Origin of the sequence: Pseudomonas sp. SJZ080 (assembly GCF_007828295.1) — a bacterium.
GTDB lineage: Bacteria > Pseudomonadota > Gammaproteobacteria > Pseudomonadales > Pseudomonadaceae > Aquipseudomonas > Aquipseudomonas migulae_A.
The window spans coordinates 114,636-229,978 of record NZ_VIUK01000006.1 but is presented as its reverse complement, the minus strand read 5'-3'; the positions used below and the strand labels follow the sequence as shown (position 1 = coordinate 229,978).

Genomic DNA, 115,343 nt, shown 5'->3' with positions numbered 1-115,343 from the left:
TTCGTCGATGCGGTGATGGCCGGCCGCGTCGGGCCACGGGATCTGGCGGCGGTGGCATTGGGCAACTCGATCTGGGTCCCGGTGTTCCTGCTGATGACCGGCACCCTGCTGGCCACCACGCCAAAAGTCGCCCAGCGCTTTGGTGCCGGCACGCACAGCGAGATCGGCCCGATTGTCCGTCAGGCGCTGTGGCTGGCGTTGGTGGTGGGTTTGATGGCGACGGGCATGCTGTTCAGCGCCGAGCCGATCTTGCACATCATGAAGGTCGACCCCGAACTGATCGGCCCGTGCATGCAGTACCTGCACGGGATCGCCAGCGGCTTGCCCGCCGTCGCGCTCTACCATGTGCTGCGCTGTTTCAGTGATGGACTGGGGCGCACGCGCCCGGCCATGGTGCTGGGGCTGTGCGGTCTGGCGCTGAACATTCCACTCAACTACGTCTTCATTTATGGCCACTTCGGTGTGCCGGCCATGGGCGGTGTCGGTTGCGGCTGGGCCACGGCGATTGTGATGTGGGTGATGGCGCTGGGCATGGCCGGCTGGGAACGCTGGGCGCCGGCGTATCAGTCGAGCCAGTTGTTCAGCCGTTTCGACTGGCCGCAATGGTCGGTGATCAAACGCCTGCTGGGCATTGGCCTGCCGATCGGCATCGCAGTGTTCGCCGAGTCGAGCATCTTTGCTGTGATCGCTTTGCTGATCGGGAGCCTCGGCGCCACGGTGGTGGCCGGGCATCAGATCGCACTGAATTTCAGCTCTCTGGTGTTCATGATCCCCTACTCCCTGGGCATGGCCGTGACGGTGCGCGTCGGTCAGGCGCTCGGTCGTCAGGAACCCCGTGAAGCACGCTTCGCCGCCGGTGTCGGCATGGGCACGGCGCTGGCTTATGCGTGTATTTCGGCGAGCATGATGTTGTTGCTGCGCGAGCCCATCGCAACGATCTACACCGCTGATCCGACGGTCATTCGCGTAGCCGCGATGCTGATCGTGTATTCGGCGCTGTTCCAGTTTTCCGACGCGATCCAGGTCACCGCGGCCGGCGCGTTGCGTGGCTATCAGGACACGCGGGTGACGATGATCCTGACGCTCTTCGCGTACTGGGGCATTGGTTTGCCGGTGGGTTACGTGCTGGGCCTGACCGACTGGTTCGGCGCACCGAGCGGCCCGAGCGGATTGTGGCAGGGTTTGATCGTGGGCTTGAGTTGTGCCGCGCTGATGCTGTCGATCCGCCTGACGCGCAGTGCACGCAAGCGGATCCGCAACGGGCTGAGTTAACCCTGTGGGAGCCAGCCTGCTGGCTCCCACAGGTTTTTTTGGGTCAATCGGACTTCTTGCGGATCCAGTAGAGGTAGGTGCCCGCCTCTTCGTGCTGCGCGACCAGTTCGTGGTCAAGGAACACACAGAACTTGGGAATGTCACGACGGGTCGACGGATCGGTGGCAATCACCTTGAGCAGGCCGCCGGGCGTCAGGTCACGGATGTGCTGGTGCAACATCATCACTGGTTCCGGGCAGTTGAGGCCGGTGGCGTCGAGGGTGCCGTCTACCGGCGTATCAAGCATTTCACTCATGATTCACTCCTGAAACTGGCCGGCATTGTCGCGCATTGCCGGGTGAACAGTCATCTGTGGCATCACGCCATCCCTGTAGGAGCCGGCTTGCTGGCGATCCAGACGTCGCGGTGATTCAGATACACCGCGTAACGCGCTATCGCCAGCAAGCCGGCTCCTACAAAATTGCGGGGCGTCAGCGGGATTTCGGTTTCTTCACATCGAGACGGCGCAAATGGCACGTCACTTCTTCCCGGTCGTGATACAGCTGCTTGCAGCCAATCTCGACCCGGATCCCGCGCTCCTTGAAACCCTCGGCAATGCGCTCCAGCAAGCGCTTCACTTCAGCGTAACGCTGTTTCATCGGCAGTTTGAGGTTGACCACCGCTTCGCGGCAATGGCCCTCGCCGATCCACTCTTCGAGCATCGCGGCGTTGCGCGCCGGCTTCTCGACGATGTCGCAGACCATCCAGTCCACCGGCTGGCGGGGCTTGTAGGTGAAACCGTCGGCCATCAAATGCTGCACCAGGCCAGTGTCCATCAGGCTTTCCGCCATCGGGCCGTTGTCGATGGCGGTCACCAGCATGCCGCGATTGACCAGTTGCCAGGTCCAGCCGCCAGGTGCCGCGCCGAGGTCGACGCCAGTCATGTCGCTGTGCAGGCGCTCGTCCCACTGGTCGCGCGGGATGAAGTGGTGCCACGCCTCTTCCAGTTTCAGGGTCGAACGGCTCGGTGCCTCGCGGGGAAACTTCAGGCGCGGAATACCCATCGGCCACATGGCCGAGTTGTTCGACTCGGCCAGGCCCATGAACACTTCGCGACCGCTTTTGAACGTCAGCAACAGGCGCGGCTTGTTCGCGTCTTCCACCAGTTTGCCGGCCGCCATCAGTGCCTTGCGCAGGTGCACTTCGAACTTCTTGCAGAAGTTCGACAGTTCCTTGCCATCATTGGTATCGACCATTTCCAGCCACAGGCTGCCGCACAGCGGGAAGTCCACCATGTGCGCGAGGATCACGCTGATACGGTCGGTTTCCGGCAGGTCGATGAAAATTCCTCGCGCCCACTGACGCGGAAAGATCAGATCGGCAAAACGCTGACCGCGCATCAGGCGCTCGGCACCGTCTTCTTCGGTGCAGATGAATTCGGCGCAGGCGCTGGCGGTTTTGGCCTTGGCATAACCGGCAACGTTCAGCCGCGCAGCGTGTTCGGAAATCTCGGAACAAACTTCGCCTTCGAAGCCCGGCCGGCAATGCATAAAGAGGGTGTTCATTCTTACTCCTGGGCAGTTGGCGAAGAATTCAGCCACTGCGCGATGCCCAGGCTTGCGATGAAGCAAAGCCTGTCACGAAAACCGGCGCATGATAGCCGAGTTCGGAACCCTGGACCTTGCCATAGAGTCCAGTTATTAGCTTTAACGTTCAAACGGGGCTAGGTTGAAAGCTCTGTCCGTCCCCTCAGTCCGTAGCCGTGCGGACTCAAAGGAGTGATCGCAATGCCGTCCCTCGATAGCCTGAAAACCCTTAAAACCCTGCAAGTCGACGACAAGACCTACCATTATTTCAGTCTGCCCGACGCCGCCCAAAGCCTCGGTGATCTCGACAAACTGCCGATGTCATTGAAAGTGCTGCTGGAAAACCTGCTGCGCTGGGAAGACGAAAAAACCGTCACCGGCGCCGACCTCAGGGCGATTGCCGCCTGGCTCAAGGAGCGCCGCTCCGATCGCGAAATCCAGTACCGCCCTGCCCGGGTATTGATGCAAGACTTTACCGGCGTGCCCGCCGTGGTCGACCTGGCCGCCATGCGCGCCGCCATGGCCAAGGCTGGCGGCGACCCGCAGCGGATCAATCCGCTGTCGCCGGTGGATCTGGTGATCGATCACTCGGTGATGGTCGACAAGTTCGGCAGCGCAAGCGCCTTCGGACAAAACGTCGACATCGAAATGCAGCGCAATGGCGAACGTTATGCCTTTCTGCGCTGGGGCCAGAGTGCCTTCGACAACTTCAGCGTCGTGCCCCCGGGCACCGGGATTTGCCACCAGGTCAACCTCGAATACCTCGGCCGCACCGTCTGGACCAAAGATGAAGACGGCCGCACATACGCCTTCCCCGACACGCTGGTCGGCACCGATTCCCACACCACCATGATCAACGGCCTCGGCGTGCTCGGCTGGGGCGTCGGCGGGATCGAAGCGGAAGCGGCGATGCTCGGCCAACCGGTGTCGATGCTGATTCCGGAGGTGATCGGCTTCAAACTCACCGGCAAGTTGAAAGAAGGCATCACTGCCACCGACCTGGTGCTGACCGTCACACAGATGCTGCGCAAGAAAGGCGTGGTCGGCAAATTCGTCGAGTTCTATGGCGACGGTCTTGCCGACCTGCCGCTGGCTGACCGCGCGACCATCGCCAACATGGCCCCGGAATATGGCGCCACCTGCGGCTTCTTCCCTGTGGATGACGTGACGCTGGAATACCTGCGCCTGTCCGGCCGGCCGCTGGAAACCGTGAAACTGGTCGAGGCCTACAGCAAGGCGCAAGGTCTGTGGCGTCTGCCGGGCAAGGAGCCGGTGTTCACCGACAGCCTGGCGTTGGACATGGGCAGCGTCGAAGCCAGCCTCGCCGGACCGAAGCGCCCACAGGACCGGGTGTCGCTCCCCAATGTCGCGCAAGCGTTCAGTGATTTCCTCGGACTGCAGTTCAAGCCCACCAGCAAGGAAGAAGGTCGCCTGGAAAGTGAGGGCGGTGGCGGTGTCGCGGTGGGTAACGCGGATTTGGTCGGTGAAACGGACTACGAGTACGACGGCCAGACCTATCGCTTGAAAAATGGCGCGGTGGTGATCGCCGCTATCACCTCGTGCACCAACACCTCCAACCCGAGCGTGATGATGGCCGCAGGGCTGGTGGCGAAGAAAGCCGTGGAGAAAGGCCTCACGCGCAAACCATGGGTCAAGAGTTCGCTGGCCCCAGGCTCGAAAGTGGTCACCGACTACTACAAGGCCGCAGGTCTGACTCAGTATCTGGATCAACTCGGTTTCGACCTTGTCGGTTATGGCTGCACCACCTGCATCGGCAACTCAGGGCCATTGCCGGAGCCGATCGAAAAAGCCATCCAGAAAGCCGACCTGACGGTGGCCTCGGTACTGTCGGGCAATCGCAACTTCGAAGGTCGTGTACATCCGCTGGTGAAAACCAACTGGCTGGCATCCCCACCGCTGGTGGTCGCTTATGCATTGGCCGGGACTGTGCGCATTGATATCAGCAGCGAACCGCTGGGTAACGACAAGGACGGCAATCCGGTTTATCTCCGGGACATCTGGCCAAGCACCCAAGAAATCGCCGATGCGGTGAATCAGGTCAACACTGCGATGTTCCACAAGGAATACGCCGAAGTGTTTGCCGGCGACGAGCAATGGCAGGCAATTGAAGTGCCGCAAGCGGCGACGTATGTCTGGCAAGACGATTCGACTTACATCCAGCATCCGCCGTTTTTCGACGACATCGGCGGCCCGCCGCCCGAAGTCAAGAATGTCGAGGGTGCCCGGGTCCTCGCGCTGCTCGGCGACTCGGTGACCACTGACCATATCTCCCCGGCCGGCAACATCAAGTCCGACAGCCCGGCTGGCAACTACCTGCGCGAGAAAGGCGTGGAACCGCGGGACTTCAACTCCTACGGCTCCCGTCGCGGCAACCATGAAGTGATGATGCGCGGCACCTTCGCCAACATCCGGATTCGCAACGAGATGCTCGGCGGCGAGGAAGGCGGAAATACGATTTACATTCCCACCGGGGAACGAATGGCGATCTACGATGCGGCCATGCGTTATCAAGCGTCTGGCACGCCGCTGGTGGTGATCGCCGGGCAGGAATACGGCACCGGTTCGAGCCGTGACTGGGCCGCCAAGGGCACCAATCTCTTGGGTGTGAAAGGGGTCATCGCCGAAAGCTTCGAGCGGATTCACCGTTCCAACCTGGTGGGCATGGGCGTGTTGCCGCTGCAGTTCAAACTGGATCAAAACCGCAAGAGCCTGAACCTGACGGGCAAGGAAACGCTGGATATTCTGGGTTTGACGGGTGTGGAGTTGACGCCGCGGATGAACCTGACGCTCATCATCACCCGCGAGAACGGCAGCCGCGAGAAAGTCGAGGTATTGTGCCGGATCGATACGCTCAATGAAGTGGAGTACTTCAAGTCGGGAGGGATTTTGCATTACGTGTTGCGGCAGTTGATTGCGTCGTGACTGCCTGCTGACAAAAGACACCGCCTTCGGGCGGTGTTTTTGTTTGTGGGGTGTTCGTCTCTATAATCGCCGCGCTTTAAATCCCTTGCAGGAGCAAGCTTGCTCGCGATGAGGCCGACATCTCCAACATAAATGTTGCCAGACACTACGCTATCGCGAGCAAGCCCGCTCCCACATAGACCGAGCAACTCGCAAAATCCGACTCAAGGACTTCAGATGCTTGCTTTGCCATGGACCTTGCTGGTCCTGCTCTCTCTCGGTTACGGCCTGGCATTGACCTACGGCCGCCTCGGCTGGCTGGCGCTGATCTCGGTCGCATTGCTATTGACCGCCGGTTTCGCCGCACGCCAACAGCACATCCGCATCGGCCGCTACCTCGGCCACGGGCTGTTCATTTTCATGGCCCTCGCACTGGCCATGCACTGGCTCCCCGGTTTCTACAACGGCCGCGGCATCAATCCGCAACGCTTCACCGACGATGCCGTGATGTTTTCCATGTACCTGAATCTGGACAAACCGCTGATCGGCTTCTGGCTATTGCTGTTCTGCCCGTGGATTGTCGGCCGACGTTCGCTGCGGCTTGGCATTTATGCCACCGCGCAGGGGCTGACACTGAGCAGCGTGTTGGCATTGGGCGGCGCGCTGTTGTTGGGCGTGATCAGCTGGGCCCCCAAATGGCCTGATCAGGCCTGGTTGTGGCTATTCAACAACCTGTTACTGGTGACCCTCGTGGAAGAAGCGCTGTTTCGCGGCTATATCCAGGGCGGTCTGAGCCGACACTTCAAACACCTGCCTTATGGCGAAAACCTCGCACTGCTGCTCGCCTCACTGTTGTTTGGACTGGTGCATCTGGGTGCCGGCTGGCAATGGGTGTTGCTGGCGAGCCTGGCGGGTGTCGGCTATGGTCTTGCCTACCGTTTCGGCGGGTTGGGGGCGGCCATCGCCACGCATTTCGGCTTGAACCTGCTGCATTTTGGACTGTTCACGTATCCAATGCTGGCGGGCTGACGCAACGGTCATTTTGCGACACACCGCCGATTATTGAAAAATAATTTCAATAAATTCCTGACAGTGCCGACAACCTCTCAAAGCCTTGCGGATTGAAAAAGCCATGCGTAACAACCAGCCTATTACACAACGCGAACGGACCTTCCCGGCTCAGCAACGGTTGATTTCCACCACCGATGCCAAGGGCGTGATCACTTACTGCAACGACGCGTTCGTCGACATCAGTGGGTATTCCCGCGAGGAACTGATCCGTGCACCGCACAACCTGGTCCGTCACCCCGACGTACCGGCCGCGGTGTTCGCGCACATGTGGGGCACACTGAAACAAGGCTTGCCATGGATGGGCATTGTCAAGAATCGCTGCAAGACCGGTGACCACTACTGGGTCAACGCCTACGTCACACCGGTTTTCGAAGGCAACCAGGTCGTCGGTTACGAGTCGGTGCGGGTCAAGCCCACCGCCGAACAGATCCAGCGTGCCGAAGCGCTCTACCAACGCATCAACCAGGGCAAGTCAGCGATTCCTTCCTCCGATAAATGGCTGCCGGTGCTTCAGGACTGGCTGCCGTTCATCCTGGTCAGCCAGCTGAGTTTCATGATCGGTGCCACGCTCAACTCTCAATGGGGCTTCGCCCTGGCCGCGGGCCTTTCGGTGCCGTTGGGCCTGCTGGGGTTGAGCTGGCAACAGCGCGGTCTCAAGCGCTTGCTGCGCCTGGCCGAGCAGACCACGTCCGACCCGCTGATCGCGCAGATGTATACCGACAGCCGTGGCGCTCAAGCACGTCTGGAGATGTCGATCCTCAGTCAGGAAGCTCGTCTGAAAACCTGCCTGACCCGTCTGCAGGATACCGCCGAACATTTGAGCGACCAGGCGAAACAGTCCGACACCCTGGCTCACAGCAGCTCCACCGGCCTGGAACGCCAACGCGTCGAAACCGAACAAGTGGCCACCGCCGTCAACCAGATGGCCGCTACCACACAGGAAGTCGCCAGCCACGTACAACGCACCGCTGACGCGACTCAGGAAGCCAATCGCCTGACCGGTCGCGGTCGTGACATCGCCGGGGAAACCCGCGAAGCCATCCAGCGTTTGTCGGAGGTGGTCGGTGAAACCGGGCTGACCGTGACCCAACTGGCCAAGGACAGCGACGAAATCGGCGGCGTGGTCGACGTGATCAAAGGCATCGCCGACCAGACCAACCTGCTGGCGTTGAACGCGGCCATCGAAGCGGCCCGCGCCGGTGAGATGGGTCGTGGTTTTGCGGTGGTGGCGGACGAAGTTCGTCAACTGGCGCAACGCACCAGCGAATCCACCGGGCAGATTCACGCCCTGATCGCCAAGCTCCAGCAAACCGCGAGCACGGCGGTGCAAACCATGGAAGCCGGGCATCGCCAGGCCGAAGAAGGTGTGGCCCGGGTCCTGGAAGCGGATCAGGCGTTGGTGGGGATCAGCGAAGCGGTGGCCAACATCACCGACATGACCACCCAGATCGCGGCCGCGACCGAAGAGCAAAGCTCGGTGGCCGAAGAAATCAGCCGCAACATCAGCAACATCTCGCAACTGGCTGACCAGACGTCGGAACAGGCACAGCACTCGGCGTTGTTGAGTGAAGAGCTGACGAAGACGGCGAATACTCAGTATTCGCTGGTGGAGCGGTTTAATCGCTGATTGATGCTGGAAAGACAAAAAACCCGGACGGCGAAAGCTTCCGGGTTTTTTATTGCCAATCTGAAAGTGATGGTATCTGGCAGACCGTTATCGCGAGCAAGCCCGCTCCCACACTTGATCGTTGTCGGACACAAAACGTGTGTCCACTGAAGATTTAATGTAGGAGCGGGCTTGCTCGCGAAGAGGCCCTGACTGCCACCGCAAATCTCACTGAAGAAACGCAGCAACCTTCCCCGCCGCAGCCGCCAAATGCTGCTCATGCGTAAACCCCGAAGCCTTCAACGGCTTCAAATCATGATCCCCCGCCGCCAGCCAAAACACTTCAATGTTCGCTGACAACGTGTAAGCCTCGACCGCCTCACGATTCCCCAGCGCGTCCCGCTCGCCTTGCACAATCAGCGCCCGCGTTTTCAACCCGGCCAGATGCTCGACCCGAGGCTTTTCCGGTTTACCCACGGCGTAAAACGGATACCCCAGACACACCAATGCATCCGCCCCCAACTCATCAGCCAGCAAACTCGCCATTCGCCCGCCCATGGACTTGCCGCCAATAGCCAAACGACCAGTGACATGGCGTCGCACCACGGCGTACACCTCACGCCAGCATTCCAGCAGTTTCGGCGCCGGGTTCGGGGGACGCTTGCCACCATCGACACGCCGTTGCGCCATGTACGGAAACTCGAAGCGCAACACGTTGACGCCCAGCGCAGCAAGGCGCGCGGCCATGTCGTTCATCCAGGCGCTGTCCATCGGCGCCCCGGCGCCATGGGCAAGGATCAACGTCGCCGATGCCGGCCCTGTAGCGGCATTCCACAACCATCCATGATCCTGCACACACCGCGCCCATTGATCCCCGTCAATACTGGCCTTGTGCTCTTTGTCCATGCTTGCCTCGCTTTTAGTCTGCCTATAACTCCAGGCGAAGGGAGCGCCAGTCTTTCGCGGCTTACTCGCAAAGACGGGCCTTCACTTCGGCTGAACCGTGGATGGGGAACCATGAACACTTCTATCAGTACCGCCTACAACTACAAGGTGGTCCGCCAATTCGCCATTATGACGGTGGTGTGGGGCATCGTCGGCATGGGGCTCGGGGTTTTTCTCGCGGCCCAATTGGTCTGGCCTGAACTCAACTTCGATTTGCCGTGGACCAGTTTCGGCCGGTTGCGCCCACTGCACACCAACGCGGTGATCTTCGCGTTCGGCGGTTGCGCCCTGTTCGCCAGTTCGTTCTATTCGGTGCAACGCACCTGCCAGACACAGCTGTTTGCGCCGAAAATCGCCGCGTTCTGCTTCTGGGGCTGGCAACTGGTGATCCTGTTGGCAGCGATCAGCCTGCCGCTGGGTTACACCAGCTCCAAGGAATACGCCGAACTGGAATGGCCGATCGATATCCTGATCACCATCGTCTGGGTCGCCTACGCCGTGGTGTTCTTCGGCACGATCATGCAACGCAAGACCAAGCACATCTACGTCGGCAACTGGTTCTTCGGTGCGTTCATTATCACCGTGGCAATCCTGCACATCGTCAACAACCTTGAACTGCCGGTGAGTTTCACCAAGTCCTACTCGGTGTACGCCGGTGCGACCGATGCCATGGTTCAGTGGTGGTACGGGCACAACGCCGTAGGCTTTTTCCTCACCGCCGGTTTCCTCGGGATGATGTACTACTTCGTGCCGAAACAGGCCGAACGCCCGGTGTATTCCTATCGCTTGTCGATCGTGCACTTCTGGGCGCTGATCACCCTGTACATCTGGGCCGGCCCGCACCACTTGCACTACACCGCGCTGCCGGACTGGGCGCAGTCGCTGGGCATGGTGATGTCGCTGATCCTGCTGGCGCCAAGCTGGGGCGGGATGATCAACGGCATGATGACGCTCTCGGGCGCCTGGCATAAGTTGCGCAGCGACCCGATCCTGCGCTTCCTCGTGGTCTCCCTGGCCTTCTACGGCATGTCGACCTTCGAAGGTCCGATGATGGCGATCAAGACCGTCAACGCCCTCTCCCACTACACCGACTGGACCATCGGCCACGTACACGCCGGCGCACTCGGCTGGGTGGCGATGATTTCCATCGGCGCGCTGTACCACATGATCCCGAAAATCTTCGGTCGTGCGCAGATGCACAGCATCGGCCTGATCAACGCGCACTTCTGGCTCGCGACCATTGGCACCGTGTTGTACATCGCGTCGATGTGGGTCAACGGCATCGCCCAAGGCCTCATGTGGCGCGCAGTCAACGAAGACGGCACGCTGACCTATTCCTTCGTCGAAACCCTGGTGGCCAGCCACCCAGGCTTCGTCGTGCGACTGGTGGGCGGTGCGATCTTCCTCAGCGGCATGTTCCTGATGGCTTACAACACCTGGCGCACCGTGCGGGCCTCGCAGCCTGCCGAAGTCGCCGCTGCCGCGCAGATCGCCTGAGGAGTCCGCCATGAAACACGAAACAATCGAAAAAAACGTCGGCCTGCTGATGCTGCTGATGGTCCTGGCCGTGAGCATCGGTGGCCTGACCCAGATCGTCCCGCTGTTCTTCCAGGACGTGACCAATAAACCGGTGGAAGGCATGAAGCCCTACACCGCGCTGCAACTGGAAGGTCGCGACATTTACATCCGCGAAGGCTGCGTTGGCTGTCACTCGCAGATGATCCGTCCGTTTCGCGCCGAGACCGAGCGTTACGGTCACTACTCGGTGGCCGGGGAAAGTGTCTGGGATCACCCGTTCCTGTGGGGCTCGAAACGTACCGGGCCGGACCTGGCCCGTGTCGGCGGCCGCTACTCCGAAGACTGGCACCGCGCGCACTTGTACAACCCGCGCAACGTGGTGCCGGAATCGAAGATGCCGGCCTATCCATGGCTGGTGGCCAATCAGCTCGACAGCAGCCACACCGAAACCAAGATCAAGGCGATGCGCACCCTCGGCGTGCCGTACACCGATGCCGACATCGCCGGCTCGGTCGAATCGCTCAAGGGCAAGACCGAAATGGACGCGCTGGTCGCCTACCTGCAAGTGCTCGGCACTGCCATCAAGAGCAAGAGGTGAGCCATGCCCTTTGAAATAATGAGCGTAATGAGCAGTGGATTGATTCGCGGCCTGGGCACGGTCGTGGTGTTCGTGGCCTTCGTCGGCCTGACGCTGTGGGTGTTCAACGGCAAGCGCAATCCGGAATTTGCCGAAGCGCGCCTGCTGCCGTTCGCCGATGAGCCACAACCCGATAGCACCCAAGAATCTGAAGCAAGGAGTACCCGGTCATGACCACTTTCTGGAGTACGTGGATCTGCGTACTGACCATCGGCAGCCTGATCGGCCTGACCTGGCTGCTGATCGGCACCCGCAAGGGCGAAACCAAGGGCAGCGTCGACCAGACCATGGGCCACAGCTTCGACGGCATCGAGGAATATGACAATCCGCTGCCACAGTGGTGGTTCATGCTGTTCGCCGGCACGCTGGTGTTTGCCGTGGGTTACCTGATTCTCTATCCGGGCCTGGGCAACTGGAAAGGCGTCCTGCCGGGGTACGAGGACGGCTGGACCGGCGTTCACGAATGGGAAAAGGAGATGAACAAGGCTGACGCGAAGTTCGGACCGATCTTCGCCAAATTCGCCGCCATGCCGGTGGAAGAAGTGGCCAAGGACCCGCAAGCGCTGAAAATGGGCGGTCGCCTGTTCGCCTCCAACTGCTCGGTGTGCCACGGCTCGGATGCCAAGGGCGCTTTCGGCTTCCCGAACCTGGCCGACAGCAACTGGCGCTGGGGCGGCGACGCCGAGATGATCAAGACCACGATCATGGGTGGACGCATGGCGGCGATGCCGGCCTGGGGTGAAATCCTCGGTGAAGCCGGCGTGAAAAACGTTGCAGCGTTTGTGCGTCATGAACTGGCCGGCCTGCCATTGCCGGCTGGCGACACCGCCGACCTGCAAGCCGGACAGCAAGCGTTCAGCACCACTTGCGTAGCCTGTCATGGGGCAAACGGCAAGGGCACTGAAGCCATGGGTGCGCCAAATCTGACGCAACCGGCCGGGTTCATTTACGGTACAAGCCTGGCGCAACTGCAACAAACCATTCGTCATGGCCGCCAGGGCCATATGCCGGCGCAGAATGAACTGCTCGGCAACGATAAGGTGCAACTGCTGGCCGCTTATGTGTACAGCTTGTCTCACGGTGTGAATACAGAGCGTTTGCAGGCGCAAGGCAAAAGCGAATAGTTCTTGACCCCTCTACTGCCGCATTCTCCCCGGATGCGGCAGTTCCCTACCCCTTTGCGACCCATTGTCGCACCCTCCGTTAGTCCTCCTTTCGATTCCCCGGATTCGGGTCTAAGCTTGCTCCGATGCGGACTGGCATGAGCCGGTTCCAGGTCGACCCAACCCGATGTGTTCGACGAATCTGCTCGATGACAAGCCGCAAAGGCTGGTAGATACCGGCTGTCGTGCCAATTGCCATCGGTCACCCGCTCGTTGCGTTTGAACACACCCCGTTACATCTGACCTGACCCTCTCACCATTTTCGTTCACTGCGACATTTTGTCCGAGGGCGATTTTGTCCTTACGCGGCGCATGGAAAGGCCGCAGAATCAGCTTTTGAAAGCATTGACCCAGGTCATGGCGCGTTGCAATGACCCCCTGCTTTCTCCATACTTGCGGCCGATTTTTACTCCTAATAAAACACCCAAACCGTGGAACCTTAGAATGAGCACAGCAATCAGTCCGACTGCTTATAACTATAAGGTAGTCCGCCAGTTCGCCATCATGACGGTGGTCTGGGGGATCCTTGGCATGGGGCTCGGTGTCTTCATCGCCTCGCAACTGGTCTGGCCGGAATTGAACTTCGGCCTGCCGTGGACGAGCTTTGGACGCCTGCGCCCGCTGCACACAAACCTGGTGATTTTCGCCTTCGGTGGTTGTGCACTGTTTGCCACTTCTTATTATGTCGTGCAGCGAACCTGCCAAACGCGACTGATTTCCGACAGCCTCGCGGCCTTCACCTTCTGGGGTTGGCAAGCGGTAATCGTCGGCGCCATCGTTACCTTGCCGCTGGGTTACACCACCACCAAGGAATACGCTGAGCTGGAATGGCCCCTGGCTATTCTGCTGGCCATCGTCTGGGTTACTTACGGTCTGGTGTTCTTCGGCACCATCACCAAGCGCAAAACCAAGCATATCTATGTGGGTAACTGGTTCTACGGTGCCTTCATCGTTGTGACTGCGATGCTGCACATCGTCAACCACGCCTCCCTGCCAGTCAGCTTCTTCAAGTCCTACTCGGCCTACTCGGGTGCGACGGACGCGATGATCCAGTGGTGGTACGGCCACAACGCGGTCGGTTTCTTCCTGACCACCGGTTTCCTGGGGATGATGTACTACTTCGTTCCGAAGCAGGCCGAGCGTCCGATCTACTCCTATCGCCTGTCGATCGTGCACTTCTGGGCGCTGATCACCCTGTACATCTGGGCCGGCCCGCACCACTTGCACTACACCGCACTGCCGGACTGGGCTCAGTCCCTGGGCATGGCGATGTCGATCATCCTGCTGGCTCCGAGCTGGGGCGGCATGATCAACGGCATGATGACCCTGTCGGGCGCCTGGCATAAGCTGCGCACCGACCCGATCCTGCGCTTCCTGGTGGTATCGCTGGCGTTCTACGGCATGTCGACCTTTGAAGGTCCGATGATGGCGATCAAGACCGTCAACTCGCTGTCGCACTACACCGACTGGACCATCGGCCACGTACACGCCGGCGCTCTCGGCTGGGTAGCAATGATCTCGATCGGCGCGATCTACCACATGATCCCGAAACTGTTCGGTCGCGCGCAGATGCACAGCATCGGCCTGATCAACGCGCACTTCTGGCTCGCGACCATCGGTACCGTTCTGTACATCGCTTCGATGTGGGTCAACGGCATCACCCAGGGTCTGATGTGGCGTGCAATCAACGACGACGGCACCCTCACCTACTCGTTCGTTGAAGCGCTGCAAGCCAGCCACCCTGGTTTCATCGTTCGCGCCCTGGGCGGTGCGTTCTTCGCCAGCGGCATGCTGTTCATGGCCTACAACGTATGGCGTACCGTACGTGCCTCGAACCCGGCTGAAGCCAAAGCTGCTGAACAGATCGCTGTAGTTGGAGCTCACTGATGAAGCATGAAGCAGTCGAGAAGAATATTGGCCTGCTGGCCTTCTTCATGGTTATCGCCGTCAGCGTCGGCGGCCTGACCCAGATCGTTCCGCTGTTTTTCCAGGACGTCACCAACAAGCCGGTGGAAGGCATGAAGCCGCGCACCGCCCTTGAACTGGAAGGCCGCGACATCTACATCGCCAACGGTTGTGTCGGCTGCCACTCGCAGATGATCCGCCCGTTCCGTGCTGAAACCGAACGTTACGGCCACTACTCGGTCGCCGGTGAAAGCGTCTGGGACCACCCGTTCCTGTGGGGTTCCAAGCGTACCGGTCCGGACCTGGCCCGTGTCGGCGGTCGTTACTCCGATGACTGGCAGCGTGCGCATTTGTACAACCCGCGCAACGTCGTGCCCGAGTCGAAAATGCCGGCCTACCCGTTCCTCGTGGAAAACAAGCTCGACGGCAAAGACACCGCCAAGAAAATGGAAGTCTTGCGCACGCTCGGCGTCCCTTACACCGACGAAGACATCGCCGGCGCCAAGGATGCTGTGAAGGGCAAAACCGAAATGGACGCGCTGGTGGCCTATCTGCAAGGCCTGGGCACCATCATCAAAAGCAAACGGTGATTTAGATGGATATCGGGATGATTCGTGGCCTGGGCACCGTTGTCGTGATGGTGGCCTTCATCGGTCTTGCTTTGTGGGTATTCAGCCCCAAGCGCAAGTCGGAGTTTGAAGACGCGACCTTGCTGCCTTTCGCGGATGATCCCGAAGCCATCAAGCACGTCGAGCAAGCTTCTAGGAGTAACAAAGAATGACTACGTTCTGGAGTCTGTACGTCACAGTCCTCAGTCTCGGCACCATCTTCGCCCTGACCTGGCTGCTGCTGTCCACCCGCAAGGGCCAGCGCAGCGAAGCCACCGAAGAGACGGTTGGCCACTCCTTCGACGGGATCGAGGAGTACGACAACCCACTGCCGAAATGGTGGTTCATGTTGTTCGTGGGCACCATCATCTTCGCCCTGGGCTACCTGGTGCTGTACCCGGGCCTGGGCAACTGGAAAGGCCTGCTGCCAGGTTACAACTACCTGGATAACGAGAAGCAGACCGCGTTCGCCAACGGCCAGAGCGGCTGGACCGGCGTTCACGAATGGGAAAAGGAAATGGCCAAGTCGGACGCCAAGTTCGGTCCAATCTTTGCCAAGTTCGCTTCCATGCCGATTGAAGAAGTCGCCAAGGACCCGCAAGCCCTGAAGATGGGTGGCCGCCTGTTCGCCTCCAACTGCTCGGTCTGCCACGGCTCCGACGCCAAGGGCGCTTATGGCTTCCCTAACCTGACCGACGCCGACTGGCGCTGGGGCGGCGAAGCGGAAACCATCAAGACCACCATCATGGGTGGCCGTCATGCGGTCATGCCGGCGTGGGCTGAAGTGATCGGCGAGCAAGGCGTGGCGGACGTTGCTGCGTTCGTCCTGACCAACCTCGATGGCCGCAAGCTGCCGGAAGGCACCAAAGCCGACCCGGCTGCCGGGCAGAAACTGTTCGCTGCCAACTGCGTGGCCTGCCACGGTCCGGCCGGCAAAGGCACGCCAGCAATGGGCGCACCTGACCTGACCCACCCGGCGGCGTTCATCTACGGTTCGAGCTTCGCTCAACTGCAGCAGACCATCCGTTACGGCCGTCAGGGCCAGATGCCTGCGCAAGAGCAGCTGCAAGGCAACGACAAGGTTCACCTGCTGGCCGCTTACGTCTACAGCCTGTCTCACGGTGAGAAAGCTCCGGCGCAAGATGCTCAGTAAGCTGATCGCCTGATACAAAAAACGGCCCCGCCAATGAGAATTGGCGGGGCTTTTTTTATGGTTTTTTCCTATAGGAGCCGGCTTGCTGCGGGCGGCGTTCCGACGATGGATTTAAACGCGCCGCGTTAATCCAGACAGCACGCGTAATCGTTAACGTCCATCGCCAGCAAGCTGGCTCCTACAGTTTCGAATTGGGTGAACCCGATCCCATGTAGGAGCCGGCTTGCTGGCGATGGCGGTGGGTCAGGCAACGATGTGTTGACGGGACGGACGCTATCGCCAGCAAGCCGGCTCCTACACGGGATCGGTGGACAAATCCGGAATGAGGTAACGGGGTCACCTAAGAGCCAGGTGCTTTAAGGCCGCCTCGGCGGCTCTGGCTGTGGTCGCCCCCTCGAGAGGCCGAGTGGAGGTTCTGCGCAGTGGGCAACCCGGCATGGATGCCGGGTTAGCCGCCCCCGGCCATGGCTGGCCGATGGCGGCGGGCCCACGGAGCAGGACCGGAGCGAGGGCATGCCGAGCCATGGCGAGGCACCGAACGAAAGGGGCAAAAGCGCTTGGTTACTTGGCGCTTCTCCAAGTAACTCGCCGTAAGGGCGAAACCGTCAGCAGCCGTTGCCGCAGAAACGGATAAATACACGCCAAACATAAGGTCGCCATTGCCGGAACGCCGTCCACAGCAGGCCGATTCCTACGGGTTACTGAGCTACCTTTGTTTACCGGAACTCCTTGAAGAATCTTTTTTATCGTTGCCCCGAAACGCGGCAGGCACAAGGTTGGGGAGGTAAATTTTTCACATAGGACTTAATCATGAATGACGCTCCAGATACGCCCCCAAAAAATGCCCCACCAAAAGAACATAATCCTGGCTACAACAACGAATCCAGCATTGTTGAACGTCTACGGATGCCTGAAGACAGCATCGACTTCAACCCTGAGCGAGCAGTCATCATCAGCAGGCCATCGGAGATTGACTCCGCCCACACCTGAAAAACCGTCCATAATTTCACCAGTCAATTGATTCAAGTCATTACACCGTCGATTGATTTCCACCAACGTGACCAAAGGTCGCACCCGTTCGCTGCCGCTACCGGCGTATCATTGCGCCACTGCAACACCCTTTTTGACCGCGGTCGGCATGTACTGACCGAGGCATTTTTCCACTGCCGTGGGATGCAACCGATGAGCAACCAGATTCCGGTACACGACGTTACCCCGCCAGCCAAAAACGCGAACAACAGCGTCGACCTCTACGCCTCTCGAGAAAAGATCTACACCCGCGCCTTCACCGGCCTGTTCCGCAACCTGCGGATGATGGGTGGTGCCTTTTTGTTTCTGTTGTATTTCGGCACGGTGTGGCTGAACTGGGGTGGTCATCAAGCCGTCTGGTGGAACCTGCCGGAGCGTAAATTCTTCATCTTTGGCGCCACCTTCTGGCCCCAGGACTTCATCCTGCTTTCGGGCATTCTGATCGTCAGCGCCTTCGGCCTGTTTTTCATTACCGTGTACGCCGGTCGCATCTGGTGCGGCTATACCTGCCCGCAGAGCGTGTGGACGTGGATTTTCATGTGGTGCGAAAAGGTCACCGAAGGCGACCGCAACCAACGCATCAAGCTGGACAAGGCGCCGATGAGTGCCAACAAGTTCCTGCGCAAATTCAGCAAGCACGCGATGTGGCTGTTGATCGGCTTCGTCACCGGCATGACATTCGTTGGCTACTTCTCACCGATCCGCGAACTGACCCTCGACTTCTTCACCGGCGAGGCCGATGGCTGGTCGTATTTCTGGGTCGGTTTCTTCACCCTTGCCACCTACGGCAACGCCGGCTGGTTGCGCGAACAAGTGTGCATTTACATGTGCCCGTATGCGCGCTTCCAGAGCGTGATGTTCGACAAGGACACGCTGATCGTTTCCTACGACCCGCGTCGCGGTGAAAGCCGCGGCCCGCGCAAGAAAGGCATCGACTACAAGGCCCAGGGCCTGGGCGATTGCATCGACTGCACCATGTGCGTCCAGGTCTGCCCGACCGGTATCGACATCCGCGACGGCCTGCAAATCGAGTGCATCGGCTGCGCCGCGTGCATTGATGCCTGCGACAGCATCATGGACAAGATGGATTACCCGCGCGGCCTGATCAGCTACACCACCGAGCACAACCTGTCCGGGCAAAAAACCCATAAACTGCGCCCGCGCCTGATCGGCTACGCCGCTGTATTGCTGGCGATGATGGCGTTGCTGGCGACGGCGTTCTTCATGCGTTCGCTGGTCGGTTTCGACGTCAGCAAAGACCGCGTGCTGTACCGCGAGAACGCCGAAGGCCGGATTGAAAACGTCTACAGCCTGAAGATCATGAACAAGGATCAGCGCGACCACACCTACGTGCTGGAAGCCGCCGGCCTGCCGGATCTCAAGCTGCAAGGCAAACGCGAGATCAAGGTCGCCGCCGGAGAGATTTTCAGCCAGCCGGTGGAACTGTCCATCGCCCCGGAAAAACTGCCATCGAGCACCAACGAGGTGAAATTCATCCTCAAGGATGCCGATGACGAAAGTATCCACGTTGAAGCCAAGAGCCGGTTCATCGGCCCACAAATTCGTTGAGAGAAGTGATCATGCCCGCAGCAAACGCCGCAAGTCCCTGGTACAAGCACCTTTGGCCGTGGATCATCATCGCCATCCTCGCCTGCTCGGTGACGCTGACCTTGTCCATGGTGACGATCGCGGTGAACAATCCGGACAACCTGGTCAACGACAACTACTACGAGGCTGGCAAAGGCATCAACCGTTCGCTCGACCGCGAGCTGCTGGCACAGACCCTGCTCCTGCGTGCCAGCGTGCACCTGGATGACGTGACGGGTGAAGTCGACCTGCGCCTGAGCGGCAACAGCCAGCCGCAAACCCTGGAGCTGAACCTGATCTCGCCAACGCAGCCCGAGAAGGATCGCAAGATCACCCTCGCCCGCAGTGAAACCGAACAGGGTCGCTATATCGGCCAGTTGAGCGACAAGGTCGATGGCCGTCGCTTCGTCGAACTGCTGGGCACTCAGGACGACCACATCTGGCGCATGTTCGAAGAAGAACTGGTCAGCCATGACAAGGATCTGCTGCTGGGTGACGAACCGCTGCAGGGCGCCGAACACTTGTAGGAGCTGTCGAGTGAAACGAGGCTGCGATCTTTTGATCTTGCTCTTCAAAAACAACATCAAAAGATCGCAGCCTCGTTTCACTCGTCAGCTCCTACAGGTATGAGCCCTTCCCAGACGATAAGACTCCACCTTATGACCGCCCAACTGCCCTGCTACCACTGCGCCCTGCCCGTCCCGGCGGGCAGCCGCTTTACCGCTGCCGTCCTCGGTGAAACCCGCGAGTTCTGCTGCCCGGGTTGCCAGGCTGTGGCCGAAGCGATTGTCGCGGGTGGGCTGGAAAGCTATTACCAGCATCGCAGCGAAGCCTCGGCCAACCCCGAAACGTTGCCGGTGCAGTTGGTGGACGAGCTGGCGCTGTATGACCGCGCCGACGTGCAAAAGCCTTTCGTGCACCACGACGGCGAGCTCGCCGAAGCCACCCTGTTGATGGAAGGCATCAGCTGCGCGGCGTGCGGCTGGCTGATCGAGAAGCACCTGCGCGGTTTGCCAGCGGTGGCGGAAGCGCGGCTGAACCTGTCCAACCATCGCCTGCACGTGCGCTGGGCCGATGCGCAATTGCCGCTCAGCCAAGTGCTCAGCGAACTACGCCACATCGGCTACGCCGCTCACCCCTATCAGGCAGACCGCGCCAGCGAACAACTGGCCAGCGAAAACCGCCTGGCCCTGCGCCAGCTCGGCGTCGCCGGGCTGCTGTGGTTCCAGGCGATGATGGCGACCATGGCCACCTGGCCGGAATTCAACATCGACCTCAGCCCCGAGCTGCACACCATCCTGCGCTGGGTCGCGCTGTTCCTCACCACGCCGATCGTGTTCTACAGCTGCGCACCGTTCTTCAAAGGCGCAATGCGCGACCTGCGCACCCGTCACCTGACCATGGACGTTTCGGTGTCGCTGGCGATTGGCAGTGCCTACATCGCCGGGATCTGGACTTCGATCACCGGGGTTGGCGAACTGTATTTCGATGCCGTCGGCATGTTTGCGCTGTTCCTGCTCGCCGGGCGTTATCTGGAGCGACGCGCCCGGGAACGCACCGCCGCCGCCACGGCACAACTCGTCAATTTGCTGCCGGCCTCGTGCCTGCGCCTGCGCAATGACGGCCAGAGCGAGCGCATCCTGCTCAGCGAACTGCGCGTCGGCGATCATGTGCTGGTGCATCCCGGCGCGATCCTCCCGGCCGACGGCAAGATCCTTGACGGCCAGTCGAGCATCGACGAATCCCTGCTGACCGGCGAGTACCTGCCGCAACCGCGAACGCTCGGTGATGCTGTCACCGCTGGCACCCTGAACGTCGAAGGCGCGCTGACTGTGGAAGTCCTCGCCCTCGGCCAGGACACCCGACTGTCCGCCATCGTCCGCCTGCTGGACCGCGCTCAGGCCGAGAAGCCCCGACTGGCAGAGATCGCCGACCGCGCCGCGCAATGGTTCCTGCTGCTGACGCTCATCGCCTCTGCCTGCATTGGCCTGCTTTGGTGGGAGCTGGACTCATCGCGCGCTTTCTGGATTGTCCTGGCGATGCTCGTCGCGACCTGCCCGTGCGCCTTGTCCCTTGCCACGCCAACTGCCCTCACCGCCGCGACCGGCACGCTACATAAACTGGGGCTTTTGTTGACACGCGGTCATGTGCTGGAAGGCCTGAACCAGATCGACACGGTGATCTTCGACAAAACCGGCACCCTTACCGAAGGGCGCCTGGCGTTGCGTTCGATCCGCCCCCTCGGCGCACTCGACAGCGATCAGTGCCTGGGCCTCGCCGCCGCCCTCGAAAACCGTTCCGAACACCCGATCGCCCGTGCATTTGGCCGCGCGCCGCTGGCCGCCGAAGAAGTCCACAGCACACCGGGGCTGGGCCTGGAAGGTGTGGTCGGCGAGCAACGCCTGCGGATCGGCCAACCGGGTTTTGTCTGTGAATTCAGTGGCGCCGCCGTACCGTTGATGCCCGACGAGGCCGGTCAGTGGCTGTTGCTCGGCGACAGTCAGGGGCCGCTGGCGTGGTTCGTCCTCGACGACCGTTTGCGCGTCGATGCGCCCGCATTATTGAAAGCCTGCAAGGCGCGTGGCTGGCGCACGTTGCTACTGTCCGGCGACAGCTCGCCGATGGTCGCCAGCGTCGCCGCGGAACTGGGCATCGACGAGGCCCGCGGCGGTTTGCGTCCGGACGACAAATTGCAGGTCCTGCAACAGTTGCACAAGGAAGGTCGCAAGGTGTTGATGCTCGGCGACGGAGTCAACGATGTTCCGGTGCTGGCGGCCGCCGACATCAGCGTCGCCATGGGTTCGGCCACCGATCTGGCGAAAACCAGTGCCGACGCCGTGCTGCTGTCCAACCGACTCGACGCGCTGGTGCAAGCTTTCAGCCTCGCCCGGCGCACCCGTCGGGTAATCATCGAGAACCTGCTGTGGGCCGGGCTGTACAATGGCCTCATGTTGCCGTTCGCCGCCCTCGGCTGGATCACGCCCGTGTGGGCCGCGGTCGGCATGTCGATCAGTTCGTTGACCGTGGTGCTGAACGCCCTGCGCCTGACTCGCCTGACTCGCCTGCCGAGCGCGCCGGCCGCCAGCGCCACGCCAGAAACCCGCCCGCTGCCGGCCTGAGCCGCGCGGGCATGGAGCCTTCCCATGCCAGCTCTCTACGTGATGATCCCGGCCGCGCTGCTGATCGTGGCCATCGCGGTCTACATCTTCTTCTGGGCAGTCGACAGCGGTCAGTACGACGACCTCGACGGCCCGGCCCACAGCATCCTGTTCGACGACCAGGATCCGAAACACACCGCTGCGGTCGACGAAGCCAGCGGCCATCCGGTCAAACCGGACGACAAGGCGCCCCCGCATGCTTGAGTTGGCGCCACTGCTGGTGTCTGCGGTGATCCTCGGCCTGCTCGGCGGCGGTCATTGCCTGGGCATGTGCGGCGGCTTGATGGGCGCGTTGACCCTGGCGATTCCCAAGGAACAGCGCAGCCGACGCTTTCGATTGCTGCTGGCCTACAACCTCGGGCGAATTCTCAGCTACGCCACTGCCGGCCTGCTGATCGGCCTGGCGGGTTGGGCGGTGGCGAACAGCCCTGCGGCGATGTTCATGCGCATCCTCGCCGGGTTACTGCTGATTGCCATGGGGCTTTATCTCGCGGGCTGGTGGAGCGGGCTGACCCGCATCGAAAGCGTCGGGCGCGGTCTGTGGCGGCATATCCAGCCCGTCGCGACCAAACTGCTGCCCGTGTCGAGCGTTCCCCGCGCATTGTTGCTCGGCGCGCTCTGGGGCTGGCTGCCCTGCGGGCTGGTTTACAGCACGCTGCTGTGGTCGGCGAGCCAGGGCAATGCGCTGGACAGTGCATTGCTGATGCTCGCGTTCGGCCTTGGCACCTGGCCGGTGTTGCTCGCCACCGGGCTGGCGGCCGAGCGTGTCACGGCGCTGTTGCGCAAACGTAGCGTGCGGATGGCCGGAGGACTGCTGGTCATGCTGTTCGGCATCTGGACCTTGCCGGGGCCGCATCAGCACTGGCTCATGGGGCATTAGAAACGGGATCAAAAGATCGCAGCCTTCGGTAGCTCCTACAGGGCATCGCGTATACCTGTAGGAGCTGCTGAAGGCTGCGACCTTTTGATCTTGACACCCGTTGATGCAAATCAAGATGCCCCAACGCCGCACCCCATAGACTTGCCGACACTGCCAGCCTATCCGGGGGAATGCCCGCATGATGCTCGACGCCATTCGTTGGGACACTGATCTGATCCGCCGTTATGACCTGGCGGGACCGCGCTACACCTCCTACCCGACCGCCGTTCAGTTCGACGGTCATGTCGGCACCTTCGACCTGTTCCATGCGCTGCGCGAAAGCCGCAAGGCCCTGCGCCCGTTGTCGCTGTATGTGCACGTGCCGTTCTGCGCGAACATTTGCTACTACTGCGCCTGCAACAAAGTCATCACCAAGGATCGCGGGCGTGCCCTGCCCTACCTGCAACGCCTGGAGCAGGAAATCCAGCTGATCGCCTGCCACCTCGACCCGGCGCAGAAGGTCGAGCAGCTGCACTTCGGCGGCGGCACGCCAACCTTTCTCAGCCATGACGAATTGCGCCAGCTGATGGCCCAGTTGCGCAAAAGCTTCAACCTGCTGGACGACGACACCGGCGATTACGGCATCGAAATCGACCCGCGGGAAGCCGACTGGTCGACCATGGGCCTGCTCCGTGAACTGGGTTTCAATCGGGTCAGCATCGGTTTGCAAGACCTCGACCCGGCGGTACAACGGGCGGTGAATCGCCTGCAAAGCCTGGAAGAAACCCGGGCGGTGATCGACGCGGCGCGGACGTTGCAATTCCGCTCGATCAACATTGACCTGATCTACGGCTTACCCAGACAGACACCCGACAATTTCGCCCGCACCGTCGACGAAGTGATCAACCTGCAACCGGACCGGTTGTCGGTGTTCAACTACGCGCACTTGCCGGAGCGCTTCATGCCGCAACGGCGAATCAACAGCGACGAGTTGCCGACCCCGGCGCAGAAACTGGAGATGCTCCAGCGCACCATCGAACAACTGACCGCCGCCGGCTATCGCTACATCGGCATGGACCACTTCGCCCTGCCCGACGATGAACTGGCGATTGCCCAGGAAGAATCGACCCTGCAGCGCAATTTCCAGGGCTACACCACCCACGGTCATTGCGATCTGATCGGCTTGGGCGTCTCGGCCATCAGCCAGATCGGCGACCTGTACTGCCAGAACAGCAGCGACCTGAACCAGTACCAGAACGCCCTGGCCTCCACGCAACTGGCGACCAACCGCGGCCTGCTGTGCAACGCCGATGACCGCGTCCGGCGGGCGGTGATTCAGCAGTTGATTTGCAGTTTCAACGTGGAATTCGCCGAGATCGAGCAGGCCTTCAACATCGATTTTCGCGGATACTTCGGCGAGTTGTGGCCACAGCTGCAAGGCATGGCCGAGGATGGGCTGATCGAACTGAACAATGAACGGATCAACGTACTGCCCGCCGGACGATTGCTGGTGCGTTCGGTGTGCATGGTGTTCGATGCCTACCTGGAACAACAGAACCGCCAGCGGTTTTCGCGAGTGATCTAACGTTTCATCGCCCCTTCGCCGCGCTGTGACAAAATGGCACAGCGCTGGCCTGATTGTCTCGCCGTGGGTTACCCTTACGTCTTATGTGTGTTTTCTCACAAGGATTTAAGAAATGTCCGAGCCAGTAAAGCTGCGCGCTAATAGTCAGGCCCATTGCAAGGATTGCAGCCTGGCTCCCCTCTGCCTGCCACTTTCTCTGAATCTGGAAGACATGGATGCGCTGGACGACATCGTTAAACGTGGCCGCCCATTGAAAAAAGGCGAATTCCTGTTCCGCCAGGGCGACGTTTTCGATTCCGTTTATGCAGTACGCTCTGGCGCCCTGAAAACCTTCAGCCTCAGCGATGGCGGTGAAGAACAGCTCACCGGCTTCCATCTGCCGAGCGAACTGGTCGGGCTGTCGGGCATGGACACGGAAAAGCATCCGGTCTCGGCGCAGGCACTGGAAACCACCTCGGTCTGCGAAATTCCGTTCGAACGCCTCGACGAACTGGCGCTGCAACTGCCGCAACTGCGCCGTCAGCTGATGCGCGTGATGAGCCGCGAAATCCGCGACGATCAACAAATGATGTTGCTGCTGTCGAAAAAAACCGCCGACGAGCGCATTGCCACGTTCCTGGTCAACCTGTCGGCACGCTTCCGCGCTCGCGGCTTCTCGGCCAATCAGTTCCGCCTGAGCATGTCGCGCAACGAAATCGGCAATTACCTGGGCCTGGCGGTGGAAACCGTGTCACGGGTGTTCACGCGCTTCCAGCAGAACGAACTGATCGCCGCTGAAGGCAAGGAAATCCATATCCTTGACCCGATCCAGCTCTGCGCCCTGGCCGGCGGCTCGATCGAAGGCTGAATCCGGCGATCGCGGCTGAGCGAAACGGTTCAGCCGCCGTTATACTGCGACGTTTGCAGCCTGCCAGGACAACTCGACGATGGTCTTCGACTCCTTCGACATCAAATCCCTGATCCGCCCTGTGATCGACTTCCCGAAACCGGGCGTCATCTTTCGCGACATCACCCCGCTGTTCCAGTCGCCCACCGCCCTGCGCCTGGTGATGGACAGCTTTGCCCACCGTTACGTCGAGGCTGATTTCACCCACATCGGTGCCATGGATGCCCGTGGTTTCCTGATCGGTTCGGTGCTGGCCTATCAGTTGAACAAGCCGCTGGTGCTGTTCCGCAAACAAGGCAAACTGCCGGCCGACGTGCTGGCCGAGGGTTATGCGACCGAGTACGGCGAAGCCTTCCTTGAAGTGCACGCCGACAGCCTTTGCGAAGGCGATTCGGTGGTGATGTTCGATGATTTGATCGCCACCGGCGGCACGCTGATCGCGGCGGCCAACCTGATTCGACGCATGGGTGCGCGGGTGCATGAAGCGGCGGCGATCATTGATTTGCCGGAGTTGGGTGGGTCGCAGCGGCTGGAAGATATGGGGATTCCTACTTTCTGCCTGACGCAGTTTGCGCTTAGCGATAAGTAAGCGGTGCCTTCACGGGCCTCTTCGCGAGCAAGCCCGCTCCCACATTTAATCTCCTGCGCACACAAAATTTGTGTTCGACAGCAATCAAATGTGCGGGCTTGCTCGCGATGAGGCCAGCAGCCACACCACCAACTAAAGCCCCATCTGCTTGCTGATAATCTCGTTCATCACTTCCCGCGTCCCGCCACCAATCGACAAGATGCGATTGTCCCGATAAAGCCGCTCCACCAGACTTTCGCGCATATACCCCAAGCCCCCCAGAATCTGCACCGCATCGCTGGTAATCCGATCCGCCGTGTCCGTCGCGAAATTCTTGGCCATGGAAATCTCCTTGATCACACTCTGCCCGGCAGCCATTTTTGCCGCCTGCCGATAGGTGAATTCCCGTGAGACCTCCAGTGCCGTAGCCATTTCCGCAAGGCGATGCTTGAGCACCTGAAACTTGCCGATCGGTTTCCCGAACGCCTCGCGCTGACGCGCCCACTTCAGGCTTTCTTCCAGCGCCAGTTGCGCGGTCATGTTGGCCATCAGCGCCAAGGCCAGGCGTTCACTCTGGAAGTTGCCCATGATGCAGGCGAAGCCCATGTTTTCGGCGCCGATCAGATTGCCTGCAGGTACGCGGCAATCGTCGAAGAACAACTCGGCTGTGTCCGACGCCCACCACCCATTTTCTTCAATTGGCGGCCCACGGTGAAACCCGGCGTGCCCTTCTCGATCAGCAACAGACTGATGCCGCCGAATCCGGGCGCGCCGGTACGCACCGCGACGGTGTAGTAATCCGCGCGCACGCCGCTGGTAATAAAGGTTTTGCTGCCGCTGACCCGGTAAAAGTCGCCGTCGCGCACGGCGCGGGTTTGCAGGTTGGCCACATCGGAGCCGCCACTGGGCTCGGTGACGGCCAGTGCGCTGATCTTCTCGCCGGCCAGTACCGACGGCACCACGCGATCCCGGACCTCGGGCCTGGCCCATTTGAGGATCGGCGGCAAGCCGATGTCCAGCGAGCCTAACCCGGCGACCAATCCGCCGGAGCCGCAGCGCATCAACTCTTCGCTGGCGGCGATTTTGGCGAACAGATCACCTTCGTGACTGCCGCCCAGGGCTTCGGGGTAACCGATCCCCAGAATCCCTGTCGCACCGGCCTTGAGGTAAAGCTCCCGGGGAAAGCTTTCGGCCTCCTCCCACTGTTCGATGTCCGGAAGAATCTCGCGCTCGACGAAACGTCTGACGCTGTCACGGACCAATTGGTGGTTGGGGTCGAAGTATTCCTGAAAGGCAGGCATCGGCGAACTCCACTGAGGGGTTCAGCGAAGTTAACCGAGCGCTTGCTTGGTTTTCAACAGGATTGTGTGAATCAGGTGGACCGAGGTGCCTGGATCGCCGGCAAGTCGGCTCCTACAAGGACGCGTGATATCTCTGTAGGAGCCGGCTTGCTGCGGGCGGCGTTCCGACGATGGCGTCGGTTCGAACACTACAAAGCGATCGGCTTACGCCCCGCAAACGAATGCGCCAACGTCCCGCCGTCCACCAATTCCAGCTCGCCACCCAACGGCACGCCGTGGGCGATACGCGAGGCGATCAGGCCTTTGTTGTTGAGCAACTGGGCGATGTAGTGCGCCGTAGCTTCACCTTCGACCGTCGGGTTGGTCGCGAGAATGACTTCGGTGAAGGTACCCGCCTCTTCGATCCGTGCCAGCAACTGCGGAATCCCGATGGCTTCCGGCCCGAGCCCGTCGAGCGGTGACAGATGGCCCTTGAGCACGAAATAGCGTCCACGGAAACCGGTCTGCTCCACCGCGTAGACATCCATCGGTCCTTCCACCACGCACAGCAAGGTGTCGTCGCGACGGGTATCGGCACATTGCGGGCACAGGTCGTCTTCGGTCAGCGTGCGGCACAAACGGCAGTGCCCCACGCCTTCCATGGCCTGGCTCAACGCCGACGCCAGGCGCGAGCCACCGCTGCGATCACGTTCGAGCAGCTGCAAGGCCATGCGCTGGGCAGTTTTCTGACCCACGCCTGGCAAAATTCGCAGGGCATCGATCAGTTGGCGAATCAAAGGGCTGAAGCTCATGGGGGAAACGTCCGACAAAACAACGAGACGCGGTTTATACCCGCGCCTCGAATGAGCGTCAATTATTCAGTCCTGAGCGACCCGCACCACCAGTTTGCCGAAGTTGCGTCCTTCCAGCAGACCGATGAACGCCTCGGGTGCATTTTCGAGACCATCGACCACGTCTTCACGGAATTTCACCTTGCCGTCGCGCACCCACGGCGCCATGGCGCTGATAAATTCCGGCTGGCGATCACCATAGTCATCAAACACGATGAAACCCTGGATGCGCACACGTTTGGTCAACAACGTGCGCTGCAATTGCGGCAGGCGATCCGGGCCGGTCGGGGCCTCGTGGGCATTGTACGACGCGATCAAACCGCAAAGTGGAATGCGAGCCTTGGGGTTGAGCAACGGCACCACCGCGTCGAAAACCTTGCCACCGACGTTCTCGTAATAGATGTCGATGCCCTGGGGACATACCAGCGCCAGCTCATGGGCGAAGTCGGGACTCTTGTGATCGATGCAGGCATCGAAGCCCAGCTCATCTACCACATAACGGCACTTGTCCGCGCCACCCGCCACACCGACCACACGCAGGCCCTTGATCTTCGCCACCTGGCCGACCACCGAACCCACGGCACCGGACGCCGCAGCGACCACCAGGGTTTCGCCGGATTGGGGTTGGCCGATGTCCATCAAGCCCATGTAAGCGGTCATCCCAGGCATGCCGAGCACGCCCAGCGCCATCGACGGGCTCGACAGCCCGGACGGCACGGGAGTGATGTTGCGACCGTCGCTGATGCTGTGGCTCTGCCACCCGGTAGCGCCGACGACCAGATCACCTTCGTGAAACCTGGGATTCATCGAACGCTCGACCCGGCTGACAGCCCCGCCAGTCATCACCTCGCCGATTTCTACCGGCGCCGCGTAGGAAGGCGCGTCACTCATGCGTCCGCGCATGTAGGGGTCCAGTGAAAGAAAAAGGGTCTTGAGCAGCACCTGACCGTCGGCCAGGTCCGGCAGCGCTTCCCTTTCCAGGCGAAAATTCTCTGGCGTCGGTGCGCCAACCGGGCGGGACGCCAGGACGATACGTTGGTTGAGGGTCAATGCTTCTGGCATGTGAGCGTCTCCTTTGATCGATGAATTCGGCGGTATAGGGGAGCAGACCTTTGTGGCGGTGGGGCGTTCGATGTTTTTGTCCGGGACCGAGTCGACCTCTTCGCGAGCAAGCCCGCTCCCACATTGGAACGCGGTCACCTGTGGGAGCGGGCTTGCTCGCGAAGGCGGCCTCACAGGCATCACTATTCCAACAGACAGAAACAAAAATGCCAGGCGCAATGCCTGGCATTTTTTTGTAGCTCATCCGACGCGCTTTGGCGAATCAGAATGGCAGTTTCATGCCGGGTGGCAATTGCATGCCAGCGGTCATGCCGGACATCTTGTCCTGGCTGTTGGCTTCGATCTTGCGCACGGCGTCGTTGACGGCGGCGGCGAACACAGCCTCCAGCATTTCCTTGTCGTCTTCGCTCAGGCCTTCGACCAGGCTTGGGTCGATGGTCACGCGCTTGACGTCGTGACGACCGGTCATCACCACGGTGACCATATCGCCACCGGCTTTACCGGTGACTTCGGCGTTGGCCAGTTCTTCCTGCATCTTGGCCATTTTTTCCTGCATCTGCTGCGCCTGCTTCATCAGGCCGGCCATGCCACCTTTCATCATGGGAATCACCTCAAAGTACTTGGATAAAAACAGCGCCCGGCCCATGCGGCCGAACGCCTTCAGTTATTAGCCCTGACTGGCCAGGGCTTCGACAGGTTCAATAGTATCGTTACGGACCACCGCACCGAACTGCTGCATCATTTGCTGGATGAACGGATCACCGTGGATCGATTCCTCGGCCTCGCGCTGGCGGTTTGCACGGCGCCGGGATGCGGCCTGTGCCGGAGTTTCCTGCTCGGGCTTGATCAGCTCCATGCTCAGGGTCAGCGTGCGCCCGTGAAACTGGTTCAACGCATCATTGAGACGACGCTGCTGGGTCGCATTGAACAAGGCGCTGTGGGCCGGGTCCAGGTGCATCAGCCAATGATCGCCCTCCACGGAGATCAGCGTGCAGTTGGCGGCGATGCTGCCGGTCATGCCGGAAATCGGCAATTTCGGGAACAGCTCCAGCCATTGCAGGGCCAGACCGGTGGCGGGCATCGCGGCCGGTTCAGGCTCGGGCTCCGGCGCTGGCTCGGCGGTATGTTCGCTGGCCAGTTCGTCGAGGTAGCTGTAAGCCGAATCCATGTCCGGCTCGATGTAATCCTCATCCAACGGCGGCTCGTCGTCGGGGTCGATACCCGGTGTAGCGGCGTCGACGTCGGCCACGGACGGCTCGGGGATTGGCGCAGCGGCCCACTCCGGCGCGTCCGGCACAACGCTATCAGGCGTCGGCAACGGCATCGGGGGCAATTCGGGTTGCTCGCCAGCTGTTTCCAGCACCGGCTCGACGGCTGGCTGCTGAACGATTTCGGGCTCTACCGGGTCGTTCCATGGCAGATCGACGACGGCTTCAACCGCGGCTGGCTCGGGCACGACAACCGGTTCAGGCACGACAACGGGCGCGACCGGCTCAGGCTCTGGTGCGGGAACTGGAGCAACAACCGCAGCGACCGGTGCAACTGCCGCAGCGACCACCGGCGCAACAACCGGCGCGGCAGCCACTGAGTTTGCGGAATCAACTGTGGCCTGGCTGATCCCCACTGGCTTTAGCGGTTGCCTCGGTGCGTCTTCGGTGTCTGCGGGCCGGAACGCCAGCATTCGCAGCAAGACCATTTCAAAACCACCACGCGGGTCCGGCGCCAGCGGCAAATCGCGGCGGCCGATCAGGCCCATCTGGTAGTAGAACTGCACGTCTTCGGCCGGCAAGGCCTGGGCCAGCGCCAACACCCGATCACGGTCGCCGTGACCATTGTCGACACCTTCAGGCAAGGCCTGGGCGATGGCGACACGGTGCAGCACGTTAAGAATTTCCGAAAGCACGCCGTTCCAGTCCGGGCCTTGTTCGGCCAGATGACGGACGGCCTCGAGCAACGCCTTGGCGTCGCCTTCGATCAGCGCATGCAGTACGTCGTAAACCTGACCGTGATCGAGCGTCCCGAGCATTGCCCGCACGTCGGCGGCCATGACTTTGCCCTCACCGAAGGCAATCGCCTGGTCGGTCAGGCTCATGGCGTCGCGCATCGAACCATCGGCGGCGCGGCCCAGCAGCCACAGTGCATCGTCTTCGAACGGCACGTTCTCGACGCCCAGCACGTGGGTCAAATGCTCGACCACGCGTTCCGGGGTCATGTTTTTCAGGGAGAACTGCAGGCATCGCGACAAAATCGTTGCAGGAAGTTTCTGCGGATCAGTCGTCGCCAGAATGAATTTGACGTAGGGCGGTGGCTCTTCGAGGGTTTTCAGCAGCGCATTGAAGGAATGGCTGGAGAGCATGTGCACTTCGTCGATCAGGTAGACCTTGAAGCGACCGCGGCTCGGGGCGTACTGCACGTTGTCGAGCAGCTCGCGGGTGTCCTCGACCTTGGTCCGGCTCGCGGCGTCGATCTCGATCAGGTCGACGAAGCGGCCTTCATCGATCTCGCGACACACCGAGCACTCGCCACAGGGCGTCGAAGTGATACCTGTTTCACAGTTCAGGCATTTGGCGATGATCCGCGCGATGGTGGTCTTGCCGACCCCGCGCGTTCCGGTAAACAGGTAAGCGTGGTGCAGCCGTTGGCTGTCCAAGGCATTGATCAGAGCCTTGAGCACATGGGTCTGGCCGACCATTTCGCGGAACGAGCGCGGACGCCATTTACGTGCAAGAACCTGATAACTCATCGAAAACCGTCGCAACGAAGGAACAGAAGCGGCTAATGCTAGCGGAGCAAGGCCAAAATTGCATCCGGCGCGCTCGTCTAATCTGGCTAAGATGCTCTTTGGGGGTATTTATCGGAGTGTTTATGCGGCTGGCCTTGGGGGCACTGCTGTTGATCAGCCTGAACAGCGCTGCCACCGACGTGCCGTTGCGTTTCGTGGTGCCCGACAGCTGGGCGATGCCGATGGTGCAACTGGAGCGCGGCCGACCGACCCAGGGCATCCTGCATGACGTAATGGTCAGCCTCGCCACCCAGCTCGGCGTTCCGGCCGAGTTTCACGTGCTGCCCCGGGCGCGGGTGCAAGGCGCGATGGAACACGGCGAGGTCGATGTCCGCTGCTATGCCGCGCAGTCGTGGCTGCCGAATCCCGAGGACTACCTCTGGAGCATTCCCCTCTGGAATCAGCCCGACATGCTGATCAGCCGGCAACAACCGGAGATCGCGGTGACTCCGGCAAACTTGCCGCGACAAGCCATCGGTACGGTTCTGGGTTACAGCTACCCGGCCCTGCAGCCACTGTTCGATGCCGGCCGCCTGATTCGCGAAGACGCGCGCAACCAGGATCAAGTGCTGGACAAGCTTCTGGCCGGACGTTATCGCTATGCCGTGAGCAACCAGTGGACGCTCGACTGGTTCAATCAACGCTTGCTGCCTGACGGGCAACTGCAAGGCGTGGCGGTGCTGCAGGAGCAGCGTGTCGGTTGCTACGTGCGCAATGATCCGAAAGTGCCGGCGCAACGCATTCTGCGCACCTTGCTGAGGATGAAAATGTCCGGGGAGATCGATGACATCATCCGGCTTTACGTCGGCAAACCGTAAAAACCTGTGGGAGCGAGCTTGCTCCTACATTTGATCTTCATATGCCCGACAAACGAGGTCAGGCTGTTTGATCCAGCCCCCGCCATTGCAGCGGTGCAACAAACCCCTCGACCCAGCCCGGCACCTCCGCCGCCGGCATCGGTCGAGCGATGAAGTAACCCTGGGCAACGTCGCACCCCAGCTGCAACAACAGCTCACCATGCTCAATGCTTTCCAGCCCCTCGGCGACCACCTGTCGGCCAAACGCCCGGGCCAGGCCAATGACCGCCGTGGTCAGGGCCAAGTCATCGTGATCATGCAGAATGTCGCGGATAAACGACTTGTCGATCTTGATGGTCTGGGTGCGCAAGCGCTTGAGGTAGCTCAACGATGAATACCCGGTGCCAAAGTCGCCCAATGAAAACTGTACACCGAGCGCCTGACAGGCCTGCAGACAAGCGCTGACATGCTGGATGTTTTCGATGGCCACCGACTCGACGATTTCCAGGTCGAGCATCTGCGGCGCGACCCGGTCATGCCGGGCAAGCACCTGCCTGAGGCGGTCGACGAAGTCCGCCCGCTGAAAATGCCGGGCGGCAATGTTGACGCTGATCGGCCAGCCCTGCCCCGCTTGCTGCCAACGGTCCAACTGCAACAACACCTGATCCATCACCCACTCACCGATATCGATGATCAGGTCCGTTTCCTCCACCAGCGGCAGGAACTCCTTGGCCGGCACCGTGCCGTCTCGCGGGTGCTCCCAGCGCAACAGCGCCTCGAAGCCGACGACAACGCCGTGTCGCATATTGACCTTGGGCTGGAAATACAGGCGCAGTTCACCGGCAGCCAGCGCCTGGCGTACCCGTTCGACAGTCTGGTGAGTGGCCTTGACCTCTTGATCCCGGAACACATCGAACAAATGGAAACGATTGCGCCCGCTCTGCTTGGCCACATACATGGCCTGATCGGCGTGACGCAGCAGGGTTTCGGCGTCTTCGTTGTCGTGGGGAAACAGGGTGACGCCGATGCTGGCATAGACATTCAAGGCCTTGCCCTGCAGCGTGTACGGTGCGGAAATCGCCCCCAGCACTCGGTTCAGCGCCGCGCGCAACTCCGACACATCACGCACATAACGCAACACCAGCACGAACTCGTCGCCGGCCAGTCGCGCCACCACATCCTCGCCGCGAACAATGTCGCGCAGACGCTTGGCCACCTCCACCAGCAACAGGTCGCCACTGGCATGCCCGTAGCCATCGTTGACCGCCTTGAAGCCATCGAGGTCGAGCATGCACACCGCCAGCGGAATGTTTTCCTCGCGGGAGAAGGCCAGCGCCTGATCCAGTAAATCCGAGAGAAACGCGCGGTTGGGCAGCCCGGTCAACACGTCATGGCCGACCCGCCATTGCAGGGAATGCAGCAATTGGCGTTTTTCGCTGATGTCGAAACGAATCGCCAGGTAACGGTGAATCCGCCCGGTGGCGTCATCCAGCACCGGCACCAGGGTGCTTTCGACCCAATACAGACGGCCATCCTTGGCGCGATTGCAGATCTCGCCCTTCCAGACATTGCCCAATGCGATGGTGCGCCACATCCCGGCAAAAAAATCAGCGGAATGCAGGCCGGAGTTGAGCAGGCGATGGTTCTGCCCGAGCAGTTCATCACGGCTATAGCCAGATATGGCGCAAAACTGATCATTGACGTAGGTAATCCGGCCGGTCAGATCGGTCTCGGAAAAAATGGCGGCGGCATCAACGGCCCTGCGGTATTTCTCATCCATGAGTCACGCTCACTGTCGCTAGCGGTGGTACCGCTCGACCAGCGCACAATGCCCGGAAGAGATGTTTTGAATCGTACTGCGCAGAGCCACGTGATCACTCCATTTACAGCGATTGATGGCCCATTGGCAGCCGAAGATCAACTAGTCTCAAAGACCCTGATAAAGGGCAGCAACCACGATTTCGGTAACATTTTGCAAGGCCTCAGGTCGCGTCAGTGCTCCACATACCGCTCGCACGAGCGCAATGCTGGCTCTTCCATATCAGCCGAACTTCCGAAAACAGATCACCGAATACCCCTCTGGATCGGCGATTCTACGAAATGCATCACATTTTGCAAAGCAAGGTGATGAATCATGCGGTTGTCTAATGCGAAAATCTATCGTTAAGTTCTTGATTCTAAATGGGAATTGAGCGATGCAAATTTCAAGTTTGGGTCCAGCCATCCGGCGTTACCGCAAGGTCGCGGGGCTTACTCAGGCTGAACTCGGCGAAAAAACCGGTTTTGACCCCAAAACCATCAGCCGCTTCGAAACCGGCACCTACACTCCCAGCGTGGAAGCCCTGTTCCTGCTTGCCGACGTGCTGGACGTGAAGCTGAAAGCCTTTTTCGCAGATTTGGGCGACGAAGACGAACAGCGGGCGTACCTGTTCGCAGTCATACATAAAGCCCCCCCGAAGGATCTGGGAAAGCTGATTGCAGCGGTTGACCAGGCCTTGTCCAAGCCTTAGTGACAGAAATGAAAAAAGGAGGCCGACCTGTCGTGGTTTGACAGGTCAACCTCCTTTTTTTGCGCCGTTTTCAAAAACCCAAACGACGAAAATCCGCCCTGGACGAGAACCATGGCAGAACAATAAAACGGTATTTTTTGATGGATAACGCGAGAGAGGGCTCGCGGTGCGTTATGGAGGCAACCCCACCAGCCACACCCCGGCACACAATGTTCCCGCTGTGGCTGCTTCCTTCCGGATCTGACCAGGTTCACGGGTAATCGTTGCGGGGGGACCGATGGGGTCACCATAACGACGCTCACCTGACGGCGAGCCGCGCCATTGTACCTGTCTGAGACGAAGTTACAACCGTTGGGTGTAGATAAAAAACATGAGCGGGTTCAAGGACATGCGGCGCGCTTGAAAAGGTCGCAGCCTTCGGCAGCGCCTACAGGTGTACGCCCATTCATGTAGAAGCTGCCGAAGGCTGCGATCTTTTGATCTCATTGCGCCAACACCTCATCCGCCCTGCCGCCCTCCTGCTGGATCACCAGGTGAATAAAGTGCAACTTGGCGATCACCGCCGGCGACAGGACGAACGGGTAGAAATCCGGTTGGCCCATGCTGCGCGATAGCTCGTTGAGCATGCCAGCCAGTTCGATCCAGGCATTGACGAAGGACAGGAACGCCATACCCCCGGGATGCTGCGGATCGTAGAGGGTTGTGGACGGAAATGGCTGGTAGTCGAAATCCATTTCCCGCGCGCTCATGCCGAAACCGAGTGCAGTGTCCACCGCATCCATCATGTGCAGGTAGTGCGCCCAGGTTTCCGCCCAGTCTTCCCATGGATGCATAGTGGCGTAGGCGCTGACGAACTGCTGCTGCCAGTCGAGCGGCGCGCCTTGCTGGTAATGGCGATCAAGGGCATCGGCGTAACTCGCGCGCTCGTCACCGAACAGGTTGCGAAACGGCTCCAGCCAAGGGCTGCCGGCGATCAGCCGATCCCAATAATAGTGTCCGACCTCATGACGAAAGTGCCCGAGCAGCGTGCGATAGGGTTCGTGCATTTGCACCCGGACCTGCTCACGGTGGGCGTCGTCGGCTTCCTTGATGTCGAGGGTGATCAGGCCGTTGGCATGGCCAGTCGTCGGCGGTTTGCCTTCGAGGTCGACGCCAATGAAATCGAAGGCCAGGCCGGTCTCTTCGTCCGCGGTTTTGGGAATGACCTGCAAACCCAGGCTGATCAACTGTGCAACCAGACGACGCTTGGCGGTTTCGACCTTGCGCCAGCGTTCGTGATTCTCAGGAATCGACAAATCAGGAATGGTGCGATTCAGGCTACAGGCGATACATAACGCATCGTGGTCGTTGGCAGGCAATAGCCAGTTGCACGCGGCAGGGGAATCGAGATTGGCGCAGCGGCGGAACATACCGGCGTCGGGATCGGCGTCGAGAATCCAGGTATCCGCCTGCTGGCCGGGTTGCAGCGACGACAAACGACTGTGCTCAGGCTGATAACCCAGCGCCGCCGAACAGGCCAGGCACTGGCTGTTGCGAAAGAACAGCGACTGCCCGCAGCGGCAATGCCAGACCTTGCTGTTGCGCGAACGCTCGCCGGTGAAGGGCGCGGCAATGCGCGAGCTGAGCTGTTCGAAGAAGCGGTGCATGGCGATCTCTCCCTGGGGCTTGCCAAGACTAGATCATTGCCGCGCGAAGATCGTTCCCGCATTTTATGTGAGGAAAATCAAAAGATCGCAGCCTTCGGCAGCTCCTACCTTGATGGGCGTACACCCTGTAGGAGCTGCCGAAGGCTGCGATCTTTTGATCTTGCACTTCCCGGTGTCAGATCGGGATGCCGTGTTTCTTCAGGAAATCGACAAACGCTTCTTCATCGAGAACCTTCAACCCGAGCTCATTGGCCTTGGCCAACTTGGAGCCCGCACCCGGCCCCGCCACCACGCAATGGGTCTTGGCCGACACCGAGCCGGCCACCTTGGCGCCCAGGCTTTCCAGCTTGTCCTTGGCGACGTCACGGCTCATCAATTCCAGCGAACCGGTCAGCACCCAGGTCTGTCCGGCCAGCGGCAGTCCCTCGACGACCTTCTTCTCGCTCTGCCAGTGCATGCCGAAATCGCGCAACTGTTTTTCAGCGGCTTCAGCGATCTGGCGATTGTCCGCCACGGCAAAAAACTCGCGAACCGAATTGGCCTGTTTCTCTGGCAGCGCCTGACGCATGTCCAGCCAGTCAGCGCCGAACACGCCTTCCAGCGAACCGAACTTGTCCGCCAGTTTCTGCGCCCCGCCCGGCCCGACCGAAGGAATGTGCAACTTGTCGAGGAAACCGCCCAGCGTGGTACTCGCTGCAAACTCGGCGCCCAGGTCGCCCTGATCCTGAATCTGCAGGCCATGCCTGAGCAGATCCGCGATCACCTGCCGGTTATGCGCATCTTCAAAGAAGCTGTGGATCTCGTGAGCCACTTCCAGGCCGACATCCGGCAAATACGTGAGCACGTGCGGCAATGCTTGCTGAACCCGCTCCAGCGAACCGAGAGAGCGCGCCAGCACCTTGGCCGTCTCCTCGCCGACATCGGGAATGCCGAGGGCGTAGATAAACCGCGCGAGGCTCGGTTTTTTACTGTCTTCGATGGCGCTGAGCAGCTTCTTGCTCGACAGCTCCGCAAACCCTTCCAGATCGACAATGTCGTCAAACTTCAACGCATAAAGGTCGGCCGGAGAACTCACCAGGCCTTCATCGACCAGTTGCTCGACGCTTTTATCGCCCAGCCCTTCAATGTCCATCGCGCGACGCGAGACAAAGTGAATGATCGCCTGCTTGAGCTGCGCACCACAGGCCAGTCGACCGACGCAGCGATACACCGCGCCCTCACTGACGGTCTCGCGACCCTTGCTGCGCTTGACCAGTTGCGTGCGTTCGACATGGGAACCGCAAACCGGGCACTTCTGCGGGATCTGTACCGGACGCGCATTGTCCGGACGGCGCTCCATGACCACTTGCACCACTTGCGGAATCACATCGCCCGCACGACGGATGATCACGGTGTCGCCGATCATCAGGCCCAGACGCGCGACTTCGTCCATGTTGTGCAACGTCGCATTGGCCACGGTGACGCCCGCCACCTTGACCGGTTTCAAGCGCGCCACCGGTGTGACTGCACCGGTACGACCGACCTGGAATTCCACGTCGAGCAATTCGGTGAGTTCTTCCATGGCCGGAAATTTGTGGGCAATCGCCCAGCGCGGCTCGCGAGCGCGGAAACCCAGCTCACGCTGGGAGGCGATGCTGTTGACCTTGAACACCACGCCGTCGATTTCATAGGCCAGGCTGTTACGGCGCTCACCGATGTCGCGGTAGTAATCCAGGCACTCATCGATACCGTGGGCCAGTTTCAACTCGCGACTGATGGGCATGCCCCACGCCTGAAGCTGCTTCAGATTGCCGATGTGCGTGTCGGCAATGTCCGCTGAAACCTGGCCGATGCCGTAGCAGCAGAACTCCAACGGACGGTTGGCGGTGATCTTCGAATCCAGCTGACGCAAACTGCCCGCCGCCGCATTGCGCGGGTTGGCGAAGGTCTTGCCGCCGACTTCCAGTTGCGTTGCGTTGAGCCGTTCGAAACCGGCTTTGGACATGAACACTTCGCCGCGCACTTCGAGCGTCGCCGGCCAGCCCGTGCCTTGCAGTTTGAGCGGGATGTTGCGCACGGTGCGCACGTTGACACTGATGTCTTCGCCGGTGGTACCGTCGCCGCGGGTCGCTCCACGCACCAGCACACCGTCCTGATAAAGCAGGCTGACCGCCAGGCCATCGAGCTTCGGTTCACAGCTGTATTCCACCGCCGCACCACCGCCAAACAAGTCGCCGGCCGGCAGATCAAGCCCTTCCGTCACACGGCGATCGAACTCGCGCATGTCGTTTTCTTCAAAGGCGTTGCCGAGGCTGAGCATCGGCACTTCGTGACGCACCTGAGTGAACGCTGACAGCGCCGCGCTGCCGACGCGCTGGGTCGGCGAGTCGCTGGTGATGAGGTCAGGGTTGGCCGCTTCAAGGGCCTTGAGTTCATGGAACAACCGGTCGTATTCAGCGTCCGGAATGCTCGGCTCGTCCATCACGTGGTAGCGATAATTGTGCTGATCCAGCTCAGCGCGCAGTTCTAGAATGCGGTTTTTGGCGGCGGTCATGGGTGTTCTCTCATAAAGCAAAAGAGCAGCCGAGGCTGCTCAATCTGTAAACGCGGTTTAATCATTGCAGGAGCCGGCTTGCTGGCGATGCCGGTTTCGAGGACGCCATCGCCAGCAAGCCGGCTCCTGCAAGGCACGGGTTATTGCGACTTCCCGCACGTTGCCAATTTCAGCGCTTCTGGGTCAGCGCGCGACGTTCGAATTCTACGATGCGCTGACGGTAATGCTCGATCGTCTGGGCAGTCAGTACGCTGCGCTGGTCATCTTTCAGTTCGCCATTCAGCTCCTGGGACAACTTGCGTGCTGCAGCCACCATCACATCAAAAGCCTGCTTCGGATGACGCGGGCCTGGCAGGCCGAGGAAGAAACTCACCGCCGGTGTGCTGAAGTGATCGATGTCGTCCAGATCGAAGATGCCCGGCTTGACCGCATTGGCCATGGAGAACAGGACTTCGCCATTGCCGGCCATGCTTTCGTGGCGGTGGAAGATGTCCATTTCACCGAAACGCAGACCGCTTTCCAGAATGTTCTGCAACAGCGCCGGGCCCTTGAAGCCGGCGGCGTCGCGGCAGATCACGCTGATCACCAGCACTTCTTCGGCTTGCGGTTGTTCCTTGTCGCTGACCGATGGCGAGGCCTTGGTGTCATCCGGGAAATCGTCGTCACGGCTGCTGAAGCTCGGGCCGCCGTCCAGATCCAGGCTGAGGTTCATGTCGCCTTGCGACGGTTCACCATGGCCACGCTTGCCGCGCTTGGAACCCGACTCGCGCGGTTCACGGGCAGGCATGCTCACCGACGGCAGGTCGTGCTCGTCCAGTTGCGGTTCTTTGTGGGTATCCAGGACGCGGGGCGGGCCCAACAGCTCGGCGCTGGTGTCCTCGTCCGGCAAATTGGACAGACTCCGGTCAAGACGGAATTTCAGTTTTCCCTTGCCGCCGCGCATGCGGCGCCAGCCATCGAAAAGAATACCGGCAATGACAATAATGCCGATGACGATCAGCCACTCGCGCAGACCGATTTCCATGTAATCCCGTGCCTCTATAAAAAATGCTGAAAAATAAGGGGTTTACAACTCGTAAACCGCTTTAAAACGTGGCGCCAACTCTATGTTCTGACAGGCGTTTTGCCCACGTATACGAAAAATTGACATTAAACTAGCACGACCAAAGGCAACTTTACACCGTCTGTCACAATGGCTTGCGCGAATATGTCGATTGGCCAGCAAGTAGAGGGAGGTAAAAGAGTCCTACAGACTAAAAATACCCACCCTACAAGCGCTGGCTCAGGCCTCCACCATCGCCATCGCCTCCTCGACATCCACGGCCACCAGACGCGAGCATCCCGGTTCGTGCATCGTCACCCCCATCAATTGTTCGGCCATTTCCATGGCGATCTTGTTGTGGGTGATATAGATGAACTGCACTGTCTGCGACATCTCTTTGACCAACCGTGCGTAGCGTCCAACGTTAGCGTCATCCAGTGGTGCATCAACTTCATCGAGCATGCAGAACGGCGCCGGATTCAACTTGAAGATCGCAAAAACCAGGGCCAATGCGGTCAGGGCTTTTTCGCCGCCGGAGAGCAAATGGATGGTGCTGTTCTTCTTTCCGGGCGGCTGCGCCATGATCGTCACCCCTGTATCGAGTAGATCTTCGCCCGTCAGTTCCAAATACGCGCGGCCTCCACCGAAAACTTTTGGGAAAAGCGCCTGTAAACCGCCATTGATCTGATCAAAGGTATCTTTGAAACGATTGCGGGTTTCCTTGTCGATCTTGCGAATCACGTTCTCGAGGGTGTCCAGCGCTTCCACCAGATCGTCGTTTTGCGCATCCAGATAACGTTTACGCTCTGATTGTTGCTGATATTCGTCGATGGCCGCGAGGTTGATCGCACCGAGACGCTGAATGCGTGCGGCAATGCGCTCGAGTTCTTCTTCGGCGTCCTTCTCGCTGGCTTCGGTGGTCAGCGTGGCGAGCACCCCGTGCAGGTCGTAGCCGTCTTCCAGCAACTGATCTTCCAGGGTCTTGCGGCGCACGGTCAGGGCTTGCCATTCCATGCGTTGCGTTTCCATCTGGCCACGAATCAACTGCGATTGCTGTTCGGCCTGGTGGCGGCGCTTCTCGGCGTCTCGCAGTTCACGGTCGGCGTCTTCGAGGGCGATCTGCGCGGTCTTGAGTTCTTCATCGACGGTCATGCGCTTGTCGAGCAACTCTTCGAGCTTCAGGCGCAGCTCTTCCAGCGGCGCCTCGCCCTCCTCCAGATTGAGGCTCAGTTGTTCGCGTTTTTCTGTCAGGCGCTCGGACTGCATTTCCAGCCGCTCCAGCGCCTGACGCGTCGAGTCGTGTTGCGCCCTGAGCGACCCCAGACGCACCGCCAGTTGATGCGCGTGATCCTTATGCTGACGAGCCTCCTGACGCACGCGATCAAGCCGCTCGCGCAGGCTGTCGCGCTGGGCCAGCAGCAGCTCACGCTGCTCGGTGTCCAGTGCCATGGCATCGAGGGCCTCCTGCAATTGCAGGCGCGCTTCACCGATATTTTCGTGCTCCAGAGCGCGCTGTTCGGCCAGCTCGGTGAGTTCTTCATCAAGCCGGGTACGGCGCAAGGTCAGTTGCTCGACCTTGGCTTTTCCAGCGGACAATTGGGCTTTCAATTCGCCTTGCTGACGCGCTTCGTCCTGCAGCAAACGACGCAAATGTTCGCGACCGTTTTCCTGCTGACGCTGCTGCGCCCTGAGATTTTGCAGTTGGGTTTCCAGGGTTTCGACCGTGGCCTCGCGCTCTTCACGTTCGCTGCTCAGTTGCTGGATTTCCTGTCCGCGAGCCAGCACACCGCTTTCCGCTTCGCTGGCGCGGCGCACCCGCAAAAAGTGCCGACCGACCCAATAACCGTCACGACTGATCAGGCTCTGGCCGGCACTCAACTGACTGCGCAGGGCCAAGGCCTGTTCGAGGCTTTCCACCGGTTTGACCTGACCCAGCCATGGCGACAGATCGACCTGCGCCTCGACCTTGTCGAGCAAGCTGCCGGGAACGCGCACGCCATCGCTGGCGGGGCTGAGCAAACGCAAATCGCCCTGGGCAAAACCGGCCAGATCGAAATCGCCGAAATCATCCACCAGCACCGCTTGCAGATCGGCACCCAGCACGGTTTCCACCGCCAGCTCCCAACCGGCTTCTACGTTCAGGCCTTCGGCCAGTCGCGGGCGGTCCGCCAGGTGCTGCTCACGCAACCATTCAGCGGTGCCGGTGCCCGGATCGAGCGCGGCTTGCTGCAAGGCTTCAAGCGAAGCGAGACGCCCGTTGAGGCGCTGCAAATCACCCTGTGCCTGTTGTTGGGCCGACAGCGCTTGCTGCAACTCCTGACGCAGCTGCTCAAGGCGTTCGACCTGCGCTTCTTCACTGGCCTGCAAATCTTCCAGTGTCGCTTCGCTGGCGGCGAGTTGCTCGCTGAGTTCCATGATCGCTGCGTCTTCCGGGTCCGCCGAGAGCAACGCGCGCTCTTCGCCGAGACGCTTCTGACGATCCGCCAGGCGTTCCAGGCTGGTTTCCAGCTGCTGGATCCGCGACTGCTGGACTTCCGATTGGCGACGCGGCTCGGCGGCGGTCAGGTTGAACGTGTCCCACTGCTCCTGCCAGCCGTGCATGGTGGTTTCGGATTCTTCCAGCGCGGCGGCGGCTTCTTCGGCGGCGGCGCTGGTGACTTCCTGCTCCGGCGTGAGCATGTCCAGCTCTTCGCCGAGGGTCAGCAGCAATGTGCGGTCGTGGCCCAAATGCGATTCGGTTTCCAGACGCGCGCGCTCGGCTTCTTTCAGATCGTCCTGCAACTGACGCAAACGTTGCTGACCGTGCTGGATACTCTGCTCGACCCGGGCAATGTCGCCACCGACCGAATAGAAACGGCCCTGCACCAGATTGAAGCGTTCGGACAGGTCATGGTGCCCGTCACGCAAGCGTTCGATGCTCGCATCGGCGTTGCGTTGCTCGGCCACCAGCGCTTCGAAGGTGACTTCCTGGGTGCCGATGATCGCTTCGCGCTGCCCCACCTGTTCGTTCAGCGCCTGCCAGCGCAATGCTGACAGTTGCGCCTTGAGCTGACGCTCCTCGCCCTTGTATTCCTGATACTTCTTGGCGGCCTCGGCCTGGCGGTGCAGGCGTTCGAGCTGACGCGTAAGCTCTTCGCGCAGGTCCGTCAGGCGCTCCAGGTTTTCGTGGGTGCGACGAATGCGGTTTTCAGTCTCGCGCCGGCGCTCCTTGTACTTGGAGATGCCCGCCGCTTCTTCAATGAAGTTGCGCAAGTCTTCGGGCTTGGATTCGATCAGCTTGGAGATCATTCCCTGCTCGATGATCGAGTAACTGCGCGGGCCCAGGCCGGTACCGAGGAAGATGTCGGTGATATCGCGGCGGCGGCATTTGGTGCCGTTGAGGTAATAGGTGGTCTGGCTGTCGCGGGTCACTTTGCGGCGAATGGAGATTTCCGCGTAAGCCGCGTATTCGCCGAGCAGCGTGCCGTCGGAGTTGTCGAACACCAGCTCGATACTCGCCTGGCTCACCGGTTTGCGGCTGGTCGAACCGTTGAAGATGACGTCGGTCATCGACTCGCCACGCAGGTTCTTGGCCGAGCTCTCGCCCATCACCCAGCGTACGGCGTCGATGATGTTCGACTTGCCGCAACCATTGGGCCCGACCACCGCCGCCATGTTACTGGGGAAGTTCACCGTGGTCGGATCGACGAAGGATTTGAACCCCGCCAGTTTGATGCACTTGAGCCGCACGCTTAAGCGTCCGTCAGGGCAGAGATCACCAGATCGCAACTGCGCTGGCAATACGCGGTCAGCACGGTGCGAATCAGCGCATAGTCACGGGCGATCACGGCCGCGAGCAAGCGTTCGAACAGTTCCAGATACTCGCTCATCGAGGCCTTGCGCTGCTCCAGGGCAAGGAAATACGCACGGCTCATGGCCGGTTGCAGATTCTCGACGGTTTCCTGCAAGTACGGGTTGTTGGCAAACCCGTACGTGGCGCGCATCACATTGAAACTGTCGTCGACGAAGGCATGGATGTCCTGGCGCTCGTAGCTCGCGGTCAGGCGCTGCTGAATCTGCAAGAACGGCGCCAGGTCGGCCTGGACTTTCCAGCCAGTCGCCACGGCATTGGCGAGCAGGATGTACATCTCGCCCATCAGCGTGCACAGGCTCTGCACCTTGTGCGCGGTGAGTTCGGTCACATGCGCGCCGCGTCGCGGCAGGATCGCGATCAGGTGGCGACGCTCGAGGATCAGCAAGGCTTCGCGGACCGAGCCGCGGCTGACATTGAGGGCCAGCGTGACCTTCTGTTCCTGGATGCGCTCCCCGGGCTTCATTTCGCCACGAATGATGCGTTCGGCGAGGTGGTGAGCGATTTGCTCGGCGAGGCTGTCCGGCGCCTTGAACGTCATGGTTGTCCCTTCAAACTCTTCGATCTGCACAAGCGGCGCAGTGTAGCGCACATGAAGGGTCATGGCGGAGTGCCCACTCGGCGGTTTTTGGCACGAATCCAGCAAAAAGCAGGCTATCCCGCGAGGGTCAATAATGAAGGAACAGGTTGTTGATCGACAAAATGCTATTTCCTGACCTTTAAGTCAGAAAATCATTGACCCAAAAGTCAGACCTGATAAATTCGGTCCACGTCGGTTAACAACAATAATGAGTCTGCGAGGCCTTCCGTGATCCAGTTTTTACTAAACCAGGAACTCCGTAGCGAGCACGCCCTGGACCCGAACCTGACCGTGCTCAATTATCTGCGCGACCATGTGGGCAAACCCGGCACCAAAGAAGGCTGCGCCAGCGGTGACTGCGGCGCGTGCACCGTGGTGGTCGGCGAGCTGCAAACGGATGACGATGGCCGCGAACACATTCGCTATCGCAGCCTCAACTCGTGCCTGACGTTCGTTTCGTCGCTGCACGGCAAACAACTGATCAGCGTCGAAGACCTCAAGCACCAAGGCGAACTGCACAGCGTGCAGAAAGCCATGGTCGAGTGCCACGGCTCGCAGTGCGGTTTCTGCACCCCCGGTTTCGTGATGTCGCTGTTCGCGCTGCAAAAAAACAGCGATCAGCCGGACTCGCATAAAGCGCACGAAGCGCTGGCCGGCAACCTCTGCCGCTGCACTGGCTATCGGCCGATTCTGGAAGCTGCCGAACAGTCCTGCTGTGGCAAACAGCCGGACCAGTTCGATGCTCGCGAAGCCGATACCATCGCCCGCCTGAAAGCCATCGCCCCCACCGACATCGGTGAACTCAACAGCGGCGACAAGCGCTGCCTGGTGCCGCTGACCGTGGCCGATCTGGCCGACCTCTACGACGCTTATCCACAAGCCCGGCTGCTGGCCGGCGGTACGGACCTGGCGCTGGAAGTCACCCAGTTCCACCGCACCCTGCCCGTGATGATCTACGTCGGTAACGTCGCCGAAATGAAGCGCATCGACCGCTTTGATGATCGCCTGGAAATAGGCGCCGCCACCGCCCTCTCCGATTGCTATGAAGCCTTGAAAGCCGAGTACCCGGACTTCGGCGAACTGCTGCAACGTTTCGCGTCCCTGCAGATTCGCAACCAGGGCACCCTCGGCGGCAACATCGGCAACGCCTCGCCGATTGGTGACTCGCCACCGCTGCTGATTGCCTTGGGCGCACAGATCGTTCTGTGCAAGGGCGACACCCGTCGCACCATGGCGCTGGAAGACTACTTCATCGACTACCGCGTCACCGCGCGCCAGGAAAGCGAGTTCATCGAAAAGATCATCGTGCCCCGTGCCAGTGCCGAACAGCTGTTCCGTGCCTACAAGGTTTCCAAGCGCCTGGACGATGACATTTCCGCCGTTTGCGCCGCCTTCAATCTGCGCCTTGAAAACGGTGTGATTGCCGATGCCCGCGTGGCGTTTGGTGGCATGGCTGCCATCCCGAAACGCGCCGCCCACTGCGAAGCCGTGTTACTCGGTTCACCCTTCAACCACGCCACCGTCGAACGCGCCTGTGCCGCATTGGCCGAAGATTTCACGCCGCTCTCGGACTTCCGGGCCAGCAAGGAATACCGCCTGCTCAGCGCGCAAAACCTGCTGCGCAAATACTTCATCGAACTGCAAACGCCGCACATCGAGACTCGGGTGACCGCTTATGTCTAACCATCACGCCGTAGAGAAGACCCAGGCCGAACTGGCTGAACTGTTCGCCAAGGACCTGACCACCGGTGTCGGCCGCAGCGTCAAGCACGACAGCGCCGCCAAGCATGTGTCCGGTGAAGCGCAGTACATCGACGACCGTCTGGAATTTCCGAACCAGCTGCACGTTTACGCCCGGCTGTCGGACCGTGCCCACGCGAAAATCATCAGCATCGACACCAAGCCCTGCTACGCCTTCGAAGGCGTGCGCATCGCCATTACCCATGAAGACGTGCCCGGTCTGAAAGACATCGGGCCGTTGCTGCCGGGTGATCCATTGTTGGCGATTGATGATGTGCAATTCGTCGGTCAACCGGTGCTTGCCGTTGCAGCGAAAGATCTGGAAACCGCGCGCAAAGCCGCGATGGCCGCGATCATTGAATACGAAGATCTCGAGCCGGTGCTGGACGTGGTCGAAGCCTTGCGCAAACGCCACTTTGTACTCGACAGCCACACGCATCAGCGTGGTGATTCGGCCGGGGCCTTGGCCACCGCTGAGCATCGCATCCAGGGCACGCTGCACATCGGCGGCCAGGAACACTTCTACCTCGAAACCCAGATCTCTTCGGTGATGCCGACTGAAGATGGCGGGATGATCGTCTACTGCTCGACCCAGAACCCGACCGAAGTGCAGAAACTGGTGGCCGAGGTTCTGGACGTTTCGATGAACAAAATCGTGGTCGACATGCGCCGCATGGGCGGTGGTTTCGGCGGCAAGGAAACCCAGGCCGCGAGCCCGGCGTGCCTGTGCGCCGTCGTCGCGCACCTCACCGGCCAGCCAACCAAGATGCGCCTGCCGCGGGTCGAAGACATGCTGATGACCGGCAAGCGTCACCCCTTCTACGTCGAATACGACGTTGGCTTCGACAGCACCGGCCGACTGCACGGCATCGCCCTGGAACTGGCCGGCAACTGCGGTTGCTCGCCGGACTTGTCGGCCTCGATTGTCGACCGTGCAATGTTCCACGCCGACAACTCCTATTACCTGGGCGATGCGACGATCAACGGACACCGCTGCAAGACCAACACCGCGTCGAACACCGCTTACCGCGGTTTCGGCGGCCCGCAAGGGATGGTCGCCATCGAAGAAGTGATGGACGCGATTGCCCGCCATCTGGGCCTCGATCCGCTGGCCGTGCGCAAGGCCAATTACTACGGCAAGACCGAGCGCAACGTCACCCATTACTACCAGACCGTCGAGCACAACATGCTCGAGGAAATGACCGCCGAACTGGAAGAAAGCAGCCAGTACGCCGAGCGCCGCGAAGCGATTCGTCGCTACAACGCCAACAGCCCGATCCTGAAAAAAGGCCTGGCGCTGACGCCAGTTAAATTCGGTATTTCCTTCACTGCCAGTTTCCTCAACCAGGCCGGTGCGCTGGTCCACGTCTACACCGACGGCAGCATCCACTTGAACCATGGCGGCACGGAGATGGGCCAGGGTCTGAACACCAAAGTCGCGCAGGTCGTGGCCGAAGTGTTCCAGGTGGAAATGGACCGCGTGCAAATCACCGCGACCAACACCGACAAAGTGCCGAACACCTCGCCGACCGCCGCGTCCAGCGGCGCCGACCTGAACGGTAAAGCTGCACAGAACGCCGCGGAAATCATCAAGAAACGCCTCGTGGAATTTGCCGCGCGGCAGTACAAGGTCAGCGAAGAAGACGTGGAGTTCCACAACGGTCACGTGCGGGTTCGCGATCACATCCTGACCTTCGAAGCGTTGATCCAGCAGGCCTATTTCGCTCAGGTGTCGCTGTCGAGCACCGGGTTCTACAAGACCCCGAAAATCTTCTACGACCGCAGTCAGGCGCGAGGTCGGCCGTTCTACTACTACGCGTTCGGTGCGGCGTGCTGCGAAGTGATCATCGACACCCTGACCGGCGAGTACAAAATGCTGCGCACCGACATCCTCCATGACGTTGGCGCCTCGCTGAACCCGGCCATCGACATCGGTCAGGTCGAGGGCGGTTTCATCCAGGGCATGGGGTGGCTGACCATGGAAGAGCTGGTCTGGAATGCCAAGGGCAAACTGATGACCAACGGCCCGGCGAGCTACAAGATCCCGGCCGTGGCGGACATGCCGCTGGACCTGCGGGTGAAGCTGGTGGAGAACCGCAAGAACCCGGAAGACACGGTGTTCCACTCCAAGGCGGTGGGCGAGCCGCCGTTCATGCTCGGCATCGCGGCGTGGTGCGCGATCAAGGACGCTGTGGCGAGTCTGGGCGATTACAAACATCAACCGAAAATCGATGCGCCGGCGACGCCGGAGCGGGTGTTGTGGGGCTGTGAGCAGATGCGGCAGTTGAAGGCGGCGAAGACTGTTGCGATCGAAACCGAGTTGGCTTCGCTGTAAGGACCGCGGCGCCTGGATCGCCAGCAAGCCGGCTCCTACAAGGATTGTGCAGAACCTGCAGGAGCCGGCTTGCTGTCTCCTACAAGGATTGTGCTGAACCTGTAGGAGCCGGCGTGCTGACTCCTACAAGGATTGTGCTGAACCTGTAGGAGCCGGCTTGCTGGCGATGAGGCCCGAACAGACAACAAAGATGTCGAGGTGAAACATGTACAACTGGATCGACGCCCTCGCCGACCTGCAAAACCGGGGTGAACCCTGCGTGTTGGTGACCATCATCGAAGAGCTCGGCTCGACGCCGCGCAACGCCGGTTCGAAAATGGTCATCAGCGCCAGCCAGACCTTCGACACCATCGGTGGCGGGCATCTGGAATACAAGGCCATGCAGATCGGCCGCGAAATGCTCGCCAGTGGCAAGCAGGACACGCACCTGGAGCGCTTCAGCCTCGGCGCCAGCCTGGGCCAGTGCTGCGGCGGCGTGACCGTGTTGCTGTTCGAGCCGATGGGCCAGGTCCAGGCACAGATCGCCGTGTTCGGTGCCGGCCATGTCGGTCGCGCACTGGTGCCGCTGCTCGCCAGCCTGCCCTGCCGGGTGCGCTGGATCGATTCGCGGGAAGATGAATTCCCTGAACAGCTCCCCCATGGCGTACGCAAAATTATCAGTGACGACCCGGTGGATGAAATCGACGACCTGCCCGTCGGCAGCTACTGCATCGTCATGACTCACAACCACCAACTCGACCTTGAACTCACCGCTGCGATCCTCAAGCGCAACGACTTCGCCTACTTCGGCCTGATCGGTTCGAAAACCAAACGGGTGAAGTTCGAACATCGCCTGCGCGACCGTGGTTTCGACAGCGCCGTGCTGCAGCGCATGCGCTGCCCGATGGGGCTCGGCGAAGTCAAAGGCAAATTGCCTGTGGAAATCGCCATCTCCATCGCCGGCGAAGTTATTGCCACCTATAACGCGAATTTCGGCCAGCACACCGCCAGCGCCGGATCATCGATTGCCAAACTGCTGCCTGCTTCACGCCGCAGCCACGCTTCGAATTAAAGAGCCACTAACTGAGAACGACAATGCCTCTGACTCGTAAAGCCTACCGCGCCGCCATCCTGCACAGCATCGCCGACCCCGCCCAAGTGGGCATCGAAGCCTCATACGAGTATTTCGAAGACGGCTTGCTGGTGGTCGATAACGGCCAGATCAGCGCCCTCGGTCACGCCAGCGAACTGCTGCCGACCCTGCCCGCCGACATCGAGATCACTCATTATCAGGACGCACTGATCACCCCCGGCTTCATCGACACCCACATCCACCTGCCGCAAACCGGCATGGTCGGCGCCTATGGCGAGCAGTTGCTGGATTGGCTCAACACTTATACGTTCCCGTGCGAAAGCCAGTTCGCCGACAAGGCTCACGCCGACGAAGTCGCGGGCATTTTCATCAAGGAACTGCTGCGCAACGGCACCACCACCGCGCTGGTGTTCGGCAGCGTGCACCCGCAATCGGTGAACTCGTTCTTCGAGGCTGCCGAACAGCTGGACCTGCGGATGATCGCCGGCAAGGTGATGATGGACCGCAACGCGCCGGACTACCTGACCGATACCGCCGAATCCAGCTACGTCGAAAGCAAGGCGTTGATCGAGCGCTGGCACGGCAAGGGTCGCCTGCACTATGCCGTCACTCCACGCTTCGCCCCGACCAGCACCCCGGAACAACTGACCCTCGCCGGCCAGTTGCTGAGCGAGTATCCGGACCTGTACATGCAGACCCACATCAGTGAAAACCTCAAGGAAGTCGAGTGGGTCAAGGCGCTGTTCCCGGAGCGCAAGGGTTACCTCGACGTTTACGATCACTATCAACTGCTGGGCGAGCGCTCGGTGTTCGCCCACGGCGTGCACCTGTGCGATGAAGAATGTGCGCGCCTGGCAGAAACCGGCTCGGCGATCGCCTTCTGCCCGACCTCGAACTTCTTCCTCGGCAGCGGCCTGTTCAATTTGCCGATGGCCGAGAAGCACAAGCTGAATGTCGGTTTGGGCACGGACGTTGGCGGTGGCACCAGTTTCTCGCTGCTGCAAACGTTGAACGAGGCGTACAAGGTCATGCAGTTGCAAGGTGCGCGACTGAGCCCGTTCAAATCGCTGTACCTGGCGACCCTCGGCGGTGCGCGGGCGCTGCGTCTGGAAGACAGGATCGGCACGTTGCTGCCGGGCACTGATGCGGACTTCCTGGTGCTCGATTACAACGCTACGCCGTTGCTGAGCTATCGCTTGAAGCAGGCGAACAACATTGCCGAGACGTTGTTTGTGTTGATGACGCTGGGGGATGACCGGACTGTTCTGCAGACGTATGCGGCGGGGAATCAGGTGCATCAGCGCTAAGGTTTTTCGGGCGTAAAAAAAATCCCCCGCAATCGTTGGTTGCGGGGGATTTTTTGTGACCTTGAGATTGCCATCGCGAGCAAGCCCGCTCCCACATTGAATCTATGTCGTACTCAAATATCGTGTTCGCTGGAGATCAAATGTGGGAGCGGGCTTGCTCGCGATGGGCGCGACTCGGTCTCAATCAGAGTTTGGCGGTCGGCCGCCCTGGCTTCTTGGTCTGCAACAAATGCGAGAACACCGCATGCAAATCATCCGACGCACTTTCCTCGTCGAGGTTGAGTTTGCTGTCGATGTGATCCATGTGATGCATCATCAGGTTCACCGCCAATTCACCGTTACGCGCTTCAATGGCATCGATCAGTTGGGTGTGTTCGTCGTAGGAACAGTGCGAACGGTTGCCGCTTTCATACTGGGCGATGATCAATGAAGTCTGCGAAACCAGGCTGCGCTGGAAGCTGATCAGCGGTGCATTCTTCGCCGCTTCGGCCAGTTTCAGGTGAAACTCGCCTGACAGACGGATACCGGCACCGCGATCGCCACGGGAGAAGCTGTCGCGTTCGTCGTTGACCATCTGGCGCAATTCGGCGATTTGCTCGGCAGTGGCGTGTTGCACCGCCAGTTCAGTGATCGCCCGCTCGACCAGACGCCGGGCGAGGAACACCTGACGCGCTTCTTCGACACTCGGGCTGGCAACCACGGCGCCACGGTTGGGCCGCAGCAGCACGACGCCTTCATGGGCCAGGCGCGACAGCGCGCGGCGAATGATGGTGCGACTGACCCCGAAAATTTCCCCCAGCGCTTCTTCGCTCAACTTGGTGCCGGGCGCCAGGCGCTGTTCGAGGATGGCCTCGAAGATATGCGCGTAGACAATATCGTCCTGGGTCCCGCTGCGGCCGGCTTTGCCTGCTCGCGGTTGTTTCTTGAGGGGTTGCAACTGTTCGTTCATGGGCACTCGAGTCGGGAGAACTGCGGCGAATTGACCGTGACTGTAATACGGCACAGTGGGTCGCTGGCAAGTATCGCGTAAAAAACACCGCGATTGTACACAATGGATGGTGGCAACACGACTGTACGGCTGTTTGTCGCCTTTGCTGTATTGCAACGATTGCTTACGTTTGAGTTTAGGCTTATCCGCAGAATCCGCAGCGCGATCTCCTGTAGGAGCCGGCTTGCTGGCGATGGTGAATCAGTCGACATACATGTAGCTGACCCACCATCGCCAGCAAGCCGGCTCCCACAAGGGTTTTGCGTCGTTTTGGATGTTTTCGTACGTATTAAGGAACACCGCTGTCATGAACGACGCAACGCACACGCAGCTCCGCCCATTGGCGGACACCTCACCCTCGGCCATCGTCGCCGGTTTTATCGCCATGATGACCGGCTACACCAGTTCCCTGGTGCTGATGTTCCAGGCAGGGCAAGCGGCCGGCTTGACCAGCGGGCAGATTTCGTCGTGGATCTGGGCAATTTCCATCGGCATGGCGGTGTGCTCGATCGGCTTGTCCCTGCGTTATCGCACGCCGATCACCATTGCCTGGTCGACACCCGGCGCGGCGTTGCTGATCACCAGCCTGGGCGGCGTGAGCTACGGCGAAGCCATTGGCGCCTACATTACCTGTGCGGTGCTGGTGACCGTTTGTGGTTTGACCGGCAGCTTCGAACGCTTGGTGAAGAAGATTCCGGCGTCATTGGCCGCGGCGTTGCTGGCGGGGATTCTGTTCAAGATCGGCAGCGAAATTTTCGTCGCGGCCCAGCATCGCACCGCGCTGGTACTGGGAATGTTCTTCACGTACCTGGTGGTCAAGCGCCTGTCGCCCCGCTACGCCGTACTGGCAGCATTGCTCATCGGCACAGCGTTGTCAGGGTTCATGGGGCTGCTGGATTTCAGCGGGTTTCACCTGGAAGTGGCCACACCGGTCTGGACCACGCCGCACTTCTCCCTGGCCGCGACCATCAGCATCGGCATTCCGCTGTTCGTCGTGGCGATGACCTCGCAGAACATGCCGGGCATCGCCGTGCTGCGTGCCGACGGTTACACGGTACCGGCCTCGCCGCTGATCACCACGACGGGCATCGCCTCTCTGCTGTTGGCGCCATTCGGCTCCCACGGGATCAACCTGGCCGCCATCAGCGCGGCGATCTGCACCGGGCCGCATGCCCACGAAGACCGCAACAAGCGTTACACGGCCGCCGTGTGGTGCGGGGTTTTCTACGGGATTGCCGGGGTTTTCGGCGCGACGCTGGCGGCGCTGTTTGCCGCGCTACCGAAAGAACTGGTGCTATCGATTGCGGCGTTGGCGCTGTTCGGTTCGATCATCAATGGCCTGAGCATTGCCATGGCGCAAGTGAAAGAACGTGAGGCGGCGCTGATCACCTTCATGGTCACGGCGTCGGGGCTGACGCTGTTTTCCATCGGTTCGGCGTTCTGGGGGATTGTGGCGGGGGTGTTGACCTTGCTGATCCTGAATTGGCGTAAAGCCTGAAGATCAAAAGATCGCACCCAAAAAAAAACGGCGACCCTCGGATCGCCGCTTCTTTTATGACATCAAGCTACCGGATTGATCGGCTTTTCCGGGTACCAGACGTCGATCAGCGGGCTGACGGTGGCTTCAGTCAGTTCGCTGCGGCCTTTGAGCCAGGCTTCAACAGCAGCGCGCTGCTCTTCGGACACCGAGCCACGCTTCTGCAGGCAAACCAGACCGAAGTCGTCGCCGCCAACATAGCCCAGACCGTTGGCTTCCATGGCTTCTTTCAGGAACGCGTCGAGGAAAGCATCAATGGCTTCATCAGCCAAATCTTCTTTGAAATCCAGGTTCAGTTCGAAACCCAGCTCTTGAAATTCATCGACGCACAGTTTTTTGCGCAGACGCTGGGAACGGTTAGTCGCCATTGGAACAATCCTCATAAGTAATAACGGGCGGCACTTTAGCAGTTTAAGCCGCCAATTGCCCGATTCTCTGGGCCCAACCCGTAACCGTCGGTAAAAAAATAGCGGATTAGGTGACCGGGGCACGGCACAAGCCGCTACACCTTGGGGCATAATGCCGACACTTTCATGACCACTGAGGGAATTTATCTTCATGCCCTCGTCTTTTTCCCCTCGGCTGTAGGGTTTTATTTCACATGATCAAATCTTTGCGTCCACTGTTGCTGGCCAGTCTTCTTATCCCCCTGGCCCTCCCCGTCTCCGCCGCCACCATCAACACCGGGCTGTCGCCCAACGTCGAAAAGGCCCTGAAGGCCAGCAAGTTGCAAGACAACGCCCTGTCGCTGGTGATGATCCCGCTCAACGGTCCTGGCACGCCGACCATTTTCAACGCTGACGTCTCGGTCAACCCGGCCTCGACCATGAAACTCGTCACCACTTACGCCGCGCTGGAAATGCTCGGCCCGAACCACCAGTGGAAAACCGAGTTCTACACCGACGGCACGCTCAGCGGCGGCATTCTCAACGGCAACCTCTACCTCAAGGGTGGCGGCGACCCGAAACTGAACATGGAAAAACTCTGGCTGCTGATGCGCGACCTGCGCGCCAACGGCGTGACCCAAGTCACCGGCGACCTGGTGCTGGACCGTGGTTTCTTCGTGCAACCGCAATTGCCCGAGTTCAACGATGACGGCAATGACGAGAACAAACCGTTCCTGGTCAAACCCGATTCGCTGCTGGTCAACCTCAAGGCCTTGCGCTTCGTGGCGCGCAATGACAACGGTCGGGTGCTGATTTCGGTCGAGCCGCCGATCTCCAGCATCCGCATCGAAAACCAGGTCAAGGCCGTCAACTCCAAGCAATGCACCGGTGGCGTGCGTTACAACCCGGTAACCCAGGCCGATGGCACCGTGAACGTGACCGTCGGCGGTCAGTTGGGCGATGGCTGCAGTTCCCAGACTTACCTGTCGCTGCTCGACCATGCGACTTATACCGCTGGCGCGGTCCGGGCAATCTGGAAAGAGCTGGGTGGCAGCATTCAGGGCAAGGACGTTCTGGCACCGACGCCAAAAGACGCCAAGGTGCTGGCTCGCGCCTTCTCGCCGGACCTGGCGGAAATCATCCGCGACATCAACAAATACAGTAACAACACCATGGCTCAGCAGTTGTTCCTGAGCCTGGGCCAGAAATTCCGCACCGACGCCGACGGTGACGACGCCAAAGCGGCCCAGCGCGTGGTGCGTCAGTGGCTGGCGAAAAAAGGCATCACCGCGCCGCACCTGGTAATGGAGAACGGTTCAGGCCTGTCCCGTGCAGAACGTGTCAGCGCGCGTGAAATGGCCGCGATGCTGCAAGCCGCCTGGCACAGCCCGTACGCCGCCGAGTTCATCAGCTCGATGCCGATTGCCGGCACCGACGGCACCATGCGCAAACGCCTGAAGACTACGGCGATGCGCGGTGAAGCCCACGTCAAGACCGGCACCCTGAACACCGTGCGCGCGATCTCCGGCTTCAGCCGTGACGTCAATGGCAACACCTGGGCGGTGGTGGCGATCCTCAACGACAAGGCGCCGTTTGGTGCGTCATCGGTGCTGGATCAGGTGCTGCTGGACTTGTATCGCCAGCCGAAACAGCCTGATACGGCTTCGGTGTTGTAAACGATCGTCCAGACACAGGAGATCCAATGTGGGAGCGGGCTTGCTCGCGATGGCGGTGTATCAGTCGACACTTGTATTGACTGATACACCGCCATCGCGAGCAAGCCCGCTCCCACAGGGGTCCGCATGCAGCCCTAATTTATCTCGCCCTGAACCCGATCCCGTCCCGCCTGTTTCGCCGCATAAACCCCCGAGTCCGCCCGCAGCAGCAGCGCATCCGCGCCCTCCCCCACGCGCCAACTGGCGATCCCGAAACTCGCAGTGACGATCCCGACATCGTCGATCGGCGAACTGCGCAAGCCTTGCCACAACTCCAGCGCCAACCCATACGCCTGCTCGCTGTCGATATCCGGGCAAAGCACCATGAATTCCTCGCCGCCCAGGCGACAGAACACGTCAGTGCGCCGCAGTCGATGGCCGATACGCTCGCACACCGCTTGCAACACCCGATCGCCCACCGCATGACCGTGCTGGTCATTGATGCGTTTGAAGTGGTCGATGTCGAGCATGATCACCGACAACTCGCCGCCACCGCGCTCGACACGAGCCATTTCGGTGGTCAGGCGCTCCTGGAAATAGCGACGGTTGTGGATCCCGGTCAGTGAGTCGGTAATCGACAGCGCCCGCAGCTCTTCTTCCACCCGCTTCAAGTCAGAGATATCCGAGACATAGCCATGCCAGAGCACCCCGCCACCGGGCAGTTCTTCCGGGGTCGCTTCACCCCGGACCCAGCGCAAGCCACGTACCGGCAGCACCACGCGGTATTCCTCGCGCCACGGGCTAAGCGTGTCCGCCGACGCGCGGATGGAGGCGCGAACCCGGGTGGTGTCCTGGGGATGAATCCGGGTGAAAATCGCTTCAGCGTTGAGCAGCATGACGTCCGGTTCGAGCTCATAGATATCGCGGATGCCATCGCTGGCGTAGATCACGCTGAAGCGTCCGTCGAATTCCATCTTGAACTGGTAAATCCCGCCGGGCACATGGGCGCTGAGTTTCTTCAACAGCAAATCCCGTGCGGCGAGCGCCTCATACACCCGCTTGCGCTCGGTGACGTCGATGCAGATTGCCAGGTGCCCGACCCACAGCCCTTGCTCGTCGAGCACCGGAGTCGCCAGCATATTCACCGTCAAATGGCTGCCGTCGCCGCGAATCAGGGTCCACTCCCGCGCTTCGTGACCGCCCTCCTCGCCGCCCTCGACCAGCATCGCCTGGCAGGTCGGAATCGGCTTGCCGTAGCGCGCGCTCAATTCCGCCGAGCGCGCCGCCAGCTCCCGGGGCAGGTGCAGGTTTTCCAGGGTCATGTGGCCCACCACGTCCAGGCTGGAATAGCCGAGCATCTGCTCCGCTCCGGCGTTGAACGTGCTGATGACGCCGCGCAGGTCGGTGGCGATGATCGCCACCTGAGTGGCGGCGTTCAGCACGCCACGCAACTGACCATGGGTACCGCGCAGTTCCTGCTCTCGGGCGCGCAACTCCTGGGTTCGCTGCTCGACCATTCTCAACGCCCGTTGACGTTGACTGACCAGCACATAAAGCAGTGCGCTGAGCAGCAGACTGAGCAAGCCACCCAGCACCACCACGCTGGTGACCGAAGAATGGTTGGCTTGAAGGAAGGCTTCGCTGGGCTGGATATCCACTTGATAATCGTGATCGGCAAGCCGCAGCAACCGGGTCGCGGACAACTCACTGACGGCAGGCCCATTGGGCGATTCATAGAGCACTTCGTGCTGATCGTCGATGGACAGGTCGAGGATGCGCACCGACAGGTAATCGCGACCCACCTCCGGCAACCCGTCGGCCAGCAATTGACGCATGCTGATCACCGCCATCACGTAACCGTAGGGTTTGGTCGCCGGACTGTTGCGGGACAGGACCGGCGCAACCAGCAGCACACCCCGGGCATAGGCAGGCTCGATACTGACCAGGTGCATCGGCTGCGACACCGCCATGCGGGCATTCTGGTCCGCCCGCTCGAGGGTGGAACGGCGCAGGGGTTGCGCCAGCAAGTCGTAACCCAACGGCGCGCCGAGCCGGCTTTGCGTCTGGCTGTACAGCACCACCACGTATTCATCCCGTTCGGCCGCCAGTTGCAGTTGGCCTTCGGCGTTGAGCTCACGAACGCTGAAATCGGATAAACCTTCCTCTCGCACCTGGCGCTCAAATTCCGCGCGCTCGGCACCGCTGACCCGCCGGGCAAACGAATACGCCTGGGTTCGATGCAGCAGAGGTTGGGTGTAACCGTTGAATTCCTCGCGGTCGACCGCATCGGAATTGGTGAAGAACCGGCGCAGGCCGTCGAGGCGCTGCTCCTGATCCTCAAAACGCTCTTCGATACGGCTGTAACGTTCGCTGGCCATCAGCTGGAAACGTTGCCGCAATTGCTGGTGAAACAGATTCAGGGTCGACCAGGCCAACAGCCCCGTGAGCACTCCGCCGATGAACAATACCAGCAGCGCGACCAGCCAGGCCGAAACATCTTCACTGATAAAACCCAGGATCTTGGGGCGCACGGCGTACAACGACATAGAGGCAACTCAAAACGCCAGGTGCCGGAAAAGCCCATTGGCCGTGCGTTGAGTTATAGCTATTAGCCATCAATTTAACCAGCACTGAAAGAAGTCTGTAGGAGCAGCCGGTCGACGTTCGATTGCTCCTACAGTAAATCTACTGTGTCAACGCGCAGTGATTTTCCAGGCCCGGTGGATCTTCCCGTTGCGGGCAAAATCCGGATCAATGGTCTGGGCCGTGATCTCCTCGACCGCGTAACGCTCGGTGAGATTCTCCTCAAGGGTGAACTTGCGGAAGTTGTTGGAAAAGTACAACACGCCCCCCGGCGCCAGTCGTGCCATGGCCAGGTCGATCAATTGCACCTGGTCACGCTGCACGTCGAAGATCCCTTCCATGCGCTTGGAGTTGGAGAACGTTGGCGGGTCGATGAAGATCAGGTCGTACTCGTCACGGCAGGCATCGAGCCAGGCCATCACGTCGCCCTGCTCCAGACGGTTCTTGTCGGAGAAGCCGTTCAGCGACAGGTTGCGACGCGCCCAGTCGAGGTAGGTTTTCGACAGATCGACGCTGGTAGTGCTGCGCGCGCCACCCTTGGCGGCGTGGACGCTGGCGGTCGCGGTGTAGCAATACAGGTTGAGGAAGCGCTTGCCAGCCGCCTCTTTCTGGATGCGCATACGCATTGGCCGGTGGTCGAGGAAAAGCCCGGTGTCGAGGTAGTCGGTGAGGTTCACCAGCAGCTTCACGCCACCTTCGTTGACCTCGACGAACTTGCCCTGCGCCGCTTGGCGTTCGTACTGTTTGGTGCCGCTTTGACGCTCGCGGCGCTTGACCACCACGCGGCTCTTGTCGATGTTCAACGCCTGCGGAATAGCTGCCAGGGCATCGAACATGCGCGCCGAGGCTTTTTCCGGGTCGATGGATTTCGGCGCGGCGTATTCCTGGACGTGAACCCAATCCTGATACAGATCGATAGCCATCGAATATTCCGGCATGTCGGCATCGTAAACGCGGTAGCAGTCGATGCCTTCCCGCTTGACCCACTTGCCCAGCGCCTTGAGATTTTTTTGCAGGCGATTGGCAAACATTTGCCCGCCTTCGCTCAAGCGCGGCTGCTCGATCACCACCGGGGCCGGTTTGATCGGGTTGCCGTTCTTGTTGTACTTCTCGTACTTGCCCGGCGCCACATCGTTGTCGGCGACTTCGACTTCAGCTTGCTCGCGCTCGACCTGACGCTGTTCCGGGGTGCGACGCTCGCCGGTGACGAACTGGTCCGGGGTGACCTTGATCAGCAGCAGCTTGCACGGCAATGCGCCGTTCCAGAACGAATACTGTTTGTGGCTGCGGATGCCCATGCGCTTGCCGAGATCCGGGGCGCCGGTGAACACCGCCGCTTCCCAGTTCAGGCAAGCCTGACGCAGGCGTTCGCCAAGATTCTGGTAGAGGTAGAGCAAGCTCGCCTCGTCGCCCAGACGCTCGCCGTACGGCGGGTTGCAGATCACCAGGCCTTTCTGGTTCTGGTCCGGACGCGGTTCGAAGGTGCCGACTTCGCCCTGGTAGATCTTGATCCACTCGCTCAGGCCGGCACGTTCGACGTTGTTGCGGCCCGGCTGAATCAGGCGCGGGTCAGCTTCGTAACCACGAATCCACAACGGTGGCTTGGCCAGGCCGGCCGCGGCGCGTTCGGTGGCTTCTTCGTGGAGCTTTTTCCACAGCGCCGGCACATGACCGAGCCAGGCGGTGAAACCCCACTGCTCACGACGCAGGTTCGGCGCCATGTCGGCGGCGATCATCGCGGCCTCGACCAGGAACGTACCGACACCGCACATCGGGTCAGCCAGTGCGCCGCCGTCGGCCGCAATGCGTGGCCAGCCGGAACGGATCAGGATGGCGGCCGCGAGGTTTTCCTTCAGCGGCGCCGCGCCCTGCTGCAAGCGATAGCCGCGCTGGTGCAGGCTGTGGCCGGAGAGGTCGAGGGAGAGGATGGCTTCGCCACGGTCCAGACGCAGGTGAATGCGCAGGTCCGGGTTGAGTTTGTCGATGGATGGACGGTCGCCCTGCGGGGTGCGCAGTTTGTCGACGATGGCATCTTTGACTTTCAAGGCGCCGAAGTGGGTGTTGTCGATGCCCGAGCCGTGACCGCTGAACTCGACGGCCAGGGTACCGTCATTGAGCATGTGGTCTTGCCACTCGATATCGAGCACGCCGTGGTACAGGTCTTCGGCGTCCTTCATCGGGAAACGCTTGAGCACCAGCAGCACCCGGTTCGCGAGACGCGACCACAGGCACAGGCGATAAGCGGTTTCCATGGTCGCCATGCCGCGCACGGCAGAGGTGTGCTCACGCGCTTCTTCAAGGCCAAGCCCGACGGCTTCCTCGATCAGCAGGCCTTCAAGGCCTTTGGGGCAAGTGAGGAAGAGTTCGAAACGATCGGACATGGTAGTTCCAGAGCCTTTGGCTAAGTGGACCGGCAACGCATTGCCGGCCCGGTTTTCAATCAGGCGCTTTTCTAAAAGAGCGCCCGCGTGGCACGAAGGTGTGCCGTCCCACCCGTGCTGCTCAGGTTAGAAGAGCTTAGATGCACGGGCAGATAAAAAAGTTGATGCAATAAAATGTCATAAGTCGACCCTTCGTCGAAAAATGCTCGACGCAACACGAGACATTCTCACTAAAGGATTAACCCCATCATTCTGCGGGGGGCCGATCATACAGGGCTTTGGCCAATAAATACGGGTCAAACATCGTGTTACTTATGGCCATAGCATCTTTATGGTTACGTTCTTATGACAAAACGATCATTCCCTCGATGTGACGCATTGGTTAGAACTCACTACAGGTTGGCGCCACAACGGACGTCAACACCTTGGCTCGCCACGCCGGCAGCGAGCCCCCCAACGGCAGACATTTCTGCCAGACCTCAATTGAGGTCAACGCGATAAATACAGTCAACAAGTGAGGGCAACACCCTATGAGAAGACTTAAGCGTGATCCGTTGGAAAGAGCATTTTTGCGCGGATATCAATATGGCGTTGGTGGTAAATCCCGTGAGCTTTGCCCATTTACTCTACCGTCGGTGCGCCAAGCCTGGATTAACGGCTGGCGAGAAGGACGCGGCGACAACTGGGACGGTATGACCGGCACTGCGGGAATCCACAGACTCAACGAACTTCACGCCGTCGGCTAACACAGGGCACACACTCCGACACGACAACCTGATTACGTAACGACTTACCACGCACGCCCCATCCGGGCGGCGGGCTCCGGCCCAGGGGCTCCTTCGAGGAGCCCTTTTTTATGCCTGCTCCAAAATTCAGTGATGAACCCCTGTGGCGAGGGGGATTGCCCCCGTTCGGCGGCGAAGCCGTCGCAAGACCTATGCACTAGGTATTACTGAAGAAATGCATGGGGCCGCTTCGCGACCCAACGGGGGCAAGCCCCCTCGCCACAAAGGCTCGATCCCATAATAGGGGTTAGCGCAAGGCCGCGATGGCATCTACGGATTCACGAATCAACGCCGGGCCTTTGTAGATGAAGCCGGAATAGATCTGCACCAGGCTCGCCCCGGCGGCGATTTTCTCGGCTGCGTGCCGGCCTTCGATGATGCCGCCCACGGCGATGATCGGCAAGCGACCGGCCAACTCCGACGCCAGCACCTTCACAGTGTGGGTGCTCTTGTCGCGAACCGGTGCGCCAGACAAACCGCCCGCCTCGTCACCGTGCTCCATGCCTTCAACACCGACGCGGCTCAGGGTGGTGTTGGTGGCGATCACCGCATCCATCCCGGTTTCTATCAGCGCTTGCGCGACTTGCGCGGTTTCTTCGTCGGTCATGTCTGGTGCGATCTTGATTGCCAGTGGCACGTGCTTGCCGTGGCGCAAAGCCAGCTCCGCGCGACGGGTCGCCAGATCGGCCAGCAACTGCTTGAGCGAATCACCGAATTGCAGGCTGCGCAGGCCTGGCGTGTTGGGTGAACTGACGTTGACCGTCACGTAGCTGGCGTGGGCATAGACCTTGTCCAGGCAGATCAGGTAGTCATCGACCGCACGCTCGACCGGCGTATCGAAGTTCTTGCCGATGTTGATGCCCAACACGCCCTTGTACTTGGCCGCTGCGACACGGGCCAGCAGGTGATCGACGCCAAGGTTGTTGAAGCCCATGCGATTGATGATCGCCTCGGCTTCCGGCAGGCGAAAAATCCGTGGTTTGGGATTGCCCGGCTGCGGACGCGGGGTGATGGTGCCGATTTCGACAAAACCGAAACCCAACTGGGCAAAACCGTCGATGGCCGCCCCGTTCTTGTCCAGACCCGCCGCCAGACCTACCGGATTCGGAAAGTCGAGGCCCATGACGCTCACCGGCATTTTTGCCGGAGCCTTGCACAGCAAGCCGTTGAGGCCCAAACGCCCGCCCGCGCCGATCAGGTCCAGGGACAGATCGTGGGAGGTTTCCGGGGAAAGTTTGAACAACAGCTGACGGGCCAAGGTGTACATGGGCGGGTTTGACTCTGGGCAATGAAAAGTGGCGCGATTATAGCTGGGTGGAGGGTCAGCGGCGAGAACCAAGGGTTTTAATCCCTTGGTCGGTGATGATGCCTGACGGAGCGTTTTTTGATAGTTGCCGCTGCTGGGCGGATGAATGATCGATTCGACTGCACTATCGCAGAGCCTCATGGAAGAAAATGAAATGCAGGTTTCCTCATCACCGACATCCGGCCTCCGAGTCCATGGAAATACCGCCAGTTCGGCTCCTGCCCGTCCAGATCACACAACCGTGGAAATGGGAGGTTGCGCATCTATCGCAGTGGAGCTCACTCAATGCGGACACGACGAACACGCCTCTGAGCTTCATCCAGATGACACGAGAATGATGTTTGAGGGTGTAGATCAGGAACTGAAAGCTGTCGTTACTACAGAGACCCGTGGCAATGCAACTGCAGACGAGATTGCACTGACCGTCAAGCACCTGATTCAAGGCGATTTCGACGCTGCAAGAGCCGCTGCAACGCCTGGCTCTCCGGCGGAATACGTTGTGCTGAACATGCCAACGGAATTACCTGAAAACACAGATTCTTCACCCTCCGCAACAATGCAACGCGCCCAGACAGTCATTGACTCACTCGGCGAACTCCTGGCCAAGTTAGGACGCAACGAATTCGAAGGTAATCTCGGACGATGGGCCAGTAACCTGACGATTTCCGGCGTGCGCACAGGCCTGGTCATCGGCACTCTTACAGCCGTCAGGCAACTGATTGGCTTCGCTCTGGAAAAATCCCTGTTTACCAATGCCGCCGCGCCACTGACGCGCAATGTGCTGAGCGCAATCGCCCTGTCAATCGGCCCCGCGCTGAACATCCTTGGTGCAATAAGAGATGAGTGCAACGGTACCGCGAATCAGCAAACGCGCCTGGCCCGTGTCGCCACACTTACCTTGTCGATGGCTGCCTTGGCATTGACGGCGTCAGCGCCGGCGGCGGCGATGCCAGCATTAGCGGCCTACGGTACGCAAATGGCGTTCTACAGCTTCGCCAATGATCTGGTTAACCTGTTCTTGCCGATAACTGACAACTCGAAAGCCAACCTTGGCGGCACTGCCGCCAGCGGAGTGCTGAACGGTGCTCTCCAGTTTCTGGCCTTTACAGGCATGAACTACACCGCGCCCCATTCCGGTCCGGGCTATGTCATGTCACAGGGTAAAGAGCCTCCACCGAGCGAGCCTCAGACGTTCGCCGCTCAGCTATCAGTGTGGTTGGCACAAAATACCGACACGGCCTGCGATCCAAATCCAGCGGTCCAGAGTCGGGCCAACGAGATTGTCGAATCCCTCGCTCTGGTGGTTGGACATGATTTTCTACGTGGCGCCTACAACGCCGGAGCCGATGTTGCCAGCCAAGTGATTGGCGGTGAACTGATGCACACCCTTCAAGGTGAAAATACGGGCAAAGGACTTCGAATCAACCTGTCTGCACGGGTACCTACAGCCGAACAAGTCGCCAACCAATTCTTGTCCACCAATGCCATTCGGACCTCGGTGAGCGAAACAATCATCGCCGTTGTCATCTCCGCTACCCGGTACTTCTCGACCCTGCCGATTTCCAACGCCGAAGTAGACCATATCGTCAACACGCTGGTTGCCGCAGTGGTTTTCGCGGGACGTTTTGGCGGTGTGTACGTCAACGAGCGAACGACGCCTGCATGAGTTCACTCGGCCTGGTACGCCAAGCTGTTTGTAGCTTGGCGTTCCCCGGCATCACCACTCACTCTTCTCCCAACTATCGTCACCCATCGGCTGAAACACATCGCGCATAAAACTTGAGATGTATAACTCGATGCTGAAAGCCCGGGCACTGGCGCCCATGACTTCTTTATAGATCAACGTTTTTTCCAGATTCTCGTCTTTCAAGCGGAGCCCCACCTTATGGGTGATGGCGAGAATTGCCTTGAGGTTTGGGTACACGGGGGTGCCGTCGGGTTTCAATTGTGACTTGAGGAAAAGAAAAATAGCCTTCTCGCCCTGCCCCTCCATCGCCAACAGCTGTTGATACAGCGCATCGAATTCGGGGTCCGGGCGCTTGCTGCCGTTGACATCCGCCGCATTGCCGGACGCCTGCAACACGCGTGACTCAAGGGTCTCGACCGCAGACCTCTGATCAAACCGGTTAACGCTCATCATCGGTTCAATCTTCATGCTGCACCTCCATTTGCCGGAACAGGGGCCACGCCGAAACCCGAACACAGCTCACCCAATAGTTTCTTCGAGGCCTGGTCCAGGTATCGAACCGACTCGGGCAGACTCCCCAGCCGGGCCAATAACTGTGGCTCCAATCGTTGGCAGACCGATTCGATATCAAATTCGAGCAATTGGTCGGCCAGACGAAATACGTAGCGCTCCTCGGGTTGATAGTCGAGCACCAGCGCGCCGGGCCAGAGCCGCTGCAATCGTTGCCTTAGCGCTTGCCCATGAGCTCTGCAACGCGAAGGCAGCACCACCTGCAACAGCGCCTCGGTGTCGGGCTGCTCCGCGAGCCAACGTTCGAGCATTTCATCCAGCCATTCAACGCGAGCCAGCAGTTCGCGCAGCAACTGGCCTGCGGCTTGCGCCAGATCCTTGCGCAACTGTCGCCCGAGTGCCTGAGACTCGAACAAGCCGTTCGCCAGGTTTTCGGCAGCACGCAAGATGCCGCTTGCATAACCTTCTTGAAATGCCTGAGCACGAATGGCCTCGGCTTCAGATTGCGCCTGCTCGACACATTCACGGGCCCGGCGTTGCGCCTGTTGTTGTAATGAACGCCGCTGGCGTGCCGCGATGAGGTCTGCGCGAGCCACGTGCGCATCACTCGATGCCGGCACGTCAGTCAGGGTTCGGATGGAGTCGAGCATGCTGCACCGCCAAAATGAAAAGAGCCGTATCAGGTTCTGCCACCGGCCACTGAGCGTGCAGGCCGATAACATGGGGAGAAAATTGCAAAGACAGCCGTTCAAACAGCGGCAGTGGCAGGCGCCCGGAAAAGCTCGACAGTAAATTGAAACCGGCGGCTTCAACCTGTTGCAGCGGCACCGATGACGGCCCGAGTGGCATGCTGGTGCGAGGCCCCGGTCTGCAGCTGGCGAATTGACGTAACGGCATCGGCAACTGCAGTAATGCGCCGCCTCGCGCCAGCTGTGGAAACAGTCGCCACGCGCCCATCAGGCTCGCGATGTAAGGCAACTGCTGCCATTGCCGGATCCACTGTTGTGCGACGGCAGTCATGGGCGTCGGGGGCCATGGCCCTTGTTGGTCAAGCCCTTCCAGTAGCATTTGATTGAGTACGCGCCGCGCATCGGGACTGTCAAACCCCGTCGGAATGCTCAACCGCTGAGGGTGCACGTAGTCCAGCGGCTCCGCGAGAATCCGCCGCAGGCGTTCAGCGCACGATGTCACGCGGCGCCCCTTTCAACAGTCGATAACCCAACACTGCGCAACCCGCCAACAGCACGGCCGCCATCGACGCCAGAAGCCACACCGAGCGCGAATCACTTTGCGTTACCGACACCGACGGCGCGACGTGTTGCGTGGGCGAGCGCTGCGACAGCACCACCGAGATATTGTCGTACTCGACGGCGGCGAAACTGTTTTTGAGAAAGCGCTTGATGTCGGTGATCAGCAGCTGCGGCTCAATGTCTCGCTCATGAACAGCCACGGCCGCCAGGTGAATGGGCGCGGCTTTGCGCCCGCCTTCACCGGCATCCAGGTCATAACTGACATGCACCCGCGCCGACACTACACCTTCGAGCAGACGCAGGGACTGTTCGATTCGCTGTTCCAGCGCCGAGTAGAGTCGAGCCTTTTCCGCCCTGGGGGATGCCACCAGCGAATCACTGGGAAACATCTCCGCCACTTCCAGTCGTGGCCTGGACGGCAACGAGTAAAGGTTGAGCAAATCGACAGCGGCGGAGAAATCGACCGGGTTGATTTTCACCGCGTACCCGGTTTTACCGGCGTCGACTTTCGTCGCCGCGATGTTGTTGCGCTGCAATACCGAAAGCACTTCGTTGGCCTGCTGCTGGTCCAGCCCCTCCAGCAGGCTCGGCTGGCGACAACCGAACAACGCCAGACACAGAAACATCAGCAACGCACCCGACTTCATGATGCGCGCAACAACGTTTCGGCAGTGCTCACAGCCTTACGGACCAACACGTTGAGCAAATTGATGTCGACGTTGTATTGGCCCATCTGCTCCTGCAGTTGCGCCAGTACTTCGAGGCTGGTGATATCCGGGCGCTGCATCAGTTGATTGATCGCAGAAACGTCCTGGCCGCTGGTGACCGCTCCACCTGCGAATGCTTCGATCAATCGGCTCTCAAGGGAAACGATCGGGCCTTCCTGCGGGCTGCGCAGTTCAGTGACGGTCGTGGGTTCAATGAACGAACGGGAGATGCTTTGAATAGACATGCAATGCACTCAAGAAAAAGGCCATCGCCCGACAGCAATGGCCAGTCAAAAGGAATGAAATCAGCGAGCAGCCTGGATGATCGCCATGTCGATGTCCTTGAAGCCCTTGATCGTGTTGGTCTGGGCGTTACGGAATACGGTGTAGGAGGAGAATGCAGTCTGGTAGGCCGCTAGCTTCCCGGGGTCCGAAGCATCATCCTTGAGATCCTCCAGAGCCTTATCCAAAGCAGTTTTGAGATCTTTAGCCCCTTTTTCGAACGCTTCGGCCTGACGTCCGAGAAAATCATCGGGAAAGTCGATTGGGAAATCGATACCAGCCATGTGTCACCTACTAGATTTGCTTGGGAAAATGCCAAGACGACGACGTCATCTTGATGTAGCCCTGGGGGCCGGTTTGAAACGACTTGCCCTTGAGCGAGTCATCCTTGAGCGCGACAGCGAAGTTCACGTAGCGATCACCCCACTGCCGATAGAAGCCGTCGACGTATTGGCGAACGGCCGCCAACTCGGAATCCTGCAAATCGCCTTCGATGGCGAATGTGACACTGTCGTCGTGCCCGACCCGGTCGAACGCCAGTGAAAGGCGGAGTAACCCTTGTTCGGCCAGGTCTGCCAGCAGGTTGTCATCCTGTAATTGCACCGCCACTTCCCGGGCATAGGGGGCGGCCTTGAGCAAGACGTCGAGCAGTTGCGTCTGCATCGACGGCGTGAGCAGATTGCGCTGGGCACTGAGCAGCAGTCGTGGCACCGCGGGGTCCTTGAGATCCAGCGAGTGCCAGGCCAGTTGCGGGTCGTGGTCAACCAACAGTTTCTCCAGCCGACGACGCTCCTGATCGGTCACCAACACCTTGCCGGACACCCCGTTGCTGCGCATCAAGGCCTGCCGACTCCAACCGGCGTCTCGCTCGGAAGCGACAAACACGTAAACCGTTTTGTCCCGCCCCTGCACCACGGCGACCTCGGCGCTGGCACCACCGACCAGCCTGCGAACATCGGTTTCGGGCGCCGGCTCGGGAGCTGACCAGAGGCCTGTCAAGGCAACCAACAGCGCGAGGGCCAGCCCTGCGCCACCCCATTTGACGAGGGTTGGCTGCGGCCAATGGCGAGCAGTCGTTTCGACCAGGGAAAGGGGCTGATTGCCGAGAAGCTCAGGGGCCCAACATTGGTCTTCACCACGCAAGGCAATCTGCAAGCCATCAATCTGCTCCAGACGCTGGAATTCGCAGTGCCGGGTTTCTCCGTACTCGTTGAGCAAGCGCACCGTCACACCGTCCTGCCCGCCATCTGCCAGCAGTACCTCGAAATTGCAGCCGTCCGCGTCCAGTGGAATGAAAATGGCATCCTCGGGAACGCTGACTGAATGAGCTTCCCGGCCCAACAGATCGAGCGGCGCGACGATGAATAACGTTCGCGGCTCAACGAGCGGGAATTCGCATCCCTGAAGCGGTCCGTTGAGGATCCGCAGAACACAGGGCTGTAGAGGGGGGACTGACAGGTCTGTCACCGATCACGCTCCAGGCAGTGGATGAAAACCCATGCTAGGAGCGTTGCCCGGGAAGTTCCTGATCGAATTCTGCCGATCAGACCCGACCAGCATCAGAATCCCCCCGAATGGTCCAACGTTAACGCCGCGAGAATTTCTGGTGTTTATCCAACGGCTGCGCGAGGGGTGGCGTCAAGGTTTGATAGCGTTGCCAGACCTTGTGTGCGTAACGCAGACGGGCCGCCTGCCGACCCGGAGCGTTGCCGGCGTTGTAGGCCCCCACAGCCGTCCAGTTGTAGCCATAAAGTGATACAAAACCGGCCAGCACCGACGCCCCGACTTCGACCGACAGACAAGGCTCATCCAACAGACGCTGCTCGGTAATGCCCTGTGCGCTGAGTCGGGGCAGATGACTGCTGTTGATCTGCATCAGCCCGATATCGCGGGTGCCATTCTTGTTGTAATTCATCGCGTGCGCCATCTGCCCGGACTCCACGTCGGCAATGGCCTGAAGCAGCACAGGCTCGATGGCATGTTGCTGCCCCGCCGAGACCCAACAATAGGCATGCGCCGGAACAGCCCCCAGAGACATCACCATCAGAAGGCCGCCAGTGCCCCAGCTCATGCCAACCTCCTGCCGCTGTCAAACGACGCGGCTTGCCGGTTGCCTTGCATTGCGCGGTGCATCATCACGGCTTCCCGGGGATCACCGACAAGCGCGATACGTACCCGCAAAATCTGCGCCCGCACGCAATTCGCGTCGTGGCGCAGACACTTGCCGATGCTCTGACTCGCCAGATCATTGCGCTGCCAATACCAGTGATGCCAGGCGTGAAAATAATGAACATCCGCCTGATCGGCGCTCGACAGGCAGCGCTGGAAAAGCACCTGCGCCGCCTCTTCGCAACCGCGAAGGCTGGTCAGCAGGGCGAGCCGCGCAATGGTTTGCGTACTTCCCGGGTCCAGCGGCAATGCCCTGGAAATCGCCGAATGCGCTTCATCCAGTGCATGCCCCTGCTCACACAACCCCAGCATCGCTTTTCCCAGCCAGACATCGGCCAGGCCACACCAGACGGGGGCATAACGATCATCCAGTTGCAGGCTGTATCGAAACTGCACCAGCGCATCGCGCAGGCTTTGCGGCGTGTGTCGCTCGACACAGCACAAACCGTTGAGATAGGCGACCAGGGCCGGATAGGAAGCGCAGCCCATTTCAGAAGGACGCAGTCCCGGAAGGCGCTGGGCAACAAGACAGGTCAATTCTCCGAGCGCCTCCCCCAAGCCCCCACCAGCCATGCTTTGTCCATGAAGCAGCACATGATCGCGACTACGGATCAATTCGATCGACCATTGCGACGGGTCATCCCGGAGCGTGCAACGACCACTGAGGTAAAAGTCAGGCTTCAAACGCTCGACCAAATAGCGCGTGTCGGTCAACTGACCATAAGCCGCCATCAAACCCGAGGGGACGACACTCAGCGCCTCACCGAATGCCATGGACAACTGGCGGGTCATTGCGTCCTGCAAATCCAGTGCGGCTGACTCATGCAGATTGCGAAAAGGCAAAACGGCCAGCGAGGGTGCTGCCGCCCTCGCCTGGCCCGGCGCGTCCAGACCGACGACCGTACAGGTAAATCGATAGCCCTGACCGTACACCGTGGCAATAAAATCCTTGTTCTCCTTGAGCAGCTTGCGCAAGGCGTAAATGCAGCGAGTCAACGATTCCTCGGTGGCATCGGCATCGGGCCACACTGCGTCGAGCAAATGATCCTTGCTGATCACCGTGCCGGCCGAACCGAGCAACAGGCGCAGCACGTTCAGCTCTTTGGGGGGGACGTGAACTCCATGTCCGTCTCGCATCAGCGTTCCATCGCTTTGCAAAAGCCAACGGTCGAAAACGAACGACCGAATGGGCGGTTGATCAGTGTCACTGTCCATATTCTGAAAATTTCTCTATAGAAAGGTACTGAAGCGCGATTAAGCCTTTGGTTGAAAAAGCTCAAAGATGACAAGCAGCGGGACTATAGGAAGTTGTGGCGGACTATTCCGTAGGATATGCACCTACATAGCCCAGTGAAAGAACGACAATATTTGTGGGAATAATTACCGTGCATCTATAAAAAACTTCAATTCGCAGGCGCCAGAAATCCAGAGCCAACAACTAATCAAAACTAGTCAACTCTCTCGCGGCGGCCACCGAAGTACATATATCCGCCACGCTTCTCCACTCCACCACCCCCGAGGCGGGTAACTCAATACCAAAAAACTCATTAAGCACCATGACAACTTCTACGATACCCAAGGAATCGAGACACAAATCCTCGACCAGACTCGATTCGAGTTCTATGCCCAGACGGTCGGCCGATACATATTCCGACAACACGCCTATTACCTGATGCTCAATCAGAGGATCGGACTTAAACACACTGAAGCTCATATTTTATTCGGCACTTTGACAGGCCATGCGACTCCAACTTTAAAAGCCGGAATCACACAACACTATTTGTCTTTAGATAAACAACCTCTCACACGACAGGCACAAGAATCAAAAATTCAACATTGCCTTGAGCATGTCCGCATACTGACTAAGGTGCGCAGACAATGTCTTGTTGAAGTTGTCATGATAAGAATTGGCGTTGGAGTATTTCTGCGTGAAGGATTGCAGCATGTTTTTCATGCGTTCTTCCTGGGCATTGAAGCCGGTTTGCCAGGCTTGGAATCCGGCGGTGTCCCAAGTGACCCAACTTACGTTGGGTGGCAATCTGTCCCTCATGATTTTCAGCGGCCCAAGGTCCATGACCACGCTGTACGAGCCGTCATTGTTCATGTGGAGGCAGGAGTCCGGCAGGCCTAACGCCTTAAGCCATTTTTTTGCTTCCTCCTTTGTGGCGCTGCCCATGCCTGGGGCTGGAAACAATACTGCTGCCGCATTCGGAGGTGAGTACTTGTTGATCAGCGCTTGCAAAGCGAGTCTTATCGCGCCCGCGTTTAATTTGACTTCTTTACCTTCATTCGCGCCTTCAATCCACTCTTTCATCTTTGCGGTAATTTCTTTGTTGAAATCAGCAAAAAAGTCCGAGTAAGCCGCAATGATATGTTCATAGCCGGCCAGATAGCCGTTCTTGATCAGGTTGATCAATTCGAGCAGTTTGTCGAAGAAGTCATTCGATGATTTGACGCCGACGTCGAACTCATCAGCGAAATCGGGCGGTATGTGCATCTCTTTGAGGCTGCACAACATACGGCCTTGCTCGTCATAAAGCCGCTGACGCTGTTCCATGGGCAGTGTTTCCATGGAATGAGTCATCACCGCACTGCATTGCTTGAACTTCTGAGCCCACAACTGTGTGCGGTTGCGCTTGGCTTCGAGCTGTTCGACAAACTCTGCAATCAAATTTTGCGCCGAACTATCAACGATCAAGCCTTCTGCCAGCCTGGAGGACGCGGGCTGACATTTGAGCATGAGTGCGCAGTTGCGATTCAACGCACTTATCGATCGGTCGAGCAACTGAGCCAAGGCCGATACGGCATGCACATCAAGTGGTATTTCAGCAGGCACCGATGCATCAGTGTCCACGTTAAAATCTGCCGCTGGTTTAACCATCGACGGCGACGATTGGGTAATGATCATGCTGTTCCCCTACTCAAGCCATCTTGCCAATGACTTCAATCCGCGATTGAAAGAGCTGCATCACGATATCCATGAGTTTTTGCAAGAGCGCCGCATCCGCCGAGTCTTTCTGCCCAATTTCATCGCTCAAGCTCTTCTGCGTATTTTGCGCACTCTGTTGCAATACCTCTTTCTCCCGCGCCGCATGCTCGGTGATGCGAACCATACTGGAGACCATCTGGCTCATGCTCACCGACATCGCGTTGAGCGCACGACCGATTTCAAGCTTTTTCTCAATGCCTTTGCTGGCCATCTGGCTGTGCCAGTCCGACATGCGGCCAACCTTTTTTGCCTTGAGAATTTCAACGTCGAACAATGCCTGCTCCTTGGCCGTCAGGGTTGAGCCCTGAGGTTTGAAATCCACTGATTTCGTCCGGCCGAAATCATCGAACACCGTTATCTTGTAGGTAGTTTCCGGGGTCCAGTCATCGCGGCTGCGATCACGTTTAAGGTCCCGTTGGATATTGCCGGCGTCCAGAGAGTTGCGCTTGTGCACGTCGATATCTGCATGTTTGAGCCTTTGCCCTTGAAAGGTCTTGACCATGGCGAACCCGGCGATTGCGCCGGAGACCACCGCGGTCGTAATGGCGCTGTACATGGCCGCCTTGCCGGACTCCATGATGGCAGCGCCCTGGGACTTGGCGGCATCAGCAGCCATCACACTGAAATGCCCACGCAGTTGAGCATTGGCGACCCGCGCGATATTCAATGCGATGATCGCGGCGACCAGCACGTTCGCGTGTTTTTCCCAGGCACTCGGGTCGAAGATCAGCTCATTACGCACTTCGTCGCTGATCGTCAGCGTGGCGGCAGTGAAATCTTGCCAGTCGGCTTCGGTAGGCTGATAGGCGTTGATGGCACTATCGAGCTCTGCTGCCGACGGGCCTGTGACAGCACTGTTTTTCAGAACCTGGTCGTTTCCGGTCGTGCCCTTGAATGCTGATTTTTCGGATGGGGCAAACGAATGCCCGGCCGCGGCTGTCGCTTGCGTATGGATGAACGAACGGAAAGACAAAACACTGTTTGTGATCATGAGAAATCCCTTTTACGAGTGAATTCAGACGTTTCGAACCATCTGCAGGTTGACGGAATGACTGCGTTGCATATCGGTAAAAACATGTTCGATCTGCCGGGCCCGGTCTTGCATCGCCTTGCCGTAGTCTTCGACCAGTCGAGTGAGGTAGGAGGTGATTTCTTCGCTGATTGCCATGCGCACTTTCACGTCCGCCAGGTGTTCGGCCGCCTGGGCCTGATGCACGCCGCTTCGGACTCCAAGCACACCTTGCGCCGTCACACCGCCGAACTCGGCGAGGGCTTGAGCGATTTCGAGATTGGCGGTGTAACGGGCCAGGGACACGGGATCAGCGCCGTTGGTAATGAGGCTGCGCAACTGAGTCAGCATCCGGGTCAGCGTGTTGCCGACCGAGGAAGCCATCTGTTTCATGGCCTGCACCGCTGCAGGTGCAGCCTGCGACACCACGGTGGCCAGTTTCGATGCGACGGCGCCGATCATCGGCCCAATCACCTGAGCCCCGACGATGGCCGCCAATGCAATGGCCGCAATAGTGACGGCGATGCCCGCGATCATGCCGGCGATTTGCGCGATTTCCTTCGCCGTTTCGGGATCGACACCCACCGCTATCAGCACCTTGGTGTAGAGATCGGTAAAGAAACTGATGACTTCCTGCAAGACTTTCATCAGCGGTTCCATGATCTTGGCCATGAGCTTGTCGCCCGCGAACGTCAGTGCCATGCCAACTCCCCCCATCACAATCAGGAATGGATTGAGGGTAAAAATGCCAGCCAGGATGCTTCCCAAGGACAACAGCGCACCAACGATCTTGCCGATGCAGCCCATCGTCCTCTGCAACTCTTCGGCCTTGCGCACCTCTTCCAGATACTTTTCAGACTCGGCCTGCATTTTTTCCTGCAGCTTGGCCTGCAGCTCCAGAAACAGCTCCTGATTGAGCTCTTCCTTGTTCTGCGCCGCCTCGCCCAGCAACTCGATGATCTTCAAGCGGTTCAGCAGGGCCAGTGCACTGCTGCTCAGCGCTTTTTCATCCGATTGTTTAACCTGAGGTCCGCCGACACCTGCCTCGAGGACTTTTCCGGTCACGACCGCCAGGGCCTTAGCGGCAACATTGGCGACTTCGATCAGTTTCAGATGGGCATCGGTGGCTTTTTGAAAGGTCTGGGTATGGACCGCCAACTCGCCTTTAAGCTGGTCACGACGCGCCAATTCACTCGCATATTCGGGTGATTCGGGGTCCAGCTTCGCCAGACGCGCCTCGCTTTCGTCCAGCAAGCCCTGGAAATGCTGGACTCTCTCGCGCAGCTTCTCCAGATTTTGCTGGCTACCGCCAACAGCCCCCTCAGCGGCCTCCAGTGCAGCGACGGCCTCAGCGTATTCAGCCGAGAGTTTTTCATGCCCCTGCTGCTTGGCTCCGGCCATGCTTTGCAACATCGCCAAGCGATTTTTCAACTTGTTGACATCCACCTCGCCGATCAGCTCGCTGATCATCGCCATCAACAGCGTGAACAGATCACCTTCCGGCTCCTTGCCGTTGTTGCGTGCCAGTGGCTGATGCAATTGCGGCCGTCCCGGGGTGGCCGCCGATTTACCGTGTTCAGCGCCGTAATTCACCGACATCAGACCGGCCAGCGCTTCCTGGCCAGCCTTCTGAAAATCCACCGTTCTGGCCGCTTGGCTTGCAGATTTTCCGTAGATTTCAAAGGCCTCGGAACGGCTGATCCCACCCGAACGAGTCGGGTTGAATGTACTTCTGATTTCACTCATGTTCTGTCCTCCGAACAGTCCTGTTCAATGTGAGCCAAGGTGTCGAGATACACCTGAGCCTGTGTGCGCAGGTCCTCTTCCGTGGCCTGCTCAATTACGTATTCGAAACACAATCGGGCCTTGCCGATCCTGCCCAGAGCGAGCTGGCACTGACCGCTGTAGAACATCGGTCGGTAGTCGTTCTTGCCCTGGGCGAAGGCGATGGCATACAGGTCAATCGCTTTCTGATGGTTTTGCTTGAGCTGGTGTACCGCCGCCAGTCCCATCCAGTACTGGCTGTTGTAAAAGTCGTAGATGCACAGGAAGTGGAAGAACTTCTCGGCATCGTCCAGCCGGCCTTGTTCATAAAACTGGTAAGCGAAGGCATAGAGGCCGTCCATGTGCTCGTCGCTGAGGCCCTGCACGTCCTTTAACGGCGCCCCCGCGAGCACGGCATCCACGATGTCCAGGGCGATTTGCTGGTCTTGTTGGTTGTTGCGACTCATCGGCCACACTCCTGAAAAATCGTCAGCGCCGCTGACGAATGCATTGAGCCAAAGCGCTGACAGTCACGCTGCCAAATTGCGCTCATGCCAACGGCGAGATGGTTAAAAAAGGGGATCAAGCCTGAGAACTTGTAGGAGCGAGCTTGCTCGCGATGAACTTCAGGACAACGCGTGTATCCAGAGAAAACGCGTTATCGTTGGCGTCCATCGCGAGCAAGCTCGCCCCTACAAGAATGATCGGCATCAGGGATGATCAGGCCTGCTCGACCTGCTCGAGCCAGATCAAAAGACGCAGGACTTCCTCGACTTCCTGCACCTGAAGGAAGCTGTAGCGCTGATGGGTCTTGAAGATCCGCCGGGCCAGGGCGATGTCGTTGATCACGGGCACGCCGACCTCTTTGGCATACGCCCGAACGGCCAGGGCGCGCTGGTTGGTTTCCATCAACGAGATGAACGGCAGCACGGTGATTTCCGGGCGGAAATACACCCCGATGGCAATGTGGGTCGGGTTGGCGATGATCATCCGCGAGCTGCGCACGTCGGACTTGACCTGCTCCGACAGCAGCTCCCGATGCAAATCGCGTCGGCGGCCCTTGATTTCGGGATTGCCGTCCTGCTCCTTGTGTTCACGCTTGACCGAGTCCTTGTCCATCATCTGGTCTTTCATGAACAGCCAGTATTCGCTGAGCGCATCGAGCACCACGATCAGCAGCACGCAGCCTAGAAACGCCAACACCAGCACCAGCAGCAAGTGCCCCCAGATCGCGAACAGATCCGGTGCCTGGGCAAACAATTGAGCAAACAGCAGTTGCCGCTGCGTGATCCAGACAATCCACAGCGCCATGGCAAAACTGCCCAGGTACAACAGCGCTTTGACCGTGTCCTTGACCGTGCGCAGGCTGAACAGTTTTTTGAAGCCATTGATCGGGTTCAACGCCCCGAGGTTCAGCTTCAGGGCTTCGCTGGCCAGGGCAAAACCGCTTTGCAGCAACGCCGGCAATGCACTGGTCAAGACGCACACCAATAGCAACGGCAACAACGCCTTGAGCCCGACGACCACCAGAATCGCCGAGTACTTTTGCAGGTCGGCGTCAAAATCGCTGGCGATGATGCGCCGGTAGACCTCCATGACCTCCAGCAGCGAACTGTTGAACACCATGTAGGTGATACCGCACAGGGTCAGGCAGGTGACCACCAGATCCTTGGCCTTGAATGTCTGCCCTTTGCGTGACGCATCCCGCAGTTTCTTTGGGGTGGGCTTCTCAGTCTTCGACGCGCTGGACGACATCGCCACCCTCCCCGTCGCTCACCAGATAGTGCTCCAGTGCTTCGGATTTGCCGCCCATGCGCAGGACTTCATCGGGCAGGTGCACGCCGAAATACAACATCAGCACCACCAATGCCACCAGGCTCTTGACCGTCAGTGACACCGAGAACGCGTTCATTTGCGGTGCGTACCGCGAGAGCAGGCCCAGCAGTGCTTCACTGACTAACAGCGTCGCCACCACCGGTGCGCTGATCACCAGGGTTTTGCTGACCAGTGCATCCAGCAAGCTGAACACCGCTTGCAGGTGTATCTCGCAACCCGTGACCGGTGCGCAAATGCGATAACTGTGGCCAACGGTTTCGAGCATCAGCAGCATGCCGCCGCCTTCGAGGTAAACCGCAGCGGCGAACAATTGGAGGAAATTCGCCAGCTCCGATGTATCGACGCCGTTGGCCGGGTCCACCGTACTGCTGAGCATCGCGCCGCGCTGGTTGTCGATCAGGTTGCCCATGGCGTGCAACACCCAGAACGGCCAACACAGCAGGCAGCCCAGCAGGACGCCAATGCCGGCTTCGCGCAGCAACAAGCCAAAGAATGCCAAGCCGTCGAGGCGCGGCAGCGGCTCGCCGACATAGCTCCAGAACCCCAACGCCACCAGCACGATGACGGCCTGGCGCGCAGGCCCGGTCAGCACGCCGCTGTTGAGAAACGGCAACATGAAAAAAATCGGTGCCAGCCGTGCAAACCCAAGGATCGCGGCAGCGAACAGCGCGTACAGATCGAAAAACAGCGTCACCGACATCGGTCTAGCCCAATGCCAGACGGATGACTTCACGACTGAAATCGAGCAGGGTTTCGCCGTACCAACCCGAAAGTAGAAACAGGCACGCCGCCACCGACAGCAACTTGAATCCGAATGGCAGTGTCTGCTCCTGCAACTGGGTCACCGTCTGAATCAACCCGACCACCAGGCCCACCACCGTGGCAACAATGATCGGCCAAGCGACCATCAACAGAATCAGGTACAGGGTTTTATTGCCGGCGTAGACCAGATCGTTCATGTCGACGCCCCTATGCCAGCAAAGTCAGGTACTGCTTGACCAGACCGGTCGACAGCAGCGCCCAGCCATCCAGCGCGACAAACAACACCAGTTTGATCGGCACCGAAATGATCACCGGGCTCATCATCATCATGCCCAGCGCCAGCAGGATGCTGGAGATCACCAGATCGACGATCACGAACGGCAAGTACCGATAAAAGCCGATCTTGAACGCGCTTTTGATTTCACTCAGCGCATAGGCCGGCAACAGCGAAAACAAGGAGGGCGTGAGTTGTTCATCGGCCGGCAGGCTTTCCTCGGAATCACTCTGAACCGCTTGCGCACGCTCGAAGAACAGGGCCAGTTCGGGGTCGGTGTACTTGCGCAGGTAATCCTTGTACCCACCCAGGCCGTTCTCGGCAAAGTTCACCACCGACTCGATATCGGTGAAGGCCACCGCTTCTTCCTTGTAGTAGCCATAACCCTGCTTCATGACCGGCGTCATCACGAAAATCGCCAGCATCAAAGCGATCGCGTTAAGCGTCATGTTCGACGGCACCTGCTGCAATCCCAGCGCGTTGCGCACGATGACAAACACGATGGAAAACTTGATGTAACAGGTTCCGGCGGCCACCAGGAAAGGCAGGAGTGACGCGAACGCCAGCAGCGCAATCAGCGAGACGTCATTCATCGCCGCTGTTCCGATAAGGGGTTGCGATAGACCTCGAGCAATTCCACCCCCAACTGATCGTCCAACTGCACCAGTTCCCCGCGGGCCACGCGCTTGCCATTCGCGCGAACCTCGATGTGCCGGGCGGCATCGGTCGCCAGCGGAATGAGTTGACCATCGATGATCTGTGACAGCGTGCCCAGGTCGATCTCATGAGTGGCGAGCAAAAACTCCAGGCGCAAGGGCAAAGCACCGAGTTCGACGTCCGAGTCGGCCTGCTCACCAGCCTGTTGATTTGAATCGGCAACCGTCGATTGCATGTGTAACCCCTCTTCAGTGAACGTGAATACGCCGATGCATTGATTGGCCAGCAGACACCGGTCTGTCCGGTGGGTGATGCGCAGGACGTCGCCCTGTCCCAGCGGCACTTGATGCAGATGGCTGAAGCCCAGCATCAGCTCCAGGCACAGCGGTAAATCGCTCAGCCAGGATCCGGGTTGCAAGGGGCTCTTTGCGGGGCGTGGCGGTGGCAACTGCGTCAACCACACTCGCCCGTGAGCCGTGTCGAGCCAGGGCAAATCGTGCGTCGGCAGTTCGGTCGGCTCGATCAATTCGATGTCGGCCAACGATTGATAAGGCAGCTCGTCAATCAGCGGAAAAGGTCGCGCAACTGCCCGGAACAATTCGACGATGCTCGTCAACGGGCACTCGACGATCAGCAACGAGCGCAACTGCGGTAACGCGTGTTCCAGCCAGTCGCGAGCCAGGATCAGCCCCCGCCACTCTCCTTCATCGCTACGCGCGCAAAACCGCAAGTAGCCGGACCGCCGGTCCGGTCTGCCTACGCCTGCACCCTCACCGGCGCGGCGCCAGCGTTGAACCGCTTGCGTGCGGGCGTGCGCCGAAGCGTCGACGCGGCGCAACGTCAGCGCTCTCATGCTGGTAGTTCCTGCTGTTCGGTCTGCTCTTCATCCGGCTGCTGCTGCGACCCCTGATGTTGCTGCTCGCCCCCCGTATCGGTCAGCCGCCAGCCGGGATCCCGGGCCAGTTCAAAAGGTGCCTTGAGTTGCTCGAAGACCAAGCTGTTGCTCGGGCTGAGTTGCAGGTTTTGAATGGGTTCGTCGGGCACACGGGTGATTGTCACTTGCCCGCTGGCGGTGCCTTTGTTGAAGGGAACCTGCAGCAGGCCGCGGCTTGAGCCGGGCAGCGTTTCGATCATCACGTCGAGAGCTGGCTTGGGTATTGGCATCGGGGGCAAGGGGATGGAAACCGGTGCCGCCGCAGGTGCATGACGCACGGCGTGAAGGTTCATCAACGCTTCGGGCAATGGTGTCTCGGCGGCGAAGGTTATCGGAGGGCTGGCGTTGGCTGCGCGCTCGACGGGCAGCGGTTCAAGCGTGGTTGAAGGCGCTTCGGTGGGGCCTCGCGATGAAGCCTGGGGATTGATCGGTGCCTGTGCGGCCACTTTCGCGAGCAAGCCCGCTCCCACATTGGAATGCGTTTCTCTGAGGGAGCGCGCCTGTGCTTCCAAATTGGAATGCGTTTCCCTGTGAGATGGACGGTGCGACGATTCGACCTGCTCGCGATGGCGTTCGACCAGACCGCAACGACCTGAAACTTGAACGCCCACAGGGACCAACGCCTCGAATCGCTGACGCACAATCAACGTCGCCAGCAAATCCAGCACACCTTGCGGCAGCTCATCGTCTTGTGCCGGTACAAGTGCGTCGCGCAGTTCATCCGCAGAATCCTCGGTAGCAGGTTCCAGCGTTAGAGCCGGTCCCGGTGAAATCGTAGAAACCCCCTTCATCGCCGTACTCCAGTCATCTCTTCTATCTCCCTTTCTTCCCGGCGCACTTGCTCAAGTCGTTGCGCGCGCAACAGGTGCTGCACCGACCGTTGGTATTTGTCGTGTTTGCGCTGCAGACAATGCAGTTGCTCGCGTTGTGCTTGCAACGAGTGCTCAAGCTGCCTGCACTGCTCCTCTACGCGGTCGCGCTCAAGGCGCACCAGATCAATCTGCCGCCGGATGACCGCCTGGGTTCGCAGCAGCGCCAACAACTGCCCGTGATCCAGAACGCAATCGATGGCGCGATGGCTGGCCAGCAGGCTCTGCAGCGATGCCTCTTGCCCCTCGAAACCGGCGAGTTCCCCCCGTAGCGGCTGCAACTGTTGTTGTGCGCGCAGTACAGCCTGCTCACCGCGTTGCTGACGGAACTGGCTGAACGCCAATAGGCGTAGCCGGTCAGGCAATGAGTTCATTCAGGCTCCGCAGCGTTTCGTCAGGTTCGCTGCATTCGTCCGTCGGCTGACGCAGCCAGTGGTTCAAGGCTTCGCGGCGCTGCAGGGCCTGGTCGTTGGCGGCATCGGCGCCCTGGGTGTATTCGCCCATGTCGAGAAAAATCTGCAACTGCTCCAGCCGTGTCAGCGTTTCCCGGGTCGACGCGGCCAGTTGCTGCACCTGCGCGCTGGTGACTTGCGTCGCCACGCGACTGATGCTGCGCAAGACATCGATCGCCGGGTAATGACCTTTGGCCGCCAGGGCTCGACTGAGGTAAACATGGCCGTCGAGAATGGAGCGAATCTCCTCGGCGATCGGGTCCGGCTCGTCGTCACTCTCCAGCAGGACCGTGTACCAGGCCGTAATGCTCCCGGAAGCCGTCACACCAGGTCGCTCCAGCAAACGCGGCAAAGCATCGAACACCGACGCCGGATAGCCGCGCCGCGCCGGCGCTTCACCCGCGGCCAGGGCCAGGTCGCGACGAGCGCGGGCGTAACGGGTCAACGAGTCCAGCAACAGCACGACACGCTGGCCCTGGTCGCGAAAATACTCGGCGATGGCTCTCGCCTGCAGGGCCGAATTGCAGCGATCCACGGAGGAAAAATCCGACGTGGCAAACACCACCACGCAACGTGATCGCTTCGTTGAGTGGCGCAGATGTTCAATGAACTCCGTTACTTCACGCCCGCGCTCTCCGATCAGGCCAATGACGAATACGTCCGCATCGGTGTGGCTGATCAGCATATTGATCAACGTTGTCTTGCCGGACCCGGCCGCAGCAAAAATGCCGATGCGCTGACCGACACCGCAGGTCAACAAGCCATCGATAACGCGAATTCCGGTGCTCAGCGGCTCTGCGACCGGGCGACGCTGGTGGTACGACGGCGGGTCGGCATCCACCGGATAATCCTGTTGCTCAACGGCTGTCGACGGTGCCAGTCGCTCAACGATATTGCCCTGGGGATCGACCACGCTGCCCAGCAGCGCATCGCTGCAGCGCAGGCGCAATGTCGAACCCGTCGGGACAATCATCGACTCCCTGGACAATCCTTTGGCGTCGCCGAGCAAACTGAGCAGGACGGCGCCGGGTTTGAAGCCGATGACTTGCGCCCTGGCCGCCACGTGCGGCGAACGCCAATGGCGACGCACTTCGCAGACTTCACCGACCACCACATTGTCCAGCGCCGCTTCGATCAAAGGACCGCTCAAGCGCAAGGGATGGGCAGCATGCCGTTCCAACCGGGCGCTCATCGGCGCAGCAATTCGCACAGCGTTTCAATCGACTGCACAAAAGCATCCAGGGCTTGGGCGAAATGCTCGGCGTCACCCAAGGCGTGGTCGTTGGCCATCAAGCGCAGTTCGAGCTGCCCCTGGACTTCGCACAGGTGCAGTTGGCCAGTGCGAGAAAAAGCATTGCCCTCCAGCAAGAACTGCATCAATTCGAAGGCGCAATGGTTCATGACGCTTGGGGTCGCCTGCGCGACTGCGGCCCAGATCCACACATCGCCCTCTACCACGGCCACGTTGACACTGGGCAGGTTTTTCATCTGCATTTCAATGGTGCTGTGGCTGTCGAAATGCCCTATCTGGCTGTCCACGCAGCCACTGTGTCGCAGGGCTTCACGCAGCAGGTCGGCAATATCGGGCTGTCTCATTTACAGGGTTCCTCAGAGGGTCTTGATGACATTGACCGAGATGGTCTCGGAGATTTCGCCGAACGACATCACGTCCAGCTCCCGGAACCGCCCCTCGATCAGTTTCTTGATGTAGCGCCGCACATCGACCGAACACAGCAACACCATGTCTTTGTGCGCAATGTGCAGGCTGTCCAGGCCGACACTCAGGCGGTCCATCAGCTCTTCCGACTCTGCCGGCTCCAGGTTGATGAAACTGCCGCCCGAGGTTTGCCGGATGCCCCGGCGTACCACCTCTTCGAATTCCGGCGACAACAGCAGGACGCGCAAGTCATTGCCGTGGGCGAATTTGTTGCTGATGTAGCGCGCCATTGCTCCGCGAACGTGCTCGACCAGCGCCAGCACGTCCTTTTCCCGCGACGCCCAATGGGCCAGCGACTCCAGGATCAGCTTCATGTTGCGCACGGAAATGCGTTCGCCGATCAGGCGCTGCAACACCTCGGCGATCTTCTGCACCGTGACGTGGCGATACACTTCCTTGAGCAGATCGGGGTATTTCGCTTCCATTTCGTCGAGCAGTTGCTTGGTCTCCTGCACACCGAAAAACTCCTGGATATTGCGCGCCAGCAACGTGACCAGGCAGCGGTAGCACTCCTCGTCCGCGGGGCGCAGTTGATAGCCCAACTGTTGCACTCGCTCCTTGTCTACGGCGTTGACCCAGACGCCGCCCAGGCGATTGCTGTCGTTGCCGCGCACCAGGGCAAAACCCAAAGGTTCAAGGTCTGGCGAATAGTCGAGCAGGCGCCAGTGATCGAAATGGATATCGAACTGCTCGGCACGCACTTCATTGATCAGCACCGCCACTTGATGAGCCGGCAACGCCTCGCTGGCGCGTACCTGCGGTTCGGGTATCCGCAAGCCGTAGTCGACGAAAAACTGGCTGCGAAAGCGCGCCGCCCAACGGGCTTTGCTCAGCGCACCCAGTTGCGACGTGGGCACCAGCAGCATCAGGGCGATGGTTTCGGTGGCGATGTTATCGACGTCATCGAGCAATCCCGACCCGGTTTGCAGCGCGTCTTGCTCCGTGGCGGCAGCACGGTTTTCACCGTCGCCGGTTAACCTGGAGGCCTTTCGATGCCGGGTAAACACCACCAGCGCCAGCATCGCGGCGATGGGCAGAAACGTCATCAATGGGAAACCGGGGAGCAGACCGACACCCACCGCCAGCACCGCAGTGACACCCATCACGAATGGATTGCCGAGCATCTGGGCCAGCATGTTGCGCCCCAGGTTGCTGTCGTCGCCGTTGACCCGGGTCACGATGAAGCCGGCGCCGATGGCGATCAGCAGCGCTGGAATCTGTGCGACCAGGCCATCGCCGATGGTCAGCAATGTGTAGGTCGACAAGGCCGTGGACATGTCCATGCCCATTTGCCCGACACCGATGGCCATGCCGCCGATGAAGTTGACGAAAATAATGATGATGCCGGCGATCGCATCGCCCTTGATGAACTTCATCGCGCCGTCGAAAGAGCCATACAACTGGCTTTCACGCTCCAGCACGCTGCGTTTTTCCTTGGCTTCTTCGGCCGTGATGGCGCCTGCCTTGAGGTCGCCGTCGATGCTCATCTGCTTGCCGGGCATGCCGTCCAGCGAGAAGCGCGCCGCGACTTCGGCGACCCGCTCCGAGCCTTTGGTGATCACGATGAACTGAACAATGGTGACAATCGAAAAGATCACGAAACCCACCACCAGGCTTTCGCCGATCACGAACTCACCGAAGGACGCGATGATCTCACCCGCATCGGCCTGGCTCAGGATCAAGCGGCTGGTACTGATCGACAGCGCCAGGCGAAACAGCGTGGTCAGCAGCAGCAACGCCGGAAACGTCGAGAAGCTGAGGATGCGTTCGATGTAGAACGACCCCATGAACACCAACAGCGAAATGACAATGTTCAGGCCGATGAGAAAATCCACCAGCACCGTCGGCAGCGGAATGATCAGCATGGCGATGATCATCACCATGAGGGTCAGGATCAGCAGCTCCGGGCGAGCGCCGACGTTGCGCAAAAACACATTGAGCATGGCAGGTCAGCTCCGTGAAAAAGTCATGAGCAACCGCCGGGACGACGCTGTTCGATACATTCGTGGGCGTAGGCAACGTCGGCCAGCAGCGAAAACTGTTGCGCCAGGCGCAGCGGCGCCTCTTCGTCGGCAAACAGTTGCAGCGGCAGTTGCAGGCTGAACCGGCGCACCGTCTGCAGCAGCGTCGAGCGCTCACGGTGCAGGCTCAACAGCACGCGCTCACCGAGCACGCCGAGCAACAACTGGTCGAGCTCATCGGGCCAGGTCAACAGGCCGAACAGGAACACCAGCCAGTCGGACTCATCGGGGTTGTGCTGGCAGATCAGTTCATCGCGCAGCAGGCCACCGATGAACAGGCCGTCGGCTGAACGCAGGCGCTTGAGGTCATTCAGTCGGACCAGCAGTTGGCCAAACTCTGTGCGCGAGCAACTCGGATCCTGGGCGCTGATATCGGTGAGCAGCGCCGCTTCGATGAAGGCCAGCACATTCGTGCGTTGCGGTGGGCCGTACAGGGCAATCCAGTCCTGATAACAGCTGACCGGCCCTTCATCGGACTCGAGAAAATCCCGGTACGTTTCGCGCAACAGCGCGGCGCGCACGGCCATGCTCTTACCGAACATTCTGGCCTTGAGCGCGGCATTGATGCCGGCGTTCATGCGTTTGGGGGACGCTTGGGCGACCACCGTCTGCAACAGCGTTTCGAGCCGCTGACGGGTGCTTTTCTCGAGCTTTTTACGGCGCAACAGTTCTCGCAGCACCAACGCCAGGTCGCTGTCATCGGCAAACAGCTTGCGCGCCATTTGCAGCAACCAGCTGACGGGGTTGTCGGCGAGCCGTGCCAGGCTGAGGATCTGCCGCACCTTGGGCACGGTGTCGTCGTCCAGCACCCTTTCGAAGTTGTCGGTCAGGGTGTCGGACTTCAGTTCGAAATGCCGCCGGCCACGAAACTGCGCCAATGCCGCCGACATTTCATCGCTGATCTGCACGAAACGCTGCATAACGGCAGCTGTGCCGCTTTCGTCGAGATCAGTGTCCGCCGTTGCCTGTGACTGCGGATGCTCTGCGGCCTTCTCGGCATTCAGCCGCGCCTGGGCCGCTCGTCCGCCGGTGGAAATCGCCGGCAGGATCATTTTATGGCCGCCCGAAAATAGGAACGGCGCAAGCGTTCGTGCTGTTCCGGGGTCAGCAACTGTGGAACGGGTTCAACGGCGTTCGGCTCGAGCGTGTCGCGAATTTCCTTGGGTTGAATCAGGAACACCCGCACGGTATTGGCCGAGCGGTTCTGTCGATAACTGAACAGCCGACCGACCCAAGGAATCGACCCCAGCACCGGAATCCGGCCGATCTGTTCGCTGTGGTCATCGCGGGTAAAACCGCCCACCAACAGGCTCTTGCCCGGCGGCACTCGCGCTACGGTGCTGATCCGGGTGCGGCCGACCGTCGGCAGAGCGCTCGGTCGCTCGCCCTGGCCCGGGTTCTCGATTTCGTTGCCGTCTTCGATATTGAGCGACATTTCAATCTCGTCCGCCTGGGCGAAACGCGGCAATACGCTCACCAGCGTGCCGTAGGTCACATGCTGCAAATCAACACTGCGCTCGCCCACCAGCGGCGCATAAAAGGTGCGGTTATTGTCGAAAATAGCCGGCACATTTTCCTGGGTCAGGATCACCGGTCGCGACACCACATTCGCCCGACTCGTGCGCTCCAGCGCCATGACCTGGGTGACGAACGACGCACCGTCAAGCGTGGTCGCGGAGCCAGCGTTGAGCGAGGCGCTGAATTTTCCACCCGAATTTACGACGCCTTGCCAATTGACGCCCAACTGATTGAGTTCATCCTTGTGCAGATCAATGATCCACAACGACAACTCCACGTGACGTTTGGGCGTGTCCAGCGCGCTGACCAGGTTCTCGATAAAGCGCACCTGCTCGGGCAACCCCTTGACCAGCAGGCTGTTGGTGTCGGGATAGGCCACGACCCGAATGTTCCCGGCGGCCGTGTCGCGGGCAATAATTCGCGGTGCGGAGGGGTCCTGACCCGAAGGCCCGGTCGCCAGGCCTTCCAGTGGAAACGCCGGCATCAAGCCTGGCGGTCGTTGTGCCGGGACTTGCGCCACCGCAGACTCGACGCCATTTTTTTCGCCACGCAGCAAGGCCTCAATCACGGTGGCCAGCCCGGGAATCGTCACCTTGTCATCACGCAACTCGTATTTACGGTCGCTCACAAAGGTGTTTCGCACCTGGATAACGCCGATCTGCTGCTTGCCCAGCAACAATTCCGAGCGCTGGTTATCCATCAACCCGGCCGCTTGCGTGACCAGATCGACATACATCGGCGGGCCGGACACATGGAACGTACGCAAACCATCGTGACGCAACGGATAACGCCGATCGTGCAACCCGGAACGTTCCAGGAATGCCTGAAGCTTCGCCACGGTCAGGGTCTGCAGCGATACCATCGAGCTTTTGAGTTCCGGGGCGTCATACAGATAAATCGCCTGACCATCGCTGTACCAGATAAGCCCCATTTGCGCGCTGACTCGCTCAAAGGTGCGTTGCGGCGCGAGCAGGTCGAACGTACCGGAAATCCGCTTGGCCGCAGCGGCCTTGCTGACGATGACCGGCTTGCCCAACGATCCGGACAGCTCACTGAAAAAAGTGCGCGCGCTTTGTTCACGGGCCTCGAAATCATAGGTAGCGGCCGCTGCGGCAAAGGGTGCGAGCAGCAACACCGTAGTCAGGCAGACGGGCAAAAGAGATAAGGGCAACGATCGGCGTTTCATCGGTTCACTTGCCTGGAAGGTAGGTAATGTCGGCGAGGCTGCTGGGCGTGAACCCCACCAGTTCGCGGATCTCCTTGGAGAAATGCGAAGAAGAGGCAAAACCGAATTCCAGCGCGACCTCTGTCAGCGAGCAGTCCCGCAGACTCATATTCAACAGCGCCTGAGCCGTGCGCCAGCCGCGCAACGCAGGCTTGGCTGCACTGCCCAGCGCCTGTCGGCACAATCGACGAAAGTGCGACACGGAAACACCATAGCGTTGCGCCAGGTCACTCAGTTTTTCACTGCGGGTGCCCTGCTCCAGCAGGAATCGCACAAGCCCGTAGCTCTCGGTATGACGCAGCACGCCGGCGAAGGCCTGAAAAGCCGAACCGCCACCCATGGCCTGCGCGATGTACCAGCGTTCCAGTGCGCCCTCCGACCGAACGGTCTCGTACGTCACCGGCAACATCGCCCACGGAGCATGGCGTGGTCGCTGGCCCGTCAACGCATCACTCAAGTCGATAAAGACCTGCAATTTCACCAACAGGGTTTCGGACAGCGGCAGCACCTGCACACAGCCGCCGCGCATTTGCAGAGTCTCGCTGACCGCGATCAGCCCTTCCCAGCCGCCGGGCAACCGATGGCACTGCGTCGACCCCAGCAGGTCGGTCGATTCGCTGACACGCAGATGCAACATGCGCTCGCCGGAACGAGCATCCGGGAATGCGGTGGCACGAAGTGATTCGGTTTGCACGCCAACCTCCTTTGCAGCCTGACGATGAAGGGTCGGCAGGATGAAAGAGCGGGCGCGGGAAGTCCTGATGGAAAGCTGATGAAACCCGGGATGGCATATGCCTTGCACCCTCATTGACATCAGCACTCATGCCAACGGCGGGATGAGTCGAAAGACAAAGGCGTCGTCACCTGGCCTTGCCCTGGCAAGCAGCCAGGTACGGCGCTTTTTTTTGGAAGGTGTTTAGCCATGAATGAAACCACAGCCGGCCCATTGGCCTGGGTCAATGGCAGCGATGCCCCGGAAAAGACTGAAATCAACCTCGGTTTCATGGCCCTGAGCGACTGCGCCTCGGTGGTGGTCGCGGCCACGCAGGGTTTTGCCCAGCCTTACGGCCTGACCCTTAACCTCAAGCGCCAGTCCTCCTGGGCCAACCTGCGGGACAAACTGGTCAGCGGCGAACTCGATGCCGCCCACAGCCTTTACGGCCTGATTTACGCCGTGCACCTGGGCATCGGCGGCGTCGCGCCCACCGACATGGCGGTGCTCATGGGCCTGAACCAGAACGGCCAGAGCATCAACCTTTCCCATGGCTTGCAGGCGCTGGGCGTGACCGGTCCTGAAGCACTGGATCGCCACGTGCACCAAACTCGCCCAAAACTCACCTTTGCCCAGACATTTCCGACCGGCACCCACGCCATGTGGCTGTATTACTGGCTGGCGAGCCAGGGCATTCATCCGTTGCACGACGTCGACAGCGTGGTGGTGCCGCCACCGCAAATGATCGCGCACCTGCAAGCGGGCCGTATCGACGGGTTCTGCGTCGGTGAGCCCTGGTCCGCCAGCGCCGTGAAACAGAATCTCGGCTTCACAATGGCGACGAGCCAGACCATCTGGCCCGACCACCCGGAAAAAGTCCTCGGTTGCACCCGCGCGTTCGTCGAGCAATACCCCAACACCGCCCGGGCGCTGGTGATGGCGATTCTGGAAGCCAGCCGCTTCATCGAAGAAAGCGTCGAGAATCGCTGCAGTACCGCGCAGCTGTTAAGCGCCGCGGATTACCTCGATGCACCGCTCGATTGCATCAAGCCACGCCTGCTTGGCGAGTACGACGACGGCCTCGGCAATCGCTGGCAAGACCCGCACGCATTGCGCTTCCACGCAGGCGGCGACGTTAACCTGCCTTATCTCTCCGATGGCATGTGGTTCCTGACCCAGTTCCGTCGCTGGGGCTTGTTGCGCGACGACCCGGACTACCTTGCGGTGGCTCGTCAGGTCCAGCAGCTAGACTTGTATCGAGAGGCGGCGACCGCCGTCGGTGTTGCCTCGTCGAGCCATGAAATGCGCAGCAGCCAGTTGATCGACGGCAAAATCTGGGACGGTTGCGACCCGGCCGGTTATGCCCGCAGTTTCAAGCTGCACGCCATGAGCGACAGCTCGCCCCTACTCGCCAGCCGCTGACAGGAGACTGCGAACATGTTGCGTATCCTGCTGATCAACGACACCGCGAAGAAAGTCGGCCGGCTGAAAGCGGCCCTGACCGAAGCCGGATTCGAAGTGATCGACGAATCCGGCCTGACCATCGACCTGCCCGCACGCGTCGAAACGGTGCGTCCGGACGTGATATTGATCGATACCGAGTCACCGAGCCGCGATGTGATGGAGCAAGTGGTGCTGGTGTCCCGCGACCAGCCGCGGCCGATCGTGATGTTTACCGACGAACACGACCCCGACGTGATGCGCCAGGCGATCAAGTCCGGGGTCAGCGCCTACATCGTCGAAGGCATTCATGCACAACGCTTGCAGCCGATTCTCGACGTGGCCATGGCACGCTTCGAAAGCGACCAGGCCCTGCGCGCCCAACTGCACGCCCGCGACCTGCAACTGGCCGAGCGCAAGCGCATCGAGCTGGCCAAAGGGTTGCTGATGAAGATGAAAGACTGCAACGAGGAAGAGGCCTACACCCTCATGCGCCGCCAGGCCATGAGCCGGCAGCAGAAGCTGATTCAGGTGGCCGAGCAGATTATTGCGATGAGTGAGCTGCTGGGCTGAGACTTCGTGGCTCCTTTGATGGCTCCTTCGACTTGTTCGCGAAGGGCAGCGACCCGGTCTCAAATTGTTGGCACAGATCTCGCTAAGTAATCCACACAGGTAACCAACGGCGGTTGCCCCACCTACGACAAAGACGTCGCTCACCTCATTTGCCCATGGCGAATCCGGTGGCGGCGTTTTTTTGTTTTGGCCCCACAGCCCGGGGCCGGTGGTGCGGCCGTTGCGGCGCCCCACCTGCAAGCTCATGACTCCTTCTCGAGACGACTCACAGCTGAGGTGTGCAATGAATTCAAGCTTCTGGAAATCCGGCCATACCCCGACACTGTTCGCGGCCTTCCTCTATTTCGACCTGAGTTTCATGGTCTGGTACCTGCTCGGCCCTTTGGCGGTGCAAATCGCCGCCGACCTGCACCTGACCACGCAACAACGCGGCATGGTGGTGGCTACGCCGATTCTGGCCGGTGCCATATTGCGCTTCATCATGGGCATGCTTGCAGATCGCCTGTCGCCGAAAACCGCCGGGCTGATCGGCCAGGTGATCGTCATCTGCGCCCTGTTCGGCGCCTGGAAACTCGGCATTCACAGTTACGAACAGGCGCTGTTGCTGGGCCTGTTCCTCGGCATGGCCGGCGCGTCTTTCGCCGTGGCGCTGCCGCTGGCTTCGCAGTGGTATCCGCCGCAGCATCAAGGCAAGGCCATGGGCATCGCCGGTGCCGGTAACTCGGGCACCGTGCTTGCGGCCCTGATCGCCCCGGTGCTGGCCGCCGCGTTTGGCTGGAGCAACGTGTTCGGCTTCGCCCTGATCCCGCTGATCCTGACCATCATTGTCTTCGCCTGGCTGGCCAAAAACGCACCTGAACGGCCGAAAGCCAAATCGATGTCCGACTACTTCAAGGCCCTGGGCGACCGCGACAGCTGGTGGTTCATGTTTTTCTACTGCGTGACCTTCGGCGGCTTCATCGGCCTGGCCAGCGCCCTGCCCGGCTACTTCAACGACCAATATGGCCTGAGCCCGGTCACCGCCGGTTACTACACCGCAGCCTGCGTGTTTGGCGGCAGTCTGATGCGCCCGTTGGGCGGTGCACTGGCCGACCGATTTGGCGGGATTCGCACGTTGCTGGCGATGTACACGGTGGCGGCGATCTGCATCGCGGCGGTGGGTTTCAACTTGCCGAGTTCCTACGCGGCGCTGGCACTTTTTGTGTGCACCATGCTCGGCCTGGGTGCGGGTAACGGCGCGGTGTTCCAATTGGTCCCGCAACGTTTCCGTCGTGAAATCGGCGTGATGACCGGTTTGATCGGCATGGCCGGTGGCATCGGTGGTTTCGCCCTCGCCGCAGGCATGGGCGCGATCAAGCAAAGCACCGGCAGCTATCAACTGGCCCTGTGGTTGTTCGCCAGCCTCGGCGTCCTCGCCTGGTTCGGTCTGCACGGCGTGAAACGTCGCTGGAGAACCACCTGGGGCTCGGCAGCCGTCACCGCGGCGCGGGTGTGAGGGCTGAATGAGCCTGCAACTGAGTTTCGCCGAAGCCAGCGCCACGGGTCCACGCGAGGAGAATCAGGACGCCCTGCGCCTGGTCACTCCCGCGCCGGCGCTGGCGGCGAGCAAGGGTTATCTGTTCGCCATTGCCGACGGCGTCAGCCAGTGCGCCGATGGCGGGCTCGCCGCCCGTTCGACTTTGCAGGCGCTGGCGCTGGACTACTACGCCACCCCGGAAACCTGGGGCGTCGCCCAGGCACTGGATCGTTTGCTGCTGGCACAGAATCGCTGGTTGCAGGCCAATGGCGGTGGGCAACCGCTGCTTACCACTGTCAGTGCCTTGGTCATGCGCGGCAGGCGTTTTACCCTGGCGCATGTCGGTGACTGCAGGGTTTATCGCTGGCACGCCGATCAATTGCAGCGGATCAGCGAAGACCACGTCTGGGACCAGCCTGGCATGCAACATGTGCTCAAACGGGCGCTGGGCCTCGATCAACATCTGGTACTGGATTTTCTCGATGGCGAGTTGCGCCTCGATGAAAGTTTCGTACTGCTCAGCGATGGCATCTGGGCCGTGTTGGGTGACACCGCCATTGCGGCGATCCTGCGCGATCAACCGGATCTGCGCAGCGCGGCACAAACCCTGGTGAGTGCAGCGCATCTGGCGGGCAGCCAGGACAATGCCAGCGCGCTATTGGTGCGGGTCGACGCCCTCGGAGAAACGAACATCGGCGATGCGCTGATTCATCTGCAGCAATGGCCATTGCCGCCGCCGCTGAAACCGGGGCAGAACTTTGAGGGCTGGCAGGTCGAAGGAATACTCGGCCAGAGTCAGCAATCGCTGCTTTATCGGGTGCGCGACGCTCAGCAACAGCCCTGGTTGCTGAAAACCTTGCCCGGTGCACTGCGCGACGATCACCTGGCCGGGCAAGCGTTGCTGTCGGAAGAATGGTTTCTCAAGCGTGTAGCCGGTCGGCATTTTCCTGAAGTCCATGCCGCTCTTCAGCGTCAGCATTTGTACTACGTGATGCGTGAATACTCCGGCGCTACCCTGGCGCAACTGAGTGAGCGAAACGCAATGCTGCCGATGGCTCAGTGGCAGGACTTGGCGGAACGTTTGCTGCGGGCGGTCGGCATGTTGCATCGACGGCAGATTCTCCATCGCGACATCAAACCGGAAAACCTGCTGCTGGGGGACGACGGCGAGCTGCGCCTGCTGGACTTCGGCCTCGCCTACTGCCCCGGTCTGTCTGAAGATCAGGCCTCGGCCCTGCCCGGGACCCCCAGCTATATCGCGCCGGAAGCCTTTCGCGGCGACCCGCCTTCCGTGCAACAGGATTTGTATGCGGTCGGCGTGACCTTGTATTTCCTGCTCACAGGGCATTATCCCTACGGCGAAATCGAAGCATTCCAGCGACCGCGGTTTGGTGCACCGGTCAGTGCCAGTCGCTACCGGCCCGACCTGCCCGAATGGATCGCGCTAAGTCTGGAGCGCGCGGTGGCGGCGAATCCGGATGAGCGATATGAAACGGCGGAAGAATGGTTGCTGGTACTGGAACAGGGCGAGCGACGCAGTTTGAGTGTGCGACCAAAGCCTTTGCTGGAGCGCGAGCCGGTGAAGGTCTGGCGGACGTTGGCGCTGGGCTCGTTGCTGGTGAATCTGGTGCTGTTGGTTTTGGTGTTTCACGGCTGAACCGAGTCGCGTCCTTCGCGAGCAAGCCCGCTCACACAGGGGGAACACATTCCAAATGTGGGAGCGGGCTCGCTCGCGAAGACGCAATGACAGCCAACACAAATCCACCGCCAGCCCGCTCCATTAACGGGCACCACGCTTCGATTCGGTGCAAGCGCAACGGTTGATAAAGTGCTCAGGGCCCATAAACCGGCCACCGGACAACTTGGCACAACCGCTGCATTACCTCTCTCAACTTACATAAAGCCCAGCCTTCAACGACGAAGGATGCGCTTCCCGAAATAACGGGACCAGGACAAAGGCGTCCTCGCTAGGCAACTAGCGGGACGCCTTTTTTTGTTTGCGCGAAATGTGTGCCGAGCCCCCCCCGGAGAACCTGATGAAAAAACTCAAACTGGTGATGATCGGCAATGGCATGGCCGGGGTTCGGACCCTGGAAGAGTTGCTCAAGCTGAGCAACGAGCTGTACGACATCACCGTCTTCGGCGCCGAACCCCATACCAACTACAACCGCATTCTGCTGTCGCCCGTACTGGCCGGCGAACAAACCTTCGAAGAGATCGTGCTCAACGATCTGGACTGGTACCTGGACAACAACATCAAGTTGCTGCTCAACCGCAAAGTGGTGGAGATCGACCGGGTCAAACGCCGGGTCATCGCCGAAGATGGCACCGAAGCCGAGTACGACCGCCTGCTGATCGCCACGGGCTCGACCCCGTTTATCCTGCCGATCCCCGGCAACACCCTGCGCGGTGTGATCGGCTACCGCGACATCGCCGATACTCAGGCCATGATCAACACCGCCAAAACCCACGAGCATGCCGTGGTCATCGGCGGCGGTCTGCTGGGGCTGGAGGCAGCCAACGGCCTGATGCTGCGCGGCATGCAGGTCACCGTGGTGCACAACGGAGAGTGGTTGCTGGAGCGACAACTGGACAACGTCAGCGGCCAAATGCTGCAAACCGCGCTTGAGGCCCGTGGCCTGAAGTTCCGCCTTCGCGAGCAAACCCGGGCCCTGCACGATGCCGGCAATGGCCGGGTCGGCTCGGTTGAGTTCCACAATGGCGACATCATTCCCGCCGACCTGGTGGTAATGGCCGCCGGCATTCGCCCCGCGACCGAGCTGGCGGAAAAGTCCGGCCTCCCCTGCAACCGCGGGATTCTGGTCAGTGACACGATGCAAACCTACGACCCACGGGTCTACGCCATCGGCGAATGCGCCAGCCACCGTGGCATCGCCTATGGCCTGGTCGCGCCACTGTTCGAACAGGCCAGAGTCTGCGCCAACCATCTGGCCCGGCTGGGGTTCGCCACCTACAAGGGGTCGGTGACCTCGACCAAATTGAAAGTCACCGGCATCGACCTGTTTTCCGCCGGCGACTTCATGGGCGGTGAAGGCACCGAAACCATCACCCTCTGCGATCCCATCAGCGGGATCTACAAAAAACTGGTGATCAAAAATGACGTGCTGGTGGGCGCCTGTCTGTACGGCGACACGGCAGATGGCGGTTGGTATGTCCGGCAGATTCGTGAGAGCCAGGACATCGCTGAGCGCCGCGATCACCTGATGTTTGGTGAAACCCTGAAGGAAGCCAGCTGATGAACCGCCAGATCACCGCCTCCACTTGCTGCTATTGCGGGGTTGGCTGCGGCGTGCTGATCGAGCATGACGGCGAGCACATCCTCGGCGTCAGCGGCGATCCGACCCACCCGGCCAACTTTGGCAAACTGTGCAGCAAGGGCTCGACCCTGCACCTGACCGGTGACCTCGCGGCCCGAGCGCTGTATCCGGAACTGCGCCTCGGCAAAGGCCTGGCCCGCAGCCGCACCGATTGGGACACGGCCCTCGATCACGCCGCCAGTGTCTTCGCCAAAACCATTGCCGAACACGGCCCGGACAGCGTGGCGTTCTACATCTCCGGGCAACTGCTGACCGAGGATTACTACAGTTTCAACAAACTGGCGCGAGCGCTGGTCGGCACCAACAACATCGACAGCAATTCACGGTTGTGCATGTCATCGGCAGTGGTCGGCTACAAGCGCAGTCTCGGTGCCGATGCACCGCCATGCAGCTACGAAGACCTGGAATCGAGCGACTGTGTGATGATCGTCGGCAGCAACATGGCCTACGCCCACCCGGTACTGTTTCGTCGTCTGGAAGAAGCAAAATCCCGCCGGCCACAAATGAAAGTCATCGTCATCGACCCACGTCGTACCGACACCTGCGACCTGGCTGACCTGCATCTGGCGATTCTTCCGGGCACCGATGTCGCGTTGTTCCATGGGATTTTGTACCTGTTGCTGTGGGAAGACTGGATCGACCGCGACTTCATCCAGGCCCACACCGAAGGGCTCGCCGAACTGAAAGACCTGGTTCGCGACTACACCCCGCCGATGGTTTCGCAGCTGTGCGGGATCAGCGTTGAACAACTGCAAGAATGTGCCGAGTGGGTGGGCACCTCGCCGAGTTTCCTGTCGTTGTGGTGCATGGGCTTGAACCAGTCCACCGCGGGCAGTGCGAAAAACAGTGCGCTGATCAACCTTCACCTCGCCACCGGGCAGATTGGCCGTCCGGGTGCAGGACCTTTCTCCCTGACCGGTCAGCCGAATGCCATGGGTGGTCGCGAAACCGGCAGCCTGTCGAACTTGCTGCCGGGCCATCGCGAAGCGGCCAACGCCGAACACCGAGCAGAAGTGGCAACCTACTGGGGCGTAGACCAGTTACCTGAAACCCCCGGGCTCACCGCTATCGAGCTGTTTGAGCAGGTTCGTAGCGGAACCATCAAAGCCCTGTGGATTGCCTGCACCAATCCCGCGCAATCCATGCCGGACCAGACCGCCGTGCGCGCAGCCCTGGAAGCCTGCCCGTTCGTGGTGTTGCAGGAAGCCTTTCGCACCACCGAAACCGCCGCGTTCGCCGACCTGCTGTTGCCTGCCGCCAGTTGGGGTGAAAAGGACGGTACGGTCACCAACTCCGAACGGCGGATTTCCCACGTCCGCCGTGCGATTGTCGCCCCCGGAGAAGCACGCTCAGACTGGGCGATCACGGTGGATTTCGCACAGCGTCTGGAAAAACATCTGCGTCCCGGGCAGGACAGCCTGTTTGCGTTCGAAGCTGCGGCGCAGATCTTCGATGAGTACAAGCAATTGACTCTTGGCCGAGATCTGGACCTGTCCGGCATCAGCCATGAGCTGATCGACCATCTCGGTCCGCAGCAATGGCCCTTTCCTGCAGGCGCCAGCGAAGGTACGGCCCGTCTGTATGTGGACGGCGTTTTCCCGACCGCCAACGGACGCGCCCGGTTCATCGCCGATCCGTATCGCGCCGCCAGAGAACAACGCGATGGGCAGTTCCCGCTGACCCTGATTACCGGCCGCCTGCGGGATCAGTGGCACGGCATGAGCCGCACTGGCACGGCCGCGCAGTTGTTCGGTCATGTGAGCGAAGCCGTGTTGAGCCTGCACCCGGATGAACTGCACCGCCATGGCCTGCAACCGGGTGAGCTGGTCAGCCTGAAAAGCCGTCGCGGCGCGGTCATTGTTGCCGTCGGCAGCGATGACAGTGTGCGCCCCGGCCAGGCCTTCCTGCCCATGCACTGGGGTGATCGCTTCCTGAAGGGGGGTGTCAATTCGATCACCCAACCGGCGTTTGATCCGTTGTCGAAACAGCCTGAACTCAAACACACCGGCGTAAGACTTGACCCGGTAAACCTGCCGTGGAACCTTTTCGTCTTGGTCGAGGGTGATATCCAACAGCATTTTGAGACGCTACGACCACTCTGTGAGGCGTTTTCCTACGTCAGTCTCAGCCTCGCAGGCCGTGAACGCCCTGCGCTGCTCATACGCGCTTCCAGCGCCGCCGCGCCAGATCCGCAATTGCTGCGTGACATCGACCACTGCCTGAAGCTCAACGACGGGCCAGTACTGGCCTATGACGACCCTCAACGCTCCATCGGTAAACGGGTGCGGATCGAGAACGGCCGAATTACCGCGATTCGTCTCGCCGGCGAAACCCTCGCGCAGCACTGGCTGCAGGATCTTTGGCACGAAGGTCGCATCGACCAGCAACTGCGTCGCTGGCTGCTCGCACCGCTGAGCGCGCCGCCAGGTAACGCCAGCGCGCCGACCGCCGGCACCCGGACCCTGTGCAACTGCAAAAACGTCAGCCAGAACGCAGTCTGTGCCGGCATTCGCCGAGGACTGGACTTGCAAGGTTTGAAACAAGAATTGGGTTGCGGTACGCAATGCGGCTCCTGCGTCCCGGAAATCAAGCGTTTGTTGGCTGCCACCGCGCAGCCGATCGCCGTCATCTCGTGAGGAAAACACTATGAACGCAAAAGTCTGGCTGGTGGGTGCAGGTCCTGGCGACCCGGAATTGCTGACCCTCAAGGCTGTTCGAGCGTTGAGCGAAGCCGAAGTGGTGTTGATCGACGATCTGGTGAACGAAGCCGTGCTTGAGCATTGCCCACAGGCGCGAATCATTGCCGTGGGCAAACGCGGCGGCTGTCGCTCCACGCCTCAGGCGTTCATTCATCGATTGATGCTGCGTTATGCCCGTCAGGGCAAATGCGTGGTACGGCTCAAGGGCGGCGATCCGTGCATTTTTGGTCGCGGCGGTGAAGAGGCGCAGTGGTTGCGCGAGCGCGGGGTCGATGTCGAGCTGGTCAATGGCATCACTGCCGGGCTTGCCGGTGCGACGCAATGCGATATCCCGTTGACTCTCAGGGGTGTGGCGCGGGGTGTGACGCTGGTGACGGCCCACACGCAAGATGGCAGCAGTCTGAATTGGCAAGCCTTGGCTCAAGGCGGCACGACATTGGTTATCTACATGGGCGTGGCGAAGCTGAGTGAAATTCGCGAGCAGTTGCTGATAGGAGGAATGGCGGCGGATACCCCGGTGGCAATGATTGAAAACGCTTCCCTGCCACACCAACGGGAATGTCGCAGCGATCTGACCGCGATGGAAGAGGATGCCTGCGCCTTTGAGCTGAAGAGCCCGGCCATTCTGGTGATTGGCGCGGTGGCCGCCCACACAAGTCACTGTAGGAGCGAGCTTGCTCGCGAAGAACCTGAGAACGCCGCGGCGTGTCAGGCTTAACGCGTCATCGTTGACGACCATCGTCGGAACGCCCGGAGACAAGCTCGCGCCTACAAACGACGTGAAACCCAAATCGCAGACAAAGAAAAGCCCGGCCTAAGCCGGGCTTTTCTCAGAGCTGCGGGCTAATTACTTAGCTTGAGCTTCAACCTGCGCTTCTACGCGACGGTTAACAGCGCGACCAGCTTCAGTTTTGTTGTCAGCAACTGGGCGGGATTCGCCGTAGCCAACAGACTGAACGCGGGACGATTCAACACCGTACTGGTTGGTCAGAACTTGCTTAACGGCGTTTGCACGACGCTCGGACAGTTTCTGGTTGTAAGCGTCAGGACCGACGGAGTCAGTGTGACCTTCAACAGTAGTGGTGGTGGATGGGTACTGCTTCATGAAGTCAGCCAGGTTCTTGATGTCGCCGTAGCTGTTGGTTTTAACAACAGATTTGTCGAAATCGAACTTAACGTCCAGCTCTACACGAACAACTTCAGCAACTGCTGGGCAGCCATCAGCGTCAACAGTTACGTTGGCTGGGGTGTCCGGGCACTTGTCAACGTTGTCGCAAACGCCGTCGTTGTCGCTGTCGGAGCAGACTTCAGCCGGTGCTGGAACTGGAGCAGCAGCTGGCTTGGAGCCGCCACCGAAGTTCACACCGATACCGACGCTAGGAGCCCACTCGGTGTCGCCCTGGTCGATGTTGTACTGAGCTTCAACGCCGGCACGAGCGTAGAAGTTGTCTGTGAAGTACAGCTTGGCACCGCCGCCAACGTTGGCGAAGGTGGAACCGTTACGACCACCGCGATCGTTCTGACCGATGCTCTGATCGGAGAAGCCGGCCGAAACGTACGGACGCAGCATGTCGCCTGGGTTGTTGAAGTGGTACAGAGCGTCCAGGGCGGTGTTGGAGCCCTTGATGTTCTTGCCCGACTCGCTACGAACGTTGTGAACTTCGTCGTAGCCCAGACGCAGTTCAACGTCGTCGGTCAGGAAGTAACCAACCGAACCACCGAACAGGTTGCCGTCGTTTTTGAAATCGCGCTGGCTATCGTAATACTCTTTCTTTGCAAAGCCTTCGATTTCAACTGCGCCTTGGCCTTGTGCCAGTGCGCCGAACGAAGTGGCTGCAATAAGAGAACCAATGGCCAAGCCCAAGGTGTTTTTCAGTTTCATCCGTTAAATCCCCATCTGGTGATTGTGAAGCAGTCCCGCAAACCGGGGGACAACTCGGCGGCAAGTCTATCAGAACTTGCCTACACGTAAGAGATATTTGCGCCGAACTAAGTTTCAGCAATACCTGCAAATTTCTCACGCAATTTGTCTAGAGCGCGTTTGTAACGCATTTTTGTTGCACTCAAACCCATGTGCATGATGTCTGCGATCTCCTGAAACTCCAGCTCTGCGACAAATCGTAGCACCAGAATTTCACGGTCAATCGGGTTCACATACACCAGCCAGCGATCAAGTCCGCCCTTCTCCTCGGGTTTCGGCGCCTTCTCTTCAGACGCTTCCTCGAGGGGGTCCAGACTCAAAGCATCCATCAAGCGACGCTTTCGCCGTTCTTTCCGATACTGCGTGATGCACTCGTTGTACGTGATGCTATATAGCCATGTCTTGAACTTCGATTTCCCCTCGAAGTTCTTCAGGCCATACAACACCTTCAACATCACTTCCTGACAGACATCGTCTGCATCGCGATCGTTCCCAAGATACCGTGCACAGACGTTAAATAATGTTCGTTGGTAACGCCGCATCAATTCTTCATAGGCGCGCGTTACGTGAAACAGCTCGGTATGCGAGCGCGCGACCAACTCCTCATCAGAGAGCTCGCGGGGGTCGTAGCGCGTGGAGAGCGTTTGAGCTTTATTCAAAACAAGTCGGGCCGACAGTCAGGTCAATGTCCGCCGCAGCCCCTCGGGGCATTTTGCGGCGGCATACATTAGCAGGGTTTGCCGGGTTAGCGGCTACTCACATGCTGCTCCAGGAGAATCCGATTGGAGAGAGAGACTAGCTCACCCTCATCGGTCAGCAATGTGGTTTTAACCGTGCCGATCTCTTCGATCTGACCTTCGACCTCGCCAACACGCACTTGTTGCCCAACCTGATACAACTCACGCACATAGATTCCCGCAAGAATCTGACCGGCAATTTCCCGGCTTCCCAAACCCATGGCCAGCGCAACCGCCAGACCAACGGTAATCAATACGATCACAATGACATGGTTCAGCAGGTCGGTCTTGACCTCCAACTGGCTGATCGCGACCGAAATACTGATGATAATCACCAGGCCCTGGGCGATTCGCCCCAGCCCAGCGGCGTAATCCAGCCCTACGCCTTCTGCCGCTCCACGTACCAGCCCATTGGCCAGTTGTGCCAGCAAAACACCCACCAGCAGCACCAGCGCAGCGCCGAAAACTTTCGGCAAATACAGCGCAAGCATGTCCAGCGTAGCTGAAACTCGCTCAAGTCCAAGGGATTCTGCGGCCGAAACGAGAAAAATCAGCAGAACGAACCAATAGACAATTTTGCCAATCAGCGTCGAAATCGGCACTTGAAGGCCGGCCCGGGACAGCAATTTTGTCAGACCGGTACCGCCCATCAGGCGATCGAGCCCAAGCTTGGCGAGCAACTTTGACAGCAAAGTGTCCAAAAGTTTCGCAACGACAAAACCCAACAGCAGCACAACCAGTGCGCCGAACAGGTTCGGAATGAAATTCGCAACCTTGGTCCATAACGCAGTCATTGCAGTGACAAGGCTCTGAGTCCAGAGATCAAGTTCCATATTCAATCAGCCTTATCAGCAGTGCGAACGGTAGGTTTACGGTGACGTGAAACCGGCGAAACATGCGCCGATCCGTTATTCAGGGCGATCATCAGCGCGGGCAACCAGCGGCCCAGCAGGCTGAAAAGATCACCGGCGCCGACCTGGCGGTTGGCGGTTTTCAGGACACGCCCAAGGCACGCATCGTCGTCACGGGTGGACGGTGAGGCGTTCAGCATGTCGCGCAAAGACTGTTCAAACGGATCGTGCATACGCACCTCTCGTGATGTCTGTGAAAGACGCGGTCAGATTTGCACGGGTCACATGGCTCATCGTCAGACCCAGCGCAAACGTCGGAATAACCACCACTGCCCCAGTGCCACCGAAACCATCATCAGGCAGGCAATCAGGAAGCCATAAGGGCTGGCAGAGAACGGAATTCCCCCCACGTTGATCCCCAAAAGACCGGTCAGAAAACTCATCGGCAAAAAGATTCCGGTGATGATCCCGAAGCGGTACATCGTGCGGTTCATGCGCACGCTCAAACGTCGGTCTTCAGCCTCCAGGACCAGCCCCACGCGCTCCCGGGTCAACTCCAGCTCCTCGAGATAGCGGGTCAGGCTGTTGTTCAATTCGTTCCAGTAATCGCCGTCATCTTCGACAAACCAGGGTAGTTTTATCCGCGTCAGCTGTCCGAAAATTTCCCGCTGCGGTGCCAGAAAACGTTTCAGCGCAGCCGCCCTTCGACGGATCTGCAAAATGGAGTCATGTTCGGGTGTATACCGTTCGTCGGTATCCAGTTTCTCTTCTTCCTCATCGACCACCTCCGAGAGGCAACCGACCAGATCCTGCACCTTGTTGGTGAGGAACTGAGCCATATAAAGGATGAGTTCGGAGGCAGTTTTCGGTCCTTTGCCTTCGCCGAGCTGCACCAGCAATTCATCGGTGGCACGCAACGGACGCAGGCGCAGGGAAATCACCCGCTGTGCCGAGGCGAAAATCCGCACCGAGACCATGTCTTCCGGTTCGGCCCCCGGATTCAGATTGACCCCGCGCAAAAATAGCAGCAGTTCGCTGTCGGAAAGCTGTAAGAGACGCGGACGGGTGTTTTCTTCGAGCAGCAAATCACAGCTGAATTCACTCAGACCGCTGGATTTGCGCAGCCAGGTCTGGGTTTGCGGGTGACTGCGATCCCAGTGCAGCCACAGACTTTCATGCGCCTGCAGTTGCAAGTCATCGAGTTCTGTCCGGGCTATCGAACGCGCACCGCCTTTACCATCCAGCACCAGGGCATGCACCAGCCCCCACTGCGCGTTTTCTTCCTCGAACATCCTCACCCCTTTGCTTGGCTCAACGTTTATTCAGGCATCTTCAGCGGGCTTGGCGAGACGATCACGCCGTTGTTGTCCGCATAGATGTATTCGCCTGGACGGAACGTCACACCGGCAAAAGTCACCACCACGTTGAGATCGCCGAGCCCGCGCCGGTCGGATTTCCTCGGGTGGCTGGCGAGGGCCTGAACGCCAAGATCGGTCTGCGCGATGATGTCGACGTCGCGGATGCAACCGTAGATCACCAGCCCTTCCCAACCGTTGTTCGCGGCTTTCTCGGCCAGCATGTCGCCCAGCAACGCATGACGCAAGGAACCGCCACCGTCGACCACCAGCACTTTGCCATTCCCCTTGAGCTCGACCTGCTCCTTGACCCGCGAGTTGTCTTCGAAGCACTTGATGGTCACGATTTCGCCGCCGAAGGAATCACGGCCGCCGAAATTGCTGAACATCGGTTCGAGCACCTGCACCAGTTCCGGATAGGCGTCGCACAGGTCAGGCGTGATGTAATGGTTCATCGAGAAACTCCTGTAAAGAGGAAGACAATCGAGGATGTCGTAAAGTGACCGGAAAAGCTCAATGCGTCATATCTTAGCCGCAAGCCGATCAGAGCGAAATGCCCTTGATAGAGCATCAGGCTCAGACTGCCGCCGCCAAATCCGGCTTGTCTCCCGACAACGGGGTGTGCTGATCCGCCAACCAGCGCGCCACCAATGGCCAGACCTCAGTCTGCGCCGCTTTGCTGACGAGCATTTCCACGTGACCGAAGTTGTCGCCAAAGCCCTGCTCACGACCGAGGTTGATGAATTGCTTGTGCTCGGAGCCAACCTGGTCAAACAACTTGCGGCAGGCCCACGCAGGGTCCTGGTGGTCGCCTGCCGCACTCACCGCCAGTACCGGCAAGCGGACTTCGGCCAATCCGGCCCACCAGTCCTTGTCGGCATCGCCAAAGCGCCCGAACAGACCGTACCAGCGCATGCTTTCCAGGGCCAGGCCAATCGGCTCGTCCTCCGGGCCGCGCTTGAGCCGTGAACCGGATAGCTGGGCGAAACGCTTGAGAATGAAGCGCCCGCTCCACTCGACCGGCGGGATCTTCAACGGCCAGTAGGTGCGGCTGACTTGCGTACCAAAGAACGCCGCAGAGGCCACAACCGGTTCGCCGATGTACTCGCCACCGAGCGCCGCCGCCAGGGTAATCCCGCCCAGCGAATGGCCGATCCAGTGCGGCACCTGGCCGCTCTGCTCACGCACGAACGCACCAATGGCCGGCAGATCGTAACGAGCGTAGTCGGAGACGCGGTTTTTACGGTAGTTCTGGTTGCGCTGGGACAGGCCATGGCCGCGCATTTCCGGAATCCATACATCGAACCCCAGGCGAGCCAGGTAAGCCCCGAGTCCCAGCCCCTTTGGAGAAAACCAGAAGCGCCGGTTGGAAAAACTGCCGTGCAACAGAATCACCGGCACGCCCCCGTGCGCGGGCGCATCCGCCATGCCTAAACGGGTCACCGCCAACTCCACAGTGCCATCAGGACTGTTGCCGGGTTTCAAACGATAGACGTCTTCGCTCAGATCGCCGCGCCGCTCGGCGCTGATCAGGGCGACAGGAAATAGGTTGCTGCTGCTTTGCATAATGCTCTTGCACAAAAAAGGGCGGCATCCTTGAGGAGCCCGCCCTACTTCAATCTCTTAAAACGGCCACCCCCTGTAGGAGCAGAGCTTGCTGGCGATGGCGATTTTGAAGACGCCATCGCGGGCAAGCCTGCTCTTACAGTGAGCGAGCCGTTCCCACACCGTCACGCCGAAGCTTGACCTTCCGCCAGGAAGAACCAGGTTTCCAGTACGGAATCAGGGTTCAACGAAACGCTTTCGATACCCTGTTCCATCAGCCATTTGGCCAGATCAGGGTGGTCCGAAGGGCCCTGACCGCAAATGCCGATGTACTTGCCGGCCTTGTTGCACGCGGCAATGGCGTTAGCCAGCAGCTTCTTGACCGCCGGATTACGCTCATCGAACAGGTGAGCGATGATCCCGGAGTCACGGTCCAGGCCCAGCGTCAGCTGAGTCAGGTCGTTGGAGCCGATGGAGAAGCCATCGAAGAACTCGAGGAATTCTTCCGCCAGAATCGCGTTGGACGGCAGTTCGCACATCATGATGATGCGCAGACCGTTCTCGCCGCGGGCCAGACCGTTTTCAGCCAGCAGGTCGACGACCTGGCTCGCTTCGCCCAGGGTACGGACGAACGGCACCATGATTTCGACGTTGGTCAGGCCCATCTCGTTGCGCACACGCTTGAGGGCGCGGCATTCGAGTTCGAAGCAGTCACGGAACGATTCGCTGATGTAACGCGAAGCGCCGCGGAAGCCCAGCATCGGGTTTTCTTCTTCCGGCTCGTAAAGCTTGCCGCCGATAAGGTTCGCGTATTCATTGGACTTGAAGTCCGACAGTCGCACGATGACCTTTTTCGGCGTGAACGCTGCCGCCAGGGTGCTGATGCCTTCCACCAGTTTGTCGACATAGAAGTCGACCGGATCGTTGTAACCGGCGATGCGCTTGTCGACGCTGTCCTTGATTTCCTGCGGCAGGCCGTCGTAGTTCAACAGCGCTTTGGGGTGCACACCGATCATGCGGTTGATGATGAATTCCAGACGGGCCAGGCCCACACCGGCGTTCGGCAGTTGCGCGAAGTCGAAGGCGCGGTCCGGGTTGCCGACGTTCATCATGATCTTGAACGGCAGGTCCGGCATGGCATCGACGGAGTTCTTCTTGATGTCGAAGCCCAGTTCGCCTTCGAAGATGTAGCCGGTGTCGCCTTCAGCGCAGGAAACGGTCACGCCCTGGCCGTCTTTCAACAGCTGGGTGGCGTTGCCGCAACCGACCACGGCCGGGATGCCCAGCTCGCGAGCGATGATCGCTGCGTGGCAGGTACGGCCGCCACGGTTGGTGACGATGGCGCTGGCGCGCTTCATGACCGGCTCCCAGTCCGGGTCGGTCATGTCGGAAACGAGAACGTCGCCCGGCTGGACTTTGTCCATCTCGGACACGTCCTTGATAATGCGAACCTTGCCGGCGCCGATGCGCTGGCCGATGGCGCGACCTTCAACCAGCACGGTGCCGGTTTCTTTCAACAGGTAACGTTCCATGACGTTGGCCTGGGTGCGGCTCTTCACGGTTTCAGGACGGGCCTGAACGATATAGAGCTTGCCGTCGTCGCCGTCTTTGGCCCATTCGATGTCCATCGGGCACTGGTAGTGCTTCTCGATGATCATCGCCTGCTTGGCCAGCTCGCTGACTTCGGCGTCGCTGAGGCAGAAACGTGCGCGATCGGCCTTGTCGACGTCAATGGTCTTGACCGACTTGCCGGCCGTGGCGACTTCGCCGTAGATCATCTTGATCGCTTTGCTGCCCAGGTTACGGCGCAGGATGGCCGGACGGCCAGCCTCGAGGGTTTGTTTGTGGACGTAGAATTCGTCCGGGTTCACCGCGCCTTGTACGACGGTTTCACCCAGGCCGTAGGCGCCGGTGATGAACACCACGTCACGGAAGCCCGATTCGGTATCGAGGGTGAACATCACGCCGGCGGTGCCGGTTTCGGAGCGAACCATGCGCTGCACGCCAGCCGACAGGGCCACCAGCTTGTGATCGAAGCCCTGGTGCACGCGGTAGGAAATGGCACGGTCGTTGAACAGTGAAGCGAACACCTCTTTGGCGGCGCGAATGACGTTTTCGACACCACGGATGTTCAGGAAAGTTTCCTGCTGACCGGCGAAGGAAGCGTCCGGCAGGTCTTCGGCAGTAGCGGAAGAGCGCACGGCCACGGCCATGTCAGGGTTGCCGGCCGACAACGTGGCGAACGCGGTGCGGATCTCGGCGTTGAGCTTCTCGGGGAATTCGGCTTCCATGATCCATTGACGGATCTGGGCGCCGGTCTTGGCCAGGGCGTTGACATCATCGACGTCCAGGGCGTCGAGGGCAGCGTGGATCTGATCGTTCAGGCCGCTCAGTTCCAGAAAATCACGATAAGCCTGAGCTGTCGTGGCGAAGCCACCGGGCACCGATACACCGGCACCTGCAAGGTTACTGATCATCTCGCCCAGGGATGCGTTCTTGCCCCCTACGTGCTCTACATCATGGACGCCGAGCTTATCGAGGGAAACTACGTACTCTACCAAGGTGATCTCTCCACTAACTGTGTTGGAAAAGCTCAGAAGCCGGCGCTCTAAAGGAGCATTTGCCAGCTGTATGGCCTGGACTTGGAAAATAAGTGAGAATGCGGGCCAATGGCGGCCGGCAAATCGCGCCTATCATATCCAAGATTCGTCACTAGCTTAAGGCCCAAGGTGCAAATGAAACGATCTGCTTTCTTTATCTCCGATGGCACCGGCATCACAGCCGAAACCCTGGGTCAAAGCCTCCTGGCGCAGTTCGAAAACATTACCTTCAGCAAATTCACGCGGCCGTACATCGACAACGTGGATAAAGCGCGGGCCATGGTACAACAAATCAACAAAGCCGCCGAAACCGACGGCTTCCGGCCGATTATCTTCGATACCATCGTCAATCAGGACATTCGTGAGATCCTCGCAACGTCCAATGGTTTCATGATCGACATTTTCTCGACCTTCCTGGCACCGCTTGAACAGGAACTGACCGAGCATTCTTCCTACACCGTCGGCAAGTCTCACTCGATCGGCGGCAACTCCAATTACATGGAGCGCATCGAGGCGGTGAACTTCGCCCTCGACAACGACGACGGTGCGCGCACGCATTATTACGACAAGGCCGACCTGATCCTAGTGGGCGTGTCGCGTTGTGGTAAGACACCGACGTGCCTGTACATGGCGATGCAATTCGGTATTCGCGCGGCCAACTACCCGCTGACTGAAGACGACATGGAGCGCCTGACCCTGCCAAACGCCCTGCGCGCCCACCAGCACAAGCTGTTCGGCCTGACCATCGACCCGGACCGCCTCACCGCGATCCGCAACGAGCGCAAGCCCAACAGCCGCTATTCGAGCTACGCGCAGTGCGAGTTTGAAGTGCGCGAGGTGGAGAATCTGTTCCGCCGCGAGAACATTCCGAACATCAACTCCACGCATTTCTCCGTTGAAGAAATTTCGGCGAAGATCCTCGTTGAAAAAGGTGTTGAGCGGCGGTTCAAGTAATTTTTTAGCGCCTGTTCGGCCGCCTTCGCAAGCAAGCCCGCTCCCACATTTCTGTGCCCACTGAAGATCAAATGTGGGAGCGGGCTTGCTCGCGAAGAACGATGACGCGGTCTTAAATCACGAACAAATCCACAAACCGGTTCACCGGTGTTGCCTCAAGCCGCGCCTGGTCCTTGCACAATGCAAATATCTCGGCACTGCGCTGCGCCGTAAAGCGCGTCGCCAGGTTCGCCTTGAACTTGTCCTCCAGCAGCGGAATACCGTCCGCGCGGCGCCGACGATGGCCGATCGGGTACTCGACCACCACCTTCCCGGTGCTTGAACCGTCCTTGAAAAACACCTGTATCGCATTGGCAATCGAGCGTTTGTCCGCCTCCAGGTATTCGCGGGTGTATTGCGGGTCTTCGACGATGACCATTTTCTCGCGCAGCACATCGATGATCGGATGCGCCGCATGGAAGTCATCTTCGTATTGCTCGGCCACCAGATTGCCGAAGGCCAGCGGGACGGCGGTCATGTACTGGATGCAGTGATCGCGGTCTGCCGCGTTGGCCAGCGGGCCGACCTTGGAAATGATGCGGATCGCCGACTCGTGGGTGGTGATGACGATTCTGTCGATCTCGTGCAGGCGATTCCTGACTTGCGGATGCAACGTCACAGCCGCTTCGCAAGCCGTTTGTGCGTGGAATTCGGCCGGGAAGCTGATTTTGAACAGCACGTTTTCCATCACGTAGCTGCCATATGAACGGGTAAAACCGAAGGCACGCTTGTCTTCGGGCTTGAGCGCCAGGTCGTTGTTGGTGTGGCTGAACAACACGTCGTAGAAGCCCCACTGTCTGGCGGTCAGTACGCCGGGAATGCCCATCTCGCCCCGCATTGCGATGTCCGCCAGACGCACGCCTCGACTGGTCGCATCACCCGCCGCCCAGGATTTGCGTGAACCGGCATTCGGCGCATGCCGATAGGTGCGCAACGCTTGCCCGTCAGCAAAGGCATGGGACAACGCGGACAGCAACTGCTCGCGATTGGCGCCCATCAGTTTGGCGGTAACGGCGGTCGAGGCAACTTTCACCAGGATGACGTGATCAAGGCCGACACGATTGAAGGAGTTTTCCAGCGCGATGACGCCCTGAATCTCGTGGGCCATGATCATCGCTTCAAGTACGGCGCGGACGGTCAGCGGCGCGTCGCCATTGGCCAGGCGCTTTTGCGACAGGTGATCGGCCACCGCGAGAATGCCACCGAGGTTATCGGACGGATGGCCCCATTCGGCGGCGAGCCAGGTGTCGTTGTAATCGAGCCAGCGCACGATGCAGCCGATGTCCCACGCGGCTTTGACCGGATCGAGACGATAGCTGGTGCCGGGTACGCGGGCGCCGAACGGGACGACGGTGCCTTCGACGATCGGGCCCAGGTGTTTGGTGCATTCGGGAAAGCGCAGGGCCAGCAGGCCGCAGCCGAGGGTATCGATCAGGCAGTTACGGGCGGTGTCCAGCGCTTCCCCGGACTCGATCTTGAAGTTGAGGACGTAATCGGCAATGTCCTGCAGGACGCTGTCGTAGTCGGGGCGGTTGTTCAGGTCGACGTTGGCGCTCATGTTCGATTCACTCTTGAAGTGGTTCGTTGAGGGGACCTCGGTTCAGGGTAATCAGATTCTTATAATTGAAATGCACTCTCTGTAGGAGCCGGCTTGCTGGCGATCCAGGCAACGCGGTCTTGTCTGATACACCGAGTTGTCGGGATCGCCAGCAAGCCGGCTCCTACAGGTGGGTGTGTTGGATTAGAAGGAATCGCCCGGCACGCGCACGAAGCCTTCCATCAACACCCGCGCACTGCGGCTCATGATGGCCTTGTTCACGGTCCATTCACCGTTCACCTGGCTGGCCTCGGCGCCGACGCGCAACGTCCCGGACGGATGCCCGAAGCGCACGGCATTGCGCTCGATGCCGCCGGCGGCAAGGTTAACCAAGGTGCCGGAAATCGCCGCTGCCGTACCGATTGCGACCGCAGCGGTGCCCATCATCGCGTGGTGCAATTTGCCCATCGACAGAGCGCGTACCAGCAGGTCGACATCACCCGCCTTGATCGCCTTGCCGCTGGACGCCACGTAATCCGCCGGCCTGGCCACAAACGCAACCTTCGGCGTGTGCTGCCGCCTGGCCGCTTCGTCAAGGTTCGAAATCAGTCCCATGCGCAACGCACCATAAGCACGGATGGTCTCGAACATCTGCAGTGCTTTCGGATCGCCATTGATCGCACCTTGCAGCTCGGTGCCGGTGTAACCGATGTCTTCGGCATTGACGAAAATAGTCGGAATACCGGCATTGATCATGGTCGCCTTGAAAGTCCCGACGCCGGGCACTTCAAGGTCATCCACCAGGTTGCCGGTAGGGAACATTGAACCGCCACCGCCCTCTTCTTCCGCTGCCGGGTCCATGAATTCGACCTGCACTTCGGCCGCCGGAAAGGTCACGCCGTCGAGTTCGAAATCACCGGTTTCCTGAACCTCACCGTTGGTGATCGGCACATGGGCGATGATGGTCTTGCCGATGTTGGCCTGCCACACGCGCACCACCGCCACACCGTTGTGCGGGATGCGGCTGGCGTCCACCAGACCGTTGCTGATGGCGAACGAACCGACCGCCGCCGACAGGTTGCCGCAGTTGCCGCTCCAGTCCACGAAAGGCTTGTCGATGGAGACCTGACCGAACAGGTAGTCGACGTCGTGATCAGCCTTGATGCTTTTCGACAGGATCACGGTTTTGCTGGTGCTGGAGGTCGCGCCGCCCATGCCGTCGATTTGCTTGTCGTATGGGTCGGGGCTGCCGATCACGCGCAGCAACAAGGCGTCGCGCGCCGGGCCGGGAATCTGTGCCGCTTCGGGCAGGTCTTTCAGGCTGAAAAACACGCCTTTGCTGGTGCCGCCGCGCATGTAGGTGGCGGGGATTTTGATCTGGGGTGCGTGAGCCATGGGTGCTCCTTCAAGACAGGCACGGGACTTGAAGCCCCGTGCCCGCACTGGGTGATTTAGACGGCGACCGCCGATTCTTCGAGGAAGTCCTGTGCAAAGCGTTGCAGCACGCCGCCGGCCTCATAGATCGACACTTCTTCAGCGGTGTCGAGGCGGCAGGTCACCGGCACTTCGACGCGCTCACCGTTCTTGCGATTGATCACCAGCGTCAGCTCGGCGCGTGGCGTGCGTTCGCCAATCACGTCGTAGGTTTCGCTGCCATCGATGGCCAGGGTGTGACGGTTGGTGCCTGGCTTGAACTCCAGCGGCAACACGCCCATGCCCACCAGGTTGGTGCGGTGGATGCGCTCGAAACCTTCGGCGGCAATCGCTTCCACGCCTGCCAGACGCACGCCCTTGGCCGCCCAGTCGCGGGACGAACCCTGACCGTAGTCGGCGCCGGCAATGATGATCAGCGGCTGCTTGCGTTCCATGTAGGTTTCGATGGCTTCCCACATGCGCATGACCTTGCCTTCCGGCTCGACACGGGCCAGCGAACCCTGCTTGACCTTGCCGTTTTCCTGGACCATTTCGTTGAACAGTTTCGGGTTGGCAAAGGTGGCGCGTTGCGCGGTCAAATGGTCGCCGCGATGCGTCGCGTAAGAGTTGAAGTCCTCTTCCGGCAGGCCCATTTTCGCCAGGTACTCGCCGGCGGCGCTGTCGAGCATGATCGCGTTCGACGGCGACAGGTGATCGGTGGTGATGTTGTCCGGCAGCACCGCCAGCGGGCGCATGCCCTTAAGCGGACGCGCGCCGGCCAATGCGCCTTCCCAGTACGGAGGACGGCGGATGTAGGTGCTCATCTCGCGCCAGTCATACAACGGCGTCACTTTCGGGCCGGTGTCTTCATGGATGGCGAACATCGGGATGTAGACCTGACGGAACTGCTCCGGTTTGACCGAGGCTTTCACCACCGCGTCGATTTCTTCGTCGCTCGGCCAGATGTCCTTCAGACGGATTTCCTTGCCGTTCGCATCCAGGCCCAGCACATCTTTTTCGATGTCGAAACGGATGGTGCCGGCGATGGCGTACGCGACCACCAACGGCGGCGAAGCGAGGAATGCTTGCTTGGCGTAAGGGTGAATCCGACCATCGAAGTTGCGGTTACCGGAGAGCACGGCGGTGGCGTACAGGTCGCGGTCGATGATCTCTTGCTGGATCACCGGGTCCAGCGCGCCGGACATGCCATTGCAGGTGGTGCACGCGAAAGCCACGACGCCGAAACCGAGTTGTTCCAGTTCGTCCGTCAGGCCCGCTTCATCGAGGTACAAAGCGACGGTTTTCGAACCCGGCGCCAGGGACGATTTGACCCATGGCTTGCGGGTCAGCCCGAGCTTGTTGGCGTTGCGCGCCAGCAGGCCGGCCGCGATCACGTTGCGCGGGTTGCTGGTGTTGGTGCAGCTGGTGATGGCGGCGATGATCACCGCGCCGTCGGGCATCTGCCCCGGCACGTCATCCCACTGGCCGGAGATGCCTCGCGCGGCCAGATCGGATGTGGCGACGCGGGCGTGCGGGTTGCTCGGGCCCGCCATGTTGCGCACCACCGAGGACAGGTTGAAAGTCAGGCCGCGCTCGTATTGCGCGCCCTTCAGGCTGTCGGCCCACAGGCCCGTGGTTTTGGCGTAGTTCTCGACCAGCTGCACCTGCTCGTCTTCACGGCCGGTGAGTTTGAGGTAGTCGATGGTCTGCTGGTCGATGTAGAACATCGCTGCGGTGGCGCCGTACTCCGGGGCCATGTTGGAAATGGTAGCGCGGTCGCCGAGGGTCAACGCGGAGGCGCCTTCGCCGAAGAATTCCAGCCATGCGCCAACGACTTTTTGCTTGCGCAGGAACTCGGTCAGCGCCAGCACCATGTCGGTGGCGGTGATGCCTGGCTGCAGCTTGCCGGTCAGCTCGACGCCGACGCTTTCCGGCAGACGCATCCACGATGCGCGACCGAGCATAACGCTTTCGGCTTCCAGACCACCGACGCCGATGGCGATCACGCCCAGCGCATCGACATGCGGGGTGTGACTGTCGGTGCCGACGCAGGTGTCGGGGAACGCCACGCCATCGCGCACCTGAATCACCGGAGACATTTTCTCCAGGTTGATCTGGTGCATGATCCCGTTGCCGGGCGGAATCACGTCAACGTTCTTGAACGCTTTCTTGGTCCAGTTGATGAAGTGGAAACGGTCTTCGTTGCGACGGTCTTCGATGGCGCGGTTCTTCTCGAACGCGTCCGGATCGAAACCACCGCGCTCGACGGCCAGGGAGTGGTCGACGATCAGTTGTGTCGGCACCACCGGGTTCACTTGCGCCGGATCGCCACCTTGCAGGGCGATGGCGTCACGCAGGCCGGCGAGGTCGACCAGCGCAGTCTGGCCGAGAATGTCGTGGCACACCACGCGGGCCGGGAACCATGGGAAGTCGAGGTCGCGTTTGCGCTCGATGAATTGCTTCAGGGATTCGGTGAGCGTGGCCAGGTCGCAGCGACGCACCAGGTTTTCCGCCAGCACGCGGGAGGTGTACGGCAGAGTGTCGTAGGCGCCGGGCTGGATGGCTTCGACTGCCGCACGGACGTCGAAGTAATCCAGATGGCTGCCGGGCAGCGGTTTACGGAATTCAGTGTTCATCGTCAGGACTCGGTCACGGTGGTTTCAAAAGGCGAGGCCTGGCACCGATCTTGAAATTCACATCGCCCCTGTAGGAGCAAGCTTGCTCGCGATAGCGGTATATCTGTCGACATCAATGTTGAATGTCAGACCGCCATCGCCAGCAAGCCGGCTCCTACAAGGGGATCTGCGTTGAATTCAGATCCCAGGCCCACCCCGGTCAGCGTTGTTCGATTGGCACGAACTTGCGCTGTTCGACGCCGACGTACTCGGCGCTCGGGCGGATGATGCGGTTGTTGGCACGTTGTTCGAACACATGCGCCGCCCAGCCGGTCAGGCGCGAGCAGACAAAAATCGGCGTGAACAACTTGGTCGGAATCCCCATGAAGTGGTACGTCGACGCATGGTAGAAGTCAGCGTTCGGGAACAGTTTTTTCTGCTCCCACATGGTTGCGTCGATGGCTTCGGAAACCGGGAACAACACCGTGTCGCCCACTTCGTCGGCGAGTTTTTTCGACCAGCCCTTGATCACTTCATTGCGCGGATCGTTGTCCTTATAGATCGCGTGGCCAAAGCCCATGATCTTGTCCTTGCGCGCCAGCATGTCGAGGGTGCCCTCGACCGCCTCTTCAGGCGAAGAGAAGCGTTCGATCATTTCCATCGCCGCTTCGTTGGCGCCGCCGTGCAGCGGGCCGCGCAGGGAACCGATGGCCGCCGTGATGCAGGAGAACAGGTCGGACAGGGTCGATGCACACACCCGAGCGGTGAAGGTCGACGCGTTGAACTCGTGTTCCGCGTAGAGAATCAGCGAAACGTTCATCACTTTGACGTGCAACTCGCTTGGCTTCTTGTCGTGCAGCAAGTGCAGGAAGTGGCCGCCAATGGATTGTTCGTCGCTCACGCAGCTGATGCGTTTGCCGTCGTGGCTGAAGCGATACCAGTAGCACATGATCGCCGGGAACGCGGCCAGCAGGCGGTCGGTTTTGTCGTGCTGCTCGGAGAAATCTTTCTCTGGTTCGATATTGCCCAGGAACGAGCAACCGGTGCGCATCACGTCCATCGGGTGGGCGTCGGCGGGGATGCGTTCCAGCACTTCCTTGAGCGCTTGCGGCAGGTCGCGCAGCTTGCCCAGTTTGCTGATGTAGGCGTCCAGTTGCGCCTGGGTCGGCAGTTCGCCGTACAGCAGCAGGTAGGCCACTTCTTCAAACTGGGCGTCAGCCGCCAGTTCGCGAACGTCGTAGCCGCGATAGGTCAGGCCTGCGCCCGACTGGCCCACGGTGGACAGTGCGGTTTGCCCGGCAACCTGGCCACGGAGCCCGGCGCCACTGAGTACTTTTGCTTCGGCCATTGCTGTCTCCAGTTTTCTTGAATTTGTTAGGGAATCGGCAAATTTGGGTGTTGCCAACAAGATCGCAGCCTTCGGCAGCTCCTACATCGACCGCGTCCGGCAACCTCCCCGTAGGAGCTGCCGAGTAAAACGAGGCTGCGATCTTTTGATCTTTACTTCTTCGCGGCAAACAACGCATCGAGCTTCTGCTCGAACGTGTGGTAGTCGATGCGATCGTAGAGCTCCATGCGCGTCTGCATGGTGTCGATCACGTTCTGTTGCGTGCCGTCGCGACGGATCGCGGTGTAGACGTTTTCCGCAGCCTTGTTCATCGCTCGGAACGCGGACAACGGGTATAGCACCAGCGACACATCGGCACCGGCCAACTGCTCGGTGGTGTACAGCGGCGTCGCGCCGAATTCGGTGATGTTGGCCAGGATCGGCGCTTTCACGCGGCTGGCGAACAGCTTGTACATCTCAAGCTCAGTGATCGC

96 protein-coding genes, 1 other RNA gene and 2 pseudogenes (2 of these 99 cut by a window edge) are annotated in these 115,343 nt (G+C 60.0%); 39 read left to right on the top strand and 60 right to left on the bottom strand.

Translation table 11 applies throughout. The features are described from left to right. Positions 1–1,272: the 3' portion of an MATE family efflux transporter gene (locus FBY04_RS11415; RefSeq protein WP_145315258.1), read on the top strand. 132 nt of this gene lie to the left of the window's left edge; the window shows 1,272 of its 1,404 coding nt (coding positions 133–1,404); the start codon falls outside the window, past its left edge; its stop codon occupies positions 1,270–1,272. 43 nt (positions 1,273–1,315) lie between these two features. Here FBY04_RS11415 and tusA read toward each other — a convergent pair whose 3' ends face one another. Continuing rightward, entirely contained in the window at positions 1,316–1,567 is a 252-nt protein-coding gene (tusA, locus tag FBY04_RS11410; RefSeq protein WP_084318604.1) for a sulfurtransferase TusA, read from the bottom strand. A gap of 175 nt (positions 1,568–1,742) precedes the next feature. Next, positions 1,743–2,816 carry a 23S rRNA (cytidine(2498)-2'-O)-methyltransferase RlmM gene (rlmM, locus tag FBY04_RS11405; protein ID WP_084318606.1) on the bottom strand — a complete coding sequence of 358 codons (1,074 nt, stop codon included), beginning with the start codon at positions 2,814–2,816 and terminating at the stop codon, positions 1,743–1,745. A gap of 222 nt (positions 2,817–3,038) precedes the next feature. On the opposite strand from rlmM, the gene acnA reads away from it, so the two are divergent. The 3 genes from acnA (at position 3,039) to FBY04_RS11385 (ending at position 8,457) form a co-directional block, all read left to right on the top strand. After that, positions 3,039–5,780, top strand: a complete 2,742-nt coding sequence (gene acnA / locus FBY04_RS11400; RefSeq protein WP_145315257.1) for an aconitate hydratase AcnA — start codon at positions 3,039–3,041, stop codon at positions 5,778–5,780. 216 nt (positions 5,781–5,996) lie between these two features. Beyond that, a complete protein-coding gene (locus tag FBY04_RS11390; protein ID WP_145315256.1) occupies positions 5,997–6,788 on the top strand; it encodes a CPBP family intramembrane glutamic endopeptidase in 792 nt (263 codons plus the stop codon). A gap of 103 nt (positions 6,789–6,891) precedes the next feature. After that, on the top strand, positions 6,892–8,457 hold the full coding sequence (locus FBY04_RS11385; RefSeq protein ID WP_084318612.1) for a PAS domain-containing methyl-accepting chemotaxis protein: 1,566 nt from the start codon (positions 6,892–6,894) through the stop codon (positions 8,455–8,457). 207 nt (positions 8,458–8,664) lie between these two features. On the opposite strand, the gene FBY04_RS11380 is transcribed toward FBY04_RS11385, so the two are convergent. Next, positions 8,665–9,342: an alpha/beta family hydrolase gene (locus FBY04_RS11380; protein WP_145315255.1), complete on the bottom strand. Its 678-nt coding sequence runs from the start codon at positions 9,340–9,342 to the stop codon at positions 8,665–8,667. A gap of 111 nt (positions 9,343–9,453) precedes the next feature. Here FBY04_RS11380 and ccoN (FBY04_RS11375) point away from each other — a divergent pair, with 111 nt between their 5' ends. The 17 genes from ccoN (FBY04_RS11375) (at position 9,454) to FBY04_RS11295 (ending at position 26,058) form a co-directional block, all read left to right on the top strand. Beyond that, positions 9,454–10,878: a cytochrome-c oxidase, cbb3-type subunit I gene (ccoN, locus tag FBY04_RS11375; protein ID WP_084318615.1), complete on the top strand. Its 1,425-nt coding sequence runs from the start codon at positions 9,454–9,456 to the stop codon at positions 10,876–10,878. Between the two features lie 10 nt (positions 10,879–10,888). After that, positions 10,889–11,497 (top strand): cytochrome-c oxidase, cbb3-type subunit II, encoded by a 609-nt coding sequence (gene ccoO, locus FBY04_RS11370; protein WP_008028522.1) that lies wholly within the window; start codon positions 10,889–10,891, stop codon positions 11,495–11,497. A 3-nt stretch (positions 11,498–11,500) separates the two neighbouring features. After that, positions 11,501–11,710 (top strand): cbb3-type cytochrome c oxidase subunit 3, encoded by a 210-nt coding sequence (locus tag FBY04_RS11365; protein WP_084318617.1) that lies wholly within the window; start codon positions 11,501–11,503, stop codon positions 11,708–11,710. After that, positions 11,707–12,660 (top strand): cytochrome-c oxidase, cbb3-type subunit III, encoded by a 954-nt coding sequence (ccoP, locus tag FBY04_RS11360; RefSeq protein WP_084318618.1) that lies wholly within the window; start codon positions 11,707–11,709, stop codon positions 12,658–12,660. The genes FBY04_RS11365 and ccoP (FBY04_RS11360) overlap by 4 nt, the downstream gene beginning before the upstream one ends. Positions 12,661–13,143: 483 nt before the next feature. Continuing rightward, entirely contained in the window at positions 13,144–14,586 is a 1,443-nt protein-coding gene (gene ccoN / locus FBY04_RS11355) for a cytochrome-c oxidase, cbb3-type subunit I (protein WP_084318620.1), read from the top strand. After that, positions 14,586–15,194 carry a cytochrome-c oxidase, cbb3-type subunit II gene (gene ccoO, locus FBY04_RS11350; RefSeq protein WP_010456412.1) on the top strand — a complete coding sequence of 203 codons (609 nt, stop codon included), beginning with the start codon at positions 14,586–14,588 and terminating at the stop codon, positions 15,192–15,194. The genes ccoN (FBY04_RS11355) and ccoO (FBY04_RS11350) overlap by 1 nt, the downstream gene beginning before the upstream one ends. Before the next feature lie 5 nt (positions 15,195–15,199). Continuing rightward, positions 15,200–15,385, top strand: a complete 186-nt coding sequence (locus FBY04_RS11345; protein WP_003175465.1) for a CcoQ/FixQ family Cbb3-type cytochrome c oxidase assembly chaperone — start codon at positions 15,200–15,202, stop codon at positions 15,383–15,385. Further along, positions 15,382–16,365: a cytochrome-c oxidase, cbb3-type subunit III gene (gene ccoP / locus FBY04_RS11340; RefSeq protein WP_084318622.1), complete on the top strand. Its 984-nt coding sequence runs from the start codon at positions 15,382–15,384 to the stop codon at positions 16,363–16,365. The genes FBY04_RS11345 and ccoP (FBY04_RS11340) overlap by 4 nt, the downstream gene beginning before the upstream one ends. Positions 16,366–17,175: 810 nt before the next feature. Continuing rightward, on the top strand, positions 17,176–17,355 hold the full coding sequence (locus tag FBY04_RS11335) for a hypothetical protein (protein ID WP_139273000.1): 180 nt from the start codon (positions 17,176–17,178) through the stop codon (positions 17,353–17,355). Positions 17,356–17,547: 192 nt separating this feature from the next. Beyond that, positions 17,548–18,963, top strand: a complete 1,416-nt coding sequence (gene ccoG / locus FBY04_RS11330; protein WP_084318624.1) for a cytochrome c oxidase accessory protein CcoG — start codon at positions 17,548–17,550, stop codon at positions 18,961–18,963. A gap of 11 nt (positions 18,964–18,974) precedes the next feature. Continuing rightward, on the top strand, positions 18,975–19,508 hold the full coding sequence (locus FBY04_RS11325) for a FixH family protein (protein ID WP_084318625.1): 534 nt from the start codon (positions 18,975–18,977) through the stop codon (positions 19,506–19,508). 132 nt (positions 19,509–19,640) lie between these two features. Then, positions 19,641–22,100: a heavy metal translocating P-type ATPase gene (locus FBY04_RS11320; protein ID WP_145315254.1), complete on the top strand. Its 2,460-nt coding sequence runs from the start codon at positions 19,641–19,643 to the stop codon at positions 22,098–22,100. Positions 22,101–22,124: 24 nt separating this feature from the next. Beyond that, entirely contained in the window at positions 22,125–22,343 is a 219-nt protein-coding gene (gene ccoS / locus FBY04_RS11315; protein ID WP_145315253.1) for a cbb3-type cytochrome oxidase assembly protein CcoS, read from the top strand. After that, the gene (locus tag FBY04_RS11310; protein WP_145315252.1) at positions 22,336–23,019 is read left to right on the top strand and encodes a sulfite exporter TauE/SafE family protein; all 684 of its coding nucleotides are present in this window, start codon (positions 22,336–22,338) and stop codon (positions 23,017–23,019) included. The genes ccoS and FBY04_RS11310 overlap by 8 nt, the downstream gene beginning before the upstream one ends. 181 nt (positions 23,020–23,200) lie before the next feature. Further along, complete coding sequence (hemN, locus tag FBY04_RS11305; protein WP_084318826.1) at positions 23,201–24,583, top strand: oxygen-independent coproporphyrinogen III oxidase; 1,383 nt, start codon at positions 23,201–23,203, stop codon at positions 24,581–24,583. Positions 24,584–24,695: 112 nt separating this feature from the next. Next, positions 24,696–25,430, top strand: a complete 735-nt coding sequence (gene fnr, locus FBY04_RS11300) for a fumarate/nitrate reduction transcriptional regulator Fnr (protein ID WP_084318633.1) — start codon at positions 24,696–24,698, stop codon at positions 25,428–25,430. Positions 25,431–25,509: 79 nt separating this feature from the next. Continuing rightward, positions 25,510–26,058: an adenine phosphoribosyltransferase gene (locus FBY04_RS11295; RefSeq protein ID WP_008057870.1), complete on the top strand. Its 549-nt coding sequence runs from the start codon at positions 25,510–25,512 to the stop codon at positions 26,056–26,058. Positions 26,059–26,190: 132 nt separating this feature from the next. Here the strand turns inward: FBY04_RS11295 and FBY04_RS11290 are convergent. The 5 genes and pseudogenes from FBY04_RS11290 to dnaX all read right to left on the bottom strand — a co-directional run bounded on the left by FBY04_RS11290 (position 26,191) and on the right by dnaX (position 31,973). Beyond that, a pseudogene (locus FBY04_RS11290) lies at positions 26,191–27,338 on the bottom strand (acyl-CoA dehydrogenase family protein). 188 nt (positions 27,339–27,526) lie between these two features. Next, complete coding sequence (gene recR, locus FBY04_RS11285) at positions 27,527–28,129, bottom strand: recombination mediator RecR (protein ID WP_017337523.1); 603 nt, start codon at positions 28,127–28,129, stop codon at positions 27,527–27,529. A gap of 66 nt (positions 28,130–28,195) precedes the next feature. Then, a complete protein-coding gene (locus FBY04_RS11280; protein WP_145315251.1) occupies positions 28,196–29,230 on the bottom strand; it encodes an NADP-dependent oxidoreductase in 1,035 nt (344 codons plus the stop codon). A 262-nt stretch (positions 29,231–29,492) separates the two neighbouring features. Continuing rightward, positions 29,493–29,831: a YbaB/EbfC family nucleoid-associated protein gene (locus FBY04_RS11275; protein WP_008028561.1), complete on the bottom strand. Its 339-nt coding sequence runs from the start codon at positions 29,829–29,831 to the stop codon at positions 29,493–29,495. Between the two features lie 66 nt (positions 29,832–29,897). Beyond that, on the bottom strand, positions 29,898–31,973 hold the full coding sequence (gene dnaX / locus FBY04_RS11270; RefSeq protein ID WP_084318640.1) for a DNA polymerase III subunit gamma/tau: 2,076 nt from the start codon (positions 31,971–31,973) through the stop codon (positions 29,898–29,900). A 122-nt stretch (positions 31,974–32,095) separates the two neighbouring features. Here dnaX and FBY04_RS11265 point away from each other — a divergent pair, with 122 nt between their 5' ends. Beyond that, positions 32,096–32,830 carry an ABC transporter substrate-binding protein gene (locus FBY04_RS11265; protein WP_145315250.1) on the top strand — a complete coding sequence of 245 codons (735 nt, stop codon included), beginning with the start codon at positions 32,096–32,098 and terminating at the stop codon, positions 32,828–32,830. Positions 32,831–32,888: 58 nt separating this feature from the next. Here FBY04_RS11265 and FBY04_RS11260 read toward each other — a convergent pair whose 3' ends face one another. Next, positions 32,889–34,589 carry a bifunctional diguanylate cyclase/phosphodiesterase gene (locus FBY04_RS11260; protein WP_145315249.1) on the bottom strand — a complete coding sequence of 567 codons (1,701 nt, stop codon included), beginning with the start codon at positions 34,587–34,589 and terminating at the stop codon, positions 32,889–32,891. A 415-nt stretch (positions 34,590–35,004) separates the two neighbouring features. On the opposite strand from FBY04_RS11260, the gene FBY04_RS11255 reads away from it, so the two are divergent. Then, on the top strand, positions 35,005–35,319 hold the full coding sequence (locus FBY04_RS11255; RefSeq protein ID WP_145315248.1) for a helix-turn-helix domain-containing protein: 315 nt from the start codon (positions 35,005–35,007) through the stop codon (positions 35,317–35,319). 183 nt (positions 35,320–35,502) lie between these two features. Here the strand turns inward: FBY04_RS11255 and ffs are convergent. The 6 genes from ffs to FBY04_RS11225 all read right to left on the bottom strand — a co-directional run bounded on the left by ffs (position 35,503) and on the right by FBY04_RS11225 (position 44,931). After that, an RNA gene (gene ffs / locus FBY04_RS11250) (signal recognition particle sRNA small type) lies at positions 35,503–35,599 on the bottom strand. Between the two features lie 202 nt (positions 35,600–35,801). Beyond that, on the bottom strand, positions 35,802–36,965 hold the full coding sequence (locus FBY04_RS11245) for a putative zinc-binding metallopeptidase (RefSeq protein ID WP_084318647.1): 1,164 nt from the start codon (positions 36,963–36,965) through the stop codon (positions 35,802–35,804). A gap of 175 nt (positions 36,966–37,140) precedes the next feature. Next, entirely contained in the window at positions 37,141–39,498 is a 2,358-nt protein-coding gene (gene ligA / locus FBY04_RS11240) for an NAD-dependent DNA ligase LigA (protein WP_145315247.1), read from the bottom strand. A 169-nt stretch (positions 39,499–39,667) separates the two neighbouring features. Next, positions 39,668–40,522: a cell division protein ZipA gene (zipA, locus tag FBY04_RS11235; protein ID WP_017337515.1), complete on the bottom strand. Its 855-nt coding sequence runs from the start codon at positions 40,520–40,522 to the stop codon at positions 39,668–39,670. A gap of 258 nt (positions 40,523–40,780) precedes the next feature. Then, the gene (gene smc / locus FBY04_RS11230) at positions 40,781–44,269 is read right to left on the bottom strand and encodes a chromosome segregation protein SMC (protein ID WP_084318651.1); all 3,489 of its coding nucleotides are present in this window, start codon (positions 44,267–44,269) and stop codon (positions 40,781–40,783) included. A gap of 2 nt (positions 44,270–44,271) precedes the next feature. After that, positions 44,272–44,931, bottom strand: a complete 660-nt coding sequence (locus FBY04_RS11225) for a GntR family transcriptional regulator (RefSeq protein ID WP_084318828.1) — start codon at positions 44,929–44,931, stop codon at positions 44,272–44,274. 267 nt (positions 44,932–45,198) lie between these two features. On the opposite strand from FBY04_RS11225, the gene xdhA reads away from it, so the two are divergent. From xdhA to guaD, 4 genes are all read left to right on the top strand, one after another. Further along, entirely contained in the window at positions 45,199–46,653 is a 1,455-nt protein-coding gene (gene xdhA / locus FBY04_RS11220; RefSeq protein WP_084318653.1) for a xanthine dehydrogenase small subunit, read from the top strand. Beyond that, the gene (gene xdhB, locus FBY04_RS11215) at positions 46,646–49,045 is read left to right on the top strand and encodes a xanthine dehydrogenase molybdopterin binding subunit (protein ID WP_145315246.1); all 2,400 of its coding nucleotides are present in this window, start codon (positions 46,646–46,648) and stop codon (positions 49,043–49,045) included. Before xdhA ends, xdhB begins: the two co-directional genes overlap by 8 nt. Positions 49,046–49,250: 205 nt before the next feature. Next, the gene (gene xdhC, locus FBY04_RS11210) at positions 49,251–50,096 is read left to right on the top strand and encodes a xanthine dehydrogenase accessory protein XdhC (RefSeq protein ID WP_145315245.1); all 846 of its coding nucleotides are present in this window, start codon (positions 49,251–49,253) and stop codon (positions 50,094–50,096) included. A 23-nt stretch (positions 50,097–50,119) separates the two neighbouring features. Further along, a complete protein-coding gene (gene guaD / locus FBY04_RS11205; protein WP_145315244.1) occupies positions 50,120–51,424 on the top strand; it encodes a guanine deaminase in 1,305 nt (434 codons plus the stop codon). Between the two features lie 184 nt (positions 51,425–51,608). Here guaD and FBY04_RS11200 read toward each other — a convergent pair whose 3' ends face one another. Then, on the bottom strand, positions 51,609–52,373 hold the full coding sequence (locus FBY04_RS11200; protein ID WP_084318661.1) for a GntR family transcriptional regulator: 765 nt from the start codon (positions 52,371–52,373) through the stop codon (positions 51,609–51,611). A gap of 346 nt (positions 52,374–52,719) precedes the next feature. On the opposite strand from FBY04_RS11200, the gene FBY04_RS11195 reads away from it, so the two are divergent. Beyond that, entirely contained in the window at positions 52,720–53,910 is a 1,191-nt protein-coding gene (locus tag FBY04_RS11195; RefSeq protein ID WP_084318663.1) for a benzoate/H(+) symporter BenE family transporter, read from the top strand. Between the two features lie 62 nt (positions 53,911–53,972). Here FBY04_RS11195 and FBY04_RS11190 read toward each other — a convergent pair whose 3' ends face one another. Next, a complete protein-coding gene (locus tag FBY04_RS11190; protein WP_007896965.1) occupies positions 53,973–54,317 on the bottom strand; it encodes a YggL family protein in 345 nt (114 codons plus the stop codon). Positions 54,318–54,550: 233 nt separating this feature from the next. Between FBY04_RS11190 and dacB the strand changes: the two genes are divergently transcribed. Continuing rightward, positions 54,551–56,011 (top strand): D-alanyl-D-alanine carboxypeptidase/D-alanyl-D-alanine-endopeptidase, encoded by a 1,461-nt coding sequence (dacB, locus tag FBY04_RS11185; protein WP_084318665.1) that lies wholly within the window; start codon positions 54,551–54,553, stop codon positions 56,009–56,011. Positions 56,012–56,145: 134 nt separating this feature from the next. Here the strand turns inward: dacB and FBY04_RS11180 are convergent, their stop codons facing one another. Both FBY04_RS11180 and rlmKL read right to left on the bottom strand, forming a co-directional pair. Continuing rightward, a complete protein-coding gene (locus FBY04_RS11180) occupies positions 56,146–58,536 on the bottom strand; it encodes a GGDEF domain-containing protein (protein ID WP_145315243.1) in 2,391 nt (796 codons plus the stop codon). 147 nt (positions 58,537–58,683) lie between these two features. Beyond that, a complete protein-coding gene (rlmKL, locus tag FBY04_RS11175) occupies positions 58,684–60,954 on the bottom strand; it encodes a bifunctional 23S rRNA (guanine(2069)-N(7))-methyltransferase RlmK/23S rRNA (guanine(2445)-N(2))-methyltransferase RlmL (protein ID WP_084318668.1) in 2,271 nt (756 codons plus the stop codon). A 530-nt stretch (positions 60,955–61,484) separates the two neighbouring features. Between rlmKL and rmf the strand changes: the two genes are divergently transcribed. Then, entirely contained in the window at positions 61,485–61,700 is a 216-nt protein-coding gene (gene rmf, locus FBY04_RS11170; RefSeq protein WP_003223300.1) for a ribosome modulation factor, read from the top strand. A 286-nt stretch (positions 61,701–61,986) separates the two neighbouring features. Here rmf and FBY04_RS11165 read toward each other — a convergent pair whose 3' ends face one another. Next, positions 61,987–63,006, bottom strand: coding sequence for a quinone-dependent dihydroorotate dehydrogenase (locus tag FBY04_RS11165; RefSeq protein ID WP_145315242.1), 1,020 nt, complete (start codon positions 63,004–63,006; stop codon positions 61,987–61,989). Between the two features lie 145 nt (positions 63,007–63,151). Between FBY04_RS11165 and FBY04_RS11160 the strand changes: the two genes are divergently transcribed. Beyond that, positions 63,152–64,711, top strand: a complete 1,560-nt coding sequence (locus FBY04_RS11160; protein ID WP_145315241.1) for a hypothetical protein — start codon at positions 63,152–63,154, stop codon at positions 64,709–64,711. Positions 64,712–64,762: 51 nt separating this feature from the next. Here FBY04_RS11160 and FBY04_RS11155 read toward each other — a convergent pair whose 3' ends face one another. The 27 genes from FBY04_RS11155 to FBY04_RS11025 form a co-directional block, all read right to left on the bottom strand. Beyond that, complete coding sequence (locus FBY04_RS11155) at positions 64,763–65,200, bottom strand: hypothetical protein (protein WP_145315240.1); 438 nt, start codon at positions 65,198–65,200, stop codon at positions 64,763–64,765. Further along, positions 65,197–65,892: an oxygen-regulated invasion protein OrgB gene (locus tag FBY04_RS11150; RefSeq protein ID WP_084318672.1), complete on the bottom strand. Its 696-nt coding sequence runs from the start codon at positions 65,890–65,892 to the stop codon at positions 65,197–65,199. The genes FBY04_RS11155 and FBY04_RS11150 overlap by 4 nt, the downstream gene beginning before the upstream one ends. Further along, a complete protein-coding gene (locus tag FBY04_RS11145) occupies positions 65,864–66,433 on the bottom strand; it encodes a secretion system protein (RefSeq protein WP_145315239.1) in 570 nt (189 codons plus the stop codon). The genes FBY04_RS11150 and FBY04_RS11145 overlap by 29 nt, the downstream gene beginning before the upstream one ends. Beyond that, the gene (locus FBY04_RS11140; protein WP_145315238.1) at positions 66,417–67,139 is read right to left on the bottom strand and encodes an EscJ/YscJ/HrcJ family type III secretion inner membrane ring protein; all 723 of its coding nucleotides are present in this window, start codon (positions 67,137–67,139) and stop codon (positions 66,417–66,419) included. Before FBY04_RS11140 ends, FBY04_RS11145 begins: the two co-directional genes overlap by 17 nt. After that, positions 67,136–67,444 (bottom strand): type III secretion system inner rod subunit SctI, encoded by a 309-nt coding sequence (gene sctI / locus FBY04_RS11135; RefSeq protein ID WP_145315237.1) that lies wholly within the window; start codon positions 67,442–67,444, stop codon positions 67,136–67,138. The genes FBY04_RS11140 and sctI overlap by 4 nt, the downstream gene beginning before the upstream one ends. Positions 67,445–67,504: 60 nt before the next feature. Next, positions 67,505–67,765 carry a type III secretion system needle filament subunit SctF gene (gene sctF, locus FBY04_RS11130; RefSeq protein WP_084318680.1) on the bottom strand — a complete coding sequence of 87 codons (261 nt, stop codon included), beginning with the start codon at positions 67,763–67,765 and terminating at the stop codon, positions 67,505–67,507. 10 nt (positions 67,766–67,775) lie between these two features. Beyond that, positions 67,776–68,948 (bottom strand): PrgH/EprH family type III secretion apparatus protein, encoded by a 1,173-nt coding sequence (locus FBY04_RS11125; RefSeq protein ID WP_145315236.1) that lies wholly within the window; start codon positions 68,946–68,948, stop codon positions 67,776–67,778. 118 nt (positions 68,949–69,066) lie between these two features. Beyond that, on the bottom strand, positions 69,067–69,552 hold the full coding sequence (locus FBY04_RS11120) for a transglycosylase SLT domain-containing protein (protein ID WP_145315235.1): 486 nt from the start codon (positions 69,550–69,552) through the stop codon (positions 69,067–69,069). Beyond that, positions 69,549–70,787 (bottom strand): winged helix-turn-helix domain-containing protein, encoded by a 1,239-nt coding sequence (locus tag FBY04_RS11115; RefSeq protein ID WP_256666849.1) that lies wholly within the window; start codon positions 70,785–70,787, stop codon positions 69,549–69,551. Before FBY04_RS11115 ends, FBY04_RS11120 begins: the two co-directional genes overlap by 4 nt. 301 nt (positions 70,788–71,088) lie before the next feature. Then, a complete protein-coding gene (locus FBY04_RS11110; protein WP_145315233.1) occupies positions 71,089–71,364 on the bottom strand; it encodes an acyl carrier protein in 276 nt (91 codons plus the stop codon). Between the two features lie 108 nt (positions 71,365–71,472). Next, positions 71,473–72,558, bottom strand: coding sequence for an IpaD/SipD/SspD family type III secretion system needle tip protein (locus FBY04_RS11105; protein ID WP_145315232.1), 1,086 nt, complete (start codon positions 72,556–72,558; stop codon positions 71,473–71,475). A gap of 13 nt (positions 72,559–72,571) precedes the next feature. After that, positions 72,572–73,630 carry a cell invasion protein gene (locus FBY04_RS11100; protein WP_145315231.1) on the bottom strand — a complete coding sequence of 353 codons (1,059 nt, stop codon included), beginning with the start codon at positions 73,628–73,630 and terminating at the stop codon, positions 72,572–72,574. Between the two features lie 24 nt (positions 73,631–73,654). After that, the gene (gene sctE, locus FBY04_RS11095; RefSeq protein WP_145315230.1) at positions 73,655–75,394 is read right to left on the bottom strand and encodes a type III secretion system translocon subunit SctE; all 1,740 of its coding nucleotides are present in this window, start codon (positions 75,392–75,394) and stop codon (positions 73,655–73,657) included. Beyond that, positions 75,391–75,879, bottom strand: a complete 489-nt coding sequence (gene sicA, locus FBY04_RS11090) for a type III secretion system translocator chaperone SicA (RefSeq protein ID WP_145315229.1) — start codon at positions 75,877–75,879, stop codon at positions 75,391–75,393. Before sicA ends, sctE begins: the two co-directional genes overlap by 4 nt. Before the next feature lie 253 nt (positions 75,880–76,132). Next, entirely contained in the window at positions 76,133–77,167 is a 1,035-nt protein-coding gene (locus tag FBY04_RS11085) for an EscU/YscU/HrcU family type III secretion system export apparatus switch protein (protein WP_084318700.1), read from the bottom strand. Then, positions 77,142–77,948, bottom strand: coding sequence for a type III secretion system export apparatus subunit SctT (gene sctT / locus FBY04_RS11080; RefSeq protein ID WP_145315288.1), 807 nt, complete (start codon positions 77,946–77,948; stop codon positions 77,142–77,144). The genes FBY04_RS11085 and sctT overlap by 26 nt, the downstream gene beginning before the upstream one ends. Before the next feature lie 4 nt (positions 77,949–77,952). Continuing rightward, on the bottom strand, positions 77,953–78,207 hold the full coding sequence (locus FBY04_RS11075; RefSeq protein WP_084318703.1) for an EscS/YscS/HrcS family type III secretion system export apparatus protein: 255 nt from the start codon (positions 78,205–78,207) through the stop codon (positions 77,953–77,955). Positions 78,208–78,217: 10 nt separating this feature from the next. Beyond that, positions 78,218–78,877, bottom strand: coding sequence for an EscR/YscR/HrcR family type III secretion system export apparatus protein (locus FBY04_RS11070; RefSeq protein ID WP_145315228.1), 660 nt, complete (start codon positions 78,875–78,877; stop codon positions 78,218–78,220). After that, positions 78,874–79,794 carry a FliM/FliN family flagellar motor switch protein gene (locus FBY04_RS11065; protein ID WP_145315227.1) on the bottom strand — a complete coding sequence of 307 codons (921 nt, stop codon included), beginning with the start codon at positions 79,792–79,794 and terminating at the stop codon, positions 78,874–78,876. Before FBY04_RS11065 ends, FBY04_RS11070 begins: the two co-directional genes overlap by 4 nt. Then, positions 79,791–80,666 carry a hypothetical protein gene (locus FBY04_RS11060; protein ID WP_145315226.1) on the bottom strand — a complete coding sequence of 292 codons (876 nt, stop codon included), beginning with the start codon at positions 80,664–80,666 and terminating at the stop codon, positions 79,791–79,793. The genes FBY04_RS11065 and FBY04_RS11060 overlap by 4 nt, the downstream gene beginning before the upstream one ends. Next, complete coding sequence (locus FBY04_RS11055) at positions 80,663–81,118, bottom strand: type III secretion protein (RefSeq protein WP_145315225.1); 456 nt, start codon at positions 81,116–81,118, stop codon at positions 80,663–80,665. Before FBY04_RS11055 ends, FBY04_RS11060 begins: the two co-directional genes overlap by 4 nt. After that, a complete protein-coding gene (sctN, locus tag FBY04_RS11050) occupies positions 81,102–82,388 on the bottom strand; it encodes a type III secretion system ATPase SctN (protein ID WP_145315224.1) in 1,287 nt (428 codons plus the stop codon). Before sctN ends, FBY04_RS11055 begins: the two co-directional genes overlap by 17 nt. Beyond that, entirely contained in the window at positions 82,385–82,792 is a 408-nt protein-coding gene (locus FBY04_RS11045; RefSeq protein ID WP_145315223.1) for an Invasion protein B family, read from the bottom strand. Before FBY04_RS11045 ends, sctN begins: the two co-directional genes overlap by 4 nt. A gap of 12 nt (positions 82,793–82,804) precedes the next feature. Further along, the gene (locus FBY04_RS11040; RefSeq protein WP_145315222.1) at positions 82,805–84,856 is read right to left on the bottom strand and encodes an EscV/YscV/HrcV family type III secretion system export apparatus protein; all 2,052 of its coding nucleotides are present in this window, start codon (positions 84,854–84,856) and stop codon (positions 82,805–82,807) included. 23 nt (positions 84,857–84,879) lie between these two features. Further along, a complete protein-coding gene (gene sctW / locus FBY04_RS11035) occupies positions 84,880–85,986 on the bottom strand; it encodes a type III secretion system gatekeeper subunit SctW (protein WP_145315221.1) in 1,107 nt (368 codons plus the stop codon). Beyond that, positions 85,983–87,638 carry a type III secretion system outer membrane ring subunit SctC gene (gene sctC, locus FBY04_RS11030; protein ID WP_145315220.1) on the bottom strand — a complete coding sequence of 552 codons (1,656 nt, stop codon included), beginning with the start codon at positions 87,636–87,638 and terminating at the stop codon, positions 85,983–85,985. The genes sctW and sctC overlap by 4 nt, the downstream gene beginning before the upstream one ends. A gap of 4 nt (positions 87,639–87,642) precedes the next feature. Next, positions 87,643–88,371 carry a helix-turn-helix domain-containing protein gene (locus FBY04_RS11025; RefSeq protein WP_145315219.1) on the bottom strand — a complete coding sequence of 243 codons (729 nt, stop codon included), beginning with the start codon at positions 88,369–88,371 and terminating at the stop codon, positions 87,643–87,645. Between the two features lie 228 nt (positions 88,372–88,599). Here FBY04_RS11025 and FBY04_RS11020 point away from each other — a divergent pair, with 228 nt between their 5' ends. From FBY04_RS11020 to cobA, 7 genes and pseudogenes are all read left to right on the top strand, one after another. Then, positions 88,600–89,811: a CmpA/NrtA family ABC transporter substrate-binding protein gene (locus FBY04_RS11020; protein WP_145315218.1), complete on the top strand. Its 1,212-nt coding sequence runs from the start codon at positions 88,600–88,602 to the stop codon at positions 89,809–89,811. Positions 89,812–89,826: 15 nt separating this feature from the next. Further along, on the top strand, positions 89,827–90,402 hold the full coding sequence (locus FBY04_RS11015; RefSeq protein ID WP_084318725.1) for an ANTAR domain-containing response regulator: 576 nt from the start codon (positions 89,827–89,829) through the stop codon (positions 90,400–90,402). A 283-nt stretch (positions 90,403–90,685) separates the two neighbouring features. Continuing rightward, positions 90,686–91,897 (top strand): NarK/NasA family nitrate transporter, encoded by a 1,212-nt coding sequence (locus FBY04_RS11010; protein WP_084318727.1) that lies wholly within the window; start codon positions 90,686–90,688, stop codon positions 91,895–91,897. 7 nt (positions 91,898–91,904) lie between these two features. Beyond that, on the top strand, positions 91,905–93,575 hold the full coding sequence (locus FBY04_RS11005) for a bifunctional protein-serine/threonine kinase/phosphatase (protein ID WP_084318729.1): 1,671 nt from the start codon (positions 91,905–91,907) through the stop codon (positions 93,573–93,575). 379 nt (positions 93,576–93,954) lie between these two features. Beyond that, positions 93,955–95,154, top strand: a pseudogene (locus tag FBY04_RS11000) (NAD(P)/FAD-dependent oxidoreductase); the annotation flags it as partial. Positions 95,155–95,174: 20 nt separating this feature from the next. After that, positions 95,175–97,892 (top strand): nitrate reductase, encoded by a 2,718-nt coding sequence (locus FBY04_RS10995; protein WP_145315216.1) that lies wholly within the window; start codon positions 95,175–95,177, stop codon positions 97,890–97,892. Between the two features lie 10 nt (positions 97,893–97,902). Further along, positions 97,903–98,673, top strand: a complete 771-nt coding sequence (gene cobA, locus FBY04_RS10990) for a uroporphyrinogen-III C-methyltransferase (RefSeq protein ID WP_084318735.1) — start codon at positions 97,903–97,905, stop codon at positions 98,671–98,673. A gap of 129 nt (positions 98,674–98,802) precedes the next feature. Here the strand turns inward: cobA and FBY04_RS10985 are convergent, their stop codons facing one another. From FBY04_RS10985 to ppsA, 8 genes are all read right to left on the bottom strand, one after another. Next, positions 98,803–99,837 carry an OmpA family protein gene (locus tag FBY04_RS10985; RefSeq protein WP_017337464.1) on the bottom strand — a complete coding sequence of 345 codons (1,035 nt, stop codon included), beginning with the start codon at positions 99,835–99,837 and terminating at the stop codon, positions 98,803–98,805. Between the two features lie 107 nt (positions 99,838–99,944). Beyond that, positions 99,945–100,535, bottom strand: a complete 591-nt coding sequence (gene sigX / locus FBY04_RS10980) for an RNA polymerase sigma factor SigX (RefSeq protein ID WP_011333251.1) — start codon at positions 100,533–100,535, stop codon at positions 99,945–99,947. 86 nt (positions 100,536–100,621) lie between these two features. Continuing rightward, positions 100,622–101,446 (bottom strand): mechanosensitive ion channel domain-containing protein, encoded by an 825-nt coding sequence (locus tag FBY04_RS10975; protein ID WP_008027407.1) that lies wholly within the window; start codon positions 101,444–101,446, stop codon positions 100,622–100,624. 2 nt (positions 101,447–101,448) lie between these two features. Further along, on the bottom strand, positions 101,449–101,697 hold the full coding sequence (locus tag FBY04_RS10970; RefSeq protein WP_007944521.1) for a hypothetical protein: 249 nt from the start codon (positions 101,695–101,697) through the stop codon (positions 101,449–101,451). Positions 101,698–101,760: 63 nt separating this feature from the next. Then, entirely contained in the window at positions 101,761–102,756 is a 996-nt protein-coding gene (locus FBY04_RS10965; protein ID WP_084318737.1) for a zinc transporter ZntB, read from the bottom strand. A gap of 26 nt (positions 102,757–102,782) precedes the next feature. Next, the gene (gene rraA / locus FBY04_RS10960; protein ID WP_145315215.1) at positions 102,783–103,274 is read right to left on the bottom strand and encodes a ribonuclease E activity regulator RraA; all 492 of its coding nucleotides are present in this window, start codon (positions 103,272–103,274) and stop codon (positions 102,783–102,785) included. A 121-nt stretch (positions 103,275–103,395) separates the two neighbouring features. Next, entirely contained in the window at positions 103,396–104,385 is a 990-nt protein-coding gene (locus tag FBY04_RS10955; protein WP_084318741.1) for an alpha/beta fold hydrolase, read from the bottom strand. A 164-nt stretch (positions 104,386–104,549) separates the two neighbouring features. Further along, entirely contained in the window at positions 104,550–106,925 is a 2,376-nt protein-coding gene (gene ppsA / locus FBY04_RS10950) for a phosphoenolpyruvate synthase (RefSeq protein WP_084318743.1), read from the bottom strand. Positions 106,926–107,099: 174 nt separating this feature from the next. On the opposite strand from ppsA, the gene FBY04_RS10940 reads away from it, so the two are divergent. Beyond that, complete coding sequence (locus tag FBY04_RS10940) at positions 107,100–107,918, top strand: pyruvate, water dikinase regulatory protein (protein ID WP_084318745.1); 819 nt, start codon at positions 107,100–107,102, stop codon at positions 107,916–107,918. A 112-nt stretch (positions 107,919–108,030) separates the two neighbouring features. On the opposite strand, the gene prpD is transcribed toward FBY04_RS10940, so the two are convergent. The 5 genes from prpD to prpB form a co-directional block, all read right to left on the bottom strand. Then, a complete protein-coding gene (prpD, locus tag FBY04_RS10935) occupies positions 108,031–109,515 on the bottom strand; it encodes a 2-methylcitrate dehydratase (protein WP_084318747.1) in 1,485 nt (494 codons plus the stop codon). 183 nt (positions 109,516–109,698) lie between these two features. Continuing rightward, positions 109,699–110,889, bottom strand: coding sequence for a 2-methylaconitate cis-trans isomerase PrpF (prpF, locus tag FBY04_RS10930; RefSeq protein ID WP_084318749.1), 1,191 nt, complete (start codon positions 110,887–110,889; stop codon positions 109,699–109,701). Between the two features lie 56 nt (positions 110,890–110,945). Continuing rightward, positions 110,946–113,543 (bottom strand): Fe/S-dependent 2-methylisocitrate dehydratase AcnD, encoded by a 2,598-nt coding sequence (gene acnD / locus FBY04_RS10925; RefSeq protein ID WP_145315214.1) that lies wholly within the window; start codon positions 113,541–113,543, stop codon positions 110,946–110,948. A gap of 199 nt (positions 113,544–113,742) precedes the next feature. Then, positions 113,743–114,870: a 2-methylcitrate synthase gene (prpC, locus tag FBY04_RS10915; RefSeq protein ID WP_084318753.1), complete on the bottom strand. Its 1,128-nt coding sequence runs from the start codon at positions 114,868–114,870 to the stop codon at positions 113,743–113,745. A gap of 152 nt (positions 114,871–115,022) precedes the next feature. Next, on the bottom strand, positions 115,023–115,343 hold the end of the coding sequence (prpB, locus tag FBY04_RS10910) for a methylisocitrate lyase (RefSeq protein WP_008027432.1). It continues 570 nt past the right edge of the window; only the last 321 of its 891 coding nucleotides appear in the window; its start codon lies beyond the right edge, outside the window; the stop codon is at positions 115,023–115,025.

Bases quoted from the DNA above. Each gene is read 5' to 3' on its own strand.
- tusA (WP_084318604.1), bottom strand. From the start codon at position 1,567: ATGAGTGAAATGCTTGATACGCCGGTAGACGGCACCCTCGACGCCACC.
- rlmM (WP_084318606.1), bottom strand. From the start codon at position 2,816: ATGAACACCCTCTTTATGCATTGCCGGCCGGGCTTCGAAGGCGAAGTT.
- acnA (WP_145315257.1), top strand. From the start codon at position 3,039: ATGCCGTCCCTCGATAGCCTGAAAACCCTTAAAACCCTGCAAGTCGAC.
- FBY04_RS11390 (WP_145315256.1), top strand. From the start codon at position 5,997: ATGCTTGCTTTGCCATGGACCTTGCTGGTCCTGCTCTCTCTCGGTTAC.
- FBY04_RS11385 (WP_084318612.1), top strand. From the start codon at position 6,892: ATGCGTAACAACCAGCCTATTACACAACGCGAACGGACCTTCCCGGCT.
- FBY04_RS11380 (WP_145315255.1), bottom strand. From the start codon at position 9,342: ATGGACAAAGAGCACAAGGCCAGTATTGACGGGGATCAATGGGCGCGG.
- ccoN (WP_084318615.1), top strand. From the start codon at position 9,454: ATGAACACTTCTATCAGTACCGCCTACAACTACAAGGTGGTCCGCCAA.
- ccoO (WP_008028522.1), top strand. From the start codon at position 10,889: ATGAAACACGAAACAATCGAAAAAAACGTCGGCCTGCTGATGCTGCTG.
- FBY04_RS11365 (WP_084318617.1), top strand. From the start codon at position 11,501: ATGCCCTTTGAAATAATGAGCGTAATGAGCAGTGGATTGATTCGCGGC.
- ccoP (WP_084318618.1), top strand. From the start codon at position 11,707: ATGACCACTTTCTGGAGTACGTGGATCTGCGTACTGACCATCGGCAGC.
- ccoN (WP_084318620.1), top strand. From the start codon at position 13,144: ATGAGCACAGCAATCAGTCCGACTGCTTATAACTATAAGGTAGTCCGC.
- ccoO (WP_010456412.1), top strand. From the start codon at position 14,586: ATGAAGCATGAAGCAGTCGAGAAGAATATTGGCCTGCTGGCCTTCTTC.
- FBY04_RS11345 (WP_003175465.1), top strand. From the start codon at position 15,200: ATGGATATCGGGATGATTCGTGGCCTGGGCACCGTTGTCGTGATGGTG.
- ccoP (WP_084318622.1), top strand. From the start codon at position 15,382: ATGACTACGTTCTGGAGTCTGTACGTCACAGTCCTCAGTCTCGGCACC.
- FBY04_RS11335 (WP_139273000.1), top strand. From the start codon at position 17,176: ATGAATGACGCTCCAGATACGCCCCCAAAAAATGCCCCACCAAAAGAA.
- ccoG (WP_084318624.1), top strand. From the start codon at position 17,548: ATGAGCAACCAGATTCCGGTACACGACGTTACCCCGCCAGCCAAAAAC.
- FBY04_RS11325 (WP_084318625.1), top strand. From the start codon at position 18,975: ATGCCCGCAGCAAACGCCGCAAGTCCCTGGTACAAGCACCTTTGGCCG.
- FBY04_RS11320 (WP_145315254.1), top strand. From the start codon at position 19,641: ATGACCGCCCAACTGCCCTGCTACCACTGCGCCCTGCCCGTCCCGGCG.
- ccoS (WP_145315253.1), top strand. From the start codon at position 22,125: ATGCCAGCTCTCTACGTGATGATCCCGGCCGCGCTGCTGATCGTGGCC.
- FBY04_RS11310 (WP_145315252.1), top strand. From the start codon at position 22,336: ATGCTTGAGTTGGCGCCACTGCTGGTGTCTGCGGTGATCCTCGGCCTG.
- hemN (WP_084318826.1), top strand. From the start codon at position 23,201: ATGCTCGACGCCATTCGTTGGGACACTGATCTGATCCGCCGTTATGAC.
- fnr (WP_084318633.1), top strand. From the start codon at position 24,696: ATGTCCGAGCCAGTAAAGCTGCGCGCTAATAGTCAGGCCCATTGCAAG.
- FBY04_RS11295 (WP_008057870.1), top strand. From the start codon at position 25,510: ATGGTCTTCGACTCCTTCGACATCAAATCCCTGATCCGCCCTGTGATC.
- recR (WP_017337523.1), bottom strand. From the start codon at position 28,129: ATGAGCTTCAGCCCTTTGATTCGCCAACTGATCGATGCCCTGCGAATT.
- FBY04_RS11280 (WP_145315251.1), bottom strand. From the start codon at position 29,230: ATGCCAGAAGCATTGACCCTCAACCAACGTATCGTCCTGGCGTCCCGC.
- FBY04_RS11275 (WP_008028561.1), bottom strand. From the start codon at position 29,831: ATGATGAAAGGTGGCATGGCCGGCCTGATGAAGCAGGCGCAGCAGATG.
- dnaX (WP_084318640.1), bottom strand. From the start codon at position 31,973: ATGAGTTATCAGGTTCTTGCACGTAAATGGCGTCCGCGCTCGTTCCGC.
- FBY04_RS11265 (WP_145315250.1), top strand. From the start codon at position 32,096: ATGCGGCTGGCCTTGGGGGCACTGCTGTTGATCAGCCTGAACAGCGCT.
- FBY04_RS11260 (WP_145315249.1), bottom strand. From the start codon at position 34,589: ATGGATGAGAAATACCGCAGGGCCGTTGATGCCGCCGCCATTTTTTCC.
- FBY04_RS11255 (WP_145315248.1), top strand. From the start codon at position 35,005: ATGCAAATTTCAAGTTTGGGTCCAGCCATCCGGCGTTACCGCAAGGTC.
- FBY04_RS11245 (WP_084318647.1), bottom strand. From the start codon at position 36,965: ATGCACCGCTTCTTCGAACAGCTCAGCTCGCGCATTGCCGCGCCCTTC.
- ligA (WP_145315247.1), bottom strand. From the start codon at position 39,498: ATGACCGCCGCCAAAAACCGCATTCTAGAACTGCGCGCTGAGCTGGAT.
- zipA (WP_017337515.1), bottom strand. From the start codon at position 40,522: ATGGAAATCGGTCTGCGCGAGTGGCTGATCGTCATCGGCATTATTGTC.
- FBY04_RS11225 (WP_084318828.1), bottom strand. From the start codon at position 44,931: ATGACGTTCAAGGCGCCGGACAGCCTCGCCGAGCAAATCGCTCACCAC.
- xdhB (WP_145315246.1), top strand. From the start codon at position 46,646: ATGTCTAACCATCACGCCGTAGAGAAGACCCAGGCCGAACTGGCTGAA.
- xdhC (WP_145315245.1), top strand. From the start codon at position 49,251: ATGTACAACTGGATCGACGCCCTCGCCGACCTGCAAAACCGGGGTGAA.
- guaD (WP_145315244.1), top strand. From the start codon at position 50,120: ATGCCTCTGACTCGTAAAGCCTACCGCGCCGCCATCCTGCACAGCATC.
- FBY04_RS11200 (WP_084318661.1), bottom strand. From the start codon at position 52,373: ATGAACGAACAGTTGCAACCCCTCAAGAAACAACCGCGAGCAGGCAAA.
- FBY04_RS11195 (WP_084318663.1), top strand. From the start codon at position 52,720: ATGAACGACGCAACGCACACGCAGCTCCGCCCATTGGCGGACACCTCA.
- FBY04_RS11190 (WP_007896965.1), bottom strand. From the start codon at position 54,317: ATGGCGACTAACCGTTCCCAGCGTCTGCGCAAAAAACTGTGCGTCGAT.
- dacB (WP_084318665.1), top strand. From the start codon at position 54,551: ATGATCAAATCTTTGCGTCCACTGTTGCTGGCCAGTCTTCTTATCCCC.
- FBY04_RS11180 (WP_145315243.1), bottom strand. From the start codon at position 58,536: ATGTCGTTGTACGCCGTGCGCCCCAAGATCCTGGGTTTTATCAGTGAA.
- rlmKL (WP_084318668.1), bottom strand. From the start codon at position 60,954: ATGTCCGATCGTTTCGAACTCTTCCTCACTTGCCCCAAAGGCCTTGAA.
- rmf (WP_003223300.1), top strand. From the start codon at position 61,485: ATGAGAAGACTTAAGCGTGATCCGTTGGAAAGAGCATTTTTGCGCGGA.
- FBY04_RS11165 (WP_145315242.1), bottom strand. From the start codon at position 63,006: ATGTACACCTTGGCCCGTCAGCTGTTGTTCAAACTTTCCCCGGAAACC.
- FBY04_RS11160 (WP_145315241.1), top strand. From the start codon at position 63,152: ATGATCGATTCGACTGCACTATCGCAGAGCCTCATGGAAGAAAATGAA.
- FBY04_RS11155 (WP_145315240.1), bottom strand. From the start codon at position 65,200: ATGAAGATTGAACCGATGATGAGCGTTAACCGGTTTGATCAGAGGTCT.
- FBY04_RS11150 (WP_084318672.1), bottom strand. From the start codon at position 65,892: ATGCTCGACTCCATCCGAACCCTGACTGACGTGCCGGCATCGAGTGAT.
- FBY04_RS11140 (WP_145315238.1), bottom strand. From the start codon at position 67,139: ATGAAGTCGGGTGCGTTGCTGATGTTTCTGTGTCTGGCGTTGTTCGGT.
- sctI (WP_145315237.1), bottom strand. From the start codon at position 67,444: ATGTCTATTCAAAGCATCTCCCGTTCGTTCATTGAACCCACGACCGTC.
- sctF (WP_084318680.1), bottom strand. From the start codon at position 67,765: ATGGCTGGTATCGATTTCCCAATCGACTTTCCCGATGATTTTCTCGGA.
- FBY04_RS11120 (WP_145315235.1), bottom strand. From the start codon at position 69,552: ATGAGCTGGGGCACTGGCGGCCTTCTGATGGTGATGTCTCTGGGGGCT.
- FBY04_RS11115 (WP_256666849.1), bottom strand. From the start codon at position 70,787: ATGCGAGACGGACATGGAGTTCACGTCCCCCCCAAAGAGCTGAACGTG.
- FBY04_RS11110 (WP_145315233.1), bottom strand. From the start codon at position 71,364: ATGAGCTTCAGTGTGTTTAAGTCCGATCCTCTGATTGAGCATCAGGTA.
- FBY04_RS11105 (WP_145315232.1), bottom strand. From the start codon at position 72,558: ATGATCATTACCCAATCGTCGCCGTCGATGGTTAAACCAGCGGCAGAT.
- FBY04_RS11100 (WP_145315231.1), bottom strand. From the start codon at position 73,630: ATGATCACAAACAGTGTTTTGTCTTTCCGTTCGTTCATCCATACGCAA.
- sctE (WP_145315230.1), bottom strand. From the start codon at position 75,394: ATGAGTGAAATCAGAAGTACATTCAACCCGACTCGTTCGGGTGGGATC.
- sicA (WP_145315229.1), bottom strand. From the start codon at position 75,879: ATGAGTCGCAACAACCAACAAGACCAGCAAATCGCCCTGGACATCGTG.
- FBY04_RS11085 (WP_084318700.1), bottom strand. From the start codon at position 77,167: ATGTCGTCCAGCGCGTCGAAGACTGAGAAGCCCACCCCAAAGAAACTG.
- sctT (WP_145315288.1), bottom strand. From the start codon at position 77,948: ATGTCGGTGACGCTGTTTTTCGATCTGTACGCGCTGTTCGCTGCCGCG.
- FBY04_RS11075 (WP_084318703.1), bottom strand. From the start codon at position 78,207: ATGAACGATCTGGTCTACGCCGGCAATAAAACCCTGTACCTGATTCTG.
- FBY04_RS11070 (WP_145315228.1), bottom strand. From the start codon at position 78,877: ATGAATGACGTCTCGCTGATTGCGCTGCTGGCGTTCGCGTCACTCCTG.
- FBY04_RS11065 (WP_145315227.1), bottom strand. From the start codon at position 79,794: ATGAGAGCGCTGACGTTGCGCCGCGTCGACGCTTCGGCGCACGCCCGC.
- FBY04_RS11060 (WP_145315226.1), bottom strand. From the start codon at position 80,666: ATGAAGGGGGTTTCTACGATTTCACCGGGACCGGCTCTAACGCTGGAA.
- FBY04_RS11055 (WP_145315225.1), bottom strand. From the start codon at position 81,118: ATGAACTCATTGCCTGACCGGCTACGCCTATTGGCGTTCAGCCAGTTC.
- sctN (WP_145315224.1), bottom strand. From the start codon at position 82,388: ATGAGCGCCCGGTTGGAACGGCATGCTGCCCATCCCTTGCGCTTGAGC.
- FBY04_RS11045 (WP_145315223.1), bottom strand. From the start codon at position 82,792: ATGAGACAGCCCGATATTGCCGACCTGCTGCGTGAAGCCCTGCGACAC.
- FBY04_RS11040 (WP_145315222.1), bottom strand. From the start codon at position 84,856: ATGCTCAATGTGTTTTTGCGCAACGTCGGCGCTCGCCCGGAGCTGCTG.
- sctW (WP_145315221.1), bottom strand. From the start codon at position 85,986: ATGATCCTGCCGGCGATTTCCACCGGCGGACGAGCGGCCCAGGCGCGG.
- sctC (WP_145315220.1), bottom strand. From the start codon at position 87,638: ATGAAACGCCGATCGTTGCCCTTATCTCTTTTGCCCGTCTGCCTGACT.
- FBY04_RS11020 (WP_145315218.1), top strand. From the start codon at position 88,600: ATGAATGAAACCACAGCCGGCCCATTGGCCTGGGTCAATGGCAGCGAT.
- FBY04_RS11015 (WP_084318725.1), top strand. From the start codon at position 89,827: ATGTTGCGTATCCTGCTGATCAACGACACCGCGAAGAAAGTCGGCCGG.
- FBY04_RS11010 (WP_084318727.1), top strand. From the start codon at position 90,686: ATGAATTCAAGCTTCTGGAAATCCGGCCATACCCCGACACTGTTCGCG.
- FBY04_RS11005 (WP_084318729.1), top strand. From the start codon at position 91,905: ATGAGCCTGCAACTGAGTTTCGCCGAAGCCAGCGCCACGGGTCCACGC.
- FBY04_RS10995 (WP_145315216.1), top strand. From the start codon at position 95,175: ATGAACCGCCAGATCACCGCCTCCACTTGCTGCTATTGCGGGGTTGGC.
- cobA (WP_084318735.1), top strand. From the start codon at position 97,903: ATGAACGCAAAAGTCTGGCTGGTGGGTGCAGGTCCTGGCGACCCGGAA.
- FBY04_RS10985 (WP_017337464.1), bottom strand. From the start codon at position 99,837: ATGAAACTGAAAAACACCTTGGGCTTGGCCATTGGTTCTCTTATTGCA.
- FBY04_RS10975 (WP_008027407.1), bottom strand. From the start codon at position 101,446: ATGGAACTTGATCTCTGGACTCAGAGCCTTGTCACTGCAATGACTGCG.
- FBY04_RS10970 (WP_007944521.1), bottom strand. From the start codon at position 101,697: ATGCACGATCCGTTTGAACAGTCTTTGCGCGACATGCTGAACGCCTCA.
- FBY04_RS10965 (WP_084318737.1), bottom strand. From the start codon at position 102,756: ATGTTCGAGGAAGAAAACGCGCAGTGGGGGCTGGTGCATGCCCTGGTG.
- rraA (WP_145315215.1), bottom strand. From the start codon at position 103,274: ATGAACCATTACATCACGCCTGACCTGTGCGACGCCTATCCGGAACTG.
- FBY04_RS10955 (WP_084318741.1), bottom strand. From the start codon at position 104,385: ATGCAAAGCAGCAGCAACCTATTTCCTGTCGCCCTGATCAGCGCCGAG.
- FBY04_RS10940 (WP_084318745.1), top strand. From the start codon at position 107,100: ATGAAACGATCTGCTTTCTTTATCTCCGATGGCACCGGCATCACAGCC.
- prpD (WP_084318747.1), bottom strand. From the start codon at position 109,515: ATGAGCGCCAACGTCGACCTGAACAACCGCCCCGACTACGACAGCGTC.
- prpF (WP_084318749.1), bottom strand. From the start codon at position 110,889: ATGGCTCACGCACCCCAGATCAAAATCCCCGCCACCTACATGCGCGGC.
- acnD (WP_145315214.1), bottom strand. From the start codon at position 113,543: ATGAACACTGAATTCCGTAAACCGCTGCCCGGCAGCCATCTGGATTAC.
- prpC (WP_084318753.1), bottom strand. From the start codon at position 114,870: ATGGCCGAAGCAAAAGTACTCAGTGGCGCCGGGCTCCGTGGCCAGGTT.